Origin of the sequence: Mesorhizobium sp. B2-7-2 (assembly GCF_006440775.1) — a bacterium.
GTDB lineage: Bacteria > Pseudomonadota > Alphaproteobacteria > Rhizobiales > Rhizobiaceae > Mesorhizobium.
In genome coordinates this window covers 280,910-396,252 of record NZ_VFTZ01000002.1, presented here as the reverse complement: position 1 = coordinate 396,252, position 115,343 = coordinate 280,910, and the positions used below count along the sequence as shown (strand labels likewise).

The 115,343-nt window shown below is 64.1% G+C and carries 100 protein-coding genes and 3 pseudogenes (2 of these 103 running past the window's edge); 59 read left to right on the top strand and 44 right to left on the bottom strand.

From position 1 onward, the window contains the following. The 4 genes from FJ425_RS04690 to FJ425_RS04675 all read right to left on the bottom strand — a co-directional run. Positions 1-285, bottom strand: partial view of an EAL domain-containing protein gene (locus FJ425_RS04690; RefSeq protein ID WP_140545868.1) — the beginning only. 2,031 nt of this gene lie to the left of the window's left edge; only the first 285 of its 2,316 coding nucleotides appear in the window; the start codon lies at positions 283-285; its stop codon lies off the left edge, out of view. Between the two features lie 149 nt (positions 286-434). After that, the gene (locus FJ425_RS04685) at positions 435-3,908 is read right to left on the bottom strand and encodes an indolepyruvate ferredoxin oxidoreductase family protein (RefSeq protein ID WP_140722101.1); all 3,474 of its coding nucleotides are present in this window, start codon (positions 3,906-3,908) and stop codon (positions 435-437) included. Between the two features lie 207 nt (positions 3,909-4,115). Then, entirely contained in the window at positions 4,116-4,646 is a 531-nt protein-coding gene (locus FJ425_RS04680; protein WP_140545866.1) for a hypothetical protein, read from the bottom strand. Next, positions 4,639-5,247, bottom strand: coding sequence for a CGNR zinc finger domain-containing protein (locus FJ425_RS04675; RefSeq protein WP_140545865.1), 609 nt, complete (start codon positions 5,245-5,247; stop codon positions 4,639-4,641). The genes FJ425_RS04680 and FJ425_RS04675 overlap by 8 nt, the downstream gene beginning before the upstream one ends. Before the next feature lie 93 nt (positions 5,248-5,340). Here FJ425_RS04675 and FJ425_RS04670 point away from each other — a divergent pair, with 93 nt between their 5' ends. From FJ425_RS04670 to FJ425_RS04655, 4 genes and pseudogenes are all read left to right on the top strand, one after another. Continuing rightward, complete coding sequence (locus tag FJ425_RS04670) at positions 5,341-6,246, top strand: branched-chain amino acid ABC transporter permease (protein ID WP_140628745.1); 906 nt, start codon at positions 5,341-5,343, stop codon at positions 6,244-6,246. A gap of 186 nt (positions 6,247-6,432) precedes the next feature. Beyond that, positions 6,433-7,038 carry a TRAP transporter small permease subunit gene (locus FJ425_RS04665; RefSeq protein WP_140628742.1) on the top strand — a complete coding sequence of 202 codons (606 nt, stop codon included), beginning with the start codon at positions 6,433-6,435 and terminating at the stop codon, positions 7,036-7,038. Further along, positions 7,038-8,768: a TRAP transporter large permease subunit gene (locus FJ425_RS04660; RefSeq protein ID WP_140629719.1), complete on the top strand. Its 1,731-nt coding sequence runs from the start codon at positions 7,038-7,040 to the stop codon at positions 8,766-8,768. The genes FJ425_RS04665 and FJ425_RS04660 overlap by 1 nt, the downstream gene beginning before the upstream one ends. 13 nt (positions 8,769-8,781) lie before the next feature. Further along, positions 8,782-9,809: pseudogene (locus FJ425_RS04655) on the top strand (zinc-dependent alcohol dehydrogenase family protein). Positions 9,810-9,826: 17 nt separating this feature from the next. Here the strand turns inward: FJ425_RS04655 and FJ425_RS04650 are convergent. After that, positions 9,827-10,081 carry a hypothetical protein gene (locus tag FJ425_RS04650; RefSeq protein WP_140545860.1) on the bottom strand — a complete coding sequence of 85 codons (255 nt, stop codon included), beginning with the start codon at positions 10,079-10,081 and terminating at the stop codon, positions 9,827-9,829. A 109-nt stretch (positions 10,082-10,190) separates the two neighbouring features. After that, entirely contained in the window at positions 10,191-11,300 is a 1,110-nt protein-coding gene (locus FJ425_RS04645; RefSeq protein ID WP_095769385.1) for a TRAP transporter substrate-binding protein, read from the bottom strand. 267 nt (positions 11,301-11,567) lie between these two features. Here FJ425_RS04645 and FJ425_RS04640 point away from each other — a divergent pair, with 267 nt between their 5' ends. Beyond that, complete coding sequence (locus tag FJ425_RS04640) at positions 11,568-12,341, top strand: gamma-glutamyl-gamma-aminobutyrate hydrolase family protein (protein WP_140628739.1); 774 nt, start codon at positions 11,568-11,570, stop codon at positions 12,339-12,341. A gap of 18 nt (positions 12,342-12,359) precedes the next feature. On the opposite strand, the gene FJ425_RS04635 is transcribed toward FJ425_RS04640, so the two are convergent. The 5 genes from FJ425_RS04635 to FJ425_RS04615 form a co-directional block, all read right to left on the bottom strand. Beyond that, positions 12,360-12,746 (bottom strand): hypothetical protein, encoded by a 387-nt coding sequence (locus FJ425_RS04635; protein WP_140628736.1) that lies wholly within the window; start codon positions 12,744-12,746, stop codon positions 12,360-12,362. Between the two features lie 191 nt (positions 12,747-12,937). Next, positions 12,938-13,921 carry a 2-hydroxyacid dehydrogenase gene (locus FJ425_RS04630; RefSeq protein ID WP_140628733.1) on the bottom strand — a complete coding sequence of 328 codons (984 nt, stop codon included), beginning with the start codon at positions 13,919-13,921 and terminating at the stop codon, positions 12,938-12,940. After that, the gene (locus tag FJ425_RS04625; protein ID WP_095769389.1) at positions 13,918-14,940 is read right to left on the bottom strand and encodes a LacI family DNA-binding transcriptional regulator; all 1,023 of its coding nucleotides are present in this window, start codon (positions 14,938-14,940) and stop codon (positions 13,918-13,920) included. Before FJ425_RS04625 ends, FJ425_RS04630 begins: the two co-directional genes overlap by 4 nt. 66 nt (positions 14,941-15,006) lie before the next feature. Next, positions 15,007-15,891, bottom strand: a complete 885-nt coding sequence (locus FJ425_RS04620) for a DMT family transporter (protein ID WP_176477149.1) — start codon at positions 15,889-15,891, stop codon at positions 15,007-15,009. 496 nt (positions 15,892-16,387) lie between these two features. Next, a complete protein-coding gene (locus FJ425_RS04615) occupies positions 16,388-16,795 on the bottom strand; it encodes a DUF2000 family protein (RefSeq protein WP_140722097.1) in 408 nt (135 codons plus the stop codon). Positions 16,796-16,839: 44 nt separating this feature from the next. On the opposite strand from FJ425_RS04615, the gene FJ425_RS04610 reads away from it, so the two are divergent. Beyond that, positions 16,840-17,700 (top strand): AraC family transcriptional regulator, encoded by an 861-nt coding sequence (locus FJ425_RS04610; protein WP_140722095.1) that lies wholly within the window; start codon positions 16,840-16,842, stop codon positions 17,698-17,700. Between the two features lie 282 nt (positions 17,701-17,982). Here the strand turns inward: FJ425_RS04610 and FJ425_RS04605 are convergent, their stop codons facing one another. Beyond that, positions 17,983-18,456 carry a MarR family transcriptional regulator gene (locus FJ425_RS04605; protein ID WP_140722132.1) on the bottom strand — a complete coding sequence of 158 codons (474 nt, stop codon included), beginning with the start codon at positions 18,454-18,456 and terminating at the stop codon, positions 17,983-17,985. A gap of 373 nt (positions 18,457-18,829) precedes the next feature. Here FJ425_RS04605 and FJ425_RS04600 point away from each other — a divergent pair, with 373 nt between their 5' ends. From FJ425_RS04600 to FJ425_RS04580, 5 genes are all read left to right on the top strand, one after another. Beyond that, positions 18,830-19,855, top strand: coding sequence for a GTP-binding protein (locus tag FJ425_RS04600; RefSeq protein ID WP_140722093.1), 1,026 nt, complete (start codon positions 18,830-18,832; stop codon positions 19,853-19,855). Between the two features lie 271 nt (positions 19,856-20,126). Beyond that, on the top strand, positions 20,127-21,101 hold the full coding sequence (locus FJ425_RS04595; protein ID WP_140722092.1) for a WD40 repeat domain-containing protein: 975 nt from the start codon (positions 20,127-20,129) through the stop codon (positions 21,099-21,101). A gap of 82 nt (positions 21,102-21,183) precedes the next feature. After that, positions 21,184-22,560, top strand: a complete 1,377-nt coding sequence (locus FJ425_RS04590) for an aspartate aminotransferase family protein (RefSeq protein ID WP_140722091.1) — start codon at positions 21,184-21,186, stop codon at positions 22,558-22,560. Between the two features lie 11 nt (positions 22,561-22,571). After that, positions 22,572-23,978 (top strand): glutamine synthetase family protein, encoded by a 1,407-nt coding sequence (locus tag FJ425_RS04585; RefSeq protein WP_140722090.1) that lies wholly within the window; start codon positions 22,572-22,574, stop codon positions 23,976-23,978. A 77-nt stretch (positions 23,979-24,055) separates the two neighbouring features. Further along, entirely contained in the window at positions 24,056-24,799 is a 744-nt protein-coding gene (locus FJ425_RS04580) for a UdgX family uracil-DNA binding protein (protein WP_246677869.1), read from the top strand. Between the two features lie 280 nt (positions 24,800-25,079). On the opposite strand, the gene FJ425_RS04575 is transcribed toward FJ425_RS04580, so the two are convergent. From FJ425_RS04575 to FJ425_RS04560, 4 genes are all read right to left on the bottom strand, one after another. Beyond that, positions 25,080-26,339, bottom strand: coding sequence for a glycerate kinase (locus FJ425_RS04575; protein WP_140722089.1), 1,260 nt, complete (start codon positions 26,337-26,339; stop codon positions 25,080-25,082). After that, positions 26,336-26,839: a heme-degrading domain-containing protein gene (locus tag FJ425_RS04570; protein WP_140628701.1), complete on the bottom strand. Its 504-nt coding sequence runs from the start codon at positions 26,837-26,839 to the stop codon at positions 26,336-26,338. Before FJ425_RS04570 ends, FJ425_RS04575 begins: the two co-directional genes overlap by 4 nt. Positions 26,840-26,918: 79 nt before the next feature. Continuing rightward, positions 26,919-28,232, bottom strand: coding sequence for a guanine deaminase (gene guaD / locus FJ425_RS04565; protein WP_140628698.1), 1,314 nt, complete (start codon positions 28,230-28,232; stop codon positions 26,919-26,921). 2 nt (positions 28,233-28,234) lie between these two features. Next, positions 28,235-29,461, bottom strand: coding sequence for a urate hydroxylase PuuD (locus tag FJ425_RS04560; RefSeq protein ID WP_140722088.1), 1,227 nt, complete (start codon positions 29,459-29,461; stop codon positions 28,235-28,237). A gap of 132 nt (positions 29,462-29,593) precedes the next feature. Here FJ425_RS04560 and FJ425_RS04555 point away from each other — a divergent pair, with 132 nt between their 5' ends. Further along, positions 29,594-30,514: a LysR family transcriptional regulator gene (locus FJ425_RS04555; protein ID WP_140628692.1), complete on the top strand. Its 921-nt coding sequence runs from the start codon at positions 29,594-29,596 to the stop codon at positions 30,512-30,514. Positions 30,515-30,606: 92 nt separating this feature from the next. On the opposite strand, the gene FJ425_RS04550 is transcribed toward FJ425_RS04555, so the two are convergent. After that, the gene (locus FJ425_RS04550) at positions 30,607-31,437 is read right to left on the bottom strand and encodes a PhzF family phenazine biosynthesis protein (RefSeq protein WP_140628689.1); all 831 of its coding nucleotides are present in this window, start codon (positions 31,435-31,437) and stop codon (positions 30,607-30,609) included. Positions 31,438-31,662: 225 nt separating this feature from the next. Here FJ425_RS04550 and dps point away from each other — a divergent pair, with 225 nt between their 5' ends. Further along, a complete protein-coding gene (dps, locus tag FJ425_RS04545; protein ID WP_140722087.1) occupies positions 31,663-32,151 on the top strand; it encodes a DNA starvation/stationary phase protection protein Dps in 489 nt (162 codons plus the stop codon). A 38-nt stretch (positions 32,152-32,189) separates the two neighbouring features. Here dps and xdhC read toward each other — a convergent pair whose 3' ends face one another. From xdhC to uraH, 4 genes are all read right to left on the bottom strand, one after another. Further along, positions 32,190-33,092: a xanthine dehydrogenase accessory protein XdhC gene (xdhC, locus tag FJ425_RS04540; RefSeq protein ID WP_140628683.1), complete on the bottom strand. Its 903-nt coding sequence runs from the start codon at positions 33,090-33,092 to the stop codon at positions 32,190-32,192. A 53-nt stretch (positions 33,093-33,145) separates the two neighbouring features. Further along, positions 33,146-35,509 (bottom strand): xanthine dehydrogenase molybdopterin binding subunit, encoded by a 2,364-nt coding sequence (gene xdhB / locus FJ425_RS04535; protein WP_140722084.1) that lies wholly within the window; start codon positions 35,507-35,509, stop codon positions 33,146-33,148. A 193-nt stretch (positions 35,510-35,702) separates the two neighbouring features. Further along, the gene (gene xdhA / locus FJ425_RS04530; RefSeq protein WP_140722081.1) at positions 35,703-37,178 is read right to left on the bottom strand and encodes a xanthine dehydrogenase small subunit; all 1,476 of its coding nucleotides are present in this window, start codon (positions 37,176-37,178) and stop codon (positions 35,703-35,705) included. Positions 37,179-37,181: 3 nt separating this feature from the next. Continuing rightward, entirely contained in the window at positions 37,182-37,556 is a 375-nt protein-coding gene (gene uraH, locus FJ425_RS04525) for a hydroxyisourate hydrolase (RefSeq protein WP_140722078.1), read from the bottom strand. A 169-nt stretch (positions 37,557-37,725) separates the two neighbouring features. On the opposite strand from uraH, the gene puuE reads away from it, so the two are divergent. Genes puuE through FJ425_RS04505 form a run of 4 tightly spaced genes read left to right on the top strand, consistent with a single transcriptional unit; the run spans position 37,726 to position 41,122 of the window. Continuing rightward, positions 37,726-39,150, top strand: a complete 1,425-nt coding sequence (gene puuE / locus FJ425_RS04520; RefSeq protein ID WP_140722075.1) for an allantoinase PuuE — start codon at positions 37,726-37,728, stop codon at positions 39,148-39,150. 14 nt (positions 39,151-39,164) lie between these two features. Further along, positions 39,165-40,025, top strand: a complete 861-nt coding sequence (locus tag FJ425_RS04515; RefSeq protein ID WP_140722072.1) for a bifunctional allantoicase/(S)-ureidoglycine aminohydrolase — start codon at positions 39,165-39,167, stop codon at positions 40,023-40,025. Further along, positions 40,022-40,513 (top strand): ureidoglycolate lyase, encoded by a 492-nt coding sequence (locus FJ425_RS04510; RefSeq protein WP_140722069.1) that lies wholly within the window; start codon positions 40,022-40,024, stop codon positions 40,511-40,513. The genes FJ425_RS04515 and FJ425_RS04510 overlap by 4 nt, the downstream gene beginning before the upstream one ends. Before the next feature lie 15 nt (positions 40,514-40,528). Continuing rightward, on the top strand, positions 40,529-41,122 hold the full coding sequence (locus tag FJ425_RS04505; protein ID WP_140722065.1) for a nucleoside deaminase: 594 nt from the start codon (positions 40,529-40,531) through the stop codon (positions 41,120-41,122). 10 nt (positions 41,123-41,132) lie between these two features. Here FJ425_RS04505 and FJ425_RS04500 read toward each other — a convergent pair whose 3' ends face one another. Both FJ425_RS04500 and FJ425_RS04495 read right to left on the bottom strand, forming a co-directional pair. Then, positions 41,133-41,444 (bottom strand): BrnA antitoxin family protein, encoded by a 312-nt coding sequence (locus FJ425_RS04500; protein ID WP_140545081.1) that lies wholly within the window; start codon positions 41,442-41,444, stop codon positions 41,133-41,135. Further along, positions 41,431-41,685 (bottom strand): BrnT family toxin, encoded by a 255-nt coding sequence (locus FJ425_RS04495; protein WP_140545083.1) that lies wholly within the window; start codon positions 41,683-41,685, stop codon positions 41,431-41,433. The genes FJ425_RS04500 and FJ425_RS04495 overlap by 14 nt, the downstream gene beginning before the upstream one ends. A 185-nt stretch (positions 41,686-41,870) precedes the next feature. On the opposite strand from FJ425_RS04495, the gene FJ425_RS04490 reads away from it, so the two are divergent. The 10 genes from FJ425_RS04490 (at position 41,871) to FJ425_RS04445 (ending at position 54,924) form a co-directional block, all read left to right on the top strand. Beyond that, entirely contained in the window at positions 41,871-43,856 is a 1,986-nt protein-coding gene (locus FJ425_RS04490) for a CocE/NonD family hydrolase (protein ID WP_140722062.1), read from the top strand. A 147-nt stretch (positions 43,857-44,003) separates the two neighbouring features. Beyond that, positions 44,004-45,593 (top strand): ABC transporter substrate-binding protein, encoded by a 1,590-nt coding sequence (locus FJ425_RS04485; RefSeq protein ID WP_140628650.1) that lies wholly within the window; start codon positions 44,004-44,006, stop codon positions 45,591-45,593. 99 nt (positions 45,594-45,692) lie between these two features. Beyond that, on the top strand, positions 45,693-46,652 hold the full coding sequence (locus tag FJ425_RS04480) for an ABC transporter permease (RefSeq protein ID WP_140722059.1): 960 nt from the start codon (positions 45,693-45,695) through the stop codon (positions 46,650-46,652). A 58-nt stretch (positions 46,653-46,710) separates the two neighbouring features. Beyond that, the gene (locus FJ425_RS04475) at positions 46,711-47,532 is read left to right on the top strand and encodes an ABC transporter permease (RefSeq protein WP_140722056.1); all 822 of its coding nucleotides are present in this window, start codon (positions 46,711-46,713) and stop codon (positions 47,530-47,532) included. A 29-nt stretch (positions 47,533-47,561) separates the two neighbouring features. Continuing rightward, positions 47,562-49,217 carry an ABC transporter ATP-binding protein gene (locus FJ425_RS04470; RefSeq protein ID WP_181170609.1) on the top strand — a complete coding sequence of 552 codons (1,656 nt, stop codon included), beginning with the start codon at positions 47,562-47,564 and terminating at the stop codon, positions 49,215-49,217. A gap of 179 nt (positions 49,218-49,396) precedes the next feature. Next, entirely contained in the window at positions 49,397-50,986 is a 1,590-nt protein-coding gene (locus FJ425_RS04465; protein WP_140722053.1) for an ABC transporter substrate-binding protein, read from the top strand. A gap of 75 nt (positions 50,987-51,061) precedes the next feature. Continuing rightward, on the top strand, positions 51,062-51,901 hold the full coding sequence (locus FJ425_RS04460) for an alkaline phosphatase family protein (protein ID WP_140722050.1): 840 nt from the start codon (positions 51,062-51,064) through the stop codon (positions 51,899-51,901). 281 nt (positions 51,902-52,182) lie between these two features. Then, positions 52,183-52,749: a sigma-70 family RNA polymerase sigma factor gene (locus FJ425_RS04455; protein ID WP_140628633.1), complete on the top strand. Its 567-nt coding sequence runs from the start codon at positions 52,183-52,185 to the stop codon at positions 52,747-52,749. Further along, positions 52,746-53,411: an anti-sigma factor gene (locus FJ425_RS04450; protein ID WP_140722047.1), complete on the top strand. Its 666-nt coding sequence runs from the start codon at positions 52,746-52,748 to the stop codon at positions 53,409-53,411. The genes FJ425_RS04455 and FJ425_RS04450 overlap by 4 nt, the downstream gene beginning before the upstream one ends. Next, positions 53,401-54,924, top strand: a complete 1,524-nt coding sequence (locus FJ425_RS04445; protein ID WP_140722044.1) for a S8 family serine peptidase — start codon at positions 53,401-53,403, stop codon at positions 54,922-54,924. Before FJ425_RS04450 ends, FJ425_RS04445 begins: the two co-directional genes overlap by 11 nt. Before the next feature lie 133 nt (positions 54,925-55,057). Here FJ425_RS04445 and FJ425_RS04440 read toward each other — a convergent pair whose 3' ends face one another. Together FJ425_RS04440 and FJ425_RS04435 are read right to left on the bottom strand one after the other, a co-directional pair. Then, positions 55,058-55,411: a hypothetical protein gene (locus FJ425_RS04440; RefSeq protein WP_140628626.1), complete on the bottom strand. Its 354-nt coding sequence runs from the start codon at positions 55,409-55,411 to the stop codon at positions 55,058-55,060. Between the two features lie 14 nt (positions 55,412-55,425). Beyond that, complete coding sequence (locus tag FJ425_RS04435; protein ID WP_140628623.1) at positions 55,426-56,304, bottom strand: hypothetical protein; 879 nt, start codon at positions 56,302-56,304, stop codon at positions 55,426-55,428. Between the two features lie 546 nt (positions 56,305-56,850). On the opposite strand from FJ425_RS04435, the gene FJ425_RS04430 reads away from it, so the two are divergent. Then, positions 56,851-57,390 (top strand): GNAT family protein, encoded by a 540-nt coding sequence (locus FJ425_RS04430; RefSeq protein ID WP_140628620.1) that lies wholly within the window; start codon positions 56,851-56,853, stop codon positions 57,388-57,390. Between the two features lie 536 nt (positions 57,391-57,926). Here the strand turns inward: FJ425_RS04430 and FJ425_RS04425 are convergent. After that, positions 57,927-59,273 carry an FAD-binding oxidoreductase gene (locus FJ425_RS04425; RefSeq protein ID WP_140628617.1) on the bottom strand — a complete coding sequence of 449 codons (1,347 nt, stop codon included), beginning with the start codon at positions 59,271-59,273 and terminating at the stop codon, positions 57,927-57,929. Between the two features lie 239 nt (positions 59,274-59,512). Between FJ425_RS04425 and FJ425_RS04420 the strand changes: the two are divergent. Beyond that, positions 59,513-59,731, top strand: a pseudogene (locus FJ425_RS04420) (S8 family serine peptidase); the annotation flags it as partial. 80 nt (positions 59,732-59,811) lie between these two features. Here the strand turns inward: FJ425_RS04420 and FJ425_RS04415 are convergent. Both FJ425_RS04415 and FJ425_RS04410 read right to left on the bottom strand, forming a co-directional pair. Then, a complete protein-coding gene (locus FJ425_RS04415) occupies positions 59,812-60,171 on the bottom strand; it encodes a VOC family protein (RefSeq protein ID WP_140628614.1) in 360 nt (119 codons plus the stop codon). An 88-nt stretch (positions 60,172-60,259) separates the two neighbouring features. Next, a complete protein-coding gene (locus FJ425_RS04410; protein WP_140722041.1) occupies positions 60,260-61,282 on the bottom strand; it encodes a substrate-binding domain-containing protein in 1,023 nt (340 codons plus the stop codon). A 358-nt stretch (positions 61,283-61,640) separates the two neighbouring features. Here FJ425_RS04410 and FJ425_RS04405 point away from each other — a divergent pair, with 358 nt between their 5' ends. The 5 genes from FJ425_RS04405 to ugpC all read left to right on the top strand — a co-directional run bounded on the left by FJ425_RS04405 (position 61,641) and on the right by ugpC (position 68,147). Further along, positions 61,641-62,996, top strand: a complete 1,356-nt coding sequence (locus FJ425_RS04405) for an ABC transporter substrate-binding protein (protein ID WP_140628609.1) — start codon at positions 61,641-61,643, stop codon at positions 62,994-62,996. Between the two features lie 164 nt (positions 62,997-63,160). Next, complete coding sequence (locus FJ425_RS04400; RefSeq protein WP_140628606.1) at positions 63,161-64,174, top strand: sugar ABC transporter permease; 1,014 nt, start codon at positions 63,161-63,163, stop codon at positions 64,172-64,174. A gap of 1 nt (position 64,175) precedes the next feature. Next, positions 64,176-65,330, top strand: coding sequence for a carbohydrate ABC transporter permease (locus FJ425_RS04395; RefSeq protein ID WP_140546642.1), 1,155 nt, complete (start codon positions 64,176-64,178; stop codon positions 65,328-65,330). A gap of 4 nt (positions 65,331-65,334) precedes the next feature. After that, positions 65,335-66,999, top strand: a complete 1,665-nt coding sequence (locus FJ425_RS04390; RefSeq protein ID WP_140722039.1) for an alpha-glucosidase — start codon at positions 65,335-65,337, stop codon at positions 66,997-66,999. Positions 67,000-67,034: 35 nt separating this feature from the next. After that, positions 67,035-68,147: a sn-glycerol-3-phosphate ABC transporter ATP-binding protein UgpC gene (ugpC, locus tag FJ425_RS04385; protein WP_140546640.1), complete on the top strand. Its 1,113-nt coding sequence runs from the start codon at positions 67,035-67,037 to the stop codon at positions 68,145-68,147. A gap of 84 nt (positions 68,148-68,231) precedes the next feature. Here ugpC and FJ425_RS04380 read toward each other — a convergent pair whose 3' ends face one another. Both FJ425_RS04380 and FJ425_RS04375 read right to left on the bottom strand, forming a co-directional pair. Beyond that, the gene (locus tag FJ425_RS04380; protein WP_140546639.1) at positions 68,232-68,465 is read right to left on the bottom strand and encodes a DUF680 domain-containing protein; all 234 of its coding nucleotides are present in this window, start codon (positions 68,463-68,465) and stop codon (positions 68,232-68,234) included. A 68-nt stretch (positions 68,466-68,533) separates the two neighbouring features. Continuing rightward, complete coding sequence (locus tag FJ425_RS04375; protein WP_095768185.1) at positions 68,534-68,740, bottom strand: DUF680 domain-containing protein; 207 nt, start codon at positions 68,738-68,740, stop codon at positions 68,534-68,536. 622 nt (positions 68,741-69,362) lie between these two features. Here FJ425_RS04375 and FJ425_RS04370 point away from each other — a divergent pair. From FJ425_RS04370 to FJ425_RS04350, 5 genes are read left to right on the top strand one after another with little or no spacing between them, the layout of a single operon-like run. After that, positions 69,363-69,785 (top strand): PqqD family peptide modification chaperone, encoded by a 423-nt coding sequence (locus tag FJ425_RS04370; protein WP_140628600.1) that lies wholly within the window; start codon positions 69,363-69,365, stop codon positions 69,783-69,785. 38 nt (positions 69,786-69,823) lie between these two features. After that, complete coding sequence (locus FJ425_RS04365; protein WP_140628597.1) at positions 69,824-70,873, top strand: serine kinase; 1,050 nt, start codon at positions 69,824-69,826, stop codon at positions 70,871-70,873. Then, entirely contained in the window at positions 70,870-71,622 is a 753-nt protein-coding gene (locus FJ425_RS04360) for a glycosyltransferase (RefSeq protein WP_140628594.1), read from the top strand. Before FJ425_RS04365 ends, FJ425_RS04360 begins: the two co-directional genes overlap by 4 nt. Further along, positions 71,622-72,299: a glycosyltransferase family A protein gene (locus FJ425_RS04355; RefSeq protein ID WP_140628591.1), complete on the top strand. Its 678-nt coding sequence runs from the start codon at positions 71,622-71,624 to the stop codon at positions 72,297-72,299. The genes FJ425_RS04360 and FJ425_RS04355 overlap by 1 nt, the downstream gene beginning before the upstream one ends. Next, positions 72,299-73,771 (top strand): nucleotidyltransferase family protein, encoded by a 1,473-nt coding sequence (locus tag FJ425_RS04350; RefSeq protein WP_140722036.1) that lies wholly within the window; start codon positions 72,299-72,301, stop codon positions 73,769-73,771. Before FJ425_RS04355 ends, FJ425_RS04350 begins: the two co-directional genes overlap by 1 nt. A 13-nt stretch (positions 73,772-73,784) precedes the next feature. Here the strand turns inward: FJ425_RS04350 and FJ425_RS04345 are convergent, their stop codons facing one another. The 7 genes from FJ425_RS04345 to FJ425_RS04315 all read right to left on the bottom strand — a co-directional run bounded on the left by FJ425_RS04345 (position 73,785) and on the right by FJ425_RS04315 (position 80,030). Then, positions 73,785-74,033, bottom strand: coding sequence for an AbrB/MazE/SpoVT family DNA-binding domain-containing protein (locus FJ425_RS04345; RefSeq protein WP_140722033.1), 249 nt, complete (start codon positions 74,031-74,033; stop codon positions 73,785-73,787). A 68-nt stretch (positions 74,034-74,101) separates the two neighbouring features. After that, complete coding sequence (locus FJ425_RS04340; RefSeq protein ID WP_140722030.1) at positions 74,102-74,842, bottom strand: ferredoxin reductase; 741 nt, start codon at positions 74,840-74,842, stop codon at positions 74,102-74,104. A gap of 41 nt (positions 74,843-74,883) precedes the next feature. Continuing rightward, positions 74,884-75,495 (bottom strand): sulfite oxidase-like oxidoreductase, encoded by a 612-nt coding sequence (locus FJ425_RS04335; RefSeq protein ID WP_140722027.1) that lies wholly within the window; start codon positions 75,493-75,495, stop codon positions 74,884-74,886. A 125-nt stretch (positions 75,496-75,620) separates the two neighbouring features. Next, a complete protein-coding gene (locus tag FJ425_RS04330) occupies positions 75,621-77,159 on the bottom strand; it encodes a DegQ family serine endoprotease (RefSeq protein WP_140722024.1) in 1,539 nt (512 codons plus the stop codon). Between the two features lie 189 nt (positions 77,160-77,348). Then, positions 77,349-78,095, bottom strand: a complete 747-nt coding sequence (locus FJ425_RS04325; protein ID WP_140628573.1) for an MBL fold metallo-hydrolase — start codon at positions 78,093-78,095, stop codon at positions 77,349-77,351. A 14-nt stretch (positions 78,096-78,109) separates the two neighbouring features. After that, positions 78,110-79,276 carry a diphosphate--fructose-6-phosphate 1-phosphotransferase gene (locus tag FJ425_RS04320; protein WP_140628570.1) on the bottom strand — a complete coding sequence of 389 codons (1,167 nt, stop codon included), beginning with the start codon at positions 79,274-79,276 and terminating at the stop codon, positions 78,110-78,112. Between the two features lie 85 nt (positions 79,277-79,361). Beyond that, positions 79,362-80,030, bottom strand: a complete 669-nt coding sequence (locus tag FJ425_RS04315) for a L,D-transpeptidase (protein WP_246677872.1) — start codon at positions 80,028-80,030, stop codon at positions 79,362-79,364. 325 nt (positions 80,031-80,355) lie between these two features. Here FJ425_RS04315 and FJ425_RS04310 point away from each other — a divergent pair, with 325 nt between their 5' ends. Next, a complete protein-coding gene (locus FJ425_RS04310; RefSeq protein WP_140722018.1) occupies positions 80,356-80,979 on the top strand; it encodes a LysE family translocator in 624 nt (207 codons plus the stop codon). A gap of 216 nt (positions 80,980-81,195) precedes the next feature. Here FJ425_RS04310 and FJ425_RS32300 read toward each other — a convergent pair. Continuing rightward, a pseudogene (locus FJ425_RS32300) lies at positions 81,196-83,888 on the bottom strand (autotransporter outer membrane beta-barrel domain-containing protein). 323 nt (positions 83,889-84,211) lie between these two features. On the opposite strand from FJ425_RS32300, the gene FJ425_RS04300 reads away from it, so the two are divergent. Then, positions 84,212-85,537 carry a tetratricopeptide repeat protein gene (locus FJ425_RS04300; RefSeq protein ID WP_140722015.1) on the top strand — a complete coding sequence of 442 codons (1,326 nt, stop codon included), beginning with the start codon at positions 84,212-84,214 and terminating at the stop codon, positions 85,535-85,537. An 82-nt stretch (positions 85,538-85,619) separates the two neighbouring features. Continuing rightward, positions 85,620-87,074 carry a xylulokinase gene (xylB, locus tag FJ425_RS04295; protein ID WP_140722013.1) on the top strand — a complete coding sequence of 485 codons (1,455 nt, stop codon included), beginning with the start codon at positions 85,620-85,622 and terminating at the stop codon, positions 87,072-87,074. Between the two features lie 197 nt (positions 87,075-87,271). On the opposite strand, the gene FJ425_RS04285 is transcribed toward xylB, so the two are convergent. Further along, entirely contained in the window at positions 87,272-87,634 is a 363-nt protein-coding gene (locus tag FJ425_RS04285) for a nuclear transport factor 2 family protein (RefSeq protein WP_140722010.1), read from the bottom strand. Between the two features lie 113 nt (positions 87,635-87,747). Here FJ425_RS04285 and xylA point away from each other — a divergent pair, with 113 nt between their 5' ends. The 3 genes from xylA (at position 87,748) to FJ425_RS04270 (ending at position 90,270) form a co-directional block, all read left to right on the top strand. Continuing rightward, complete coding sequence (xylA, locus tag FJ425_RS04280; protein ID WP_140722008.1) at positions 87,748-89,073, top strand: xylose isomerase; 1,326 nt, start codon at positions 87,748-87,750, stop codon at positions 89,071-89,073. 171 nt (positions 89,074-89,244) lie between these two features. Beyond that, a complete protein-coding gene (locus FJ425_RS04275) occupies positions 89,245-89,448 on the top strand; it encodes a hypothetical protein (RefSeq protein ID WP_095768166.1) in 204 nt (67 codons plus the stop codon). Positions 89,449-89,508: 60 nt separating this feature from the next. Further along, the gene (locus FJ425_RS04270) at positions 89,509-90,270 is read left to right on the top strand and encodes a TIGR01458 family HAD-type hydrolase (protein ID WP_348643149.1); all 762 of its coding nucleotides are present in this window, start codon (positions 89,509-89,511) and stop codon (positions 90,268-90,270) included. Here the strand turns inward: FJ425_RS04270 and FJ425_RS04265 are convergent. Next, the gene (locus FJ425_RS04265; protein ID WP_140722004.1) at positions 90,251-91,231 is read right to left on the bottom strand and encodes a GlxA family transcriptional regulator; all 981 of its coding nucleotides are present in this window, start codon (positions 91,229-91,231) and stop codon (positions 90,251-90,253) included. The two genes, FJ425_RS04270 and FJ425_RS04265, sit on opposite strands and share 20 nt — an antisense overlap. Positions 91,232-91,362: 131 nt before the next feature. Between FJ425_RS04265 and FJ425_RS04260 the strand changes: the two genes are divergently transcribed. From FJ425_RS04260 to FJ425_RS04190, 14 genes are all read left to right on the top strand, one after another. After that, the gene (locus FJ425_RS04260) at positions 91,363-92,280 is read left to right on the top strand and encodes a 3-keto-5-aminohexanoate cleavage protein (RefSeq protein WP_140722002.1); all 918 of its coding nucleotides are present in this window, start codon (positions 91,363-91,365) and stop codon (positions 92,278-92,280) included. Between the two features lie 14 nt (positions 92,281-92,294). Further along, positions 92,295-92,918: an HD domain-containing protein gene (locus tag FJ425_RS04255; RefSeq protein ID WP_140721999.1), complete on the top strand. Its 624-nt coding sequence runs from the start codon at positions 92,295-92,297 to the stop codon at positions 92,916-92,918. A 5-nt stretch (positions 92,919-92,923) separates the two neighbouring features. Further along, entirely contained in the window at positions 92,924-94,045 is a 1,122-nt protein-coding gene (locus FJ425_RS04250) for a carnitine 3-dehydrogenase (RefSeq protein ID WP_140721996.1), read from the top strand. A 4-nt stretch (positions 94,046-94,049) separates the two neighbouring features. Next, the gene (locus FJ425_RS04245; RefSeq protein ID WP_140721993.1) at positions 94,050-95,213 is read left to right on the top strand and encodes an acyl-CoA dehydrogenase; all 1,164 of its coding nucleotides are present in this window, start codon (positions 94,050-94,052) and stop codon (positions 95,211-95,213) included. Between the two features lie 64 nt (positions 95,214-95,277). Then, positions 95,278-97,356, top strand: a complete 2,079-nt coding sequence (locus FJ425_RS04240; protein WP_140721990.1) for an acetate--CoA ligase family protein — start codon at positions 95,278-95,280, stop codon at positions 97,354-97,356. Next, a complete protein-coding gene (locus FJ425_RS04235) occupies positions 97,349-98,131 on the top strand; it encodes a carnitinyl-CoA dehydratase (RefSeq protein WP_140721987.1) in 783 nt (260 codons plus the stop codon). Before FJ425_RS04240 ends, FJ425_RS04235 begins: the two co-directional genes overlap by 8 nt. Before the next feature lie 214 nt (positions 98,132-98,345). Beyond that, positions 98,346-99,278: an alpha/beta hydrolase gene (locus FJ425_RS04225; protein ID WP_140721984.1), complete on the top strand. Its 933-nt coding sequence runs from the start codon at positions 98,346-98,348 to the stop codon at positions 99,276-99,278. Positions 99,279-99,593: 315 nt separating this feature from the next. After that, positions 99,594-100,265 (top strand): hypothetical protein, encoded by a 672-nt coding sequence (locus FJ425_RS04220; RefSeq protein ID WP_140721981.1) that lies wholly within the window; start codon positions 99,594-99,596, stop codon positions 100,263-100,265. 248 nt (positions 100,266-100,513) lie between these two features. Then, the gene (locus FJ425_RS04215) at positions 100,514-101,308 is read left to right on the top strand and encodes a phosphoribosyltransferase (protein ID WP_140721978.1); all 795 of its coding nucleotides are present in this window, start codon (positions 100,514-100,516) and stop codon (positions 101,306-101,308) included. A 939-nt stretch (positions 101,309-102,247) separates the two neighbouring features. Beyond that, positions 102,248-104,212, top strand: a complete 1,965-nt coding sequence (locus tag FJ425_RS04210) for a hypothetical protein (protein ID WP_140721975.1) — start codon at positions 102,248-102,250, stop codon at positions 104,210-104,212. A gap of 11 nt (positions 104,213-104,223) precedes the next feature. Beyond that, positions 104,224-108,090, top strand: a complete 3,867-nt coding sequence (locus FJ425_RS04205; RefSeq protein ID WP_140721972.1) for a DUF11 domain-containing protein — start codon at positions 104,224-104,226, stop codon at positions 108,088-108,090. 172 nt (positions 108,091-108,262) lie between these two features. After that, a complete protein-coding gene (gene rpe / locus FJ425_RS04200) occupies positions 108,263-108,940 on the top strand; it encodes a ribulose-phosphate 3-epimerase (protein ID WP_140546550.1) in 678 nt (225 codons plus the stop codon). Between the two features lie 262 nt (positions 108,941-109,202). After that, complete coding sequence (locus FJ425_RS04195; RefSeq protein WP_246677868.1) at positions 109,203-109,940, top strand: GntR family transcriptional regulator; 738 nt, start codon at positions 109,203-109,205, stop codon at positions 109,938-109,940. A 108-nt stretch (positions 109,941-110,048) separates the two neighbouring features. Further along, positions 110,049-111,569: a malonyl-CoA synthase gene (locus tag FJ425_RS04190; protein WP_140721968.1), complete on the top strand. Its 1,521-nt coding sequence runs from the start codon at positions 110,049-110,051 to the stop codon at positions 111,567-111,569. Positions 111,570-111,798: 229 nt separating this feature from the next. Here FJ425_RS04190 and nagA read toward each other — a convergent pair whose 3' ends face one another. The 4 genes in view from nagA to FJ425_RS04170 are tightly spaced (at most 43 nt apart) and all read right to left on the bottom strand, a layout consistent with a single transcriptional unit that may run on beyond the window. Then, positions 111,799-112,959: an N-acetylglucosamine-6-phosphate deacetylase gene (nagA, locus tag FJ425_RS04185; RefSeq protein WP_140628445.1), complete on the bottom strand. Its 1,161-nt coding sequence runs from the start codon at positions 112,957-112,959 to the stop codon at positions 111,799-111,801. Further along, positions 112,956-113,987: an SIS domain-containing protein gene (locus FJ425_RS04180; protein WP_140628442.1), complete on the bottom strand. Its 1,032-nt coding sequence runs from the start codon at positions 113,985-113,987 to the stop codon at positions 112,956-112,958. The genes nagA and FJ425_RS04180 overlap by 4 nt, the downstream gene beginning before the upstream one ends. Next, positions 113,984-114,763, bottom strand: coding sequence for a GntR family transcriptional regulator (locus FJ425_RS04175; RefSeq protein WP_140721966.1), 780 nt, complete (start codon positions 114,761-114,763; stop codon positions 113,984-113,986). The genes FJ425_RS04180 and FJ425_RS04175 overlap by 4 nt, the downstream gene beginning before the upstream one ends. A 43-nt stretch (positions 114,764-114,806) precedes the next feature. Beyond that, positions 114,807-115,343 carry the 3' portion of an N-acetylglucosamine kinase gene (locus FJ425_RS04170; RefSeq protein WP_140628431.1) on the bottom strand. 345 nt of this gene lie beyond the right edge of the window, so the window shows 537 of its 882 coding nt (coding positions 346-882); its start codon lies off the right edge, out of view; its stop codon occupies positions 114,807-114,809.

Genomic DNA, 115,343 nt, shown 5'->3' with positions numbered 1-115,343 from the left:
CTTGAGGATATAAATGCGCTCCCACCGCTTGGCCTCTTCGACATTGGCTATAGTGCCACCCGCCTTCAGAAAGGCGCGAATGCCGAAGTAACGGAAAAGGCTGATGGAGAGCAGGCCGAAAGAAAAGCCCACAAACAGTGGATTGTGCGTCCGCCAATAGATCATGAATCCGAGGATCCAGTAGCAAACGCCACCGATCACCAGCATGTGGGCGTTGTCGAACAACGACCGCACAAACTGGATGTAAACATCCGCCGGGATGTTCTCGGTCTTTGTTCTACCCATGCCGTTGGCCCAACACTACGCCTTTGTCATGCCACACCTGCCTTAAGAAAGGCTTAGAACGGCGCCCGGCCACGGTTGCACGGAGTTGCGACACGTGGGAGAGACAGGGAAATTCAGGGGTTTGGCGCGGCGTCAACGCGCCGGCGCGATCATTCCGCCGCCCGAAGCGCAGGCTCGGCGGGGGCTTGCTTCAAACGCTCGATCAAGCGCGAGCGCTCGCCCGCCGCCTTGTCGGCGCTGGCCTGCCGGACATGGCCGTAGCCGCGGATAAGTGCCGGCACGGAGGCCAGGGCTGTCGCGGCTTCCATCCTGCCCGGCGCCAGCGCGCCGGCAATCAGGTCGAGATCGGCCTCGTACTCTTTCAGCGACTGCCGCTCGATGCGCCGCTCGGCCGTGTAGCCGAAAAGGTCGAAGGCGGTTCCACGCAGGCCCCTCATCGCCGCCAGCAGCCGAAAGCCTTTCATCATCCACGGGCCGAAGCTTGATTTGCGGGGCTTGCCGTCATTGCCGCGCCGCCCGAGGATCGGCGGCGCGAGATGGAACTCGAGCTTGTCGTAGCTCTGGAACTGCTTGGCGAGGTCGGCGGCGAAAGTGCCGTCGGTGTAAAGCCGCGCCACCTCATATTCGTCCTTGATCGCCATCAGCTTGAAGAGGTTCCTGGCGACGGCCTCGGTCACCGCGGTCGAGCCTGGCACGGCCTTGGCCTCGGCTGCGCGCAAGGTTGCCACACGGTCGGAGTAACGCTTGGCATAGGCGGCGTTCTGATAGGCGGTAAGGAAGGCGACACGGCGGGCGATGACATCGTCCAGCGTCTCGGCCGGTCGGGAAGCCGGCTTGCCCGTCTGGCTGACCAGGCCGCGCACGAAATCGGGCTGATGCGCGGCGCGGCGGCCCCAGCGGAAGGCCGCGACGTTCATCGGCACAGCTTCGCCGTTCAATTCTATCGCCTTTTCAATGGCTTCGGCGGAAAGCGGCAGTCCGCCGTGTTGGAAGGCGAAGCCGAGCATGAACATGTTGGCGCCCAGCGAATTGCCGAACAAGGCCGTCGCCGTGCGGGTGGCGTCGAAGAAATGCGCCTTGTCGTCGCCGGCAGCCGCCCGGATCGCCTTCTTCAGCCGCTCGACCGGCAGCGAGAAGTCGGCGGACCGGGTGAATTCGCCGGGCATGATCTCGGCGGTGTTGGCGAGGAAGATCGTGTGGCCCTCGCGCACCGCGCCCAGCACCTTCTTGGCGCCGGAGACGACGAGATCGCAGCCGAGCACAAGGTCGGCCTTGCCCGCCGAAACGCGGATGGCGTGGATGCCCTCGGGCGTCGGGGCGATGCGGACATGGGTGAAGACCGAGCCGCCCTTCTGGGCGAGGCCGGCCATGTCGATCATGCCGCAGCCCTTGCCTTCGAGATGCGCGGCCATGCCGAGCACCGCGCCGACAGTGACGACGCCGGTGCCGCCGACCCCGTCGATGATCGCCGCCCAGCCCTGGGTGTCCATGTGGAATTCAGCCGGCGCGGGCACGCCGTCGAGAGGATCGGCCTTGCCGGCAATGCCTTCGGCCTTCCTGATCTTGCCGCCATGCACGGTGACGAAGGACGGGCAAAAGCCGTTGAGGCAGGAGAAATCCTTGTTGCAGCTCGACTGGTCGATCCGGCGCTTGCGGCCGTATTCGGTCTCGACCGGCTGGATCGAGACGCAGTTCGACTGCACGCCGCAATCGCCGCAGCCTTCGCAGACCAGTTCGTTGATAAAGACGCGCTTGTCCGGATCGGGGAAGGTGCCGCGCTTGCGGCGCCGGCGTTTCTCGGCGGCGCAGGTCTGATCGTAGATGAGAACGGAAACGCCTTTGAGCCCACGCAACTCGCGCTGGACGAGATCGAGGTCGTCACGGTGATGGATGCTGACGCCGGCCGGGAAATCGGCCTTGCCGGCATATTTGTCGGGCTCGTCGGTGACGACGGCGATGCGCTCGACACCCTCGGCGCGCACTTGTCTCGCGACCATGTCGACAGTCAGGCCGCCCTCATGCGGCTGGCCTCCGGTCATGGCGACGGCGTCGTTGTAGAGTATCTTGTAGGTGATGTTGGCGCCGGAGGAGAGCGCGAAGCGGATCGCCAGCACGCCGGAATGGTTGTAGGTGCCGTCGCCCAGATTCTGGAAGATGTGGTCGCGCTTCGAGAACGGCGCCTGTCCGACCCATTGCGCGCCCTCGCCGCCCATGGCGGTGAAGCCGACCGTATTCCTGTCCATCCACAGCGCCATGAAATGACAGCCGATGCCGGCGGCGGCGATCGAGCCGTCCGGAACCTTGGTCGAGGAATTGTGCGGGCAGCCGGAGCAGAAGAAAGGCGTGCGCGAGCCGATATCGACGGTGTCGGCGAGCATCGCCTGGAACTGGCGCAGCTTCGCCAGCCGCGCTGCGATCTCTTCCGACGGACCGATGGTGCGCAGAATTCGTTCGCCGAGCGCGATGGCGATCTCGTTCGGATCGAGCGCGCCCTTGGCCGGAAACAGCCAGTCGCCGCGCTCGTCCTTCTTGCCGACGATCACCGGCTGCGTGGCGGTGCCGTAGAGGTTCTCGCGCAGCTGCACCTCGATCAAAGAGCGCTTTTCCTCGACGACGACGATAGTGTCGAGGCCGCGGGCGAACTCGGCGATGTGCTGGAAATCGAGCGGCCACGGGCAGCCGACCTTGAACAGGCGGATGCCGATGCGGTTGGCGGCCTGTTCGTCGATGCCGATATCCTCCAGCGCCTGGCTGACATCGAGATAGCTCTTGCCGATGGTGATGACGCCGAGCTTGGGGTTGCGGCCGCCGGAATAGACGATGCGGTTGAGACTATTGGCCTGGATGAAGGCGGAAGCGGCGGCGCGCTTGTACTCGTGCAGCCGCTCTTCCTGGCCGAGCATGTCGATCTCGTGGCGGATGTTGAGGCCGCCCGGCGGCATGTCGAATTCGGGAATGACGATGCCCAGACGCTCGATCGAGGCGTCGACCGAGGCCGTCGATTCGATGTTGTCCTTGACGCATTTGATCGCCGCCCAGGTGCCGGCGAAGCGCGACATGGCAAAGCCGTAGAGACCGTAGTCGATGATCTCCTGGACGCCGGCCGGGTTGAGGATCGGCACCATGGTGTCGACGAACAGAAATTCGGTGGCATGCGCGTTGGTCGAGGATTCGGCCATGTGGTCATCGCCCATCAGGGCAAGCACGCCGCCATGCTTGGACGAGCCGGCAAGATTGGCGTGGCGGAAGACGTCGCCGGAACGGTCGACGCCCGGCCCCTTGCCGTACCAGACCGAAAAGACGCCGTCATGCGTGCCCTCGCCTAGCAATTCGGTCTGCTGAGAACCCCAGCAGGCGGTGGCGGCGAGTTCCTCGTTGAGGCCGGGCTGGAAGACGATGTCGGCAGCCGCAAGCTGCTTCTTGGCCCGCCAGAGCTGCATGTCGAGGCCGCCCAAAGGCGAGCCGCGATAGCCGGAGACGAAGCCCGCCGTGTTGAGGCCCGCGCGGCGGTCGCGCTCGCGCTGCATCAGAAGCATGCGCACGACCGCCTGCGCGCCGGACAGGAAGACGCGCTCCTTGCCAAGGTCGAACTTGTCGTCGAGCGCGACGTCGTGCAGCGTCATCAGGTATTTCCTCTGCGGAGGCGGCGCAAATCAGGCAGCCAACGTCGGAGTGGGACGCCGCAGTCTTTCTTCCCTTGGCGGAGAGGTCAAACAAAATCGCAGCAGCCAGATAACACGCAACAAACGGTCTGGCGAGTGGCCGACGGCGCATGCAAGACCGCGCTAACCGCCTCGCGAAGAACAAAAATTTCGTGAGCGCTGGGCGTTTCAGGTCGCTTTCGAGCAATCCGGCTTCTGCTCGTCAGGCAGCCTGCCGTCGGGATGGCCGGCAAGGTCCGGGTTGAGCTCGTATTTCGGCCCGATCACCAGCGGCCGGTCCGGCAGCATGGTCTGATCCTCTGACGAGGTCATGGTGGTGTCGATGCTTTGCAGCAATGTGCCGCTCGCATCCTGGATGCGGATCGAGACTTTGTAAGGCTTGTCCTTGACCACGCAGGAGAGCGGCGGACTGGTGAGCGTGATATGGGGCAGCTTCGGCCAGATCTTCTGGTTGACGACGAGCGGCTCGCCGCCGGCCGGGTTCTGGAAGCTCACCACCGCGACCTGGCCGTCGACCATCGGGCGCAGCGGCTTCAGGGTGATGACATAGGTGGCGATGGCCAGCCGGTAATTGAACTCGAACAGCTTGCCGGAGATGGCGAAGAGTTGCTCCTTGCCGGTGTCGCGGCAGGCGCCAAGGGCGAATGCAGCGATCAAGGCGGCGCCGACCAGAGCCGAACGCGACAATTTCCTAAGCATTGCTGACCTCCCTCGCCCCTGTACGGCGGCGGTAATAGCGGTTTGCCTTCTGGCGGTTGCCGCAAACCGCCATGTCGCACCAGAGGCGGCTGGCGTTGCGGCTGCGGTCGACGAACAGCCAACTGCAATTGGGACAGATCCTCAGCCTCGCCACCGTTTCGTCGCGCAGCAGCGACAGCGCCGAGACGGCCAAAGCCGCCTCGAAGGCAATCGGCGTTTGCGGATCGCCGAAAGGCTGGCCCGGCACCCCGATCTCGGTCGCGCTGCCGGACAGCCCGCCGGCGCAGGCCGTGAGGAAATCCGGCAAATGGCTGGTCGCGATCGCGCCGTTCGATACGGCATGGCGAAACAGGCGGTCGGTCGCTTCACGAATCGAGACGACGGCCGGCTTTATCTCGCCCGGCTCCGGCGCCTGCAGCCTCCGGCCGCCGAGCTCGGCCGCCCGAAAGCCGCTCGCCGCCTCGGCGAAGCGGGCGATCTCGGCCGGGTCGTCAAAACGGTCAAAGGACTTTTGCGGATCGTTGCGCAGCACGACGGTGTTCGCCGTGTCGAGCGCAAGGATGCCGCCGGTGAAGCGGTGCGGGGTCCAGGAAACCGTCATGACAGAAATCTAACCGATAAAACGCATTTGACAAGTTAGATTCCGAGTGCAACGGTCCGGCGGGGTCGCGTCATACGACCTGTAGGATATCGCATGCTCTATTTCTTCCAGCAGGTGCTGAACGGGCTGCATTCGGGCGCGCTCTATGCGCTGCTTGCCTTCGGCTATGTGCTGACCAACGGCATCCTGCATCGTACCAACCTGGCTTACGGCGCGCTGTTCGCCTTCTGCGGCCAGACGATGATCCTGACCGCCGCCTTCGGCTATCAGGCGCTGTGGCTGACGCTGGCCGCCGCGGTAATGCTCGGCGTCGCCGCCGCCGTGCTTTATGCCGCGCTGATCAGCCATGTCCTGTCGCGCAGCGTTTTCGAGAGGCTCGCCGACCGCTCGCCCAATGCCATCGTGGTGACGACGCTCGGCATTCTCATCTTCCTGTCGGAAGCGAGCCGCATCGCCGCCGACACGCATGACCTGTGGCTGCCGCCGATGCTCGCCAACCCCGTCATCTTTGCCCAGGGTGACGGCTTCAAGGTGACGCTCACCGTCATCCAGCTGCTCGATTGCGCTAGTATCATCGCGGTGGTGGCGCTGGCGGCCTGGCTATTCTCGCATTCGCATTTCGGCCGCGCCTGGCGCGCCGTCTCCGACGACCCGAAAGCGGCGGCAATGTGCGGCATCGACGTCACCGCCGTGTTCCGCCGCGCCGTGCTGTTCAGCGGCTTTTGCGCCGCCCTGGCCGGCGTGCTTGCCGGTCTCTATTACGGCAATGTCAGCTTCGGCACCGGGCTGGTCTACGGCCTCAAGATCCTGTTCGTGACGGCGGTCGGCGGCTATCTGTCGCCGCTCAAGGCGGCGCTTGGCGCCGCGGCCTTCGGCATGGCGGAATCGCTTTGGGCCGGCTATTTCCCGCTCGAATGGCGCGACGCCTGGATCTATCTCTTCCTCGTCGCGATGCTGGTGCTGATCGGCGCCGGGCGCGACCAGGCCAAGATCGCCTGAGCTCCCAGACTTTGGTTGCATGACGTGGCGTCATGCGGCGCCATTCCGCCTCTGCGCGGCTCCCGATCTGTTTGCCGTCGCTTTGTCATGTTGACCTGCCGGACCACGCACTGCATATCGTTAGGCCAAGCGGCGCGACACCGGAGGGGGAATCGGGCGCGCTGTCGGTACCAGGGAGGACTGTGCATGGCAGGGCTGCTCGCTCTATCCAGGACGATCGACCGCATCAACGAGTTCATCGGCCGCTGGGTCTCGTGGCTGATCCTGCTCGCGATCCTGGTGAGCGCCGGCAATGCCGTCATCCGCAAGGTGTTCGACATCTCCTCCAACGCCTGGCTGGAGTTGCAGTGGTACCTGTTCGGCGCCGCATTCATGCTGGCCGCCGCCTACACGCTGAAACAGAACGACCATATCCGCATCGACATCGTCTACGGCATGTTCCCGCGCCGCGTGCAGCACTGGATCGACCTTTTCGGCCATCTCTTTTTCCTGATGCCGTTCGTGGTGCTGATGGTGATCTATTTCGTGCCTTACGTGTCGCTTTCCTTCCGCAGCGGCGAGATGTCGACCAATGCCGGCGGCCTGATCGTGTGGCCGGCCAAGGCCATCCTGCTGGTCGGCTTCTTCCTGCTCGCGCTGCAAGGGGTTTCCGAAATCATCAAGAAGATCGCCATCATGCGCGGCGACATGGACGATCCCACTCCTTTCATCTCGGCCCATGAGCAGGCCGAGCTCGAGGCCAAGGCGCTGGCCGAGGAAGCCAAGGCGCTCGCGGGCGAGGTGCGCTCGTGATCGAATTCATCGCGCAGAACATGGCGCCGATCATGTTCGCCTCGCTGGTCCTCTTCCTGTTGATCGGCTACCCCGTAGCCTTCTCACTCGCCGCCAACGGGCTGATGTTCTTCTTCATCGGTGTCGTGCTGTCGCCCTATTCCGGCGGGTCGATCAACCTTGCCTGGCCGCTGCTGCATGCGCTTCCCGACAATTTCTACGGCACCAGGGTGATGTCCAACGACACGCTGTTGGCGATACCGTTCTTCACCTTCATGGGTATCGTGCTGGAGCGCTCCGGCATGGCCGAGGACCTGCTCGACACGATCGGACAGCTGTTCGGGCCGATCCGCGGCGGCCTTGCCTATGCGGTGATCTTCGTCGGCGCGCTGCTTGCCGCAACGACCGGCGTGGTGGCCGCTTCGGTCATCGCCATGGGCCTGATCTCGCTGCCGATCATGTTGCGCTACGGCTACGACCGGCGCGTGGCCTCGGGCGTTATCGCCGCCTCCGGCACGCTGGCGCAGATCATCCCGCCGTCGCTGGTGCTGATCGTGCTGGCCGACCAGCTGGGACGCTCGGTCGGCGACATGTATGCCGGCGCGTTGATCCCCGGCCTCGTGCTCACCGGCATCTACATGCTCTACATCCTGATCATGTCGATCGTCCGGCCGAACTCGATGCCGGCACTGCCGCTCGAGGCGCGTACGCTCGGCCACGGCGTGATATCTCTGCTGGCGGCACTTGTGGTGACGGGCGCGATTTCCTACGCGGCCTATCGCTACCTTGCGCCGACCCACGGCGACAATGCCGACATCCTCGGCTTCGCCGTCGGCGTCATCGTCATCTATGTCGTCGCCATCCTCGATCAGCGGCTCCGTATCAACATGATGTCGAAGCTGGCGCAGCAGGTGGTGATCGTGCTGATCCCGCCGCTGGCGCTGATCTTCCTGGTGCTGGGCACGATCTTCCTCGGCATCGCCACGCCGACCGAAGGCGGCGCCATGGGCGCCGTCGGCGCGCTCATCATGGCGGCAATGAAGGGCCGCCTGACGATGGACGTCATCAACCAGGCGCTGGCCTCGACGACCCGGCTTTCCGCCTTCGTGCTGTTCATCCTGATCGGCGCGCGCGTCTTTTCGCTGACCTTCTATGGCGTCAACGGCCATATCTGGGTCGAGCACTTGCTGACCTCGCTGCCCGGCGGCGAGACCGGCTTCCTGATCGGCGTCAACATCCTGGTCTTCGTGCTTGCCTTCTTCCTCGATTTTTTCGAGCTCGCCTTCATCATCGTGCCGCTGCTGGCGCCGGCCGCCGACAAGCTCGGCATCGACCTGATCTGGTTCGGCGTGCTGCTCGGCGTCAACATGCAGACCAGCTTCATGCATCCGCCCTTCGGCTTCGCGCTGTTCTACCTGCGCTCGGTCGCGGCCCGAGTGCCCTACCTCGACAGGATCACCGGCAAGCAGATTGCGCCGATCAGCACCGGGCAGATCTATTGGGGCGCTGTGCCGTTCGTCCTGATCCAGGTGATCATGATCGCGCTGACCATCGCCTTCCCGCAGATGGTCATGCGCTACAAGGGCGCCGCGGTGGAGCCCAGCACCATGGACCTCAGGCTGCCCGACATGCCTTCGCTGTCGCCGCTCGGCACGCCCCCGGCGAACAACAATGGAGCTGCGCCGGCCAATGGTGGCGCTCCGGCGGCACCCGGCACGCCCGACCTTTCGCAACCACCCAAATTCAACTGAGGTGAACCGCGTCATGAGAGCCGTGCGGCTGGAAGCGGCAGGTAAGATCGGGTTGCGCGAGGTCGCAAAACCCGTTGCCGGGCCTGAGGACGTTCTGGTGCGCATCGAGGCCTGCGGCGTCTGCGGCACCGACCGCACCTCTTCCATGGCGAGTTTCCCTGCACGCCGCCGGTGACGCTCGGCCATGAATTCTCCGGCATCGTCGAAGCTGTCGGCGAGGCGGTGTCCGGCATTGCCATCGGCGACCGCGTCACCGGCGATCCGAACATTGCCTGCGGGCGCTGCGCCCATTGCCATGCCGGCCGCGTCAATCTCTGCAGCAATCTGCGCGCCATCGGCATCCACCGCGACGGCGGCTTCGCCGACTATGTGCTGATGCCGCAAAGCCAAGCCTTCCGGCTGCCCGCAAACCTCAAGCCGACGCATGGCGCCTTCTGCGAGCCGCTCGCCTGCTGCCTGCACGGCGTCGACCTGGGCGCGATCCGGCCGGGGGCTTCCGTCGTGGTGCTGGGCGGCGGCGTCATCGGCCTGCTCGTCGTGCAGCTGGCCAAGCTCGCGGGCGCGGCGACTATCATTCTGTCGACCCGGCAGGCTTCGCGTCGCGCGCTCGCCGAGGAACTCGGCGCGACCGCGACGATCGACCCAAGCGCCGGCGACCCGATCGCGGCCGTCGCCGGGCGGAACGGCCTGGCGCCCGGCGGCGTCGACGTGGTGCTGGAATGCGCCGGCGTCCGCGACACGGTGGAGCAGTCGATGAGCATGGCAAAGGCGGGCGGCACGGTGGTGATCGTCGGCGTCGCGCCGCAAGGCATGAAGGTGGAAATCGAGCCGTTCGATCTCTTGTTTCGCGAACTGAAGGTGCTCGGCTCCTTCCTCAACCCGTTCACGCATGGCCGGGCGGCTCAGCTGATCGCCTCCGGCGCGATCGAGGTCGACCGGCTGATCACGAGGCAGGTCAGCCTGCAGGAAGCGCCGCAGGTGATCGCCGGCCCTCCGGCGCCGGGCGAGGTCAAGGTGCTGGTGGTGCCGGGCCGCGGTTAAGCGCGGATTGCGGTGCTTTAGTCGACGGGCTGCTCGAAGACAACGTCGAGAATAATCATCGCCGAGTTGAGCTCGGTGGCAGCAGTATGGATCACGCGCTTTACGCGGTACAAATCCTGACTCAGCGCGCCCCGGTCGTCGCGCTTGCCGTCACGTGAAAAACCAACAAATTCACCCTCTCTCGGTACTTCACCAAAGGTAAAAACAGGCAGCACGCCAGCTCCGACTCTCGGGTCGTCGCCGATGATCTTGATGTAGCAGCTTATCGCCATAACGTCCCACGCTTGCCAGCCGGTGTTGTCCTAGTGCTCCAAACAGCTTGAGATGGGAAGAACCTCGGTCGATAGACCGAGGTTCTTGAGTAAGGTGCGCCAGGACCGCCTACAGCTTGCCGTTGCGCTGCTGCACCATCATGAAGGTGTCGTAGTTGTATTCGGCGACCTGGGCCCAGAGATAGTGCTCCTTGCGGAACGCCTTGATCGATTCCCAGATCTTCTTGAACGGCGCGTTGTTGGATTCCATCTCGGCGTATACTTCATTTGCCTTCTCGAAGCAGGCGGCCATGATCTCCTGGCTGAACGGCGCCAGCTTGGCACCGTTCGACACCAGCCGCTTCACCGCCGCCGGATTGAGATAGTCGTACTTCTGCAGCATGTTGGCATCCGCCGCTTGCGCGGCGGTATGCACCAGCGACTTGTAGGCCGGCGAAAGCTCTTCGTATTTGGCCTTGTTGAACATCAGATGCACGGTCGGGCCGCCTTCCCACCAGCCGGGATAGTAGTAGTAGGGCGCGACCTTATAGAAGCCGAGCTTCTCGTCGTCATAGGGGCCGACCCATTCGGCCGCGTCGATGGTGCCCTTCTCCAGCGCCGGATAGATGTCGCCGCCGGCGATCTGCTGCGGCACGACGCCGAGCTTCTGCACAACTTTGCCGGCAAAGCCGCCGATGCGCATCTTGAGGCCCGAGAGATCGGCCACCGTGTTGATCTGCTTGCGGAACCAGCCGCCCATCTGAACGCCGGTATTGCCGCCCGGCAGGCCGAACAGCCCTTGCGTGGCGAGGAACTCGTTGAACAGGTCGATGCCGCCGCCATGATAGTGCCAGGCATTCATACCGCGCGCGTTGAGCGAGAAGGGCACTGCGGCACCGAGCGCCCAGGTCGGGTCCTTGCCCCAGTAATAGTATGCGACCGTATGGCAGGCCTCGACCGTGCCGGCGGTGGTGGCGTCCGCAGCCTGCAGGCCGGGCACGAGCTCACCGGAGGCGAAGACCTGGACCTGGAAATTGCCGTCGGTCGCCTCCGACAGCATTTTTGAGAAGACTTCCGCGCCGCCATAGATCGTGTCGAGCGATTTCGGGAAGGACGATGCCAGTCTCCACGTCACTTTCGGATTGGACTGGGCTATTGCCGGCGTGGCAAGCGCTGCGGCCGCAGCTGCAGCACCGACACCGGACGCACCGGCCTTACGAATGAAAGAACGACGATCCATTAAGTTTCCTCCCTTGGGATCAGCTGACCGACGTCAGGGCATCCTCGTTGCCCGCATCGGTTGGGGAAGAAACATACACAGGCAAAGAGTCGAGTCCAGCGTTGCGGGCAAGGGTTGCCGCCATTCCGGCGCCGCGTGCAACTATAGTCTAACGAGCCTGCCGCTGGCCCATGCAAGGCAGCGAAACTTACCATGGCAAACTGCCTTCAGATCGCCTATTTTGTAGGCAGATTAACTCCTTAGCTCTCGAAGGAAGCCAAACCCAAAATGCAGCAGCCGCTCGTCGCAGTGTCATCCGACGTCCGCCAGTTCGACAACTACACCTGGCACGCGGCACCTCAGCAGTATCTGGAAGCGGCGGTAGCAGGCGCCGGCGTGTTTCCGCTGCTGGTGCCGTCCTTCGGCGACCGGCTCGATCTCGACGAATTGCTGTCGTCGGTCGACGGCGTCATGGTGACGGGCTCGAAGTCCAACGTGCATCCCTCGCTCTATGGCGGCGATCCCAGCGAGGCCAACGGCCCCTACGATCCGGCGCGCGACGCAACCACGCTGCCGCTGATCCGCAAGGCGATCGAGCGCGGCGTGCCGTTGCTTGCCATCTGCCGCGGCATCCAGGAGCTGAACGTTGCGCTCGGCGGCACGCTGGGCACCGAGATCCAGGAGCGCGATGGCTCGCTCGACCACCGCGCGCCGGTGAGCGACAATCAGGACGAGCGCTTCGGTATCCACCAGACGATCTCGATCAAGCCCGGAAGCTGCCTTGCCGGCGTGTTCGGCGCCGGCGAAATCAAGGTGAATTCGCTGCATCGCCAGGGAATCGACCGGCTTGGCTCCAGACTCCAGGTCGAGGCCTTGGCCGCCGACGGCACGATCGAAGCGGTCTCGGTCAAGGATGCCCGCGCCTTCGCCGTCGGCGTGCAATGGCACCCCGAATACTGGGTGAAGTCGGACAGCAATTCCGCCAAGATTTTTCGCGCGTTCGGCGATGCGGTGCGCCTGCATGCGGCCGCGAAAACAGGTGCCCGCGCCGCGGCAGAATAAGCCTGGACAGTTCCGCGGCTATTCGCTCGTGCTCAGCGCCAGAAGCGGCGCGGCCGGCGCGTAGGATTCGTAGCCGTCGCCATCGGCAACGCCGAAGGTGACGATCGGATCGACGCCGTCCTCACTGAAAGCGACCGAGCCATCCGCCTGCTCGCGCCAGAATTTCGCGTGCTCGATGCCAGGCATCAGCTTGCGGCAGCTCGGGGCGACGGAAAGCAACGACAGGCCCTCCGAGACTTCGGCGCCGCGGTGGATGGCGCAGGCCGCTTCATCGCCATTGGCGGTCAGCCGGTAAGCGTTTGTCGGGATGACTTCGGTGACCTCGCTCTGGCCGTTGCCGCCATGCAGGAACTGAACGCCCCCGAACAACGCTACCGATGCTACCAAGCCAGCGAATAGCTTCACCCTGCCTCTCCGCACATAACCAAGTATGCAGAATGATTCCAAAGGGTTAAGTGGGCGTTAATAAATGTGGCGACGCGTGCGGATTGGAGCAATTTCCACGACGGCTTTCCGTCCGGAATTGCACCAAAGCAAAGAGGCAGGCGGTTTGCCGTTTCCGTGAATTCGCCGTTTCCCTGAAACGGTGAAACGCCTCAGGCGCGCGCCTTGACGTTGAGCGTCTCCGGCACCGGCGTCAGCGGCCGGCGCTCGGTGAACCAGGCGACGAGATTGTCGACGCACAGATCGGCCATGGCGCGGCGGGTGTGAACCGACGCCGAGCCGACATGCGGCAGAAGCGAGGCGTTGGGAGCGTCGAGCAGGGACTGCGGCACGTTCGGCTCGTCGGCAAAGACGTCGAGCCCAGCGGCAGCGATGGCGCCGCTTTCGAGGGCGGTGGTGAGCGCTGCCTCATCCACCGTCGAGCCGCGGCCGATATTGACGAAGACGCCGTTCGAACCCAGCGCCGACAAGACCTCGGCATTGACCGCTTTCTCGGTGGAGGCGCCGCCCGGGGCAATGCAGATCAGCGTGTCGACGGCTTCGGCAAGCCCCTTCAAAGTGGCATGATATTCGTAAGCCAGGCCTTCGACCTTGCGGCGGTTGTGATAGGCGATCGGCAGGCCAAAGGCTTCAAGGCGACGGGCGACCGCCCGGCCGATGCGGCCCATGCCGAAGATACCGACGCGGCGGCCGCACAATGTAAGCCGGCTCAGGCGATAATTGCCCTTCGTCACCCAGTCGCCGTCGCGCAGCCATTTCTCGGCGGCGTAGAGCTCGCGCACGGTGTTGATCAGAAGGCCGATGGCGGTGTCGGCGACCTCCTCGGTCAAGACATCGGGCGTGTTGGTGACCATGACGCCGCGCTTGGCCGCGTGAGCGGCGTCGACAGAATCATAGCCGACGCCGAAGCTGGCGATGATCTCAAGATTGGGCAGCGCATCGATCATCGCCGCCTCGATGCCTGCATAGGAGGCGATGCCACGCACCGTGGCGCGGATCTCGTCCGTAACCAAAGAGGGATCGGCGCGTTCGATCCGCACACACTTGAACGCCTCGTCGATGCGGCCGAGGGCATGGCCGTTGAAATCGCCCGGCACAAGGATGGCGACCGGCAATTTTCCTTCGGCCTTGCTCATGCACGCTCCACCGGCTTGCCGGTCGACTGCCGCACATGCAGTTCCGGCTTGATCAGCTCCTGCGAGGGCCGCACTGCCTGTCCGTTCAATTTGTCGAGCAGGGCGCTGGCGGCGCGGCGGCCGACCTCGCGCTGGCCGTTCCAGACCGTGGTCAGGGCCGGTGTCGCGATTGCCGCCTCCTCGAGATCGTCATAGCCGGTGACCGAGATGTCGACGCCCGGCACGAGGCCGGCGCGCGCGATGCCGTTCATCAACCCGATCGCGACCAGATCGTTCCAGCAGCAGGCAGCGGTGGGCCTGTCCTTCAGCGCCAGAAATTGTCCCGAGGCCTCGAAACCCGCCTGCTTGGTGCGCGGCCCGGGAATGCGCCAGGACGGCTTCACCTCCAGGCCGGCCGCCTCCATCGCGTTGAGATAGCCCTGGTAGCGGTCGCGGCCGGTCGAGGTCTGGTCGGTGCCGCCGACCATGGCGATGCGCTTGTGGCCGAGCGAGATCAGATGATTGGTGGCGAGCGCCGTGCCATAGGCATCGTCGCCGCGGAACACCGGCACATCGGCGCCGGCAACGGTGCGCGCGATCAGCACTGCCGGCAGGCCGTTTTCCTCGGCCATGATGATGTCCTCGGCCGGCGTGCCGATGGCCGGCGACATGATGACGCCGTCGGCGCCGAGCTGCAGCAGCGTGTCGATGAAGGTGCGCTGCTTTTCCAGCTGGTCGTAGTGGTTTGACAGGATGAAGGTTTGGCGGCTGCGGTCGAGCTCGCTTTCGATCGAGCGCAGTATCTCGGCGAAGAACGGGTTCATGATGTCGTGCACGACGACGCCGACGATGCCGGAGCGCGAGGTGCGCAGCGAGGCGGCGCGGCGGTTGTAGATATAGCCGATGGCGCGGGCGTGCTCCTTGATGCGCTCGCGCGTCGTGCCGGCGACCAGCGGGCTGTCGCGCAGCGCCAGCGACACCGTTGCCGTGGAGACGCCGAGCGCATCCGCGATCGTCGAAAGCTTGATCTTCTGTGCCAGTGCCCTTCGCTCCCCAGGGTCTTTAAATTTTTTAAAACGGCCTTATGCCACCGGATTCGGCGCAAATCAAAGTTTTTTCGCCAGCGCCTCGGCCTCGGTGTCGAGCGAGGCGGAGTTGCGGACGCGAAGCCGGTGCTCGCGATGGATGATGTAGAGCCCGCTGGCAACGATGATGGCGGCGCCTAGCAGCGTCCAGCGGTCGGGGAACTGGTGGAAGATCAGCCAGCCGGAGATGATCATCCACACCATCTGCGAATAGGGATAGGGCGCGAGCTGCGTCGTGGTCGCCAGACGATAGGCCCGGACCAGCAAATAGTGGCCGCCGGCGCCGAAGACGCCGAGCATCAACAGGATGACCCAGTGCCAGCCATCCTGCGGCAATGACAGCGAGAAAGGCAGCAGCGGCAGGAGCAGCACGGCGGGCGCCAGCGCCGAAAAGAGGATCAGGCTCTCCGAGGTTTCCGTCGACGACATGCGCCGCGTCATGATGACGTAAAAACTGTTCGACAGCATCGAGCCCAGCGCGAAGAGATGACCGATGCCGAACACGCCGACGCCTGGCCTGGTGATGATGAGCACGCCGACAAAGCCGGTGAGAATCGCCAGCCAGCGCCGCCAGCCGGCCCATTCGCCGAGCAGCGGGCCGGCAAGCGCTGTGATGACCATCGGGCCGAAGAAATAGATCGACGTTGTCTCGGCCAACTGCAGCGTGCGCAGCGCCAGGATATTGAACATGGTCGAGCCGAACAAAAGGACGCCGCGCAAGAGGTGCGCCGGCAGGTTGTTGGCGCGGAAGCGAACCGGCTCGCGCCAGCCGCGCAGGAAGATGCCGACCAGCAGGACATGCACGGTGAAGCGGGCCCAGGCGACGATCAGCGCCGAGACGCCGGCCAGCACCAGATATTTGCTGGAGGTATCGAGAAAGGTGAAGCAGACATAGACGCACAGCATCAGAAGCATCGCCGCGGGCGGCGTTGCGCTGTCGTCGTTGTTTTTGGGAATGCTCAAGGTCGGGCCGAAAGGAAGATAGACGCTACCCTTCTGCGGCAATCGCCGCTTGCCAGCAAGCCAAAAGCGACTGGCCCAACAAGCGCTTCGGACAGGCTTAGAGCGCATTCCGGTCGGCGATTGGCTTGAACGCCCCTCGTCCTGATAGCGTTCAGGCCGATCGTCGAGCGATTGCCGACGCCTCCGCGACGTCGTCATCCACGGGCGGAGCGACGCGAAGCGGAGCGCAGACCCGAGGATCCATTCCTTGGCCTTCGACGTGGAGTGCAGCGGAGCAGAATTCTGCACCGCAGCAACGCTTACAGGTAACGGAATGGATTCTATGGTCTGCGCGCGTCGCTTCGCTCCTTGCTCCGCCATAGAATGACGACGTGTGGGCGTTCAGGCCAACCCCAAACGTCCGCAATTGGTCCTTCGGGCGAAGGCGCTTGCCACCCATTCAGCCATGCATGCGGGCGCCCTTGGTGATCTTGTCGACGAGTTTTTTCTCGCCGCGCATGGCGATCCCGACGACCTTGGCGTCGTCCGGGGCGAATTCGGCGAAGACGGCGCGGTTGGCGAGGTCGTGGCCGGTCGCGAACATCTCCTCGACATAGGCGGATGTCGTCACGCCGCGTTCCAATGCCCGGCGGTGAATCGTACCCAGCGTCGCCGCATCGGCCGACAAGACGATGACCGGCTGGACCGACATCGGATTGTAGAGGTTGCCGGCACGATCACGGTAAGCCTCGCCGATGATTTCGGGGAACTGCGCGACGATGCCGCTCGTCAGGAACGCAGTGACGTTGAGCTTCTGCCACGCCGGCAGGTCCTCTCTGAGAACAATTGCAATTTTCGTATCGAACACCAAGATTGAGACTCCGAGACGGCCCGTGACGGGCGGGACAGGCGATGGCGCAGGCTCTAAGCGAAGAAGCGAAGGAAGGTCTTGAACGTTCGTGCATGGATGCGGCCAACGGCGATCGCATCGTTTCGGCGCCGGGCGAGCTTGGCCTCGAACGCATCGAGGCGCGCTTCCATGGCAACGCCTTCGAGCTGCACCGGCACGACACCTATGCCATCGGCGTGACGTTGAACGGCGTGCAGCGCTTCCATTATCGCGGCGCGCTGCAACACAGCCTGCCCGGCCAGGCGATCGTGCTGCATCCGGATGAATTGCACGATGGCGGCGCCGGCACGCAAGACGGCCTGCGCTACCGGATCCTGTATCTGGAGCCATCCCTGCTGCTCGACTGCCTCGATGGCGAGCCGCTGCCTTTCGTTCGCGACGCCGTGGTCGACGATCCATGCTTGCGCGACACGTTGTTGTCGGCACTGGCACCGCTGGACGAGGCACTCGGCGACCTGTTCGTGGCAGATTTCGTTGCGCAGCTGGCGCAACACCTGAAACGCCATGCCGAGCAGCCGGCAAAGTCAACCGGCAAGACCGCATGGCGCGCCGCCGCGCTTGCCCGCGACTATCTCGAGGAGAATGCCGAGCGTCCGGTGCGCTCCGATGAGCTGGAAGCCGTCACCGGCCTCGACCGCTACGCGCTGTCGCGCCATTTTCGCGCGACCTATTCAACCAGCCCGCATCGCTTCCTGTTGATGCGCCGGCTGCAAAAGGCGCGGCGCATGATCGCCGAGGGCGAGTCGCTGGCGGAAATCGCCGCCGGCGCCGGCTTCAGCGACCAGAGCCATTTCAACCGCCATTTCAAGAAGGCGTTCGGCATGACGCCGGGGCGCTGGGCGGCGCTGGTGCGCGACGCGTAAGCGCGATGCGCAGCATCGTCGCTCGGGCGCGATGCGCAGCATCGTCGCTCGGGCGCGATGCGCAGCATCGTCGCTCAACCGCGAGACGTCCGGTGGTTAGCGCGTAACGCGACGCGCAGCGTCGTCGCCCACGCGCGATGCGCAGCATCGTCGCTTTTCCGCTAAGCCGTTGCTTAGGTGGTGCGTGGAGCGACGATGCTGCGCATCGCGCTTAGCTCGAGACGACGCTTCGCGTCGCTCGTTAATGGGAACGTCTCGCGGTTGAGCGATGACGCTCACGCGTCACGCGTCATCCAACTCCGCGTCGTCGTCCATAATCACCAGATCTTCGTTCGACAGATTGGCCTCGATGCGGGCCAGCAGCTTGAACAGCGCCTTCTGGTCCTTCTTGTCGAGGCCCTTCAGCGCCTGCTTCTCGGTCTTCTTGACCGACTTCTCGATGGCGCGGATGGTTTCGCGGCCGGATTCGGTGAGGAAGATATGGGCCTGGCGGGCGTCGGCGTTGGAGGCGCGCTTTTCCAGGAAACCTTGCGCCTGCAGCCGGTTGATGGTCTTGGTGATGGTCGGCGGGCGCACGCCGAGCCGGCCGGCGAGGTTGCCGGGGGTCTGGCCGTCCTCGCGGTCGAGCGCCAGCATGATCTGGTCCTGGCCGGCATAGAAGCCGTGCGCCAGAAGCCGCGCGGCGAGCGCTGTGCGCGCCAGCCTTGCGGCCGAATGGAGCCGGCTCATTGTCGCTGTCTTGTCCGCCTTGGCCATGGTCGTTCCCTCTTCGGCCGAACCGGCGCGGACAAGCATAGAGGCTGTCCGACGGCTGGCAAATGACGATTTAAAGAGTCCGGCTTGCGGAACGCTTTGCCGGCAAGCATTGCGGTGCCCGCGCAGGTGATGCCAGATGTTTATTTCAGTTAGATGACAAACGACTTTTGCACCGGCGAGATTCACAGCGGACGCTGGCGAAGGCCCTTGGGCGCTCGTGCGGCTTCTCCGTCTGGGGCTGCCTCTGCCGCCGCCATTCCGTGTGTGGCGCCGTCCCGCTTGGAGAGTCGGCCTGGTCCATCGGTTTGGCGCGTGCAAAAGCGCGACACCCATCCTATATCAGGCCGACAATCCAGGATTTTCGAGGCAACCCATGAGCGACGCACAGACGCAAATCCCCGTAACCGTTCTCACCGGCTATCTCGGCGCGGGCAAGACGACGCTGCTCAACCGCATTCTGTCGGAGAGCCACGGCAAGCGCTACGCCGTCATCGTCAACGAGTTCGGCGAGATCGGCATCGACAACGACCTGATCGTCGAATCCGACGAGGAAATCTACGAGATGAACAATGGCTGCGTGTGCTGCACAGTGCGCGGCGACCTGATCCGCGTGGTCGAAGGCCTGATGCGGCGACCTGGCCGCTTCGACGCCATCGTCGTCGAGACCACGGGCCTTGCCGACCCGGTGCCGGTGGCGCAGACCTTCTTCATGGACGACGACGTGCGCACCAAGACCAAGCTCGACGCGGTGGTGGCGCTGGTCGACGCCAAGCACCTGCCGCTGCGCCTTAAGGATTCCAAGGAAGCCGAGGACCAGATCGCCTTTGCCGACGTGGTGGTGCTGAACAAGACCGACCTCGTCACGCCTGATGAGCTTGAAAAGGTCGAGGCGACGATCCGCGCCATCAACCCGGCGGCCAGGATCCATCGCACGCAGCGTTCCGGCGTGGCGCTTGACGAAGTGCTCGACCGCGGCGCCTTCGACCTGTCGCGGGCGTTGGAGAACGATCCGCATTTCCTCGACGCGCACGACCATGATCATGATCATGATCACGACGGTCACGATCATCACCATCACCACCATGCTTCCGACATCCATGACGTGACGGTGAAGTCGGTGTCACTGCGCGGCGGCGAGATGGATCCCAAGAAATTCTTCCCCTGGATCGAGAAGGTGACCCAGATGGAAGGACCGAACATCCTGCGGCTGAAGGGCATCATCGCGCTGAAGGGCGACGAGGATCGCTATGTGCTGCAGGGCGTGCACATGATCCTCGAAGGCGACCACCAGCGCGCCTGGAAGGACGGCGAAAAACACGAAAGCCGGCTGGTCTTCATCGGCCGCGAGCTTGATGCGGAGCGGCTCAGGAAGAGTTTTGAAGCCTGCCAGGCGGCTTGATTTCTGCGCCTTCTTCCTTCTCCCCTTGTGGGAGAAGGTGGATCGGCGCGCAGCGCCGAGACGGATGAGGGGTGTTCCAGCGGAGTGAGACGTCTGCGTTCCCTGGAACACCCCTCATCCGACCGAGCTTCGCTCGGCCACCTTCTCCCACAAGGGGAGAAGGGGAAGTCGCGATGCCTGCGCCCTTCCCTTATCGCAATCCGAAGCGGGTTGAGGCCCTTAGCCCAACCGCTTATGGGAAGGGCAGGAATCTCAAATGGATTAAGTCCTCATGCCCACAGTCGCCCCGCTTGATCTCGAAGGCCATTGCGTTGCCGCCGTCTTCCTGAACGACGTGCCGCATTTCGCACTCGCCGACGGCGCGATCCACCGGCTCGATAATGGGCACAAGACGCTTCAGGCCAATGACGGCCTGCTTGCCGCCTTCCATGACACGGCCAACGACCGGCTGATCACCGGCGGCGAGGACGGCAAGGTGTTGGCCGTGAAGGCCGGCGGCGAGGTGAGCGAGCTGGCCAGCGCCGGCAAAAAGTGGATCACCAGCGTCAGCGCCGGACCGCAGGGTGCGATCGCCTATGCCTCGGGCAAGACCGCCTTCGTGCGTTTCGCCGACGGCAAGATCAAAGAATTTGCCCATCCGCGTTCGGTGGAGGGGCTGGCCTTCTCGCCCAAGGGCATGCGTTTCGGCATCGCCCGCTACAATGGCGCGACGCTGCATTTCCCGGCCGCCGAGGGCAAGCCGGTGGAGCTCGAATGGGCAGGCGCCCATACCGGCATCACCTTTTCACCGGACGGCGCCTTTCTGGTCACCACCATGCAGGAGAACGCGCTGCATGGCTGGAAGCTCGCCGACGGCAAGCACATGCGCATGAGCGGCTATCCCGGCAAGGTGAAGAGCCTGTCCTGGAGCGTCAAGGGCAAATGGCTGGCGAGCTCCGGCGCGCCGGCGGCGATCGTGTGGCCGTTCGCCAGCAAAGACGGACCGATGGGCAAGGCGCCGCTGGAGCTCGGCACGCGCGGCAATACCATGGTGACGTGCGTCGCTTGCCATCCGAGCCAGGATGTCGTGGCCATCAGCTATGAGGACGGCATGGTGATCGCAGCGCGCTTCGCCGACGCCAAGGAAGTGCTGCTGCGCCGCCCTGGCAAGGGCGCCGTCACGTCGATGATGTGGGACAAGGAAGAACGCCGCATCGTCTTCGGCAGTGCCGCCGGCGACTGCGGCGTGATCGATATCACTGCGTAGGCAGTAGGGAATAGGCAGTGGGGCTTAGGGGCGACGGCACCTACTGCCTACTGCCTACTGCCTACTGCCTGAGGGGGATTTCATGCATTCAATCGGCCGGACTTCCATCGGCGGCATCGACGTCGCCCGCGTCGCCGAATTGCGCGCGACGGAGGCGGCCGCGTTCCGCAAGGCGCGGCCGAAATCCGAGGCGAAGCTCGGCAACGGCATTGCCGGTTTCCTCGGCGGGGTGCCGATGCACTGGATGAGCGACTGGCCGACGCCGTTCCCGATCCTGGTCGACGGCGCCAAGGGCGCTACCATCACCGACATCGACGCCAATAGGCTCGACGATTTCTGCCTCGGCGACACCGGCTCGATGCTCGGCCATTCGCCGCCGGCGGTCGCCCGTGCGATCCGCCGCCAATCCGGACGCGGGCTGACCTATATGCTGCCAAGCGAGGATGCGCTGGCGATCGGCACGCTCCTGCAGCAGCGCTTCGGCCTGCCCTACTGGCAGATCGCCACCACTGCCACCGACGCCAACCGCTTTGCGCTGCGCGTCGCCCGCGCGGTGACCGGGCGCGAGAAGATCCTGGTCTTCAACGGCTGCTATCACGGCTCGGTCGACGAGACGATGGTGCGGCTGATCGACGGCAAACCCGTCAACCGGCCTGGGCTGGCCGGCGAATTCCGCGACCTGACGCGAGCCACGAAGATCGTCGAGTTCAACGATATTGCCGCGCTCGAGGCAGTGCTGGCCGACCGCGACGTCGCCTGCGTCATCACCGAGCCGGTGCTGACCAATTCCTGCATGGTGCTGCCGGAATCCGGTTTCCACGACGCGCTGCGGCGCCTGACCCGCGCGGCCGGCACACTGCTGCTTATCGACGAGACGCACACGATTTCGACCGGCCCGGGCGGCTATACGCGCAAGCACGGGCTGGAGCCGGACCTGTTCGTGCTCGGCAAGCCGGTTGCGGGCGGCGTGCCGGCGAGCATCTGGGGCATGAGCGAGGAGGTCGCCACGCGCTATGGCGCCTACAACCAGACCAAGGAGCCCGGCTATTCCGGCATGGGCACGACGCTGTCGGCCAACCCGCTGCAATTCGCGGCGATGCGCGCCACGCTGGAAGAGGTGATGACCGAGGAAGCCTACGCCCATATGGACCGGCTGGCGCGCCGCCTCGATGCGGGGCTCTCCGCCGTTATTGAGCGCCACAGGCTACCCTGGCATGTCGCGCGGGTCGGCGCGCGCGTCGAGTTCATCTGCGCGCCTGGACCGCTGCAAAACGGCGGCGAGGCCGAGAAGGCGCATGCGCCGGAGCTGGAAGCCGCCATCCACGTCGCGCTGGTCAATCGCGGCGTGCTGATCGCGCCGTTCCACAACATGATGCTGATCTCGCCGGCAACGACTTCGGCGCAAGTGAGCCGGCTGATCGCCGCCTTCGCCGCGGTTGCGGCGAGGCTTATGGCGTGAGAAAAGCGGCGATGGACAATCTGAACGCCGCTACCACCTTTCCTTCCGGCTCGACTCCCGCCGAGGCGAAGGCGTTTCTCGACGCGCATCCCGAGATCGAGGCGTTCGACATCGTGCTCACCGACGCCAACGGCGTCGGCCGCGGCAAGATCGTGCGCCGGCACGAGCTGATGGGCATTTTCGAGAACGGCCGGCATCTGCCGATCTCGATCCTCGGCCTCGACATCACCGGCGAGGATGTGCACGAAACCGGGCTGGTGTGGGACACCGGCGACGGCGATCTCAGGGCATGGCCGATCCCCGGCACGCTGGTCCCGCTCTTCGGCACCAACCCGCCGCGCGGCCAGGTGCTGATGTCGATGCACCACCTCGACGGCCAGCCGATGACCTCCGACCCGCGGCTGGTGCTGGCAAGGCAGGTGGAATTGCTGGCGGCGCGCGGCCTGCATCCGGCCGGCGCCTTCGAGCTCGAATTTTTCCTGCTGTCCAATGAGCGCGACGCGGATGGCAAGGTGCAAGCCGCCCGCGCGGTGCTCGACGGCAGGCGTTCGGCCAAGACCGAAGTCTATTCGGTCGACCATCTGCATGGCATGGAGCCGCTGTTTTCCGACATCTACGCCGCGGCCAAGGCGCAAGGCATTCCGGCCGAGACGGTGATCTCCGAATACGCGCCCGGCCAATACGAGCTGACGCTCAACTACCGCAAGGACGTGATGCGGGCGGCCGACGATCTCGTCATGCTGAAGCGGCTGGTGCGGGCGCAGGCGCGCCGGCACGGCGTCACCGCCTGCTTCATGGCCAAGCCCATCGAGGCCTATGCGGGTTCGGGCATGCATTTCCATGTCTCGCTGCAGGATGATGGCGGCCGCAACGTCTTCACCGAGGCAGCCGGCGAGAAATGGTCGCTAAGCCTGCTCAACGCACTTGGCGGCCTCATCCACACCATGGCGGAATCCATGCTGGTGTTTGCGCCGCACGCCAATTCATGGCGCCGCTTCGTCTCACAATCCTATGCTCCCGTGGCGCCCAGTTGGGGCGTCAACAATCGCTCGGTGGCGCTGCGCGTGCCGGCTGGCGACGCCAGGAACCGCCGCATCGAGCATCGGCCGTCGGGCGTCGACGCGAATCCGTACCTGGTCGCCGCAACGGTGCTGGCCGGCATCGTCAAGGGGCTGGACGAGGGTCTGGACCCTGGTCTCGAGACGACCGGGAACGGCTATGAACAGGCAACGGAGAAATCGACCATGCCGGCCGACTGGCGCGCTGCAATCGAGGCGGCCAGAGGCTCCGATTTCCTGAGGTCGGCGCTCGGCCCCGACCTGCACAGAACCTTCGTGGCGATCAAGCAGGCGGAATATCTGCGCGTTGCGCGGACCGTCAGTGAGCTGGACTATCATCTCTATCTGCATGAGGTTTGAGCACAGGGCCTGACGGCGCGGCGATCACGTTTTGCCGGCAGAAGGAGATGCCGAAGAAATATTGGCGGAACCTTCCCGTGGCCTCGCTCATTCCAGATTTGATAGCAGGAGCAGACAGAGCCGCGTCAGAGATGATCGACCGGATGCCAACCACCCCAGTACCGCACCATGCCAAGGTGAAGGCCAAGCATTGGCCCACGCCCGAGCCGGCCGATGTGGTGGCGCCTGAAGCCGAAGATATTCCGGAGTTGCGCGAAGAGGCGAAAGGCTGCCGCCGCTGCCCGCTTTGGCATGACGCAACGCAGACCGTGTTCGGCGAAGGACCGGAAAGCGCGGACGTGGTCTTCGTCGGCGAACAGCCAGGCGATCAGGAGGATCTGGCCGGCAAGCCATTTGTCGGCCCGGCCGGTAGAATATTCGACAGCATCCTGGACGACGCCGAAATCGATCGCCGTAAGGTCTATGTGACCAATGCGGTCAAACACTTCAAATTCGAGCCGCGCGGCAAGCGGCGCATCCATTCGAAGCCCAATGCCGGCGAAATCCAGGCCTGCCGCTGGTGGCTGGACAAGGAGCTTGACCTCGTCAAGCCGAACCTCGTGGTGGCGCTCGGCGCGACGGCGGCGCAGTCGCTGCTCGGCAAGGCCGTGCCGATCACCAAGATGCGCGGCGATGTGATCGAGCGCGAGGATGGCTTGCGCGTGTTTGTGACCATCCACCCCTCCTTCATCCTGCGGATCCGCGATCGGGAGGACAAGGAGGCCGAGAGGGACCGGTTTTTGCAGGATATGCGGAAGGTGAAGGGGCTGATGGCTGCTTGATCGTTCTACGCACCGCGAGGGACCGGTAGGCATGCACTTTTGAACGGGTCTGCGGCGTTGGAGATTAGCCGAAGCGCCTATCGCTTCGTCATCCACGGGCGGAGCAAGGAGCGAAGCGACGCGCGCAGACCCGAGGATCCATTCCGTGACGCATGAGCGCTGCTGCGGTGCAGAATTCTGCTCCGCTGCACGTTTGATCAAGATCACAGGATTCCAGGATCTTTGCGACGGAGCTTCGCTCCTGCTTCGCCCTGGAATGACGACGTTTGGAGGCTAGCGGCTACCGGATCAGGATCGCCCTCAGATCATTCACATTCGTCCCCGTCGGACCAGGCACGAACAGATCCCCGACCGCGTTGAAGGCCGTCCAGGCATTGTTGCCGACGAGCATCGTCTTGGCGTCGACGCCTGCCGCGCGCATGCGCGCCACGGTCGAGCCGTCGGCGAAGGCGCCGGCATTGTTCTCCGAGCCGTCGATCCCGTCGGTGTCGGCGGCCAAGGCATCAATGCCGTTCACGCCGTCGATGCCGATGGCGAAAGCGAGCAGGAATTCGGAATTGCGGCCGCCCTTGCCTTTTGCCCGCAACGTCACCGTGGTTTCGCCGCCGGAGAGGATCAGCACCGGCTTGGCGAAGGGGCGGTTGCGCGTCGCCACTTCGCGCGCGATCGCGGCGTGGACGACGCCGACCTCGCGCGCCTCGCCCTCGATTGCATCCGACAGGATGACGGCCTCGATGCCTTGCCGCTTCGCTTCGGCGGCGGCGGCTTCCAGAGAGACGCCGGCCGAGGCGGTCAGGTGCACTTCATTGCCGGCGAAGCGCCGATCGTCGGGGCGCGGCGCGTCCGCGGCCGGCGACTGGATATGCGCCATGACCGAGGTCGGCAGATTCATGCCATAAGCGGCGATCGAGGCCAGAGCATCTGCGCGGCTGCCAGTGTCGGGAACGGTCGGTCCCGAGGCAACCAGTGCCGGATTGTCGCCGGGGATATCAGAGACGACCAGCGACACCACCCTCGCAGGATGGGCAGCGGCGGCCAGGCGCCCGCCCTTGATGGTCGAGACATGCTTGCGGATGGTGTTCATCGCCGCGATCGGCGCGCCGGAGGCAAGCAGCGCCTCATTGACGGCGATCTCATCGGCAAGCGTCAGCCCGGGAGCCGGCGACGGCAGCAAGGCAGAGCCGCCGCCGGAAATCAGCGCCACCACAAGATCGTCAGCGGTCAGGCCCCGCACCTTCTCCAGCAAGCGGCGCGACGCCTCGAGGCCAGCGGCATCCGGCACCGGATGCGCCGCCTCAATGATCTCGATACGCTCGCATCTGGCGCCATAGCCGTAGCGGGTGACGACAAGGCCGTCGATCGGTCCGTCCCAGACCTTCTCGAAGGCGGCGGCCATCTGCGCCGACCCCTTGCCAGCGCCGATGACGATGGTGCGGCCCTTCGGCTTTGCCGGCAAATGATTGCAGATCGTCTTTTCCGGATCGGCGGCGGCGACGGCGGCGTTGAAGATCGAGGTGAGGAAGCTTTTCGGGTCGGTCATTTTTCTTCCGGCGGCAGCGCGAGCCCGCTCGCATCGATGCCAAGATGCGCGCAAAGCGCGTCGACCACGACGCCATGATCCTCGCGCTCGGGCAGGCCCGAGACGGCGATGACACCGATGACGCCGGCGCCTTTCACCGTGAGCGGAAAGCCGCCGCCGGCGAGCACATAATCGGCAATGTCGAGCGCTTCGCCGACCTTGAAAGTGCGGTCCGGGCGCTGCTGCTCCAGCACCAGGCGATAGGTGCTTCTGAGATAGCGCCTTACGACATTGATCTTGCGTCGCGCCCAATCGGGATTTGACGCGTTCGAACCCGGCATGGCGGCATAGAAGAGCGGCCGATCGAAAGTCCTGATGTCGACGATGATCGGAAGATCTTCCTTCAGCGCCCGGTCCCTGATGGCTGAACCGATCTTGAAGGCGACAGCCTCATCGAAGGCCGGAAAGACCAGCGTGGCTTCCTGTTTCTTGATCAGAGCGATGTCGTCGGCGATGGCCATGGCGTTCCCCTGTCAAATGTCGACGCTCGCTTTGGCCGATGGCTGACGCCGGGTCAAGCGCGGAGGGCATGGAATGGCGTTATGCCACAATGCCACTCTTCGCCGGCCGGCCCGCCACATAGACCTCGCGCACGGCGCGATCGTCGCCCAGCGTCTGCAGCAGAAAGAGCTCTTCCGCCAGCGTCTCCACGGTCTCCATCCTGAGCCGCATGCCCGGTGTGGCATGAGCATCGAGCACGACGATGTCGGCATCGGTGCCTTCGTCCAGCGTGCCGACCCTGTCGGCCACCGACAGCGCTTCGGCATTGCCGCGCGTCAATTGCCAGAAGGACTGGAACGGATTGAGCTTCTCGCCGTTCAGCGCGATCACCTTGTAGCCTTCATCCATGGTGCGCAGCATCGAATAGTTGGTGCCGCCGCCGACATCGGTGGCCGCCGCTATCCTGAGCGGCTTCTCGCGCCGGCGATAGCGCTGATAGTCGAACAGGCCGGAGCCCAGGAAGAGATTGGAGGTCGGGCAGAACACCGCCACCGAACCCGATTGCGACAGCGCGTCCGCCTCGCGTTCCGAGAGGTGGATGCAATGGCCGAACAGGCCCTTTTTGCCGAGCAAGCCATAATGTTCGTAAACGTCGGTATAGTCGCGCGACCAAGGGTAGAGCTCCTGGGTGAAGGCGATCTCGGCGTGGTTTTCCGACAGATGCGTCTGCATGTGGAGATCGGGATATTCGCGGCAGAGTGCACCGGCCATCTCCATCTGCTCGGGCGAGGAGGTGATGGCGAAGCGCGGCGTGATGGCATAGAGTTGGCGGCCCTTGCCGTGCCATTCGGAGATCAGCGCCTTGGTATCGTCATAGCCGGTTTGCGGCGTGTCGAGCACGCCGTCGGGCGCATTGCGGTCCATCATCACCTTGCCGGCGATGTTGAGCATGTTGCGTTCATGCGACTCGGCAAAGAAGGCTTCCGCCGACGATCTGTGCACGGAGCAATAGGCCGCGACCGTCGTCGTGCCATGGCGCAGCATCTCGTCGAGAAACAGCCGCGCGATGCGGCGGCCATGCTGCGCGTTCTGGAACTTCGCCTCTTCCGGAAAAGTGTATTTGTTCAGCCAGTCCAGCAGTTCCGCACCGTAAGACGCGATGATCTGCATCTGCGGAAAATGCACATGCGCGTCGATGAAGCCGGGCAAGATGAGATGCGGACGATGGTCAACCGTCTCGACACCGGCGCCGGCCTTCTTCGCGACTTCGGCATAGGAACCGGCGGCGACGATCCTGCCGTTCTCGATCAGCAGACCGCCATCCTCCTCGTAGCGCCAGGCGGAATAATCGTCGACCGATTCGGGCCAGCGCAGGAAGGAGAGCGTGCGGCCGCGCAGGAATTTCGATGTCATGCTTATTTTCCGGCCCCTTCGAACCAGGCGACCAGAAGGGCCCGTTCCTGGTCGGTTATCTGGCTGACATTGGCGGGCGGCATGGCATGCGCCCGGCCGGCCTGGATGTAGATCTCGCGAGCATGCTCGGCGATGCGCTCGTCGGTGTCGAGCAGCACCCCCTTCGGCGCATGGTAGATGCCTTCATAGACCGGCTCCTCCGTATGGCACATCGAGCAGCGGCCAAGCACGGTATCGCGCACGGCCGGGAAATGCGCCGAGGCGATGTAGACCTGCGCGGCGGCGGATGCGGCGGAGATCTTGGGCTCGCCGGTCAGCACCTTTGGCACGGTCGACAGCCAGATGATGATCATGAACAGAACGGCCGCGCCCAACCATGTCCAGGTAGGGTTGCCCTTCCTTGCATGCACGGTGTTGAAATAGTGCCGGATCAGAACGCCGATGATGAAGACCAGCGAAGCGATGACCCAGTTGAACTCAGTGCCGAAAGCCAGCGGGTAGTGGTTCGACAGCATCAGGAACAGGACCGGCAAGGTCAAGTAGTTGTTGTGCAGCGAGCGCTGCTTGGCGATCTTGCCGTATTTCGGGTCCGGCTTGCGGCCGGCGATCAGGTCGGCGACGACGATCTTCTGGTTGGGGATGATGACCATGAAGACATTGGCCGACATGATGGTGGCGGTGATGGCGCCAAGATGCAGGAAGGCGGCGCGGCCGGTGAAAAGATGCGTCAGCCCCCAGGCGATGGACACCAGCACGCAATAAAGCACCAGCATCAGCCCGGTGTCGCTTTTGCCCAGCGGCGAGCGGCAGAGCAGGTCGTAGACGATCCAGCCGACGCCGATGGTGGCCAGCGACAAGAGGATGCCGACCGGCACCGAGATGTTGAGCACGTTGGGATCGATCAGGAAGAGATCGGCGCCGGCATAATAGACCACGCAGAGCATGGCGAAGCCCGACAGCCAGGTGGCGTAGGATTCCCATTTGAACCAGGTGAGGTGCTCCGGCATTTCGGCCGGCGCAACCAGATATTTCTGGATGTGGTAGAAGCCGCCGCCATGCACCTGCCACTCCTCACCGAAGGCGCCGGCGGGCAGGCCGGGCCGCTGGCGCAGGCCAAGGTCGAGGGCGACGAAATAAAAGGACGAGCCGATCCAGGCGATGCCGGTGATGACATGCAGCCAGCGGACCGCGAAGCTCAGCCAGTCCCAGAAAATCGCGAAATCCATCATTGCACTCGTCCCTGCCGATGAGAGCGACTTTACGGTCTGGCGCGCAAACGAAAAGAGGCGAGGTGCGCGATGACTTTCAAAAAAAAATGGAAAATACTAGGGTTGCCCCGCTCAGCCTTTTGAGAGCCACACATGGCCTATCTAGACAACATCGCTGTCTTCGTTCGCGTCGTCGAGCTCGGCAATCTGTCGGCGGCGGGGCGCGACATGCGCATTTCGCCGGCGGTCGCCTCGAACCGGATCAAGGAGTTGGAGAAGCATCTTGGGGTGCGGCTGTTCAACCGTACGACAAGGCAGTTGATGCCGACCGAGCATGGCACCGTGTTCTACACCGGCGCCAAGCAGGTGCTGGACGCGATCACCGAGGCGGAAGCGGCGGTCGCCGCGCTCTCCGGCCAGCCACGCGGGACCATCAGGGTTACGGCGCCGCTCGGCCTCGGCCGGAGGCTGATCGCGTCAGGCATTCCGGACTTCCACGACAAATATCCCGATATCGAGGTGCGGCTTCGGCTTTCCGACCACAATGTCGATATCATGAAGGAAGGCATCGACGTCGCCTTCCGGCTCGGCATCATCGAGGATTCGAGCCTCAGGATGCGCGGCATCATGGAATGCGAGCGCGTGCTGGTGGCGGCGCCGAAATATCTGGAAGCGCGCGGCGAGCCGGCCGAGGCGCAGGAGCTGATCGGCAAGAAGCACGACTGCCTGATGCTGCGCTATGCCGGCGCGCGCGAATATGTCTGGACGCTGCAGATGCCGAACGGACCGCAGAAATTCGAGGTGCACGGTCCCTATGACACCGACGACGGCGACGTTCTGACCGGCTGGGCGCTGTCGGGGCGCGGCATCATCAACAAGCCGCGTTTCGAGGTCGAGCCGTTCATCCGCGACCGGCGTTTGAAGGTGATCCTGCCCCAGGCGCCGCCGACGCCGGTGCAATTCGCCGCCGTCTATCCGCACAAGAAGCTGCAGGATCCGAAGGTGCGGCTGCTGCTCGACTTCATGGCCGAGCGCTGCCAGCGGCTGATCAAGGACCTCCTGGCTGGGAAGTAACGACCGGTAGAGCTGCGTCGCGATTCCGGACGGAAGGCTACGGCGAGACGCCCGGCCTAACCGAAGCACGCTTTTCCCGAAATTGCTTCAGATCAGTCCATTAGCCTGGCCGTTCCGGACACCCCGATCGAGCTGCCCGGCGCGGGCGGAATGTCGGCGTGAAGGCGCGAACGCATGCCCATATCCTCGCCCTGGACGATGTCGATCGCGCCGCCATGCGGCCAGCCGAGATCGCGCAGATAGCCGGCAAAGGCAGCGGTCGCGGCACCCGTCGCCGGGTCCTCGTAGACGCCGCCGGACGCAAAGGGATTGCGCATGTGAAAGAGCCGCGGCGTTTCGGCATAGGCGAGCAGGATGGTGACCAAGCCTTCGCGCCGCATGAAAGACTGGCCTTTCTTGAGATCATAGGACATGGCGGCCAGCGCCTGGCGCGACTTCAGCGCCAGCACGAGATGATCGGCGCCGCCATGGATGAGCGCTGGCGGAATGGCAGGGTCGAGATCGCCCCGCTTATAACCAAACAGAGCGAGCGCTTCGCCAACCAGTTCGGCCGACGCAGGCCTGCTGCGCGTCGGCGGCGACTGCAGGGCGGCGGCAAAGTTGGCGCCATCGCGAAAGCCTTCGACGGTGATGTCTGCCTGATTGAGGGTCAGCCTGAAGATGCCGTCGCCGAACTTTCCGACCAGCGCCGCGCCGAGCGCGATGGTGGCATGGCCGCAGAACGGCACTTCCGACTCCGGCGAAAAATAGCGCACGCGCCAGCCGCCGCCTTCGGGCGCCGCGAAGGCGGTTTCCGAGAAGGCAACTTCTGCCGCGACACGCTGCATGTCGGCGACGTCGGGCAGCATCTCGCCAATCACCACGCCGGCGGGATTGCCGCCGGTGTTCCCGTCCGAAAATGCGGCGATCTTCAATATGTCCATGTTCCTGACCCCGTTGTCCGTGAGGCGCAACAAACACGTTTCGCGCCGCTTTGGGAAATGAGGAAAGCAGCAAGCAGCGGTGAGCGCCACTCACACCTGCAATCGGGGATGGTGTCCCTCGATCCAACGCGGAACGAAATTCTGGTCATCGCCGTTCTGACGATTGGCGGTCGCTCGGGCCGCCTTCAGCTTTCACCAAGCGACGCAGCGGGACAGGAGCCGACCATGGACGCCATCGTCACCAAGAACGACCTCAAATCCGATGCCAAGAAGGAATCGATCGATCTGCTCAACGCCAGGCTTGCCGACGCCATCGACCTGGCGCTGATCACCAAGCGGGCTCATTGGAACGTCAAGGGCCCGCAATTCATCGCCATCCACGAGATGCTGGACGAATTCCGCGAGGAGATCGACGGCCATGTCGACATTATCGCCGAGCGCGCCGTGCAGCTCGGCGGCACCGCGCATGGCACCTCGCAGGAGGTGTCGAAAGCGACCAAGCTGAGGCCTTATCCGACCGACATCCACAAAACCAAGGATCATCTGGCGGCGCTGATCGACCGCTATGCCACGGCCGCCAAGCTGACCCGCGAAGCAATCGACGAGGCCGACGACGCCGGTGATCGCGATACGGCGGACATCTTTACCGCCTATTCGCGCTCGCTCGACAAATTGCTGTGGTTCCTCGAGGCGCACACCCAGGAAAAGGAATAGCCAGACGCTTCCCGGCTTTCACAACATGGCCGGCGGACTTAGCCGGCCATCATCTTCTCGGCGCCGGCGGCCCTTGGCGCCTCGACGGTGTGCGCCACCAGCGACGTCATGATCTCTGCGGCGGCGAGCGCGGCGATCACCGGCGGGCGCTTGTCCTTCACGGCATTGCCGCCGATCGGCGAGACGAGCCGGGCGAACTGCGCTTCGCTGCCCTCCGCGGATTTCAGGAACCAGTTCCTGAAGGTCGCCTTCTTGGTCTTCGAACCGATCATGCCGACATAGGCGCTGTCGTCACGCTTCAGCGCCTCGGCGACGATCAGGAAATCCAGCGCATGATCATGAGTCAGGATCGCGAAGGCCGATCTGGCCGGCGCCTCGCGCACCACGGCTTCGGGCAACGATGTCAGCCGTGTTTTCACCGTTTCCGGCATGCCTTCCAGCGCCTCGGCGCGGGTCTCGACGACGACGACATGGATCGGCAGCAGCGCGAGCGACGCGGCCAGCGCCTGGCCGACATGGCCGCCGCCGAACACATAGACATGCGGCAGATGGGCCTCTTCCGCTTCGGCCTTGGCGATCAGTTGCTGTTCCAGTGAACCATCGACGAGGCGGATCGACACCTCGACGCGGCCGCCGCAGCATTGGCCGATCTCCGGCCCGAGCGGAACGTCCAGCGTTGCGCAGACCTCATCGACCTCGATGCGGGCTTCACTGGCGGGAGATCGCGGCCGCTGCCCTGCATTCAATACCTGCCGCGCCTTGTCGATCGCCATGTATTCGAGCTGGCCGCCGCCGATGGTGCCAAGAATCGACGAGGCCGAGACAAGCATGAAGGCACCGGCCTCGCGCGGGGTCGAACCCTTCGTCGCCGCCACTTCAACCAACGCAGCCTGGCCGACCCGGCCGAGGAATTCCTTCAGCTGTTGTGCTTTCGAGTTCATCGTCTGCATTTCCACTTGGGAAATATAGTGTTTTTCGGCCCGAATTGCACGTTTCAAGCCGGCTTCGCGGCCTCCTGCTTGAGCCACTCGATCGCCATCAGCACCCGTTCCGGCGTCGCCGGCGCATCAAGGCGTGGACAAATCTCGTGATCCGCGACGCTGGCCACCGCGTCCGACAGCGCATGCAGCACCGACATGCCGTGTGGCAGCGGTGGCTCGCCCACCGCCTTTGAGCGATGAATGGTCGGTTCATAGGCAGACGACCAGTCGGTCAGCTTAACGTTGAAGATTTTCGGACGGTCGGACGCGAGCGGGATCTTGTAGGTCGACGGCGCATGCGTGCGCAGCCGGCCGCCGTCGTCCCACCACAGCTCCTCTGTCGTCAGCCAGCCCATGCCCTGGATGAAGCCGCCCTCGACCTGGCCTAGATCGATCGCCCGGTTCAGCGAGCGGCCGGCGTCATGCAGGATATCGGTGCGCTCGACGACATATTCGCCGGTGAGCGTGTCGACCGACACTTCCGAGCAGGCCGCGCCATAGGCGTAATAATAGAAGGCATGGCCGCGGCCCTTGCTGCGGTCCCAATGGATCTTCGGGGTCTTGTAGAAGCCTGCCGCCGAGAGCTGGATGCGATTGACATAGGCCTGCTTGACCAGATCGTTGAAGGCCACTTCCTGGTTGCCGATGCGCACCCGGTTGGGCAGGAACACGACCTGGTCGTGCGGAACCTGGTATTTGTCGGCGGCGAAATCGGTCAGCCGCTTGCGGATCTGGCGGGCGGCGTCCTGCGCCGCCATGCCGTTGAGGTCGGCGCCGGACGACGCGGCCGTCGGCGAGGTGTTCGGCACCTTGGCGGTGGTGGTGGCGGTGATCTTGACCCGGTCGAGGTCGATCTGGAACTCCTCGGCCACGACCTGCGCCACCTTGAGGTGCAGGCCCTGGCCCATCTCGGTGCCGCCATGGTTCATATGGACGGAGCCGTCGGCATAGACATGCACCAGCGCGCCGGCCTGGTTCGCCTCCGTCTTGGTGAAGGAGATGCCGAACTTTACCGGCGTCAGCGCCAGACCGCGCTTGATGAAGCGGCTGTTGTTGTTGAAGGCGCCGATCTCGCGGCGTCGCCGCGCATAGTCCGCGCTTTCCTCCAGCTCGGCCACGATGCGCTGGATGATGCAGTCCTCGACCTTCTGGTGATAGGGCGTGACGCTGCGCTCGCCGATGGCCTCCATCGGGTCGTAGAAATTCAACTTGCGGATTTCGAGCGAATCCTTGCCGACGGCGAAGGCAACCTCGTCGATGACGCGCTCCGCGCCGACCATGCCTTGCGGGCCGCCGAAGCCGCGGAAGGCGGTGTTGGACACGGTGTTGGTGTAGAGCGGCGCCGATTTCGCATGCACCGCCGGATAGAAATAGGCGTTGTCGCAGTGGAACAGCGCGCGGTCGCCGACCGGACCGGAGAGATCGGCGGAGAACCCGCAGCGCAGCGCATAGGTGAAATCGACGCCCAGGATATTACCCTCGTCGTCGAAGCCGACCTCGTAGTCGATGGCGAAGTCGTGCCGCTTGCCGGTGGCGGTCATGTCCTCGTCGCGGTCGAGCCGGATCTTCACCGCGCGCTTCAGCTTCTTGGCGGCGATCGCCGCGATGGCCGCGCACTGGTTGGCCTGCGTCTCCTTGCCGCCGAAGCCGCCGCCCATGCGGCGCACTTCGACTGTCACCGCATGGCTCGGCACGCCGAGCGCATGGGCGACCAGATGCTGCGTCTCGCTCGGGCCCTGCGTCGAGCAATAGACGACGACCTCGTCGTCCTCGCCGGGGATCGCCAGCGAGACCTGGCCTTCGAGATAGAAATGGTCCTGGCCGCCGAGCCACATGCGGTTCTTGATGCGGCGCGGAGCGGCGGCAATCGCCGCGGCGGCATCGCCGCGCTTCAGGATCAGCGGCGTGGTGACCTGCTTGTCGTTGACCGTGTCGAGGTTCCAGATGTCGATGACGGCCGGAAGCTCGTCGTACTCGATTTTTGCGAGACGCGCCGCGCGGCGCGCTTCCTCACGCGTCTCGGCAACCACGGCGAAGATCGGCTGGCCGTAAAACTCAACCTTGCCTTCGGCGAGCACCGGATCGTCATGCATGTTGCTCGGCGAAACATCGTTCTCGCCGGGAACATCGGCATGGGTCAGAACGTCGACGACGCCCGGGGCTGAGCGCACCGCCGACAGGTCGACGCTTTTCAGCGTGCCGTGCGCGATCTTGGAGAGGCCGAGGCCGATATGCAGCGTGCCGGCAGGCTCCGGCATGTCGTCGATATAGACAGCGGCGCCGCTGACATGCTTGTGCGCGGAATCGTGCCGCTGGTCGGTGGCGACGCCGCCGGCGATCTTTTCCGCCTTGAGGTTGGGAGTGGCGTGCTTGTTCATTTAGCCTCCTTCCCTTCTCCCCGTTCACGGGGAGAAGGTGGCCCGAAGGGTCGGATGAGGGGCAGCGGTGACGTCGACGAGTTTGCAGTGACTGGCCGGAGTCGGCGCCGCCCCTCATCTGCCTGCCGGCATCTTCTCCCCGTGAACGGGGAGAAGGGTGCTACTGGCGACCGCTTGCCCGCGTTGATTCGCATCAGGCGGCCTCGTTGCGCGAGACCTGGAACGGCGCCTTCGTTCCTGTTGTCTCGACATAAAAGCGCAGCAGAAGGTTCCTTGCCGCCAGCGCCCGGTATTCGGCGGTCGCCCGCATATCGGTGAGCGGCGTGAAGTCCTTGGCGTATTGCGCCATCGCTGCCTCCACCGTCGCTTCGTTCCAGACTTTGCCGATCAGCGCCTTCTCGACCGCCGCGGCGCGCTTCGGCGTCGCCGCCATGCCGCCATAGGCGATGCGGATGTCGGCCACCGTGCCGTCCTTGGCCAAGGCCAGGTAAAATGCCCCGAGCGTCGCGGTGATATCCTCGTCGCGGCGCTTGGTGACCTTGTAGACGGCAAACTTCGTTCCTTTTGCCGGCACCGGCACATGCACGGATTCGACGAATTCGCCAGGCTGACGGTCCTGCTTGCCATAGGCGATGAAGAAGGTTTCGAGCGGTATGGTGCGGCGGGCCTCGCCCTTGCGCAGCGTGAGCTGCGCGCCGAGCGCGATCAACGGCGGCGGCATATCGCCGATCGGCGAGCCGTTGGCGATGTTGCCGCCGATGGTGCCCATGTTGCGCACCTGTTCGCCGCCGATGCGGTCGACCAGCGGTCCCAATGCCGGGATACGCTTCGACAGCGTTTCGAAGGCTTCGGTGTAGGTCACGCCGGCGCTGATGGTGATGACGCCGTCTTTTTCCGAGGTCGTACGCAAGCCGTCGAGGCCGCCGATGAAGATCGCCGGCGAGATGTCGCGCATATGCTTGGTGACCCAGAGGCCGACATCGGTCGAGCCGGCGATGATGGTGGCGCCCGGTTCCTTCTCAAGCAAGGCGGCGAAATCGTCGACGCTGGCCGGCACGATCAGCCGCACCTTGCCCGACCCGATCTCGACCCTGGCGCCATCGCGCAGTGCCTTCAGCCGCGCGGTGATGTCATCGCGCTCCACGGCCAGCGGATCCTTAGCCGCCTTGCCGTAGCTCGAAATGGCGTGCGCGGCGCGCATGATCGCCTCATAGCCGGTGCAGCGGCAGAGGTTGCCTTGCAGCGCCTTTTCGATCGCCGCGTTGGACGGGTCGGGCGTCTTCATCCACAGCCCGTAGAGCGACATGATGAAGCCCGGCGTGCAGAAGCCGCATTGCGAGCCGTGGAAATCGACCATCGCCTGCTGCACCGGATGCAGCTTTTCGCCGTCGCCGCGCAAATGTTCCACCGTCACGACATGGGTACCGTCGAGCGAGCCCATGAAGCGGATGCAGGCATTGACGCTTTCATAGACGAGACCTTCGGCCGAAAGCTTGCCGACCAGCACCGCGCAAGCGCCGCAATCGCCCTCGGCGCAACCTTCCTTGGTGCCGCGCAGCGAACGGTTGAGCCGCAGCCAGTCGAGCAAAGTCGCATCGGGTGCGACGTCTTTCAGCGCCACGTCGCTGCCGTTCAGGATAAAGCGTATCTGATTGCGGGTCTCAGCCATGTCTCAGCTCCCCCGATAGGTCGAGTAGCCATAGGGCGAAATCAAGAGCGGGACGTGATAATGCCGCTTCTCCGCCATGCCGAAGCGGATCGGCACGATGTCCAGGAAAGCGGGTTGCGGCAGGTCGATCCCTTGGCCGCGCAGATAATCGCCGGCAGCGAAGACCAGCTCATACTCGCCGGTGCGGAAATCGGCGCCGGCGAGCAGCGGCGCGTCGCAGCGCCCGTCATCGTTGGTGGCGACGGTCTTGAGATGCGTACGGCCCTGGCCCTCGATGCGAAAAAGGCCGATCGACAGGCCCTTTGCCGGCCGGCCGGACGCGGTGTCGAGCACATGGGTCGTCAGGCGCCCGCCATCGGCTTTCGACGTCTCTGCCACTGGCCGCCTCCCATCCCGGTTCAGTTTCAGGTCAATTGTGCGCCAATTAAAGGCGATGCATAAGCCCAGGTCGAGCGGAGTGCGGCAAAAAGCACTTTCAAAAATTTTCGGGGGAATGCATGCGCACTCCTTTCGATATCCTCATCTCGACCATCGGGCAGGAGCGGCAATGCGTTACGATCGGGACATGCGCGGTTACGGGGCAAATCCGCCGGATCCGAAATGGCCCGGCGGCGCGCATGTGGCGGTGCAGTTCGTCGTCAATTATGAAGAGGGCGGCGAGAACTGCGTGCTGCATGGCGACAAGGCTTCGGAAGCCTTCCTGTCCGAAATCGTCGGCGCCGCCGCCTGGATTGGCCAGCGCCACTGGAACATGGAATCGATCTATGAATACGGTGCGCGGGCCGGCTTCTGGCGGCTCCACCGGCTGTTCACCGAAGCGCAAGTGCCGGTGACGTGCTATGGCGTCGCCACGGCGCTGGCGCGCTCGCCCGACCAAGTGGCCGCCATGCAGGCGGCTGGCTGGGAGATCGCCTCGCATGGCCTGAAATGGATCGACTATCGCGACCACTCGGCCGAGGACGAGCGGCGCGATCTCGAAGAGACCATCAAGCTGCATTACGAGGTGACCGGCGCGCGGCCGACCGGCTGGTACACCGGCCGCACTTCGGTCAACACGGTACGGCTCGTCGCCGAGGAAGGCGGTTTCGACTACGTCTCCGACACTTATGACGACGAACTGCCTTACTGGTTCGACCGCGACGGGCTGGAGAAGCCGCAGCTCATCATCCCCTACACGCTCGACGCCAACGACATGCGCTTCGCGACGCCGCAGGGCTTCAACTCCGGCGACCAGTTCTTCGCCTACCTAAAGGATAGTTTCGACACGCTCTATGCCGAGGGCAAGGCAGGGCGGCCGCGCATGATGAATATCGGCCTGCATTGCCGGCTAGTCGGTCGTCCCGGACGGGTCGCGGCGCTGAAGCGCTTCGTCGACTATGTGAAATCGCATGACAAGGTCTGGCTGACACGGCGCATCGACATCGCCAAACACTGGCGCGAGACGCATCCCTACGAGGCGCCGGCGCTGCGGCCGTCGCGGATGGGGTTCGAGGAATTCGTGCATGCCTTCGGCGGCGTGTTCGAGCATTCGCCCTGGATCGCCGAGCGCGCCTACGAACTGGAACTCGGGCCCGCGCATGACAGCGCCGGCGGCCTGCACAATGCGCTCTGCCGCGTCTTCCGCGCGGCAACGGAAGCCGAACGGCTTTCCGTGCTCAACGCCCATCCGGACCTCGCCGGCAAGCTGGCGGCGGCCAAGCGGCTGACGCCGGAATCGGCCAAGGAGCAGGCGTCCGCCGGGCTCGACGCGCTGACCGACAAGGAACGCGAGCTGTTCTCGAAACTCAACGCCGCCTATGTCACCACCTTCGGCTTCCCTTTCATCATCGCGGTCAAGGGCAAAACCAAGGACGAAATCCTGGCGGAGTTCGAGGCGCGGATCGGCAACAGCCGCGGCACCGAGCTCGAAACCGCCTGCAAACAGGTCGAGCGCATCGCGCTGCTTCGCCTGAAAGACATGCTCCCGCAATAACGCCAGGGATCCCCATGGATATGATCAAGACTGCCGAGCGAACCTATTATGCGCCGCATGGCGGCCATCCCGGCCAGAACGAGCTTTTGACCGGCCGCGCCGTCTTCGCCGAGGCCTATGCGGTCATCCCCAGAGGCGTGATGCAGGACATCGTCACCAGCCCACTGCCGTTCTGGGACGAGACGCGGGCCTGGATCATCGCAAGGCCTCTCTCCGGCTTCGCCGAGACCTTCTCGCAATATATCGTCGAAGTCCTGCCGGGCGGCGGCAGCGACCGGCCCGAACTCGATGCCGGCGCCGAAGGTGTGCTGTTCGTCGTCGAGGGCGAGCTCACCGTATCGCTCGCCGGCAAAAAACATGTGCTTGCCCCCGGCGGCTTTGCCTTCCTGCCGCCGTCGAGCGGCTGGACGGTGCGCAACGAGAGCGGCACTGCTGCCCGCTTCCATTGGATCCGGAAGGCCTATGAGGCTGTCGACGGCCTCGATGCGCCGGAAGCCTTCTTCTCCAGCGACCAGGACGTGGCGCCAAGCCCGATGCCGGGCACCGAAGGGCGCTGGGCAACGACCCGCTTCGTCGACCCGGCCGACATGCGCCACGACATGCATGTCACCATCGTGACGCTGAAGCCCGGCGCGGTCATCCCCTTCGCAGAGACCCACGTCATGGAGCACGGGCTTTATGTGCTCGAAGGCAAGGCGGTCTACCGCCTCAACCAGGACTGGGTCGAGGTCGAAGCCGGCGATTTCATGTGGCTGCGCGCCTTCTGTCCGCAGGCCTGCTATGCCGGCGGCCCCGGCAATTTCCGCTACCTGCTCTACAAGGATGTCAACCGTCACGCCAGGCTTGGCGGCTATCTTGGAGGCAAGGCGCGGTGAGCCGCATTGTCGCCCAGCCACTCACCCGTGAAAACTTCGCGCCCTTCGGCGACGTCATCGACATGGGCGGCGACAACCGCTACCCGATCAATGGCGGCAAGGCGATGCGCTATCACGACCTCGCCACGGCGGAAGCTGCGGGCCCGAACGCGCGCGTGCTGATCTCGATGGTGCGCGGCACGCCCTATGAGATGCCGCTGAAGCTGACCATGGTCGAGCGCCATCCGCTCGGCAGCCAGGCCTTCATCCCGCTGTCGCCGCGGCCGTTCCTGGTGGTCGTCTGCCATGACACGAAGGACGGCCCGGGTGAACCGCATGCCTTTCTCGCCGGCCCCGGACAAGGCATCAACTACCGCCGCAACCTGTGGCACGGCGTGCTGACGCCGATCGGCGAGGAGCAGGATTTTCTCATCGTCGACCGCGGTGGCGACGGCTCCAATCTTGAAGAGTTCTATTTCTCGCATCCCTACGAGATCCACCTTCACTGAAAGCTCGCGATTCCCATGACCGACATTTCGCTGATCGACCGCCTGCTCGATGTGATCGAGCACGACATCATGCCGAAGACGGCGCAAGGCGTCGCCCATGGCAACAAGCTGTTCGGCGCCGCGATCCTGCGAAAGGATGACCGCTCGCTGGTGCTGGCCGAGACCAACAACGAGACGGAAAATCCGCTCTGGCATGGCGAGGTGCATTGCCTGAAGCGCTTCTACGAGATGCCCAAGGCCGAGCGCGTCGACACCAAGGATGCGCTGTTCGTCGCCACGCACGAGCCCTGCTCGCTCTGCCTGTCGGCGATCACCTGGACCGGTTTCGACAATTTCTACTACCTCTTCAGCCATGAGGATTCGCGCGACAGTTTTGCCATCCCTCACGACCTGAAGATCCTGAAAGAGGTCTTCACCCTCGATCCTGGCGGCTACAATGCCGAGAACGCCTATTGGAAGAGTTTTTCCATCCGCCGGCTGGTCAGGGCTTTGCCCGAGGCTGAGCGCCAGCGGCTGGAGGCTCGGATCGGCAGGATTGCGGCGCGCTATGACGAGCTGTCGGACACCTATCAGGCAAGCAAGGCCGACAACGACATCCCGCTGAACTGAAATGTATGGCCTACCTTAGCTTCGCGTTTTTCAGCACTTCATTTATCCGTGCCTGCCAACCCTTGCCGGTCGCCTTGAATTTTCTGACAACGTCCTGGTCCAGGCGGATGGAGACGACTTGCTTTGGTTTCTCCAGGGCCGGTCGGCCACGGGAACGCCTTATGCTCTCGAAAAGTTCCGGGAGCGCTTCCGCGAAAGGCTTGGCTTGTGCCAACTGTTCGTCGGTCGCCTCCCCGTCCTCGGGATCGGCAGCAATCTGTCTTTGAATTTCGGCTTCCTCGGCATCGGTAAGCCGCCGAATGTGTGACTTAGTGTTGCTCATACACGGACCTTTCCTTTCGGCTGGCATGACGCATCGAGATCACTGAGATCGCCTCGGAACCAAGCGGCCTGAAGATCACGGCGAGAATGATCTCTCCAAATTCTCCAATCGCCTTCAGCCGACCGGCCTTGGCCGGGATGACAATTGACGTGGCAAAAAATTCGATATCGAGATCAGCGAAGTCGAGACCCCGGCTTGCGAGGTTCGTCACCCGTTTTGGCTCATCCCAAACGATTTTCAGGCGAGATCATCCAGTCGGTCTACATCAGGGCCACGTGAATAAACGTAATACACAAATTAATCGAGAAATACAAGAAAGCCGGATGATCGGAGGGTGCGTTCGCTAACGACCCAGGTCGCATTTTTTGATGCTCCAGTCGCGAATGGCGATTGAAAGTCTTCGCACCGCGGAGCGTTATGCGCCCCATGAAAACCGTCACCGAATTCCCCCGCAAGGTCGTCGAATTCCCCGATATGGGCATCGTCATGCCGGACGGCTGCCGGCTGTCGGCGCGCGTCTGGATGCCGCAGGACGCGACTGACGATCCGGTGCCGGCGATCCTCGAGCACCTGCCCTACCGCAAGCGCGACGGCACCATTTTTCGCGACCAGCTCACCCATCCCTATTTCGCCGGGCACGGCTACGCCTCGATCCGCGTCGACATGCGCGGCAACGGCGATTCCGAAGGGCTGATGGACGACGAATATTCCGAGCAGGAATTGCAGGACGCCTGCGACGTCATCGCCTGGGCGGCGGCGCAGCCCTGGTGCAACGGCAATGTCGGCATGATGGGCATTTCCTGGGGCGGCTTCAACTGCCTGCAGGTGGCTGCCAAGCAGCCGCCCGCGCTGAAGGCGGTGATCAGCCTATGCTCGACCGTCGACCGCTATGCCGACGACATCCACTACAAGGGCGGCTGCCTGCTCTTGGAAAATTTCGGCTGGGCCTCGACGATGCTGTCCTATTCGTCGCGGCCGCCGGATCCGGCGATTGCCGGCGGCAATCGCTGGCGGGATTTGTGGCTTAGCCGGCTGGAGAACCAGTCTTTTCTCCTCCCGCTCTGGCTCAGCCACCAGCATCGCGACACCTATTGGAAGCGCGGCTCGATCTGCGAGGATTTTTCGGCGGTGAAAGCGGCCGTGCTGTCGATCGGCGGATGGCATGACGGCTACCGCAACACGATTTCCAATCTCGTCACCAACATCGAGTCGCCGGTCAAAGGTATCGTCGGTCCCTGGATCCACAAATACCCGCATTACGCCGGGCCTAATCCGGCCATCGGCTTCCTGCAGGAAGCGCTGCGCTGGTGGGACCGCTGGCTGAAGGGCGCTGAAACCGGCGTCGAGACCGATCCGAACTACCGCGCCTATGTGATGGACAGTGTGCGCCCGGCGCGCTGGCATCCCGAGCGGCCGGGCCGCTGGGTGGCCGAGCAGACCTGGCCGTCGGCCAACATCAAGCTTGAGACGATCGAGCTCGTCCCCGACGGCGCCAAGCCGTCGATCATCGCGTCGCCGCAGACCTGCGGACTTGCCGGCGGCGAATATTTTCCCTTCACCTTCGGGCCGGAACTGCCGGGCGACCAACGCCCCGACGATGCGCTGTCGGTGTGCTTCGACCAACCGCAGCTCGGCGAAGCGATCGACATAGTCGGGGCGCCGGAGCTCGACGTCCGGCTTGCCTCCGACCGGCCGCAGGCCAACATCGCGGTGCGGCTTTGCGATGTGCATCCGGACGGCGCCTCGGAGCTGATCTCCTATGGCGTGCTCAATCTCACGCACCGCAACTCGCATGAATTCCCCGAACCGTTGGTTCCCGGGCAGACGGTTTCGGCGCGCGTTGTGCTCGACCAATGCGCCTATCGTGTGCCGGCCGGCCACAAATTGCGCATCGCCGTTTCGACCGCTTACTGGCCGATGATCTGGCCCTCGCCGGAACCGGTGCGGCTTGATCTCGCCAAGGCGACGCTGAGGCTGCCGCTGCGTCCGCTGGCGAGAGGGGATGAGGTTTCGTTCCCCGAGCCGGAAGGCGCGACGCCATGGGCGACCGAGACGATCAGGCAGGCGAATTCCGAACGTCATGTCGATCGCGACGAGAAGACCGATCTGGTCACACTCTCCATAACCGACGATTTCGGCGAGGTGCGCGACATCGACCATGGGCTGGTCAATGGCAGCATCGTGCGCGAGACATGGACGATCCATCCCGACGACCCGCTGTCGGCCACCGGAGCCACGCATTGGACGCAGACCCTGTCGCGCGATGAATGGTCGGTGCGGACCGAGACTTTTGCCAAGATGCGATCGGACGCCGCAAACTTTATCGTCAGCGCCAGAATCGAAGCCTATGAGGGCGAAAAGCTGGTCTTCGAACGCGACTTCGAGCAGGCGATTCCCCGCTCGCTGGTTTGAGTCGAGGCAAGATTGGTCCAAATGCGGCGTGCGATTTACGCCACCGCATGTCGCATTCGGTCTTGCCTGCCGCTTTCCCTTACGGTCATTATCTCCTCCAATAGCAAGAACGACCCTAAGGTCGGATATCCAGAGTGAGGAACCTTAATGTCCAACGAACTCGACTATCTCAGCCGGCGAGTCGCGGCCGGAAAACTTAGCCGTCGCGATTTTCTCGGGCGCGCCGCGGCGCTCGGCGTCGCCGCCACCGTTGCCAACTCGTTGCTCTCCAACGCCGTGCGCGCCGCCGGCCCGGTCAAGGGCGGCACGCTGAAGGCCGGCCTGCAGGGCGGTGAATCCACCAACAGCCTCGATCCGGCGACCTTCCTCAGCCAGGTTCCCTTCGCCTTCGGCAAATGCTGGGGCGAAACGCTGGTCGAGCTCGCTCCGGGCGGCGGCGTCGAATATCTCATCGCCGAGGAGATCGGCTCTTCGGACGACGCCAAGACCTGGACGATGAAAATCCGCAAAGGCGTCCAGTTCCACAACGGCAAGGAAGTGACGCCGGACGACGTGGTGGCGACGCTGAAGCGCCACAGCGACGAGAAGTCCAAGTCGGGCGCGCTGGGCGTGCTGAAGAGCATCGACACCATCAAGGCCGATGGCGGCAATGTCGTGGTCACGCTGAAGGACCCGAACGCCGACATGCCTTACCTGATGGCGGACTATCACCTGATCATCCAGCCGAATGGCGGCATGGACAAGCCGGATGCCGGCATCGGCACCGGCCCGTACAAGGTCACCACCAACCAGCCCGGCGTGAAACATGGCGGCGAGCGTTTCGCCAATTACTGGCAGGCCGACAAATACGGCCATGCCGACCAGGTCGAGATCGTCGTCGTCAATGACCCGACGGCGCGCATGGCCGCGCTCCAGGGCGGCCAGGTCAACATGATCAACCGCGTCGAGCCGAAGATCGTCGATCTGGTCAAGCGGCTGCCCGGCGTCACCATCCGCGCCGCTTCGGGCCGCGGCTTCTATCCCTTCAACATGTTCTGCGACACCGCGCCCTTCGACAACAACGATCTCAGGATGGCGCTGAAGCTCGCCATGGACCGCGAGGAGATGCTGACCAAGATCCTGCGCGGTTACGGCGAAGTCGGCAACGACATGCCGGTCAACAAGGCCTACCCGCTGTTTGCAGGCGATTTCGAGCAGCGCAAGTTCGATCCGGAAAAGGCGGCCGCGGCCTACAAGAAGTCGGGCCATAGCGGCTCGATCCTGCTGCGCACCTCCGACGTCGCCTTCCCGGGCGCCGTGGACGCCGCTCAGCTTTATCAGCAGAGCTGCGCCAAAGCCGGCATCAAGATCGAGATCAAGCGCGAGCCGGGCGACGGCTACTGGACCGAAGTCTGGAACAAGCAGCCTTTCTCGCTGTCCTACTGGGGCGGCCGTCCGACCCAGGACCAGATGTACTCGACCGCCTATCTGTCGACCGCCGACTGGAACGACACCCGCTGGAAGCGCCCGGATTTCGACAAGATGGTACTTGCGGCGCGCGGCGAGCTCGACGAAGCCAAGCGCAAGAAGATCTACCGCGACATGGGCGAGATCATGCGCGACGAAGGCGGCCTGATCGTTCCGTTCTTCAACCAGTTCGTCGACGCGACCGGCAAGGGCGTCGAAGGCTGGGTCGACAACCCGGCGCAGGAACTCAGCAACGGCCATGCGCTGATCGAGTGCTGGCTGCAGGCCTGATGAAGGGTAAGGGAGGGCTGGCGCAAGCCGGCCCTTCTCCGTTTTCATGACCCGCCCGAAAGGCGGGCGTCGTCCCTTCTTCACCATTGCGGGTTGCCGATGTCGTCTCCGATCCTGAGATTGGTCGCTCAGCGCGTCTTGCTGGGCCTGGTTCTTCTTTTGGCTGTTTCGGTGCTTATCTTTGCCGGCACGCAGATCCTGCCGGGCGACGTCGCCCAGGCGATCCTCGGCCAATCGGCGACGCCGGAGGCGCTGGCGAACCTGCGCGAGCAGCTCGGGCTGAACGACCCGGCATGGCTGCGCTACGTGCACTGGCTCTGGGGCATCCTGCATGGCGATTTCGGCACGGCGCAGTCGAGCGGACTGGACATCGCGACCTCGATCGGCACCCGGCTGAAGAACACGCTGTTCCTGGCGACCTGCGCGGCGGTCGTCGCGGTGCCGCTGGCGATCGTCCTCGGCCTCATTGCGGTGCGCTATCGCAACGGCTTCGTCGACAAGCTGATCTCCGGCCTCGCGCTGGCCTCGACATCATTCCCGGAATTCTTCATCGGCTATGTGCTGATCTTCGTGTTTGCCGTGCACTGGCAGATCTTCCCGAGCATCTCGACGGTGGATGACTCCACGCCGTTCCTGGAAAGGCTGCAGGCCGTGGTGCTGCCGGCCACGGCGCTGACGCTGGTGGTGCTTGCCCACATGATGCGCATGACGCGCGCGGCGATCCTCAACGTTATGCAGTCGGCCTATATCGAGACGGCCGAGCTCAAGGGGCTGAAGGCCTTCGACATCATCCGCAAGCATGCATTCCCGAACGCGATCGCGCCGGTCGTCAACGTCGTCATGCTCAACCTCGCCTATCTCATCGTCGGCGTTGTCGTGGTCGAAGTGATCTTCGTCTATCCGGGCATGGGGCAGTATCTGGTCGACCATGTCGCCAAGCGCGACGTGCCGGTGGTGCAGGCGGTCGGCCTGATCTTCGCCGCGGTCTACATCACGCTCAACATCGTCGCCGACATCGCCGCGATCGTGGCCAATCCGCGGCTGAGGCATCCGAAGTGACGGGAGCATTCGAAATGACGGGCCGGATGCAAGACGACCAGAAGGGGAACTGAGGCGAATGGCGCTACGACAAATCCCGATAACCGCCTGGGTGGGGCTGATCCTGACCGGCGCTTTCGCGTTCTGCGCCATCTTCGCGCCCTGGGTCGCGCCGCACGGCAATGGCGAGATCGTCGGCGACGTCTGGGAGCCGATGTCTGCCGCCCATTGGCTTGGCACCGACAATCTCGGCCGCGATCTCATCTCGCGCATGATCTACGGCGCGCGCATCACCATGGAGATCGCGGTGGCGGCGACGGCACTGTCCTTCTCGCTGGGCGCGATCCTCGGCTTCTCGGCCGCGGTGTTCGGCGGCTGGTTCGACACGCTGATGTCACGCTTCGTCGATCTTTTGATGTCGATCCCGACGCTGATCTTCGGCCTCGTCGTGCTTTCCGTGCTGCCGACCAATGCGCTGACCCTGATCCTCGTCATGGGCATCCTCGATTCGACCCGCGTCTATCGCCTGTCCCGCGCGGTGGCCGTCGACATCAACGTCATGGACTTCGTCGAGGCGGCCAAGCTGCGCGGCGAAGGCAAGGCCTGGATCATCTTCCGCGAGATCCTGCCCAACGCGCTGTCGCCGCTGGTGGCGGAGCTTGGCGTGCGCTTCATCTTCGCCGTGCTCTTCCTGTCGGCGCTGTCCTTCCTCGGCCTTGGCGTGCAGCCGCCGGATTCGGACTGGGGCGGCATGGTCAAGGAAAACAAGGACGGCATCGTGTTCGGCATTCCGGCGGCGCTGATCCCGGCGGCTGCGATCGCGGTGCTGGCGATCTCGGTCAACCTCGTCGCCGACTGGGTGCTCAACCGCACGACGAGCCTGAAGGGAGGACGCGGCTGATGGCTGACAAGCAGGCGAAGACGCGGCCGATGGCCGACGGGCAGGCAGGCTCAGGCAAGCTCCTCGACATCCGCAACCTGCGCATCGAGGCGACCGTCTATCCGCCAGGCGAGGCGCCGAAGACCATCACGCTGGTCCACGATGTCTCGCTGACGCTCGAAAAGGGCAAGGTGCTCGGCCTGATCGGCGAATCCGGCGCCGGCAAATCAACCATCGGCCTGTCGTCCATGGCCTATGGCCGCGGCGGCGTGCGCATCACCGGCGGCGAGGTGATCCTCAACGGCCGCGACATCATGAAGGCCGGACCAAGAGGCGTGCGGGCGCTGCGCGGACGCGAGGTGTGCTATGTCGCGCAGTCGGCGGCGGCGGCGTTCAATCCGGCGCACAAGCTGATCGACCAGGTGGTCGAAGCGGCCCTGCTGCACGGCACCGCGAACCGTGCCGAGGCCGAGAAGCGGGCGGTCGCGTTGTTCAAGAAGCTCAGCCTGCCCAATCCCGAGACGATCGGCGAGCGCTACCCGCACCAGGTTTCCGGCGGCCAGTTGCAGCGCGTGATGACGGCGATGGCGCTTTGCTCGGAGCCCGACCTCATCGTCTTCGACGAGCCGACCACGGCGCTCGACGTGACGACGCAGATCGACGTGCTTGCAGCGATCAAGGACGCCATCCGCGACACCCATGTTGCCGCCTTGTACATCACCCACGACCTTGCCGTCGTCGCCCAGGTCTCGGATGAGATCATGGTGCTGCGCCACGGCCGGCTGGTGGAGTGGGGCGGCACGCAGCAGATCATCAAGGAGCCGCGCCAGGAATACACCAACGCACTGGTTTCGGTGCATGAGATCGAGCATCAGGAACAGCAACCCGGCACAACGCCCTTCCTGTCGGTGAAGAATGTGACCGCCGCCTATGGCGGCGGCCATGTCAAGGTTCTGAAGAACGTCTCGGTCGATATCTACCCAGCACAGACACTGGCCGTCGTCGGCGAGAGCGGTTCCGGCAAGTCGACGCTGGCGCGCGCCATCACCGGCCTGTTGCCGCCCGAGCAAGGCACCGTCACCTTCGACGGCAGGCCGCTCGCCAACAGGCTGGCCGACCGGCCGAAGGAAGATCTGCGCCAGCTGCAGATGATCTACCAGATGGCTGACGTGGCGATGAACCCGCGCCAAACGGTCGGCACCATCATCGGTCGGCCGTTGGAGTTCTATTTCGGCATGAAGGGCCGCGAGCGCGACAAGCGCGTCGCCGAGCTGCTCGACGAGATCGAGATGGGCAAGGGTTTTATCGACCGCTACCCGGCCGAGCTGTCCGGCGGGCAGAAGCAGCGCGTCTGCATTGCCCGCTCGCTGGCCGCCAAGCCGAAGCTGATCATCTGCGACGAGGTGACCTCGGCGCTCGACCCGCTGGTCGCCCACGGCATCCTCAAGCTTCTGCTGAACCTGCAGCAGCATGAAAAGGTCGCCTATTTGTTCATCACGCACGACCTGGCGACGGTTAAGTCGATCGCCGATTCCATCGCGGTGATGTATCGCGGCGAGGTGGTGCGCTACGGCGCCAAGAGCAAGGTGCTGACGCCGCCCTTCGACGCCTACACGGACCTTCTCCTGTCTTCCGTGCCGGAGATGGAGATCGGCTGGCTTGAGAAGGCGATCAAGGGCCGGCGCATGGCGAGCGCTGGAAACTGAAGCAATTCCCGTAGAGCCGTTAAGCGGCTTTCCGCACGGGATTGCGTTAAAACAAAGAGATAGCCCGCAAGAAGTCAGCATCCGGGCGGCGGTTGTCATGCGGCTGCAATGCGGAAGAGGAAAGATCGGCTGCAGGCAAGATAGGGCTCGCGGCATCAATCTCAAAAAGGGGGCAGGACATGCAGACGGAACTCGACCATCTCGCCGCACTCGCCGGCAAGGGCAGGATCTCGCGGCGCGATTTCCTCGGCCGTGCGGCAGCACTTGGCGCTTCGGCGGCACTGGCCACGACGCTTGCCGGCAAGGCTTTTGCCGCGACGCCCGTAAAGGGCGGCATCATCAGGGCCGGCCTGCAGGGCGGCGAATCGACCAACAGCCTCGATCCGGCGCTGAATCTCAGCCAGGTAACCTACAACTTCTGCAAGCAGTGGGGCGAATTCCTCGTGCGGCTGACCCCGGAAGGCGGTGTCGAGAACCTGATCGCCGAGGAGATCGGCGCTTCGGCCGACGCCAAGACCTGGACGATGAAGATCCGCGACGGCATCGAATTCCACAACGGCAAGACGGTGAGCGCGGAGGATGTCGTCGCGACGCTCGAGCGCCACGCCGACGAGAAGTCGAAGTCCGGCGCGCTCGGCGTTCTGAAGAACATCAAGACCATCAAGGCCGACGGCAAGGACGTGGTGGTGACGCTCGGCGACGCCGATGCCGACTTCCCCTATCTGATGGCCGACTACCACCTGGTCATCCAGCCGAATGGCGGCAAGGATAACCCGAATGCCGGCATCGGCGCCGGGCCGTACAAGGTTGCCGTCAACCAGCCCGGCGTGAAGCATGGCGGCGAGCGCTTCGCCAATTACTGGCGCGGCGACAAGGCAGGCCATGCCGATCAGATCGAGATCGTCGTGATCAACGACCCGACGGCCAGGCTCGCGGCGCTGCAGGGCACCCAGGTGCATCTCATCAACCGCGTCGAGCCCAAGGTGGTCGATCTGGTGAAACGCATGCCGGGCGTCAGCATCGAGAATGTCGCCGGGCGCGGCTATTACCCGTTCAACATGTTCTGCGACACCGCGCCCTTCGACAATAACGACCTCAGGATGGCGCTCAAGCTCGCGATGGACCGCGAGGAGATGCTGGACAAGATCCTGCGCGGCTATGGCTCGGTCGGCAATGACTTCCCGGTCAACGAAGCCTATCCGCTGTTTTCCGCCGATATCGAGCAGCGCAAGTTCGACCCCGAAAAAGCGGCGGCGGCCTACAAGAAGTCGGGCCATAGCGGCTCGATCCTGCTGCGTACCTCCGACGTCGCCTTCCCCGGCGCCGTGGACGCCGCCCAGCTTTATCAGCAGTCCTGCGCCAAGGCCGGCATCAAGATAGAGATCAAGCGCGAGCCGGGCGACGGCTACTGGTCGGAAGTGTGGAACAAGCAGCCCTTCTCGCTCTCCTACTGGGGCGGCCGGCCGACGCAGGGCCAGATGTATTCCACCGGCTATCTGTCGACCGCCGACTGGAACGACACGCGCTTCAAGCGGCCCGAATTCGACAAGATGCTCTATACGGCGCGCGCCGAGCTGGACCAGGCCAAGCGCAAGACGATCTATCGCGACATGGCAATGCTGATGCGCGACGAAGGCGGCCTGATCGTGCCGTTCTTCAACCAGTTCGTCGACGCCGCCAACACCAAGAAGATCGGCGGCTGGGTGAAGAACCCGAATGGCGAGATGATGGACGGCTATGCGCTCAACGAGTGCTGGCTGAACGCCTGATATCAAGCTATCCAAAGCAGCGCCGCGTGTCCACGCGACACGCGGCGCTTCTGTTTTCGATGCATGAGAACCGCCGTGCCGCTCAAATCCAAACTGCTGCTCATCATCCTCGACGGCGTGCCCTACCGGAACTGGCGCCGGTTGATGGGCAATCTCGAAGGCTGGGCGCAGTCGGGCGAGGCGCAGGTGTGGAAGATGCGCTCGGTGCTGCCGTCGACCTCCGCTTGCTGCTACGCCTCGATCCACACCGGTGTTTCGCCGCAGATACATGGCATCCTTGCCAACGAGACCCGCTTTCGCGTCACCCAGCCGGACATCTTCTCGGAAGTGAGCAAGGCCGGCGGCAAGACGGGCGCGGTGACCCATTCCTACTGGTCGGAATTCTTCCGCTCGTACCCGTTCGACCTTATCGAGGACATGGAGTTCGATGAGCCAGGCGGGCCGATCACGCATGGCCGCTTCCACACCATGACCGGCTACAATCTCAAGAACCAGATGACGCCAAGCGACGTCGACCTGTTCGCGATGCTGACGATGCTGACCAAACGCCACGGCATCGATTACGGCATCCTCCACACCTGCACGCTGGACTCGATGGGCCATCGCTTCGGCCATGACTGCCACGAGATGGACCATGCCTGCTACGCGATGGACGGCATGCTCGCCGCCTTCCTGCCGCAATGGCGGCGAGCCGGCTATGAAGTGATCGTGACGGCCGACCATGGCCAGACCGGCCGCGGCCACCATGGCGGCCATGACGACGAGATGCAGGATTTCGCGCTCTATTATTTCGGACCTGCGAAGGGGCCCGAGGCCGACACGCTGCTCGACCAGCTGCAGCTCGCGCCGACAGTGCTGAGCCGGCTTCGCGTGACGATACCAGAGACGATGAAGGCGAAGGTGTTTTTGGGGTAAGCGCCACCTCTCCCTTCTCCCCTTGTGGGAGAAGGTGGATTGGCGCGCAGCGCCGAGACGGATGAGGGGTGTTCCAGCGGAGTGAGACGCTGGTTTTCCCTGGAGCACCCCTCATCCGGCCGCTTCGCGGCCACCTACTCCCACAGGGGGAGAAGGAGAAACCCTGCCCTCTGGCAACGCTCACTTTCTTCAGTTAGCCTCCAAAGAATCCTTGGCGGAGGGTGAACCTTTTTGGACCGATCAACGACAGAGCTTCGAGGAGCCAGGCGGCTCAACCGGCCATGAATGCGGCGACGGAAACCGATCGCGCGCTTGTGGACCGGGTCGCGAAGGGCGACCGGGCCGCCGTCCGGCTCCTGTTCATGCGTCACCACGCGCGGATCTACCGCTTCGTGGCGCGCCAGACGGGATCGGAAATGATGGCCGACGATATCGCGAATGAGGTCTTTCTGGAGCTGTGGAAACAGGCGCCCAGTTTCGAGGGTCGCTCTGAAGTTTCCACATGGCTGCTCGGCATCGCCCGCTTCAAGGGGCTGTCGATGCTGCGCAAGAAGAAGGAAGACTGGATCGACGACGACGACGCGGCGCAAGTTCCCGACGGCGCCGACACGCCGGAAGTCGTGACCATGAAGGAAGACAAGGCCGCCGCCTTGCGGCGCTTCGTCGACGCCTTGCCGGAAGAACACCGCACGGTGATCGACCTTGCCTATTACCATGGCCAGTCGGTGACCGAGATCGGCGAGGTGCTCGACATCCCGGTCGCGACCGTCAAGACCAGGATGTTCTACGCCCGCAAGAAACTCGGCGAAGCCCTCAAGGCCGCCGGTTACGACAGGGGTTGGCCATGAGCGCTGCTGAAAAGATGTCGCGTCGCGACGAGATGGAAACGCTGCTGCCGTTCTACCTGAACGGCTCGTTGGAAGGCGCCGAGCTGGAGGCCGTCGAGGAGTGGCTGGCCACCGATCCGGCGGCGATGAATGCGCTTGGCGAAGCGGAGGCCGAGTTCTCAGGCACCGCGGCCGCCAACGAGGCGATCCGGCCGCCCGCCGACGCGTTCTCCCGCTTCTCCAAGGCGCTCGATGCCGAGGCCGGTCCGGTGCGCACGCCCGGCCAATCCTGGCTGGCAAGAGTCTTCGGCCGGGTGACGGCAATGCCTGCCGGTGTCGCCTGGGCGGCTGCCGCGGCGCTGCTTGCGCTGGTCATCGTGCAGTCCTTCGAGCAGCCGGGCGGCAAGGGCAACGAGTTCGAGGTGGCCGGCACCCAGGACGATCTGGCGAAGCTGCCTTTCGCGCTGGTCAAGTTCAAGCCGGATGCCAAAATGGCCGATATCGCCGCCTTCCTCGACCAGAACGGGTTGAAGATCGCCGGCGGTCCGACCGCCGACGGCGTGTTCCACTTGACGATTCCGGCCAGCACGGCGGCCGATTACGACAAGCTCGTCGGCCTCATTGCCGCCCAGCCTTTCGCGGAGGCTGTGGTGCAGGGAAGGAAACCGGCCGATGGCGGCTAAAGCAATTCCAGGAAAAGTGCGCCGTGGTCGGGCTCGGCGACTTCGCCGTAGCCTTCCGTCCGGAATTGCGTCGAGGCTGAGAGTCATTCTGCATGCGGCGCTCCTTGCGGCGGCGGCATTTGTCGCCGCGCCTGCCTCCGCGCAGACCAACGATCCGAACCTGACGCAAAAACAGCTCGATTGCCTGGACCGCACGACGTCGGCCGGCGGCTGCGACAAGGACGGCGGCGCCAGGAACAGCGACGCGACGCCGGGCACGGCCACGGGCGGCGCGGTGTTCCTGCCGGCGCTGATCGTCGACCTGTTCCCGAATCCCTCGGCGGGCGCCGCCCCGCAAACGCCGGCGAACGGAACATCGTCATCGAACGGTTCCAGCAACACGCCGCCACCCGCTCCGACGCCGAGCGGGCCTGTCACGGTGCCGCAGGGCCTCAACCTTGCCGAACCGCCGCGCGCGATCAGCGGCGAATTCGTGCCCGACGAGGTGCTGGTGACGGTCGAGGGCAATGCCGGCGTGGTGCAGCAGATCGCCAATTCCTTCGGCCTGCAGGTTCGCTCGCAGCGCCAGTCGCTGCTGCTCGGCACCACTTTGGTGCGCTTCGGCATCACCGACGGGCGGCCGGTCGGCGTGGTGCTGGCGCAGCTGGCAGCCGATGGGCGCACGCAGCGGCGCGAGCCCAACCATATCTATTCGCTGCAACAGGCGGCGGGCATCGTCAACTATGCCTTCGAGCGCATCGCGCTCGATGCCAAGCAGGCGAGCGGCGAGAATGTGCGGGTCGCCGTCATCGACACCGGCATCGACGACACCAACCCGGCGCTCGCCGGCGTCATCGCCGGCCAATATGATGCCATGCCCAACGTGCCGATCGAGAAGCGCGACCACGGCACCTCGGTCGACGGACTGATTGCGGGTGTCGGTCCGCTGGAAGGCATGGCGCCGGGCGCTAAAATCTACCACGCGCGCGCCTTCGAAGGCGGCAAGTCGACCATGGACGTCATCCTGTCGGCGCTCGATTGGGCGGCAAGCCACGATGTACGCATCATCAATATGAGCTTCGTTGGGCCGAAGAACGACCTGCTCGGCACTGCCTGCCGCAATGCGCGGGCGGCGGGCATCGCGCTGGTGGCCGCCGCCGGCAACAACGGGCCGAAGGCACCCTACGGCTATCCGGCCGCCTTCGACAGCGTGATCGCCGTGACCGCCACCGACGCCAAAGACGGGCTGATGCCGCAGGCCAATCGCGGCGCCTATGTCTTCATCTCGGCGCCGGGCGTCGAAATGGTGGCGCCGAGCGGCGCCGGCTCGGACGTGGTGACCGGCACCTCCTTCGCCGCCGCGATCGTGTCCGGCGCCATCGCCAACCTGATCCACGCCGCGCCCGACCGCTCGGCCGACGACATCGAGAAGGCGCTGGCGGCCACGGCCAAGGATCTTGGCCCGAAGGGGCGCGACAATGACTTCGGCTATGGGCTGCTGGACATCACGGCGGCTGGAGCGGCGAAGGAGTGAGTTTGGGCAACCTGCGTCAGGGTCAAACTCAATCAACCGACTTGCCGTCGACGGCCGAGACCGGCAGGCAGTGCCGGTCTATCTTGCGTAGGTTTGCCGCAGCAAGGTTGCGCTAACCAACGACCAGACTAGATCACTCCTCTAAAGCGTCAGCTTCTGAACTTGAGAGGTCGCGTCCAATCGGTGGGGAATAGGGGCGTTTCTTACAGCGCTTTGGATCAAGCCTGAGATATACGCGGGCGAACGGACTGCTCAGGTCGGCGTCAGCATCGCGGAGGATCCGCTTTGACTCGTTCACTGTCTCGGCTTTGACCGTTACATGGTCTTGCTTCAGAATCTCCATGAGATTTCCAAGCTTCCCTCGATCTTTACTCTCAAGAACAAGGTTGGCGAAAGTAAAAGCATTCATATCCACCCACTTTCTGTGCGGCGGAAACAACTTCATCCTCGGGTCTTGTTCATTGCGACTCTTCAATTTGCGCGCCATGGCCTTCATATTTCCTATTTAAGCGTCACCACATTGCCTTCCGTGCGCTGGATCAGTCGGTCGACCTCTTCAAGTGCCCTTCTTGTCGTTGCGTCTCCTTCGATTCTCACGTATGTCCCGACCTTCTTCTCCTCGGACCTGAACTCCGGCGGAACCTTTACCGAAAATCCGATTACGACCTTGTGTTTATCTTCTCTTGAATTTGTCAGTCCGAGCGTACCGTCCTTGAAAGAGGCCGATGAGACGATTTCAATCTTAGGATTCACGTCGCCGTATATCTTTGTCGTAAATTCCTGAGAGTAAGCCATCGCCGGTTTGTCATCTGTGCCCAGATGACCAAAGAGTTTTAGCGAAACAAAGTCACTCACCATATCAGCGATTCCGATCTTTCCGACGATCGGGTACACGAAATTTGGCTGCGTCGAAAAGAATCCTGGGCGAACATCGCCTGATTTCGGATCACAGTAATCGTGATCGAGGTCGTTGAGAAGGAAATGGAACGTATCCGTTAGGGTAAAAGTCTGAACTCCATTTCTAGATCGATTTATTCCGGTCTTAATGGGTATTGATACCGTCCCATCGGTGATGGCATTCAAGAAATTCAAGTCAAAGCTTGCATCATTTGTTTCTGTACTATCCAAATTGAAGTCGTAAGCGATGACAGTAGGGTCAAAATACTCGACATACGCGTAATCTGCCGGTATAAGCTTCTTCCAGTCGATCGACCAGAGCTTTATCTTTCGATCTCTAACCTTCCTGGCAACATCCTGCCCATACGGATCGTCGTCGTTATAGATTAGCCACCCGGCATACACGTCCGCTATGCCCTGCAAGGCCTCGCAGCGAACCTTTCTGACGATCTCGGGTGCGTAATACCTTGTCATGTCGTGCACGGTCGGTCTCACCGCGCACGCAGAGACTGCAGAGGTTACAGTCACAACAAAAGCCACGCGTCGACGATATCGCAACGTGCCCCTCCCCCCGGCCTTTTATTTAGGCCAATCCGTTATTTTTTATTAATTTCGCAGAAAAACATTCTATTAGCAAGTACTATACCAAAGTTACTGCTAAGGGTATGTTTCGCTTTATAGTTTTCCAATTACGGTCCCATGTGGCAGGGTCTTGCAAGCAGGAAGCCATGAAATGACGGCTGGTGCCGAAAACGACTGCCCGAACAGCGGCCTCGCGCTAGAAGCAGCTAGCCGACTCCTCCATGATCGACAATGCGGCGCAGGGCTGCCGTTTACTGTGGAAGACGGAGAGCGGCTGACTCGTCGCTCAGGACGATTGAGTTTCTGACTCTAAACCGGCGCGCCCCTGCCACCGGTCCCCGCGCCCCAACAGGTCGACCGGCCAGACCTTGCCGCGCGCGCCCTCTTCCAGACCTCACAGGGGCCCGGTCATTCGACAAACAGGCGCGAACATCCTAGTTCTTACCGATGAATGCCGATCTTCCCGAACTTCGGGGCGCTCGCCTCATCCTTCGCAGACCAATTCCCCAAGATGTGGAAACGCGGCTAGCGCTCGGTCGGCATCGCGAGATCGTTGAAGCCTACGGTGGGATATTCGACCCTAGCACAATCTTTACCCGAGCCGATGCCGAAGCAGCCATTCGCTTCATCGAGCAACAGGACTATGCATGGGTGATCGATGCAGGTTGCTTTGTCGGTCATGTGCGCCTTCACAGCATAGACTGGCACGATAAGAGGGCGGCCTTGGCCATCGGCATCGACGATCAAGCATATCTCGGCAAGGGGTATGGTACCGAAGCGATCAGGCTCGTCCTCGGTTACGCGTTTGGTCTTGGCCTGCACCGCATTTCCCTAAGAGTCTTATCGTGCAATTCCCGCGCGATCGCTTGCTATCGCAAGTGCGGATTTGTGGAGGAGGGACGTGAGCGCGAAGCCGCATTGGTCAGCGGGGCTTGGCAGGACGACATCATTATGGGGCTGCTGGACAGAGAATTTGGTCCGATCTGATGATCAACCTAGTTCCCTGGCACAGGGATTTTGAAAGGTTGCCGTTTGTCTTGGTGCAAGATTTTCCGTTCATGTCCGTGAAATCAGCGCAAACGCCGGGGGATTGGTTGCGGCCGCCCCAACGTCGTCATTCTATGGCGGAGCAAGGAGCGAAGCGACGCGCGCAGACCATAGAATGCCGTGACTTGGAAGCTCCGCCACGGTGCTGAATTTTTGCTCCCTTGCACGCCTTGGCGAAGGCAACGGCATGGATTCCAGGGTCTTCGCGACGGAGCTTCGCTCCTGCTCCGCCCTGGAATGACGATCGCGATGGCGTTTTCGGCCAATCTCCAACGCGTGCCACCTGCCAACGCAAACAGAGCCGACCGGTCAAAATCTCAGTGCAGTGGCACTATGTGCAGTGGCACTAATTGCTTCAGAAGAATTGTGGTTTATCTATCCCGGCGTCGCCATCCAGCCGCCTTTGACGGCGGATCGCGATGACCGCGATCGACCAATTGTCCATCGGATGACGATCAAGAATGGATTTCGGCCACTTAAAGCGCCGGACCCAATCGTACCGGGCTTCCATCATAGAAACGCGACAGCCGAAAGCGGCTGAGGTCGTGGCCGGGTTCATTTCCCTGGATCAAGTCGGAGACGACGCGGCCGATGCCAGGCCCGATGCCGAACCCGTGGCCGCTCATGCCCGTCGCGACGAAAAGACCGCCGATCGCCTGGACCCGATCCACGACGGGGACGACATCGGGCATGGCGTCGATCATGCCGCCCCAGCCGACCTTCAGGCGAACCGTCTCGAACCGGGGGAAAAGCTGTTTGAAATTGCGCTCGACCGAGCGAAGCTTTGCCGGCTCAGGGGCTGGGTCGAGCACGCGCATTCTTTCGAAAGGGCTTGCGGAATCCGGCGCCCAATCGCGTGGCGTCGACCAGCCATCCGGGTAGCCTGACGGAGCGAACGGGAAATAGCGCGTGCCGAACGGATTGTCCCTGAGGGCGGGAATATACTTGGTGAAGTGCCGGAATGCGTCAGGCCCTAGATAGAGCAAGTGGCTGCCGCCAGCGGCGAGCGTGTATCCGCCATCCTGCCTGCGCCGGAAAGCGATGTGGTCGTCGGCGGCCGCGCCTCGATAGACCTCAGGCATGGGTTCCGTGGCGGCTGTGGTTACCCGGACGCTGAGCTGGGGTATGGATACGCCATGCCTCGCCAGGAACAGGGAAGACCAGGCGCCGCCCGCGACCAGCACGGTTGAGGTCTCGATATATCCCGCCTCGGTCCAAACGCCCTTGATCCTGCCGGCTGCGATTTCGAGGGTCCGCGCTGCGCAATTCTCCACGATCCTGGCGCCCTTTCGCACGGCAAGCCTGGCTAACGCAGGCACCGCCAACCAAGGTTCCGCGCGCATATCGGAAGGCGTCGTCATCGCGCCTTTGAACCTGCGCGACATGCCGCTGATGAGTTCAGCGGTTTCGTCGGCGTCCAGAAGTCGCGTGTCGAGCTGATGGATTGCGGCGATCTTCATGAACTCTTCGAACTTGGCCATGTCCTTGTCGGCGTTCGCCAGGTAGGTCACGCCTGTCTGGTTCAGCCCGATGTCCTCGCCGCATTCCTCGGCCAGTTGCCGCCATAGGCGACAGGCCTCGATGACGATCGGCAGCTCATCTGCGTCTCGTCCCTGCTTTCTGATCCACCCCCAGTTGCGGGAGGACTGCTCGGCCGCAACGCGGCCTTTTTCCAGCAGCGTCACCGGAATGTTTCGGGAAGCAAGAAAGAGGGCCGTCGTTACGCCGATGACGCCGCCACCGACGATCACCACCTCCGAAGCCTTCGGCGGAGGACCGGGGTACTGGACTGGATCCGCTTCGGTGAACGGGAATGTCGGCAAATGGCGCACCTGGAAGGACTGGTTGACGGTCTGGCTTACCGGTTGTCACCGTCCAGCATCAGGAGCAGCCGAAGGCTGACCGTTGTCCCACGGCAGCAAAGGTAGCCCAGAAGGAGGCGACCGGCGAAGCCTTCGGAATGCTGACCTACGCTGGTGCCCCAGCCACCGACCCCCTCACCACCAGATCGATCGGCCAGACCTCGCCGCGCGCCCCTCTTCCAGCCCCGAGATGCGCGCGGCCAAGCGGCGCCGGCTCGGACGTGGTGACCGGCACCTCTTTCGCCGCCGCGATCGTGTCCGGCGCCATCGCCAATCTGATCCACGCCGCGCCCGACCGCTCGTCCGATGACATCGAGAAGGCGCTGGCCACCACCGCAAAGGATCTCGGCCCGAAGGGGCGGGACAATGACGGCTATGGGTTGCTGGACGTCAAGGCGGCTGGGGCGGCGAAGGAGTGAGTTTGGGCACCGCTCGGGGCCAAACTCAGTAGTTGGCTGCTGCCGGACGGGTATTGGGCGACGCCGAATGAGACGTTTCGCTATACGAGCTCAAGAAGCTCGATACGGTTCCCAAATGGGTCGCTGACATAGATGCGCCTGATGCCCGGCAGATCAGCGTCAAACCAGAATCCGATGCTCCTCGACTGAAGTGCGGCGATTGTTTGATCTAATTTTTCTACCCGGAACGCAGGATGCGCTTTCTTGGCAGGAGCAAACGGCTTCTCCACGCCCAAATGAACTTTGACGCTCCCGCTCTCGAACCATGCTCCACCGCGCGAACGCAGTTCCTCGGGTTTGTCGACCTCGCAAAGGCCGAGGACGCCACAGTAGAAGTTCCGTGCGGCCTGCTCTTCGCCTTCAGGCATAGCCAACTGGATGTGGTGCAATTCAAGAATCATGCAGCTGTCCTGGCGACCTCTATCGCGTTTGCTTGAATGAAAGCGTCCGTTAGGAAACTCCGCCGCTCAAGGTAGTTGAGTCTAATCTCTACGCCGGCGCCCCGGCCACCGATCCCCTCACCACCAGATCCACCGGCCAGACCTCTCCCCGCGCCCCCTCTTCCAACCCCGATATCCGCGCCGCGAGCCGTTCCGCGACGCGCGCGCCGGCGAGGCGGATCGAGGAGCGTGTCGTCGACAGCGGCACCGGGAAATTCTCCGGCCGCAGCCAGGGGAAGACGTCGTCATGGGCGACCAGCGACAAGTCGCCCGGTATGGCGAGGCCGAGATCGCGCACGGCGCGCACCACACCCAGCGCCATGATCAGGCTGGAGCACACGATCGCCGTCGGCGGCTCAGCCTCCTCGAGCAGGCGGCGGGCGGCGCGGTAGCCGTTTTCCTCGGTCATCGCCGCCGAGCGGATGTGGCGTTCGCCGAGCGCCAGCCCGTTCGCGGCAAGCGCGCGGCGCATGCCGCGCTCGCGGTGGATGGCGAAAGTCTCGCGCTCGTTGCCGTTGATCAGCGCCAGGCGCTTGTGGCCGAGCTGGATCAGCAGCCTCGACGCTTCGTGGAAGGCGCCCTCATTGTCGATGTCGAGATAGGGATAGTCGAAATCGAAGCCTTCGCTGCGGCCATGGACGATGAAAGGGATGCCCAGCGTGTTGACCAGCGCCAGCCGCTTGTCGGCCGGCCGCGGCGAGGACAGGTAGACGGCGTCGACCTGGCGGTTGGCGACGATGCGCCGGTAGGTCGTTTCCTCGTCGTCGGCATCGGCGGGCGAAAGCACAAGGTCGAGCTCGTGCGAACGGGCATAGTCGCCGAGGCCGGAGAGGAATTCGACGAAGTGCGGATCGATGTCGACGGCGGCCCCGGTCGGCAGCACATAGCCGATCATTCCCGACTTGCCGGTGGCGAGCCGGCGCGCGCTGGGGTTCGGCCGGTAGCCATGGCGCTTGGCGGCATCCATAACCCGGCGCCGGGTCTCCTCGTTGACCTCGGGGTAGCCGTTCAGCGCCCGGCTCACCGTGGTCTGCGAGAGCGACAGCATATGCGACAGCTGCTTGAGGTTCATCGGAGGCCTCCAGCCTCAAAGCGCTTTCAATTTTGAATCGATCTGACGATTGTTGGCGAGATCATCAAGCATGACGACCTTAGAGGCCAGACAGCATCGTTTGAAGCAAAATTGCTGCTGCATCGCCAAAAAAGCATGCTGCACCGCACTTTTCTCGCCCCGTCTCCTCGAATTTAAATCGATTAATCAAGTCGCCCTCTTGACTCCCGGAAGATTCAATGGCGAGATCAAAATAGCCAAAGCGCTTTGGAAGTCTCTTCGAAAGGTTGCGGTTGCCCTTTCGCTGAGTCACAGTTCCGCGGCGTCGGCGGACGAGATGGAGGTTTCGTCCTTTTTGTGATCACTGGGAGGACTTGCGATGAAGAAAATGCTTCTCTTGGGTGCGGCGTTCGCGGCACTCACCCTCAGCCTGCCGGCGCAAGCCGAATTGAAGTTCAAGCCGGGCGAGGATTCGAAATTTCATTGGGCGAACTACGACGACCTCAAAAAGGTCGACCTCAAGGGCGAGACGCTGACCATCTTCGGGCCGTGGCGCGGCGAGGACGAGGCGCTTGTGCGTTCGGTTCTCGACTATTTCCAGGAAGCGACCGGCGCGGAGGTGAAATATTCCTCGTCCGAGAATTATGAGCAGCAGATCGTCATCGACACCCAGGCCGGCAGCCCGCCCAACATCGCCGTCCTGCCGCAGCCCGGCCTAATCCAGGATCTCGCGTCCAAGGGCGTGCTGACCCCGCTGGGCGACGACGTCGCGACCTGGATCAAGGAAAACTACGCCGCCGGCGATTCCTGGGCCAAGCTCGGCACCTATAATGGCAAGGACGGCAAGCCGGGCTTCTACGCCTTTCCCTACAAGATCGACGTGAAGGGGCTGGTCTGGTACTCGCCCGACAATTTCGACGAGGCCGGCTACAAGGTGCCGAAGACCCAGGAAGAACTTGCCGATCTGGAGAAGAAGATCGTCGCCGACGGCGGCAAGCCCTGGTGCATCGGGCTCGGTTCGGGCGGCGCCACCGGCTGGCCGGCAACCGACTGGGTCGAGGACATTATGCTGAGGACGCAGCCGCCGGAAGTCTACGACAAGTGGGTGAAGAACGAGATTCCGTTCACCGACCCGGCCGTGGTCAACGCCATCGACATCTTCGGCAAGATCGCCACCGACGACAAGATGGTGGACGGCGGCGCCAAGGCGGTCGCGGCGACCGACTTCCGCGACAGTCCGAAGGGCCTCTTCACCGTGCCGCCCAAGTGCTACATGCACCACCAGGCATCGTTCATCCCCTCCTTCTTCCCGGAAAACGTGAAGCTCGGCCAGGACGCCGACTTCTTCCCCTACCCGCCTTACGCCTCCAAGCCGGAACTGGGCACGCCGCTGGAAGTGGCCGGCACGCTGGTGATGATCACCAAGGATTCCAAGGCCTCGCGCGAGTTCATCAAGTTCCTCGAGATGCCGCTCGCGCATGAATTGTGGATGGCGCAGAAGAGCTTCGTTACCCCCTTCAAGGCGGCCAACAAGGAGGCCTATGGCAGCGATGCGCTGAAGAAGCAGGGCGAGATCCTGGTCGGCGCCACGACGGTTCGGTTCGACGGATCCGACCTGATGCCGGGCAAGATCGGCGCGGGCTCGTTCTGGACCGGCATGGTCGACCTGGTCGGCGGCAAGTCCGCGCAGGACGTCGCCGCCGACATCCAGAAAAGCTGGGACGGCATCAAATAGCATCCTGAAATCTTCCTAATCCTCCTATGGACCCGGGCTACGGCCCGGGTCCGACCGGCGGTCCGCGCCGGAAGCCTTCGCGTTTCGATTGTTCCGAATAACCGAAAGTCGGTGCATCCGATCGCCAGCCTCGGCCGGCCGGTCATGCGCAGGGAGAGGGACCCATGGCGGCTCAGATTTTCTCGGCCATATTCGTCATCATCATCGGCGTCGGCGGCTGTGTCGCCTATTTCTGGGGCGCCAACAAACTGCTCGATCTTGTCTTCCCGTCACGCGGCGTCTCGGGCACCGCCGCCGTCGACAATTTGCGCCGGCAGGGAATGGTGCGACCCTGGCTTTTCGTCGGCCCGGCGATGATCATCCTGACGGTCTACCTGATCTACCCGGTGATCGCGACGCTGTGGCTCTCCTTCTACGATCGCGGCGGCACCAATTTCGTCGGGCTCGCCAATTATGAATGGGCGGTCGGCGATCACGATCTGCGCAACTCGATCTTCAACAACATCCTGTGGCTGGCCGTGGTGCCGGCTGCCTGCACCTTCCTCGGCCTGATCATCGCCGTGCTCACCGACAAGATCTGGTGGGGCACCATCGCCAAGAGCCTGATCTTCCTGCCGCTGGCGATCTCCTTCGTCGGCGCCAGCGTGATCTGGAAATTCATCTACGAGTATCGCGGCGAGGGCCAGGTGCAGATCGGCCTGCTCAACGCCATCATCCAATATTTCGGCGGCCAGCCGCAGGTTTGGATATCGCTGCCGTTCTGGAACAATTTCTTCCTGATGATCATCCTGATCTGGATCCAGACCGGCTTTGCGATGGTCATCTTGTCGTCGGCGCTGCGCGGCATTCCGGAAGAGACGCTGGAAGCGGCCGTGATCGACGGGGCCAACCCGTTCCAGATCTTCTGGAAGATCATGGTGCCGCAAATCTGGGGCACGATCGCCGTGGTGTGGACCACCATCACCATCCTGGTGCTGAAAGTGTTCGACATCGTGCTGACCATGACCAACGGCCAATGGAACAGCCAGGTGCTGGCCAATCTGATGTTCGACTGGATGTTCCGCGGCGGCGGCGATTTCGGCCGCGGCGCGACCATCGCCATCATCATCATGATCGCGGTCATCCCGATCATGGTCTGGAACATCCGCCAGGCCAACAAAGAGACGGGAGGGCACTGAGATGGCGACCAAGACCGGAAAGTCCTTTGTCGGCCGCTTCGGCGTTCATATCGCCGTGCTCGTCTTCGTGGCGATCTGGACCATCCCCACCCTCGGCATCCTCGTCTCGTCGCTGCGCGACAAGGACCAGATCGTCGCCTCCGGCTGGTGGAACTCCTTCGCCAGTTCCAGCCAGAGCGAGGCGGGACGGTTGCCGGGCGCGTCGGGCCAAACCCAGAAGGACGGCAAATACGTCATCGAGGGCAATATCTTCGGCGATGGCCCCAAGCGCGAGATCAGCGCCTTCGGCGTGAAGTCCTCCGCGCCGACGCAGTACAAGGCGGGATCGGTTGCCGACCTCAATGACGGCGTCACGCTGCAGATGAATGCCGACGGCGGCTTCGTGCTGTCGTCACCGAAGGCCTTCGAAGGCGACCGCGGCCAGCGCGTCTATTTCGCTTCCTCGGCGCCGCCGAAATTCACCACGGACAATTACGATGCGGTGCTGTTTTCAGAAGGCATCGGCCGCTCGTTCATGAACTCGCTGACGGTTACGATCCCGGCGACGATCATCCCCATCCTGATCGCAGCCTTCGCAGCCTACGCGCTGGCCTGGATGCGCTTTCCCGGCCGGCCGCTGCTGATCGCGGTGATCATCGGCCTTCTGGTGGTTCCGCTGCAGATGTCGCTGATCCCGCTGCTCAGGCTCTATAACGGGGTCGGCGCCTTCTTCGGCGTGCCGTCCAAGACCTATCTCGGCATATGGCTGGCACATACCGGCTTCGGCCTGCCTTTCGCCATCTACCTGCTGAGGAGCTATATCGCCGGCCTGCCGCGCGAGATCATGGAATCGGCACGCATCGACGGCGCCAGCGACTTCGAGATCTTCGTCAAGATCGTGTTGCCGCTGTCGTTCCCGGTGCTTGCCTCCTTCGCCATCTTCCAGTTCCTGTGGGTATGGAACGATCTGCTGGTGGCGATGGTTTTCCTTGGCACGGCGCCCGATCAGATCGTGCTGACAGCCAAGCTCAACGCGCTGCTCGGCTCGCGCGGCGGCAAGTGGGAGATCCTGACCACATCGGCGTTCATCACCATCATCGTGCCGCTGTTCGTGTTCTTCTCGCTGCAGCGCTATTTCGTCCGCGGGCTGCTTGCCGGCTCGGTGAAAGGAGGTTGAAGACATGCAATCGGCTTTGAAGGCGACGTCGCAACCAGACGCCGCCGTCGACCGCGACTGGTGGCGGGGCGCGGTGATCTACCAGATTTACCCGCGCTCCTATCAAGACTCCAATGGCGACGGCATCGGCGACCTGAAGGGCATTGTTCAGCGCCTGCCCTATATTGCTTCGCTCGGCGTCGATGCCATCTGGATCTCGCCCTTCTTCAAATCGCCAATGAAGGATTTCGGCTACGACGTGTCGGATTATTGCGACGTCGACCCGATGTTCGGAACGCTCGCCGATTTCGACGCGCTGGTGGCGGAAGCCCATCGGCTGGGGCTCAAGGTGATGATCGACGAGGTGCTGTCGCACACCGCCGACATCCACCCCTGGTTCAAGGAAAGCCGTTCCAGCCGCAACAATCCGAAAGCCGACTGGTATGTGTGGGCGGACGCAAAACCCGACGGCACGCCGCCCAACAACTGGCTGTCGATCTTCGGCGGCTCGGCCTGGCAGTGGGACACCAGCCGCCAGCAATATTACATGCACAATTTCCTGGCCGAGCAGCCCGACCTCAACTTCCACAACGCAGAAGTTCAGGACGCGCTGCTCGACATCACCCGCTTCTGGCTGGAGCACGGCGTTGACGGCTTCCGCCTCGACACGATCAATTTCTACTTCCACAGCCAAGGGCTGGAGGACAATCCGCCGCTGCCGCCGGAACAGCGCAACGACCAGACGGCGCCCGCGGTCAATCCCTACAATTATCAGGACCATATCTACGATAAGAGCCGGCCGGAGAACCTCGGCTTTCTGGAGCGCTTCCGCGCGCTTCTCGACGAATATCCGGCGCAGGCGGCCGTCGGCGAGGTGGGCGATTCCCAGCGCGGCCTGGAGGTGGTCGCCGCCTACACCGCCGACGGCAAGCGCGTGCATATGTGCTATTCCTTCGACTTCCTGGCGCCGGAGAAGATCAGCGCGGCGAAAGCGCGCGCGGTGCTGGAGGCCTTCGGCACGGTCGCCAGCGACGGCTGGTCGTGCTGGGCCTTCTCCAACCATGACGTGATGCGGGTCGCCTCGCGCTGGGCCACCAACGAGGCGGATCCGACCGCCTATCTGAAGGTGATCTCGGCGCTTTTGATGTCGCTGCGCGGCTCGGTCTGCATCTATCAAGGCGAAGAGCTCGGCCTTGGCGAGGCGGAGCTGAAGTTCGAGGACCTGCAGGATCCCTACGGCATCCGGTTCTGGCCGGAGTTCAAGGGTCGCGACGGCTGCCGCACGCCGATGGTTTGGGACGCGGCCGCCAAGAATGGCGGTTTCTCGACCGCCAAGCCGTGGCTGCCGGTGCCGGGCAAGCACCTGTCGCAGGCGGTCAACGTGCAGCAGGGCGACGCAAGCTCGCTGCTCGAACATTACCGCCGCTTCCTCGCCTTCCGGCGCCAGCATCCGGCGCTGGCCAAGGGCGACATCGACTTTATCGAAAGCGATGGCGACACCGTCGCTTTCACACGCCGCGAGGGCAATGAGCGGATCGTCTGCGCCTTCAACCTCGGCGGCAAGCCCGCCGAGGTCGATCTCGGCAAAGGTGCGCTGCAACCCTTGCCCGGGCATAGCTTTTCGGGACAGACTGGCACCGGGCCGGTCCGCCTCGGCGGCTACGGCGCCTGGTTCGGACGCATCGACTGAACTTCTAAAACAGGAATCAACGGGAGAAGAAAAACATGGCCGATGTCACGCTCAACCAGGTGAAGAAATCATACGGCAACCTCAACATTCTCCACGGCATCGACCTCGATATCAAATCAGGCGAGTTCATCGTCTTCGTCGGGCCGTCGGGTTGCGGCAAGTCGACCTTGCTGAGATCGATCGCCGGCCTCGAGGAGATCACATCGGGCGAGCTGAAGATCGACGGCGAAGTGGTGAACGACGTGCCGCCGTCGAAGCGGGGCATCGCCATGGTGTTCCAGTCCTATGCGCTCTATCCGCATATGACGGTTTACGACAACATGGCCTTCTCGATGAAGATCGGCAAGGAAAGCAAGGCCGAGATCGACAAGCGCGTGCGCCAGGCGGCGGAGATCCTGCAACTGACCAAATATCTCGACCGCCTGCCCAAGGCGATGTCGGGCGGCCAGCGCCAGCGCGTCGCTATCGGCCGCGCCATCGTGCGCAACCCGAAGGTGTTCCTGTTCGACGAGCCGTTGTCGAATCTCGACGCAGCACTGCGCGTCGCCACCCGCATCGAGATCGCCAAGCTCAAGGAATCGATGCCGAACACCACCATGATCTACGTCACGCACGACCAGGTCGAGGCGATGACGCTGGCGGACCGCATCGTGGTCTTGAAGGAAGGCGTTATCGAGCAGGTCGGCACGCCAATGGAACTCTACAAGCGGCCCGGCAACCTGTTCGTCGCCCAGTTCATCGGCTCGCCGGCCATGAACATATTGCCGGCAAAGATCGAGAAAGCGGGCAATCCGACGGTGGTCAGCCATGTCGGCGGCCGCAAGGCGACGGTGCCGATCGCGACGCCGGCCTCGGCCAATGGCGCGGCGGTCAGCTTCGGCGTGCGGCCGGAGGATCTGGCGATCGCCACAGGCGCGGACTATCTGTTCGAAGGCAAGGTCGACTATATCGAGCAGCTCGGCGAGGTTCAGCTCGTCTACATCGATATCGGCCGCGCCGACCTGCCGCTGGTTGCCAAGCTGCCGGGCAATGTCGAGGTCAAGCGCGGCGAGACGCTGCGGCTCAATGCCGGCGGCGGCGATCTGCACATCTTCGACGCCGACGGCCATTCGTTCACGCTGCATCGCGAGGAAGCAAAGGCTGCCTGACGCTACCGGCAGGCCGGCGTTCCCGGCAAAAAAGAGAGCGGCGGGCCTGGCCCGCCGCTCTCTCTTTCAAGTCACAGTCGGCTGTCAACGGTTGCCGAAGTGGTCGCGGTCGGCACCCTGAGGCGCCGACTTCTGTACGTCGCGCGACGAGTTCAGCAGCTTGTAGACAGGCGAGTCGGTGCCGATCGACGACGTAGGGGTGGTATCGACCGCCGGGGCCGGCTGGTTGACGCCACTGTGGTTGTAATTGTCGCTGCCCGCAAAAGCAGCGCCGGAAACGGCCAACAGGGCGGCCGTGGCAAGAACGATCTTCTTCATTTCAGGCTCCTGAATCTTGTGGTCCGACCGATGCGGCGGGCGAGCCCGCCGCCGGTTCAAGTCGGCCGTTAGTTGTTGCCGAAAAGGTTGTGGTCGGCGCCCGTCGTGGCAGGCTGCTGAGTGGCCGGCGCAGACTGGCGGACCGCAGCCGTGTAGGACGAGTCGACCTTGGCCGCCGCCTGATTGGCTTCATTCGGGTTGTAATGGTCGCTACCAGCAAAGGCGCTGCCAGAAATTGCCAGAAGGGCTGCGGCAGTGAGAACAATCTTTTTCATTTTTGCTACTCCAGTATCTTTATTCAGTCCGTCTAGCGGCGTGTCTTGGGAGTGAAATCGCGTCGTTCGGACAGCGCTGATTTGGGTGAGCCGACGGCCGGATTCCAATCACGAAGTTTTTCCGTCTGGACCATGATTGCGCATCTTGAAGTTTTGATAAGCATGCCTACGACTCTATTTTTATCACGCTTAATCAATAACTTATGCGAATTTTACAGTTGGCTCACCAAATGTGTCGGAGGGCCAACGTTCACACCGTCCTGCACGCACCGTCAACAGAAACGAACCGTTCAGTTCGATTTTAGAATCTCCTAATAGTCACTTTTCGATACTATTAACCATCACATCTCGGTTCCATGGGCCGATTCGGTCCGCTCCAGGACTGTGTTCAGACTGAAGGCCAGCGGGCATTCGCGCCGGGAGGGGTCGCGGTCGCCCTGCTTGTCGGTGCCCGAAATCGGGGCTCGAACCGCGAATTGAACGCCAAAATGGTCAAGATGGCGCCGTTATGGCTTGCCTTGCCAAGCAAGGATCGAGTGTTTACAGGCGTTGTCCAGGGGTCAGGGCAACGATTACGACCGGCGCAGCCGCCGGCCGGAATTGCAGAGCGGGGGTCAAGGACATGCCTCTTTCCGACGTCTACGCAGTTGCGGGCCGGGACATCGTTTTCGAATCCTTCGACGGCGAAGCTGTCGTGCTCGACCTCTCCAACGGCAAATATTTCGGCTTCTCCGATTCCGGCAGCAAAGTGTGGCAGGCGCTGTCCTCGGGTGTCGGCACCGAAGAGCTGATCCGATCGGCCGCTGCCAGGATCGATGCCGCCGCGATCGAGGCATTCATTACCCAGCTGGTCGAGTTCGGGCTGCTGGCGCCTTCCAGCGCAACGCCGCTGCCGTCATCCGACGATTTGCCAGCGGCGCTGGCTGCGGCGAGCGAACCGCTCAACGTCAGCGTCCATGACGACCTTGCCGACTTGATCCTCGTCGACCCGATCCACGAAGTCGAGGAGCCGCTCGGCTGGCCGGCCGTCAAGCAGGTTTCCTGAGCGACAGGCGAAGGAGTCAGGCCAGGCCGGAACAGACCATGCCACGCGTGACGCTCGAGACCCTGCCGGACTATGCCCGCTTTCTCATCGCCGCCGCCGAAGGCGCGGCCGGGCAGTTTCCGGTCCGACGTGCTGTCCACCTGCCGGGGCTGGAATTGATCGCGCATCTCGATCCCGGCGCGCTCGCGGATGCCCTTGGCCAAGCCTTCATCGAAGCCGAAGGCGATCCGCGGGACTCCCGCCAATGCCGTGTCTTCATCGGCCATCCAGGCATCGGCGACATGCCGGAACCGGCAAGCTGGGGCGACGCGCATTTCACCGAACACGGCTTCGCCCGGAAACTCGCCGAGGCGGGGCTGCGCGGCCATCATTACCACGATCTGGATTTCTGGCAGGTCTACGATCCCGACCGGCGGATCGGCGTCCAGTTGATGCGGTCTCCCGCTGCGTTTCCGCCTTGGGAGCAGGGGGCGCCGCTGCGCGCCTTCCTGCACTGGGAATACGCCGCGCGCGGCATGCGCCTTGCCCATGCCGGCACGCTAGGCCTCGACGGCAGGGGCGTGCTGCTGGCAGGCGCCGGGGGTGCGGGAAAATCCGGAACTGTCGTTGCAGGACTGCTCAACGGGCTGGACAGCGTCGGCGACGACTACGTGCTGATCGACCTTTCCGGCGGCGTGACCGCGCAACCGCTGTTTTCGATCCTGAAGCAGGATCCGCCGGGTTTCGCCCGGCTCGGGCTGGAAAGGCGGCTGGGAACCGACCGCCCGCTCAACTGGCAAGGCAAGCATGCCTTCCACATTCACGAGATCGCGCCCCGGCCAGTACGTGAGAGTCTGGACATTTGCGCGTTGCTGGTGCCACATGTCAGCGGCGGAAAGACAAGTTCGATCGCACCGATTTCGCGCAAGGATGCCATCATCGCGCTGGCGCCGTCCGGCATCGCCCAGATGCCTGGCGAACGCGAAAGCGGTTTTCGATTCTTCAGCGATCTGACCCGGCTACTGCCATGCTACCGGATTTCGCTTGGGTCACGCCCAGAAGAAATCGCCGGTACGATTGCGGATTTCCTTGTCCGGAGCGCCCGGTGAAGTTGAGCGTGATCATGCCTGTCTACAACCGCGAGCGCTATGTCGTTGCGGCATTGCGTTCGCTCATCAGGCAGCGCGACGCCGCCGATCTCGACATCATCGTCATCGATGACGGCTCCTCCGACGGTTCGGCCGAAGCGGTGCGCGCGATGATGGACGAAGCATCTTGCATCCGGCTGTTTCGGCAGGACAACATGGGCGTGACCCGGGCGCGCAACAGCGGGCTCAGCCGGCTCAAGCCGGAGACGGAACTGGTGTCCTTTCTCGATTCGGACGACATCTCGCCGGCCGGGCGCTTCGCGGCGGATCTGGACCTTTTCAGGCGCGATCCGTCTCTCGAGCTCACCTATTCCAGGATGATGCTGGTCGACAGGATCGACGACGAGACGCTGGAGCCGACCCGCGACAGCAACAGCATCACGGTTCGCGGCATCCATCTCTCGGCGGCGATCTTCTCGCGCCGTCTGGTCGACCGGATCGGCGCTTTCGACGAGGACTTCGTTCAGGCCGAGGATACGGACTTCCTGCTGCGCAGCTTCGAGGTCGGCCCGCGATGCGTGCTTCCGGACACACTGGCGCTTTATTACCGGCGGCACGCCGGCAACATGACAAGACAGCAAGATGTCCAGTCGCGCGAGTTCATGCGCGCGATCTACAAGTCGATGAAGCGGCGCAGGGCCAACCCTTCGCTCAAGCCGATCGAAGGCATCTTCGAACTGAAGAAACTCGCGGACTGGCAGTTCATGTGATGAGCGCATATGGCGTCGTCATTCCGGCCTACAACGCCAGCGCCACGATCGCAGAGACGCTGCGATCGGTAGCGGCGCAGACTTTGCGGCCCGAACTGGTCGTGGTGGTCGACGACGGCTCGACCGACGATCTCGCCGCCGCGATCGGCGGCATCGACCTGCCGCTCAGGCTTTTGCGCCAGGACAATGCCGGACCCGGCAGCGCGACCACCCGCGGCATCGCCGCGCTGTCGACGCCCTTCGTCGCCACGCTCGATGCCGACGACCTTTGGCTGCCTGAAAAGATCGCGGCGCAGCTTGCCCATCTCGAACGGCTTCCCGGCATATCCGGCGTCTTCACCCATATGCGCGCCTTCCGCGACGGAGAGCCCGACGCGATGGCTCCGACCGCAACCCCCGGTTGGTCGCGCTCGACGATGCTGATGCGCCGGGAGACCGCGGAGAGCGTCGGCCCGATGGTCGATCCGCCGGGCGGCCGCGGCGAGATGATCGACTGGATCGCCCGCGCGCGGGAAAGCGGTTTTGTCCTCGACATGATGCCTGATGTCCTGGCGCTGCGGCGCATCAGGCCGGGGAGCCTGTCCTATGGGCGCGACGCGGCACGCGACCGCGGTTACCTGGAAGTGGCACGCCTGGCCATGCTGCGACGGGCGCAAAGCAAAGCCAGCTCCAGCTGATGGCGAAGATCCGTCGCATCGGCAGGCGTTTTCCAGACTATGGCTGGTCCTGGCCGACCGGCTCGCTCGACCAGTTGCTCAAGGCAGCACTTCTGCCCGACGAAGGGGCGGCGCGCCTTTGCGCCGCCGGCTGGCTGAACGAGAACGACATCGACCACGTCTCCTTCCGGGAACACCGGTTGCTTGCCGCGATTTCCGACAGGTTCGGCCGCAAGCTTGCCGGTAACGCCGCCTATCCGCGGCTGGTCGGCCTGCAGAAGATGCTATGGACCAAGTCGCGCATGGCCATGCGCGAGGCCGAGCCCGCACTGAAGGCGATGGTCGATGCCGGCTGCACGGTGATGTTGATCAAAGGCGCCAGCCGCATCGCGCTCGATGCCGCCGCGCAGCGCGGGCGCGTGGCGCATGACATCGATATGCTGGTGCGGCCGGGCGATATGCAGCCGGCCTTCGATGTGTTGCGCGACCGTGGCTGGCAGATTGCCAGCGGCGTTTCCCCGCAATATCTGCGCGCACGGCTGGGATCGCTGCGCTCGATGAATTTCTTCAAGGGCAATTACGGCGACATAGACCTGCATCAGCTTGCCTATGACGGGTCGCAGCAGAACACCGAGGACGACCTCGCCATCTGGCGCCGCGCGGTCGCCGCCCAATTCAGCGATGTCAGCGTGGTCGTGCCCTCGCCCGCCGACCGCATCGCGCTCGCCATCGCGCATGGCGGCCTCGACGCGCATGCGCATAGCGACTGGCTGGTCGATTGCACCGTGGCCATCGAGGGCGGCACTGTCGACTGGACCATATTCCTCGATGTCATCGCCAGGCGCAGTCTCGCCGTCGCCGCAGCGGTGGCGCTTTCCTATCTTGCGCTGGAGATCGGCATCGCGGTGCCGGAGGCCGTCCTGGCCAAGGTGGTGGACATGGCCGACCGGCGCGGCGCGGCGCGGCTGTCGTCGGTTCTGCAGGCCAAGCCGCGCACCGATTTCGGCGCGCTGACCTGGCTGTCGCGGGGATTTGCAAAGCAGCTGCGCCTGCAGCGTAAGAAAGGCCGGCTGAAGCAGACCGAGCCCGACATCGTGTGGCGCGGCAAGTCCGTGACGACGAAGGCGACAGGCGGGCCTGCCGCATTTGTGCTCTCGCAAACCCTGGACGGACCGCAGGGCGAAGTCAGCGAGGTGATGCTCGACCTCATCGTGCGCATCGTCGTCCCGCCGGTCAGGCGACGCATCGAGATGGAGATCAATGCGGGCGACCGGCACGTGGCCCGGCTGCGCTCGATGGCGATCCGCCGTTCCGGCGGGGAGCGGATGCTGCGCTTTCGCGGCAAGATGAAGCTTGAGGGGACAGGACGGGCCCTGGTGTTGGAGGCCAGGCCGTCACGCCAGTTTCGCGTCTGGGACAACGGGCAGGCCGTCGCCAGCTATGGCGCGCTGCCTTTCCAGCTCGTGTCGGCCACTTTTTCTCCGACCGGCTGACAGTAGCACTCGATTAAGTCGATGAGCGCCATGCTTCGCCACGCGTCAGCGCCATGATCGCGTCGGTCGTGAGCCCCTCACCGGCATGGCCTCGCAACTCGGCAAAGCGGCTCACCAGTTGCTTCCTGTCAACACGAGCCAGCACTACGCTCCCATCTGCGGCGCGTCGGAAATCGACCTGGCTTCCCGGGACGATCCCCAGTAGATCGCGGACCGGCTTCGGAATGGTCACTTGTCCTTTTGCCGTGACGGTGGTGGCCATCCTCGCTCCTCGGTAACACCAGAAGTGAGCAAGTTATGAATCGAATTTCAACGGCTTGCACCCGCAATTCAAACCCCATAGCGCTCGGTGCGGATCAACCCTGCCGGAACTCCGGCACCGATCAGCGCATCGGCCGCGGCCGATACGAATGCATTCGCGCCGCAGACATAGGCGAGCCTCGGCGCCTTCGGCAGGCGCTCGACGGCCTGCGCCATCATGCGGGCGTCGACGCGCCGGGAATAGTCGGAGGGGCGCCTCGCCGGCTCGCGGGTCAGCGTCAGCACCAGATCGAACCCGTCGCGACGATCGTCGAGGCCGATCAGCTCGTCGCGAAAAATCACCTCGTCCCAGACCCGCGCCGAGAATATCAGCGCGACGGGCACCGCCGTGTTGCGCAGCGTGCGATGGCGCAGCATCGCCATCAGCGGCACGACGCCCGAGCCGCCGCCGACCAGAAGGATCGGTCCGCCGTCGCTTTCCTCCCAGATGAAATGGCCGCCCAGCGGCCCGCGCAGCTTGATCTCGTCGCCGACGGCAGCCACGTCGTGAAAGAAGGGCGAGACCTCACCGTCGTCGAGCCGCTCGATCGCCAGCTCGATGCCGCCACCCGGCGCCGAGGCGATGGAATAGGAGCGGCGCGCCTGATAGCCGTCCGGCGCCGTCAGCCTGATGTCGACATGCTGCCCGGCCAGATGGGCGAAGGGCCGCGTCGGCTGGAACCAGAAGCTGGCGACGCGCGGCGTGCGCTTTTGGATGCGGGTGATCGTAGCTGCCTGCCAGGGCGATTGCGGCGATGGCTCGGCGGTCATGATGATTCGCCACTCATGGGTTCGCCTTCAGGGGTTCGCCTTCAGGGATCGCTCGAATAGCGCTGCTCGCGCCAGGGGTCGCCATACATATGATAGCCGCGCAGCTCCCAGAAGCCCGGCTCGTCGCGCTCGGTGAACTGCAGCCCGTTCACCCATTTGGCCGATTTCCAGAAATAGAGATGCGGCACCAGAAGCCGGGCCGGCCCGCCATGATCGGCCGTGATCGGCTTGCCTTCGTAGAGCAGCGCCACCATCGCCTTGCCGGTGACGAGGTCCTTGGTCGGCACATTGGTGGAATAGCCGTCGAAGGATAGCGCCAACGTGTAAGCCGTCGGCGGCTGGATGCCGGCATCGGCGAGGATGTCGTCGATCATCACGCCTTGCCAGGGCGTGTTGAACTTGGTCCAGGCCGTCACGCAATGGATGTCGCGCGTCATATTGCTTTGCGGCAGCGCGTTGAATTCGGCCCAGTTCCATGTCTTGAGCGGTCGGGGCCCCCGCTTGAGGGTGAAGGACCAGTCCTCGGTGCGCACCCGCGGCGTCGGCCCCGCCGACAGAACCGGGAACCCTTGCTCCAGATATTGACCCGGCGGGATGCGCGTGTCGGTGTCGGAAGGAGGACGCCGTCCGGAAAAGAAGCCACGCGTCACCATCGAGACATCCCTTGCGCCGGATTTGGTCGATCGCGGGGAGTGTTCTCGAAGACGCTCTGGGGAGCAACAGAAATCTTGCAGACAGAGCCTGCCGGAGACGCCGGCAGGCCCTGTCGAGGCCCTTGTCAGCCGGAGGCGAAGGGCACGGCGACGAATATCTGCGCGTCGCCGCGATCGATCAGCAAAAGCACCGACTTCTTGCCGGACTTGCCCGCCTCGGCGATCGCCTGGTTGGCCTGCCTGGCCGTCTTCACCGGCGTCTGGTCGACGCCGACAATGACGTCGCCGGGCTGGATGCCGGCGGCCGATGCCGCCTTGTCCGGATTGACCCGCTCGACCACCGCGCCGCGTTGGTTGCCGGCTAGATTGAGCTGGTCGCGGATATTGGGGGTGAGGTCGGTCAGGCCGAGGCCGAGCGAGGGAACGCGCAAGCCCTGTTCGGCCGACGGGCTGCGGCTTTGGTTGCCGTTCGAGGCCGTCTTCTGATCGTCAGCGTTGCGGCCGACATCGGCGGAAATCTGCATCGCCTTGCCCTTGCGCCAGATATTGACGGTTTCCCTGGCGCCCGGCGACACGTCGGCTACGGCGCGCGACAGATCCTTCGGATCCTTGATCTCCTGGCCGCCGAAGCCGGTGATGACGTCGCCGGTTTCAATGCCGGCCTTGGCCGCCGGCGACCCGTCGGTGACCTGGGAGACCAGCGCGCCGCCCGGATGATCGATGCCGATGGCGCTGGCAACATCCGGGGTGACCGGCTGGATCTGCACACCGAGATAGCCGTACTCGATGTCGCCGCCCTTCATCAGCTTGGCGACGACCTTCTCAGCCTGGTCCGACGGGATGGCGAAGCCGACGCCGACGCTGCCGCCATTGGGCGAGTAGATGGCGGTGTTGATGCCGATGACATTGCCGTTGACGTCGACCAGCGGGCCGCCGGAATTGCCGTGGTTGATCGGCGCGTCGATTTGGATGAAGTCGTCGAACGGCCCGCTATGCAGGTCGCGGCCGCGCGCCGAGACGATGCCGGCGGTGACCGTGGTGCCGATGCCGAACGGATTGCCGATCGCCAGCACCTGGTCACCGGTCATCAGCTTGCTGGAATCGCCCCATTTGACGGTCGGCAGCGGCTTGTCGGCCTTGATCTTGAGCACCGCGAGATCGTTCTTGGCGTCGTGTCCGACGAGCTTTGCGGGAAGCTCGGTGCCGTCGTCGAGCGTCACCTTGATCGAGCTTGCACCGTCGACGACATGGTTGTTGGTGACGATCGTGCCGTCGGCGCCGACGATGAAGCCGGAACCGAGGGCCTCCTGCCGCTGCGACTGCTGCTGCGGTGGCGCTTTCGGCATCGGCATGCCCTGATCGCCGAAGAACTGCTGGAAGAACTGGTCGAAGGGCACGTTGCCGCCAAGCGGCGAACCCTCGTCCTGGGCCTGCGCCTTGGTGACCGAGGTGATGGTGACGACGGCCGGCTTGGTGACGGCGATGACAGGCGCGAAGGAGCCATTCGGAACGGTGATGCCGGGTACCGGCGTCTGCGTCGTCGCGGCCACGGTGCTCAGGCCGGCATTGTTCTGGGCGAAGGAGACGACGACGGGAGAAATGATCAGCGCAGCGCCCAACAGGGCCGCGACGCGATGTCTGCGAAGAATGTTCATGGGTGACATGGTCGTTTCTGTCCGGGCGAGAGGTTGATCCGGCGCCCCGGATGGCTCTCGAAGCACGCATCCGTTGGCGTGTCGGCGACCGGGATTGCCTGCCTCGCCTTGCATGGCAGCCGGCCGGATCGACAATCAAGATTTAGGGTGCTGAATGGCCTGAATCAGGGCCTTTGGATGACCTTACGAAGATTTAATTCAGGGAGCGCTTACGAATCGCTCTCTCCGGCGCAGATAAGCGGAGGCGGTCTCACGCATTCGCTGGCCGGTAAAACTCGGGCCATGGCCGCCATGGCCGATGCGGATCGGCAGGTCGAGCAGCCGCCGCATGGTGCGGCAATAGGCCGTGCGGTCCGAATCCGGCAGATCGTCGATCAGCATGCCGTCATAGATGGCATCGCCGGCGAGGAAGAGGCCATCGGCCTCGTCGAAAAGCGCGATCGAATCCGGCGAGTGTCCAGGCAGATGCAGCACCCGGAATTTGCGGTCGCCGAGATCGACGATGTCGCCTTCGTCGAGCGCACGCGTCAGCGGTGCCGAGGGAATCCGGTAATCAGCCGCCTTCCAGCCCGGCGCCGGCAGCTTCGAGACGGCGCCGTCGAGATTGTGGAACATGTAAGCGTAGGTGACGGCATCATCCATGACGTCGAACCGCGCCGCGCTCATCTTCGGCCCCAGGCGCAGCGGGAATTCATGCAGCGAGCCGACATGGTCGAGATGGATATGCGTGGCGACGACGATGAGCGGCTTGCCGGGCGGCGTGTCGATCTCAGGCGCCAGCGGACGGATGCCCATGCCGGTATCGACCAGCAGATCCGCGTCGCGGCCCTTCAAATGCCACATGTTGGCGCGCACGAAATCATGCACGAAGGGTTCGGTCAGCATCGTCATGCCGGCATCGATTTTCGCCTTGCCGAACCAGTCGCCGACCGCAAGCTCGGGCATCGAGCCGCCGCCCATCAGACGAAGGGCTTGCCGACCTTGTATTTTTCCGGCACCAGCCGCTTCAGATAGGCCATGCCGGCTTCCGACAGCTGGTTGGCGTCCGGCTGCATGAAATCGTCGGGCATGTGACGCGTCTTGCCGGCCACCGCCTTCAGCGGCACCTTCTTCAGCACTGTCTTCGAGCCATCATACTGGATCGCGACCGAGCCGCCGCCTTCGCCGGCAACGGCAACCGCGAAGGCGCCGGCATCGAAGGCTTCCTTGGCATCGACAGCGCTGATGGCGCCGACATAACCGCGCGGCATATAGCCCAGCGCGTCGACCCGCGCGCGCTTGCCCGGCAGGCCTTCGGCCAGGGCCCGTTCGAGCGCCGCCGGCAGGTCGCTGCCCGACAGTTTGACGTTGCCATGCTGGTCGCGCTCGAGCTTGTCCGGCGGCACCAGGCTTTCGACCAGCGCCTTGCCGTCGGCGGTGCTGACGCCCTCCGAGACGGCGACGATGCAGCGCTTGTGGCGGTCCAGCTTCTCGCGTACGTCATCGATGAAGCGCTTCGCCGAGAAGGCGCGCTCCGGCACATAAACCAGATGCGGGCCGCTGTCGGGATCGAGCTGCCAGGCGGCCGCGGCGGCGGTGAGGAAGCCGGCGTGACGGCCCATGACGATGCCGACATAGATGCCGGGCAGCGCGCGGAAATCGAGGTCGACGGAGAGGAAGGCGCCGGCGACGAATTCGGCCGCCGAGATGAAGCCCGGCGTGTGGTCGTTCTCCTCGAGGTCATTGTCGATGGTCTTGGGCGCATGCACGAAGGCGATCGAGCCGCCGGCGGCATCGGTCAGGATCTGCTGCGTGCCCGACGTGTCGTTGCCGCCGATATAGATGAAGGCGTCGGCGCCGGCCTTTTTCAAACCGTTGAGGATGACCTCGCAATAGGCAGCGTCCGGCTTGTCGCGGGTCGAGCCGAGGGCGGCGCTCGGCGTGCCGGCGATCAGCCACAGCCGGTCTTCGGGGATGGCGGAGAGATCGACATAGTTGCCGTCGCGGATGCCGCGCACGCCATGGAGCGAGCCCAGCACCTTGGCGCCAGGATGACGCTTGCGGATTTCCAGCGTGGCGCCGACGACCGTCTGGTTGATGACGGCGGTCGGGCCGCCGCCCTGCGCTATGACGAAGGTTCCGGCCATGCTTTTTCTCCCGAGGCGAAGGTTTTCACGGCACCTTCGCCTGTCTTGCGGCATCGCGCAACGGAAGAGTGGGCCGGCGGAGCGATCAGACGACGACGACCGGGTTCTTCTTGGAAACGCGGCTGTAGAGGTCGATGATGTCCTGGTTGATCAGGCGCACGCAGCCCGACGACATGGCCTGGCCGATGCTCCACCATTCGGGCGAGCCGTGGATACGGTAGCCGGTGTCCTTGCCGTTCTGGTAGATGTAGAGCGCCCGGGCGCCGAGCGGATTGGTGAGGCCGCCGGGCTGGCCGCCCTGCCATTTCACCAGTTCGGGCTTGCGCTGGATCATTTCCGGCGGCGGCGTCCACACCGGCCATTCGCGGCCGTACTGGATGTTGGCGCGGCCCGACCAGCGGAAGCCGTCCTTGCCGATGCCGACGCCGTAGCGGATGGCGTCGCCGCCCGGCTGGACGAGATAGAGCATGCGCTCCTGCAAGTGGACGACGATGGTGCCGGGCGCTTCGCCGGTCTTGTCGACGACGATCTGGCGGCGGAACTGCGGCTTGACCTTCTGCCACGGCACCTCCGGCACCTGGAAGCCGCCGTCGGTGAGCGAGGCATACATGATGTCCGGACCGGTGATGTTCTTGTCGACGCTGATCGCCGGACGCATCGGCGGCACGGAACCGGTGACGGTGTTGTCGAGCTGCATTTGCGGCAGGTCGAGCGTGTCGGTGGTGCTGCAGCCGGCAAGGCCGAGCAGCGCCATGGCGCCCGCGCCGGAAAGCACGGCGCGGCGGGAAAGCTGAATTTCGGTATCGATTGCGGCGCCGTTGGAAAGCGGCGTCAGACGTTGCGGCAACTCGCGCATGCACCAAACCCTACGCTGCCGGCGGGGGTCCGGCCGGATCGCAGGCATTTTCGCCATTCATCGTTGAAAAAGGGTGAAAGAGCCCGTGCCAAGCTTAACCCTAACGGATCGTTATGGCGGTAGATGAGCCGCCGGCCGGGGGCTGAAGATTTTTCCGACGGCCCCTTTACATTCTCGCCGGCCCCAGGATTTATCCTTTTCTTTGCGCTCAAGGAGCAGGGAAATGTCCTTCGAAAACTGGGCTGCCTTCGCCGCCGCCTCTTCCATCCTTCTCATCATTCCTGGCCCGACGATCCTCCTGGTCGTCTCCTATGCGCTTGGGCAAGGCTGGCGCACCGCGTTGCCGATGGCGGTGGGCGTGGCGCTGGGCGACTTCACTGCCATGACGCTGTCGATGCTGGGCATCGGCGCGCTGCTCGCGGCTTCGGCAACGGTGTTCACCATGCTCAAGGTGATCGGCGCCGGCTATCTCATCTATCTCGGCATAAAACTGTTCCGCGCAGGCGGCGCGCTGAAGGCCGAACCGCGCACCGACGCGGTTTCGGCGGCACGGATGATGGCGCATGCCTGGCTGGTGACGGCGCTGAACCCGAAGAGCATCACCTTCTTCGTCGCCTTCCTGCCGCAGTTCCTCGACCGGCATGCCGAGTTCTGGACGCAGATGCTGATCTTCGAGACGACCTTCCTGACCCTGGCCTTCGCCAATGCCTTCGGCTACGCGCTGATCGCATCCAGGGCCCGGGCGATCGTGCGCAACCCGAAGGCGATCCGCATCTTCAACCGCACCGGCGGCACGCTGCTGGTCGGCGCCGGCATCGCCACGGTGGCGATGCGGTCGGGGAATTGATCTGCCCTAAGGTGTGTCGAGATTCAGGTCATGCCGAGCCGAAAGTGGTGGCTTCCGAGACCCGGCCTACGCCGGCCGTAGCCTTCACAGAGCGGAAACTCTTATGAGGGCTTCGGCCGGCGAAGGCCGGAGCTGAGCGTACTTAGAGTACGCGAGCACCGGAAGCGCAGGAAGCCGCCATTTGCAGGCCGGCCTCACCTGAATATCGACACACCTTCACCATTTCACGCTGACACCCAGATTGCCTTCCAGCACGCGGCGCTTGTCGCCGCCGAGATTGGTCGTGTAGTCGCCGGTGGCGAAGACGCTGACCTTGTCGGTCACCTTGGCGACCATGCCGCCGCCGAACTCGAACGAGGTGGACCGGCTCTCCGTCGAGATGTCGGTGCCCTCGAAATCGACACGGTCGGTGCCGCCGAAATCGTGCCAGAGGTTGGCCTTGAGGTAGGGCTGCAGCGGCATCCCGCTGAGGACCGTTTCGCCTTGCAGCCTCAATCCGATCCTGCCGGCGACGTCATCGTCGGAATCGAACGATACCGAGGAGAACCTGTCCCTGGTGTCGTCGAGCGATAAATGCTGCCAGACCAGTTGCGCCTGCGGTTCCAGCGTCCAGCCTTGTCCGAGTGCAACCGGATAGCCGCCTTCGAGCGAAGCGGGTGACCCCGGTTCCGCCGACATCGATGTCGATGTTGCGCGACGATGAGGCCGAGCCGCCGAAGAAGGTCGCCATCAGCACGCCGTCCAGGTACCAGCCGGATTTGCCGATGCGGGTCCAGTAGCCGCCGACGCTGGTGCCGCTGACGTCGAGGCTGCCGACCGCAAGACCATCCTGGCCCAGGGCCTGGCCGCGCAGGTCGCCGTTCATGATGCCATTAGGCAAGGAAGAGGCCGGCGCGGTCGACCGACCCTGAGGCGGTTTCGCGGCCCATAAGGTCGAACCCGGCTTGAAGCCCGAACAAAGTGCCGTCGAAGGAGGGCGAGACCGTTCCCGACCAACCCATCTTGGCGTCCTGGCCGAAGATCCGGCCCCAGACCGGCTGCAGATCGGTGTCGGATGATAACAGGCTCTGCTCGCCGCGGCGTTCGTGGAAGGTGCCTAGCGTCGCCATCGTCAGATGCTGCGCGACAGGCGGCACGGCCGAATAGACCGGCACTTCGACGCGATAAAGCAGGATTTCCCGGCCGGGCGCCGGCGTCGGCAGATCGGGCACGGCGGTCGGCACCGGGGGCGGTGGCGGCGGCGGATCGGCCGGCGGTGCCTCGGGCGGAGCCGGCGGCGCCTCGGGCTCAGGATCACTCGCCTGCACCGGCGGCGTCGGGTCGACCGGCGGATTGTTGGCATCGCCATCGGTCGGCACCGGCACCGGTGGCAGTTCGGACGGCGGCGGCGGCGCTTCGGTTTCCGGCGCCACGGGCTCCGGCTGCGCCGTCGGGTCCAGCGCTCCAGGCGCGGCCGCCGGCGATGTCGGCGTGATCAGCGCCGAGCGCAGGTACCAGTTCTCCGCGCTGCCGGCGCTGACGCCGCCTTTGAACAGATAATATTCGAAGGCACCGGCCGCGACCGGCGCGTCGAGCGCGAAGGCGTTGGCGCTCGACGTGGCGCCGTTGACGGCCTGCACGACCATGATGCCATCCGCCGTGGTCTCGGCGCCAGCGCCGCCGACATTGACCACCGCGATCCCGGTGGAGCCGGAAGCCGTGCCGCCGGAGAGCACAAGCCGGTCGGAGGCGGAGGAATCGTCGCCAAGTTCGGTCTGGATCAACAGCAGGCCGCCGAGCCCGGTATAGTTGCCGTTGATCGTCAGCCGGTCGGTGGCGCCGGTATTGCCGTTGGTCAGGTCGATGCGGCCGGCATTGAAGACCTCGGCCAACTGCCCTGACGTGAAGGCCTGGATCGAGGCATTGAAGCCGCCGCCATAGAGCGTGCTTGCCAGGTCGACGTTGATCTTGCCGGTGCCCGTGCCCGAGTCGCCCAGCACGAGGTTGCCGTCCAATGTCAATTGCGTGTCGTTGGTGGCATTGATGGTTTCCCAGTTCTGGACCCTGGTGATGCCGTCCAGCTTGACGTTGTCGAAGGTGAGCGTGTCGGTGCCGAGACCGCCGTTGAGCGTTTTGGCGCCGCCGAGATTGGCTTTGGTGAGGTTGCTGAGCTTGGCGGTGTCATTGTCGGCGCCGAGATCGACATTGCCATAGATGATGCCGCCGCCGTCCCAGACGAAGCTGTCGGCGCCGAAGCTCATCAGCACGTCGCCGCCGACCGTGCCGCCGGTGATCGTGACACTGTCGTCGCCCCCGCTGACGCTGATGTTGCCGCCGACCGTGCCGCCGGAAAGAATGATGGTATCGGTGTCGAAACCGGTGACGAGGTTGCGGTCGATGACACCGCCGGACATGTTGAAGTAGTTCTTGTCGAGCTTCATGTTGACGCGGCCGATGCGGCCGCCGGTCATCACGGCGCGGTCGCCATCGTCGAAGAAATCGACGATGCGGCCGCCGCTCATGGTAAAGGTGTCGAGCCCATCGCCCTGGTTGAGCGAGCCGATCTGACCGCCGCTCATGTTGAAATCGTCAATGCCCGCACCTTGCTGGACATTGCCGGTGACGGTGCCGGCGCCAATGGTGAAGAAATCGGTGCCGTCGCCCTGGTCGACCGTGCCGGTGATGGTGCCGGACTGCATGTTGATGCGGTCCGTTCCGGCACCGAAAATGACATTGCCGCTGATCTGGCCGGTGCCGCCGGAAGGGAAGGTCAGCGCGTTGTCGCCGCTGGTGTCGGTGAGGCTGCCGCCGGAATCGCCGCTGTCGCAGACATAGGCAGTATTGCCGGCGGGCGGGCTCAGCACGCATGCGGCAAAAGCCTGGGAGCCTGGCAGCAATGTAAGTGCTGTCGACGCTAGAAGGCCAAGCATCCAAGGATGATCGAGGCCTCTCATCTTTTGATCAGCATTTGCTGATATAATCTCACCTTCCGAGAACAGTCTCGGGGGAGAAATTCCAAAGCGCCGCATCGCGTCCTCGCAAATCGCGATTTAAGCCGCCCCGCCCCTGCCGCAATAAGGCCATAATTCGTCTCGCTTTTCAAAGCTTATTCTGCTTCCCATGGTTGATGAACTGCAATCTCAGGCAGATAGACCTGAGTATTGATTGACCCAGCCGGTCGTTGGCAGGCTCCGCGCCGATGCTTTAGGATCGCGCTCCGAACCGCAAATTCACGATCGTCGAAGGGCATCCAATGGCGCTGAAGGACGCATTCGGCCTGACTTACTCAGGCGTGACCGAAACCGGGTTTTCGTCCTACGCCCGCGCCGTGCATGAATTGCAATGCTTCATCGGCGACCCGGTCGGTTCCATCGACCGCGCCATTGCCGATGATCCGGCCTTCGTCATGGCGCATGTGTTCAAGGGCTATCTGTTCGGCCTCGCCACCGAGCGAGATGCGATGGCCGTCGCTAGATCCAGCCATCAGGCGGCGTTGCCCCTTGCCGCCACCGCGCGCGAAGCGGCGCATGTCGCGGCGCTTGGGCATCTCGCCGATGGCCGCTGGCATGAAGCCGCACGCATCCTCGAAGACATCGCGATCGACACTCCGCACGATGCGCTGGCGCTGCAGGTCGGGCATCAGATCGATTTCTTCACCGGCAATGCGCGCATGCTGCGCGACCGCATCGGCCGGGCGCTGCCGGCGTGGCAAAAAGGCATGCCGGGCTACCACGCCATTCTCGGCATGCAAGCCTTCGGGCTGGAGGAGATGGGCGACTATGGCCGTGCCGAATCCTTCGGCCGGCAGGCTGTGGAGATCGAGCCGCGCGACGGCTGGGCGCAGCATGCGGTCGCGCATGTCATGGAAATGCAAAGCCGGCAACGAGACGGCATCGCCTGGATGCGCGCCAATCCAGATGCATGGACCAGGGAGAGTTTTCTCCAGATCCACAATTGGTGGCACCTAGCGCTGTTCCATTACGATCTCGGCGAAACCGACGAGGTGCTCAAGCTCTATGACGGGCCGATCTTTGGCGACCGCTCGACATTGGCGCTCAATATGGTCGATGCCTCGGCGATCCTGTGGCGCCTCACTCTGGGCGGCGTCGATATCGGCGACCGCTGGGCGACGCTTGCCGGCAACTGGATGCCGAAAGCCGCCGCCGGCAATTATGCCTTCAACGATGCGCATGCGATGATGGCCTTTGTCGGCGCAGGCCTGGAGGCGCCGGCCAAGACGCTGCTCGACGCGCAACGCGAGGCGATGCGCGGCGAGGATGACAACGCCGCCTTCACGCGCGATGTCGGCCATCCGCTGACGCTTGCGATCAAGGCCTTCGGCGAAGGCAAATATGACGAGGCCGCGCGCCTGATCCGGCCGATCCGCTCGATCGCGCATCGTTTCGGCGGCAGCCATGCGCAGCGCGATGTGATCGACCTGACGCTGATCGAGGCCGCTCTGCGCGCCGGCGATACGGCGCTCGCACGGGCGCTGACGGCCGAACGGCAGCTCGCCCGGCCCGACAGCCCGCTGTCGGCGCTGTTCTCGCGTCGCGCCGCCGATTTGTCAGAGAATTGACCCGGAGCGGATCTTGTCCTAAAAACTGGCCAAGCCAGATTTTTTCGAGATCCGAAAAAATTAACGGCAATGGGAGGAAATCATGTATCTCGGCCTCGACCTGGGCACTTCGGGCGTCAAGGCGCTGCTGATCGACGACGGCCAGAAGGTCATCGGCTCCGGCCATGGCTCGCTCGACGTCTCGCGGCCGCATCCCGGCTGGTCGGAGCAGGATCCGGCGCATTGGATCGAGGCCTGCGAGACGGCGATTGCCGAACTCAAGGCTTCCCATCCGAAGGAGCTGGCCGCGGTCAAGGGCATCGGCCTTTCCGGCCAGATGCACGGCGCCACGCTTCTCGACGCCTCGGACAAGGTGCTGCGCCCCTGCATCCTGTGGAACGACACGCGCAGCCATGTCGAGGCGGCCGCGCTCGACGCCGATCCGCGCTTCCGCAAGCTCACCGGCAACATCGTCTTCCCGGGCTTCACCGCGCCGAAGCTTGCCTGGGTGAGGAACAACGAGCCGGCAATCTTTGCCAAGGTGGCCAAGGTGCTGCTGCCCAAGGATTACCTGCGGCTCTGGCTGACCGGCGAGCACATCTCCGAAATGTCGGATTCGGCCGGCACCTCGTGGCTCGATGTCGGCAAGCGCCGCTGGGCGCCCGAACTGCTGGCGGCGACATCGCTCGACGAAAAGCACATGCCCTCGCTGGTCGAAGGCACGGCCAAGGCCGGCGCCTTGCGGGGCGAGCTCGCTTCCAAATGGGGTGTCGCGACAGGCATCCCGATCGCCGGCGGCGCTGGCGACAACGCGGCCTCGGCCTGCGGCATGGGCACGGTCGGCGCCGGCCACGCCTTCGTGTCGCTCGGCACGTCGGGCGTGCTGTTTGCGGCGAACGCTTCCTATCTGCCCAATCCGGAAAGCGCGGTGCACACGTTCTGCCATGCGCTGCCCGACACATGGCACCAGATGGGCGTGATCCTGTCGGCCACCGATTCGCTCAACTGGCTGTCGGAGATCACCGGAAAGGGTGCCGGCGACCTGACGCATGAACTCGGCGATACGCTGAAGGCGCCGACCGGCGTTACCTTCCTGCCCTATCTCTCGGGCGAGCGCACGCCGCACAATGACTCCGCCATCCGCGGCTCCTTCACCGGGCTGGCGCATCAATCGAGCCGGGCCGTGCTGACGCAGGCGGTGCTTGAGGGCGTCGCCTTCGCCTTCCGCGACGGTCTCGAAGCGCTGAAGACGGCCGGCACGACGCTGAGCCGGGTGACCGCCATCGGCGGCGGCTCGCGCTCGCGCTATTGGCTGAAAGCGATCGCCACCGCGCTGCAGGTTCCGGTCGATATTCCGGCCGACGGCGATTTCGGCGCCGCTTTCGGCGCGGCAAGGTTGGGGTTGATCGCCGCGACCGGCGCCGATCCGCTTGCCGTCTGCACCGCGCCGGCGACGGATGCGACGATCGAGCCGGATGCAGGGCTGGGCGGCGCTTATGCTGATGCCTATCAGAGGTATCGGGCGCTGTATCCGGCGATTAGGGCGGTAACTGCGTGACTATGCGCGAGGCCCCCCTCTCTGCCCTGCCGGGCATCTCCCCCTCAAGGGGGGAGATTGGATGTCACGCCGGCTTTCGCCAATCGCCGGCGTTGCAAGGAGAGGCGAGGCCTCGAAGCTGCCAATCTCCCCCCTTGAGGGGGAGATGGCCGGCAGGCCAGAGAGGGGGCCCTCGCATCCCACCTCTCCAGTTATCCTCACTGCGCCGGCACCTTGTCCAAAAACCCGGTGACGCTCTTCAGGCGGCCGTTCTCGATAACGCCGATGTCGGTGCCTTCGATGACGGACTCCGTGCCTTCGGGTCCCAGGTTCCACGAGAAGCGGATCTTGTCCGCGAAACCGTCCGGCTGCCCCTTCAGCGAGAATCGGAAGCCGGCGAAACGCTGCTGGACGCCGTCGATCAGTGCCGCGATGCCATCATGGCCGTCGCCCTGCATGACCGGGTCCCGATAGCTGACATCCTTGGTGAACGCCGCGTCGAGCAGCGCCTTGCGGCGCTGCGCATCGATCTCGTTCCAGGCGGCGATGTAGTTGCGGGCGATCTTGTTGAGGTCGGTCATTGTCATGGTCCTTCGTTGGATCGTTTCGACATGACGTTTTTCGCCCGGCAAAAGAGTGAAACCAATTACGCCTGAGGTAATCGGGCGAAACCATATTGGAGAGGAAGGAAACCATGAGCAGCGGATTTTTCGGCGACATCAAGACAATCAAATATGAAGGGCCGGATTCGACCAATCCGCTGGCCTACCGCTACTACAACCCCGATGAGGTGGTGGCCGGCAAGCGGCTGGAAGACCATCTGCGCTTCGCCGTCGCCTACTGGCATTCCTTCGCCTGGCCGGGCGGCGATCCGTTTGGCAGCCAGACCTTCGACCGCCCTTGGTTCGCCAAGCCGGGCGGCGTCGACACGATGGAACTGGCCAAGCTCAAGGCCGACGTCGCCTTCGAAATGTTCTCGCTGCTCGGCGCGCCCTATTTCTGCTTCCACGACGCGGACGTGCGCCCGGAAGGCAAGGATTTTTCGGAGAGCGCCGCGCGCCTCGACGAGATCGCCGACTATTTCGCAACCAAGATGGAAGAGACCGGCGTCAAGCTCCTCTGGGGCACGGCGAACCTTTTCTCGCACCGCCGGTTCATGTCGGGCGCGGCCACCAATCCCGATCCGGATGTGTTCGCCTATGCGGCGGCGACGGTGAAGAGCTGCATCGACGTCACCAAGAAGCTCAAGGGCGAGAACTATGTGCTGTGGGGCGGACGCGAGGGCTATGAGACGCTGCTCAACACCGACCTTGCCCGCGAGCAGGAACAGGCCGGCCGCTTCCTCAACCTCGTCGTCGACTACAAGCACAAGATAGGTTTCACGGGCACGATCCTGATCGAGCCGAAGCCGCAGGAGCCGACCAAGCACCAGTACGACTACGACGTCGCCACCGTCTACGGCTTCCTCAAGCGCTTCGGGCTGGAGAAGGAGGTAAAGCTCAACATCGAGCAGGGCCACGCGATCCTGGCCGGCCATTCCTTCGAGCATGAGCTGGCTTTGGCGAACGCGCTTGGAGTCTTCGGTTCGATCGACATGAACCGCAACGACTACCAGTCGGGCTGGGACACTGACCAGTTCCCCAACAACGTGCCGGAAATGGCGCTGGCCTATTACCAGGTCCTGCAGGGCGGCGGCTTCAAGACCGGCGGCACAAATTTCGACGCCAAGCTCAGGCGCCAGTCGCTCGACCCGGACGACCTCCTGATCGGCCATATCGGCGGCATGGATGCCTGCGCACGCGGCCTCAAGGCGGCGGCCAAGATGATCGAGGACAAGGCGCTGTCCGGCCCACTCGCCGAGCGCTATGCCGGCTGGAACACCGCCGAAGGCAAGGCAATGCTTTCGGGCGAGCGCACGCTGGAGGAGATCGCCGAGCGCGTCGTGAAGGAGAAGATCGAGCCGCAGCCGCGCTCCGGCCGGCAGGAGCTGCTGGAGAACATCGTCAACCGCTACGTCTGATCGCTCAGGCGGAATGCCCGACCGTATAGCGTTCGCGCGGGGCAGAACTTCACGACAAGGTTTTGCCCCGAGCCGCCCCTTAATCGCCCCGCTCTTGCCTTCAAACAGCCGTCACGGAACTCGTATAAACGTGGCTCCTGTGGCGGGTGAAGAAGAAGGAGGCGAACCGATATGCAGCATGAACGCGAGATCGACGCCCTGCTTTCGTCCGGTGAAACTGGATCGATCATCGACCGGCTGATGGCGTTGCCGCATTCGAAGGACGGCGGCCGCAAGACAAATGAATGGGACCGCGCGGTCGCCGCGCGGCTGGAAACGGCGCTGGCCAAGAGCATGCGCACGCGCATCGTCGGCGAAGGCCGCGACGCCGCCTGACAATTCCCGTGATTTGACGAAAAGAGGTGGCTTCTCCATCCTGCACCGATGATACGCGCGGTGCTGCTTGATCTTGTGGGTGTCGTCTATGATGGCGATACCCCGATCGCAGGTGCCGTGACCGCGGTCGAGCGTTTGCGCAAGGCCGGCCTGCCGCTCCGCTTTGTCAGCAACACGACACGCTCGCCGCGCAGCAAGATCGTCGCGCAACTTGCCGCCATGGGCATCGAAGTTGCGGATGAAGAATTGCTGACGCCGGCGCGCGCTGCGATCGAATGGTTGCGCAGGCATGGCCGCGAGCCGCATCTGCTCGTCCATCCCGATCTCGAAGCAGAGTTTTCGGGCCTGGAGGGAGGAAGCGGCAAGGCGGTCGTCGTCGGCGATGCCGGGGAGGCGTTCGGCTACGCCAGTCTCAACCGTGCTTTCCGCGTGTTATCCGCCGGTGCCGATTTTGTGGCTTTGGCCACCAACCGCATCTTCAAGGATGCGGATGGCCAACTCAGCCTCGACGCCGGCGCCTTCGTTGCGGCCCTCGAATTCGCCAGCGGCCGAAGCCCCGTCGTGCTCGGCAAGCCGTCGGCGGATTTCTTCCATTCGGCGCTTGCCGATTTGAACTGCCCTGCGGCCGATGCGGTCATGGTCGGCGACGACGCGGAGAGCGATGTCGCCGGCGCGCTGCGCGCCGGCCTCGGCGCGGCGCTGCTCGTGCGAACCGGCAAGTACCGACCCAACGACGAAACGCAATACGATCCGGCTCCGACGGCAGTGGTCGATGACCTCGCCGCCGCGACAGACTGGATTCTCAACCGCGCCGAAGCCTGACCGGCGCCTCGCCGAAAGCCCTTGAAAATGCCCTGGAAAATGCCGCGGCAGATGAAAAGCCCGTACGCCCGGCGATGTCCGCCATGGCAATGCGCGTATCGACCACCAGACGGCGGGCGGCGCTGAGGCGCAGCCTGAGATAATAGGCGCCGGGGGTCTCGCCGATCGACTTGCGAAAAACGCTTTCCAGCGTTCTTGCCGTGACACCGGCGCGTTTTGCCACGGCGTCGATGGTGAGCGGCTGGTCGACATGGGCTTCCATCAGCCGGATCGCCTGGGCGAGCCTGGGATCGTAGCCATCGAGCCGGCCGAGCGAGACCAGCGGCTGCGCGTCCGTTGCGGCGCGCGCCTGGTCGTAGATGAAGACGCTCGCCACATCGAGTGCGGCGGCCATGCCAAGCCTGGTGCGGACCAGATGCAGCATCAGGTCGAAGGTCGGCGAGGCGCCGCCGGAGGTGAAGACCGGTCCGTCGATGACATAGCGGTCCGGCCGCACGTCGACGCCCGGAAAGGCGGCGGAGAAATCCTCCATGTCTTCCCAATGCGTGGTGGCGCTGCGGCCCTCGAGCAGGCCGGCGCGCGCCACCAGCCAGGTGCCCGCCTCGACACCGCCACAGGCGCGGGCAGCGCGCGCTGCCCTGCGCAAGCCCGCGAGCAATGCCGAGGTGGCGTAGTTCTGCGTGCCGAAGCCGGCGACGACGACCAGCATGTCGGTGGCCTCGCCCGCGTCGAAGCGGCCGCTGACAGCCACGGGAAGGCCGCATGTCGTGACCGGCGCCTCGCCGGTGACCGAGACCAGCTTGAAATCGAACAGCATCTCGCCTGAGATGCGGTTTGCGGCGCGCAAAGGATCGACGGCCGAGGCCACGCACATGATCGACGACCCCGAGAACACCAGGAGCGTAACCTTGAGCGTCCCGCGCTCGGACCGAAAGATGGTCGGCTTTTCGCTTTTGATCATGAGACCTTCGTAAAACGCAAAACAGTTTCCGACAAGTAGGGCATTCTTGGTGAATTGCCGTGCATGCCGTGCCGCTATCGGCTCCCGCTTCTGGATGGCATGCATGGCCGATCGAATCTGGGAGGATCAAAATGCCGCTTGCGATGAACCGCGAGGTCTTCATTACCTGTGCCGTGACCGGCTCCGGCGGCACGCAGGACCGCAGCCCGCATGTGCCGCGCTCGCCCAAGCAGATCGCCGATTCGGCGATCGACGCCGCCAAGGCGGGTGCCGCGATCGTCCATTGCCATGTGCGCGACCCCGAGACCGGCAAGCCGAGGCGCGACGTGCATCTCTACCGCGAGGTGACCGAGCGCATCCGCGAGGCGAATGTCGACGTGGTGCTGAACCTCACCGCCGGCATGGGCGGCGACATGGTGTTTGGCTCGCCGGAAGCGCCGTTGCCGCTCAACGAGAAGGGCACCGACATGGGCGGCGCCACCAACCGCATGGAACATGTGCGCCAGTGCCTGCCGGAGATCTGCACACTGGACTGCGGCACGATGAACTTCGCCGAGGCCGACTATGTGATGACCAACACGCCCGGCATGCTGCGCGCCATGGGCGGCATGATGACGGCGCTGGGCGTCAAGCCTGAGATCGAGGCCTTCGACACCGGACATCTGTGGTTCGCCAGGCAGCTGGTCGAGGAAAAGGTGCTCGATTCCGACGCGCTGGTGCAGCTCTGCATGGGTGTGCCATGGGGGGCGCCGGACGACCTCAACACCTTCATGGCGATGGTCAACAACGTGCCCTCGACCTGGAACTGGTCGGCCTTCTCGATCGGCCGCAACCAGATGGCCTATGCGGCGGCGGCCGTGCTTGCCGGCGGCAATGTCCGCGTCGGCCTGGAAGACAATCTGTGGCTCGACAAGGGCGTGCTGGCCACCAACGCGCAGCTGGTCGAACGCGCGGCCAGCATCGTCACCAATCTCGGCGCGCGTGTGCTTGGACCTGAGGAAGTGCGCAAGAAGCTCAACCTGACCAAGCGGGCGCCGATTGCAGCATAGTTTGGGGGGTGCAGATGGCTACCGTCAAATTCACCGCGATGAAGGACGGCGACAAGGAAGACTACAAATTCCTGACCGCCCATGAGATCGACTATGCCGCCAAGACCGGCGACCGGCTGCTCGACGCGCTCGTGCAGCTCGACGAGGGCCTGTCGGGCTACAAGATCACCCGACTCGGCCATTCGCTGCAGGCGGCGACGCGCGCCTGGCGCGACGGCGCCGACACCGACTGGATCGCCTGCGCGCTGCTGCACGACATCGGCGACATCTACGCGCCCTACAACCACGACGAATACGCGGCTGCGATCCTGAAACCCTTCGTGCGCGAGCAATGCACCTGGGTGGTGGAGAAGCACGGCGATTTCCAGCGCCTCTATTACGCGCATCATCTGGGCGGCAACCGCCATGCCCGCGACCGCTTCGCCGGCCACCTCTATTTCGACGACTGCGACCAGTTCTGCGAGCGATGGGACCAGTCGAGCTTCGATCCCGACTACGAGACGCTGCCGGTCGAGTTCTTCCGGCCCTTCGTGCTCGAAGTGTTCGCCCGCAAGGCCTACGATCCGGCGGTGATCCGCACCGGCGACCGTGTGGCCCTCACCGACCCCGAAACAGCCAAGACGAGAACCGGAGCCTGACAAGCATGAGCATCATCAACAAGGCGGCCGCCATCGGCGGCGGTGTCATCGGCGCCGGCTGGGTGGCGCGGCTGCTCTTGAACGGCATCGACGTGTCGATCTTCGATCCGGATCCGGAAGCCTCGCGCAAGGTGGGCGAGGTGATGAAGGGCGCGAGGCGGGCCTACAAGCAGATGCTGCCCGCCGGCCTGCCCAAGGAAGGCAAGCTCACCTTCGCCAAGACCATCGCCGAGGCGGTTGCCGACGCCGACTTCATCCAGGAAAGCGTGCCGGAGCGGCTCGACCTCAAGCACAAGGTGCTGGCCGAGATCGACGCGCACGCGCCGGCCAACGCCATTGTCGGCTCGTCGACCTCCGGCATCAAGCCGACCGACATGCAGGTGGCGATGAGGAAGCACCCGGAGCGGCTGGTGGTCGGCCATCCGTTCAACCCGGTCTATCTGCTGCCGCTGGTCGAGATCGTCGGCGGCGAGCAGACTTTCCCGGAGGCGATCGAGGTGGCCAAGGAGCTCTACGCCTCGATCGGCATGAAGCCGGTGGTGGTGCGCAAGGAGATCGAGGCCTTTGTCGGCGACCGCCTGCTCGAGGCCGCATGGCGCGAGGCGCTGTGGCTGGTCAAGGACGGTATCTGCACCGTCGAGGAACTCGATGACATCATGCGCTATTCCTTCGGCCTGCGCTGGGCGCAGATGGGCATGTTCCAGGTCTATCGCGTCGCCGGCGGCGAGGCCGGCATGCGCCACTTCATGGCGCAGTTCGGACCTTGCCTGAAATGGCCGTGGACCAAGCTGATGGACGTGCCCGAGTTCAATGACGAGCTGGTCGACCTGATCGCCACGCAGTCGGACGAGCAGGCGCACGGCCTGTCGATCCGCGAATTGGAGAAGATCCGCGACGACAATCTGGTCGCGATCATGGAAGCGCTGTCGAAGCAGAACAAGGGCAAGGGCTGGGGCGCCGGCGCGCTGCACAAGGACTATACTAGGCAGCTCGCCAAGCTGGCGGCGAAGGAGACCTTTATCAAGGCTCCCGCAAAGGCCAAACCGGCGAAGAAGGCAGCCAAGCCGGCAAAGGCTGAGAAGTCCGCCAAGGCCGACAAGGCGAAGAAGAGCAAGAAGAAGGGCTGAGGCAATGCATTTCGGTCTTTCGGAAGAACAGAAGCTCATCGTCGAGACCACGCGCGCCTTCGTCGAGAACGAACTCTACCCGCATGAGCGCGAGGTGGAGCGCACCGGCGTGCTGCGCCGCGAGCTGATCGACGAATTGAAGGCGAAGGCGATCGGGGCCGGGCTTTATGCCGCCAACATGCCGGCCGATGTCGGTGGCGCTGGCCTCGATACGGTAAGCTGGCTGCTCTACGAGAAGGAGCTTGGCCGCGCCAATTACGCGCTGCACTGGACCTGCGTGGCGCGTCCGTCCAACATCCTGCTCGCCGGCACGCCGGAGCAGCGCGAGAAATACCTCTTTCCCTGCATTCGCGGCGAGAAGTCGGACTGCCTGGCGATGACGGAACCCGGCGCCGGCTCCGATCTGCGCGGCATGAAGGCGACCGCCGTGCAGGACGGCTCGGACTGGGTGCTCAACGGCACCAAGCATTTCATCTCGCATGCCGACATCGCCGATTTCGCGATCTGTTTCATGGCCTCGGGCGAAGAGGATTCGCCGCGCGGCAAGCGCAAGAAGATCACCGCCTTCTTCGTCGACAAGGGCACCAAGGGCTTCACCGTGCGCGACGGCTACCGCAATGTCTCGCATCGCGGCTATACCAATTCGATCCTGGAATTCGACGACTGCCGGCTGCCGGCTTCCCAGGTGCTCGGCGAAGTGCATAAGGGATTCGACGTCGCGAATTCATGGCTCGGCGCGACGCGTCTCCAGGTTGGCGCCACCTGCCTCGGCCGCGCCGAACGCGCGCTGTCGCACGCCATAGAATATGCCGCGCAGCGCCAGCAGTTCGGCCAGCAGATCGGCAAGTTCCAGGGCGTTTCGTTCAAGCTCGCCGACATGGCGACGGAATTGAAGGCGGCGGACCTGATGGTCTTCGAAGCCGGCTGGAAGTACGATCAGGGCACCGTCACCGACCAGGATATGGCGATGGCCAAGCTGAAGGCCACGGAGATGCTGGCCTTTGTCGCCGACGAAGCCATCCAGATCCATGGCGGCATGGGTCTGATGGACGACCTGCCGCTGGAGCGCATCTGGCGCGACGCGCGCGTCGAGCGCATCTGGGAAGGCACGTCGGAGATTCAGCGACATATTATTTCGCGGGCGCTGCTGCGTCCGTTCGGAGGTTAGAGCATGATTACCCCAAACCGGGGACCGGTTTTGGACAAGATCGCGCTCAAACGAAAAGATGACCATGCATAAACTCGAACGTCTCCTGCGCCCGAAATCAATCGCCGTGTTCGGCGGGGCGCAGGCCGCCGCCGTCGTGGCGCAGTCGATCAAGATGGGCTTTGCCGGCGAGATCTGGCCGGTGCATCCGACCAAGGACGAGGTCGCCGGGCGCAAGGCCTACCGCTCCGTCGGCGAGTTGCCCGGAGCGCCGGACGCTGCATTCGTCGGCGTCAACCGGCATCTCACCATTGAGGTGATCAAGGCGCTGGCCGAGCGCGGCGCCGGCGGCGCCGTCTGCTTTGCGGCCGGCTTCCTCGAGACCGAGGCCTATGACGAGGACGGCGAGCGGCTGCAGGCCGAGCTCGTCGCCGCCGCGGGCCAGATGCCGATCATCGGTCCAAACTGCTACGGCCTGATCAACTATGCCGACGGCGCGTTGCTTTGGCCCGACCAGCATGGCGGGATCAGGCTGGCCGAGGACGGCAAGGGCGTCGCCATCATCACCCAGTCGTCCAACATCGCCATCAACATGACGATGCAGAAGCGCGGCCTGCCGATCGCCTTCCTGATGACGGCCGGCAACCAGGCGCAGACCGGCCTCTCCGAAATGGCGTTGGGCCTGATCGAGGACGAGCGCGTCACCTCGCTCGGCCTGCATATCGAGGCTTTCGATTCGGTCGCCGGCTTCGAAAGGCTGGCGGCGCGCGCCCGCGAATTGAAGAAGCCGATCATCGCCATGAAGGTCGGCCGCTCGGAGCAGGCGCGGCAGGCGACGGTGTCGCACACCGCCTCGCTGGCCGGCTCGGACGCCGCCTCCGGCGCCTTCCTGAAGCGTCTCGGCATCGCGCGCGTCGATTCGATTCCCGCCTTCATCGAGGCGCTGAAGCTGCTGCACATCACCGGACCATTGCCCGGCTACAGGCTCTCGTCGATGAGCTGCTCGGGCGGCGAGGCCTCCGTCATGGCGGACAGCGCCGAGGGGCGCTGGGTGCATTTCCCGGCACTGACGGCCGAGCACCGCGCGCATGTCAAATCGACACTCGGACCGCTGGTCGCGGTCGCCAATCCGCTCGATTACCACACCTTCATCTGGAACAACGAGCCGGCGATGACGGCCACCTTCACCGCCATGGTGTCGGGCGGCTTCGACCTCAACATGCTGGTGCTCGACTTCCCGCGCCCGGACCGCTGTTCCGACGTCGACTGGTGGGCGACGCTGCGCGCCTTCGAGGCTGCATTGAAGACCAACAAGGCGCAAGGGGCGATCGTCTCCTCGCTGCCGGAAAACCTGCCGGAGGAATACACCGCCGGCCTGATGGCGCGCGGCATGGTGCCGTTGTTCGGCATCCCGGAAGCCATGGACGCCGCCCAAGCCGCCGCCTTCATCGGCTGGGCCTGGCGCGAGCCGCAGGCGCAGCCGGTCGACACCACCGCGGCAGGCGCATCCGAAGCCAAACGCGTGACGCCGGACGAGGCCGAGGCCAAGGAGAGGCTGATCAACGCCGGCCTGCCGGTGCCGAAGGGCGAGCGCGCCTCCAATGCGGTCGAGGCGGTGATTTCGTCGATGACGCTGGGTTTCCCGGTGGCGCTGAAGGCGCTTGGCGTCACGCACAAATCGGAAGTCGGCGCGGTGCGGCTCAACCTCAAGGACGCCGAATCCGTCAGCGCCGCCGCGCATGACCTTTTGCCGCTCGGCACTGGGCTCTATGCCGAGCGCATGGTGCGTGACGGCGTCGCCGAGTTGATCGTCGGCTTCACCCGCGACCCGATGTTCGGCGTGGTGATGACGCTCGGCACCGGCGGTGTGCTGGTCGAGCTGTTGCGCGACAGCGTGACCCTGATGCTGCCGGCGACGCGCGACGACATCGAGGCGGCATTGCGTGGGCTCAAGCTCTATCCTCTCCTCGAAGGCTATCGCGGCCGGCCCAGGGCCGACGTCGACGCCGCCATCGACGCCATCGCCGGTATTGCCGACTTCGTCCAGAAGAACGAGGGCGAGATCGAGGAACTCGACATCAACCCGCTGATTGTCTGCGCCAAAGGCAAGGGCGCCTGGATCGCGGATGCCTTGCTGGTGCTTGGAGAAAAGAAGAATGGCTGAAATCATCACCACCCGCCGCGAGGGCACGATCCTCGAGGTCACGCTCGACCGGCCGAAGGCCAATGCGATCGACCTCAAGACGTCGCGGCTGATGGGCGAGACCTTCAAGGCGTTCCGCGACGATCCGGAGCTGCGCGTCGCCATCGTCAAGACGGCCGGCGACAAGTTCTTCAGCGCCGGCTGGGACCTCAAGGCGGCGGCGGCCGGCGATGCGGTCGACGGCGACTATGGCGTCGGCGGCTTTGCCGGACTGCAGGAGTTGCGCGACCTCAACAAGCCGGTGATCGCCTGCGTCAACGGCATGGCGGTGGGCGGCGGCTTCGAGCTGGCGCTGTCCTGCGACCTCATCTACGCCTCGGACCATTCCTCCTTCGCGCTACCGGAGATCCGCGCAGGCACGCTGGCCGACGCGGCGACCATCAAGCTGCCGAAGCGCATTCCCTACCATATCGCCATGGACCTTCTGTTCACCGGCCGCTGGATGGATGTCGCCGAGGCGCATCGCTGGGGCCTGGTCAACGAGGTGCTGCCCAAGGACAAGATCGAGGAGCGCGTCTGGGAGATCGCAAGGCTCTTGGCCAGCGGCCCGCCGCTGGTCTTCGCCGCAATCAAGGAGACGGCGCGGGTGGCCGAGGCGCTGACCTTCCAGGACGCCATGAACAAGGTGACGCGCAGGCAGTTGCCGACGGTCGATATTCTCTATGGGTCGGAAGACAACATGGAAGGGTTCCGGGCCTTCGCGGAGAAGCGCGAGCCGGTGTGGAAGGGACGATAGCATCGGAGATGACGGCGCGAGGCACCCCCCTCTGCCCTGCCGGGCATCTCCCCCTCAAGGGGGGAGATCAGATGTCACGCCCGCTTTCGCCAATCGCCGACGTTGGGAAAGAAGTGCCGTCGACGAAACTGCCAATCTCCCCCCTTGAGGGGGAGACGTCCGGCAGGACAGAGAGGGGGGCCTGGGCGCAATCATCTAAAGTTGGTCATGCGATATGACCGACTACAAAACTCTCATCGACGCCGAGACCCGGGCCTTCATCGAGAAGACCAACTCCTACTATCCGCCGGACACGATCGACTACACGATCGAAGAGCAGCGCGCGATCTACGACCGGATGTGCCGGGAGTTCTTTGCCGGCTATCCGCAAGGCGTGACCGCCTTGACGACAGCCATCGCCGACGGCATCCCGATCCGCATCTACCGCAACGCGGAGCCGAACAATGCCGCGATGGTGCTCTACCTTCATGGCGGCGGCTTTATCCTGGGCGGGCTGGAGAGCCATGACGATGTCTGCGCCGAGCTTTGCACACGCACCGGCTACGAGGTGGTTTCGGTCGATTACCGGCTGGCGCCGGAGCATCTGCATCCGGCCGCCTTCGACGACGCCATGGACGCGTTCGAATGGGCCGCCAGGACCTATGACTGCCCTGTCGTGCTTTGCGGCGACAGCGCCGGCGGCAATCTCTGCGCGGCGATAGCGCATGCCACGCGCGGTCACGCCAAGAAGCCGGCCGGCCAGATGCTGATCTATCCCGGCCTCGGCGGCGACCATACGCGCGGCTCCTACGTCACCCATGCCGAGGCCCCGATGCTGACTGTGCGCGACCTCGACTTCTACAAGCATATCCGCACCGGCGGCGTCGACCAGACCGGCGACATCACGCTCTATCCGCTGGCCGACGCCGATTTCGCCTATTTGCCGCCGACGGTGCTGATCACCGCCGAGTGCGACCCGCTATCGTCCGACGGCGAGGCCTATCGCGACCGCGTCATCGCGGCCGGCGGGCGCGCCGCCTGGTTCGAGGAGCCGGGCCTGGTGCATGGCTACCTCCGAGCCCGCCACATGGTCGGCCGGGCGCGGACGAGCTTCACCCGCATCGTCGAGGCGGTATCGGCGCTCGGCCGGGGCGACTGGATCTGGTAACGCCCCTGGCGACCGGAAACACTTTCCGCTCCGCTATCTCCGGCGATCATATATTTGACAAATCAGACAACGGACGCATGCTTTAACAGAGCTACCGGCCCGTATGACGGAAACCGAAGAAATCGGCAGCGGCCCGCCCTTTCACAAGGCGGGCCGTTCGCGTTTTAAGTGGCAGATGGCCCATCCAGACTGATTCCCATTCCCGGCCGGAACGCTCGATTCAGCGCGTGATGCTCCTCTTGATTTCGTTGGTGATTGCCTTTCGGGCAGCGCAGTGTATAATCAGTTAAGGAATGAAGAAAGGATCATCTACTAATGGAACTTAGAGAGCACGAGAAGGCGGCCGTATTTTCGATCCTTGTGCGCCAGGTAGAAGCTCAGGAGGCCAAGGCGGCGGCCGAAAAGCAAATAGCGGAGTGTACAGAGCGCGCAGCTGAAGCTCAGGCGATAATAGCGAATGTCCGACCGGCGCTGTCTGTCTTCGGCTTTGATACGAGCGCGCCGAAGCTGTGGGACCTAGTTAAGGCGGCAATCGGCAACGAGGCATATCTTCGAGCTTTTCGTGTTGCGCGAGGGGAAGAAGAGCGAACGCAAACAGTTGCGGCGGGCAAATCCGGCGACGAACATGAATACGAGGAAACCGGCGACGAGGGGGAGACGGACGAGAACGAGGCGGAGATGGAGAACGAGACTGACAACATCGAAGAGTCGGAAGCTCCGAAGATCAAAGATGTCGTCATTGAGCGCCTTCGCCAGTCGGGCGAACAGGGAGCCCGGCTTTCTGAGATAAAGGAGTTCGTTACCGCACAAGGTATCCCGATGCACGAGAAGACCGTCGGGATGACATTATATCGCTTATCCAAGGATGGCTTAACCCGTCGCGCGGGTAGGACTTGGTATTACATCCCTCCTGCTGAGACGGAGGGGAAGATTGTGGCTGAGGGCAGGGTGGAACCGTCTTCCTCAGCCACTTCTGTTTTTGAATAGGAGGCCACAATGCAGCCGCCATGAGTTCAAGCTTCCCGGAGAAAGTCGCCGCAAACGACCCAATCCGGCAGTCACCGCAGGGTGACAGGGTCGGGACGAAAGTCCCGGCCCGCATTCTGCGCAACGCAAATCGCGCCGCTTATCTATGCCAGATAGGGAGGCGTCTGTGAAACGACAATGTGATGGGCGCTTCGCCTTTAATAAGCCGGCTACACCTACGCGAACCTTGGGGCTGCCCCGGGGACAGGATGGTTTTGGTTCATACCCGGTTCGACCGCCTCAATGGAATCGAGGTCCGCGGCCCAGCCGGCGACCAGCGGCAAAAAGACTATCGGCTAGGAAAATATGGGAACGATCACGATGCCGCGACGCGCGTCGTAAAGGGCATCATAAACAAGGGGGTCTTGGATCTTCTGGCCGACGTTGTCGTCGCATCGGACAAAACGCCCATGATCGTTTTCCCTCACCCGGCATTCAACGCTGTCGATAGCGGCCATGCAGTGGCTGAGACCGACATGGTGCGAAATGCATTCCCGTTCGTATTCGCCAACTATCTGGGAAAGCTTCTTGGCCTTCCTGTGAACGATGAGATCGTCCAAGGCGCGCGCGTGGGGCGCACCAACATGACCGATTTCCCTCGTTTTCTGTTCCAGCCTCATTTTGTGGGCGAAGTGGCGCCCGGTGGCTCTTTCATCCTTGTGGATGATGTCTTCTCACGCGGCGGCACATTGGCCGCACTTAGAAGTCATATCGTGCGGCAAGGTGGAACCGTCGTCGCGGTAACCACGTTAGCCCACGGATCGGGCGAACATCAAAAATTTGCCATTGATCAGGAAATCCATGATATGCTGAAAGAGGCATATGGTACAGGATGCAGTGATTTTTGGCGAAGCGAGATAGGTCATGATACAGGCTGTCTCACATATTCTGAGGCTAGATTTTTGGTTCGGTGGGCGGAAAAAGAGCACCGCCGCGCCAGAGTTGACGCGCGACTACAGTTCCTCAGAGATCGCCTTGCTGAGGCGGCAGCTAAAGGAGAATAATGCTGCTGCGGCCAAAGCTGTCGAAGCGGCCGGGGTCACTCTTCATCCGAAGATTGCTGCCGCTCTGGCGGAGCGTGAACGTGTGAAGGCCGCTTCCTAGCTATCTTCTCAAGCACCTCATCAAAGGCCGCTTCCGACTCGTCGGTTCCCAGTTCGCGCGCGGCTTCTCGGAACTTTTGTATCTGCTTAGGTTCTTTGGGCATCTTTACCCTCTTAGGGCTTGCATCACTCCCGAAATGGTCCCGCGCGCGATAGGGGTAGCTTTAGCTGCACCGGCTTTCGATAATGATCCTTCTTGGCGCCAAGCGGTGCAGACGATGTTCGGCGCAATGCTGGTAGACGCCCTTCACGCCCCGCTAGAAGATCGAGTTAGCCTTCGACGGTGTTGGTGGTGATGCCGCCTGCCTTGACACCTCGCGGCAATGATCGACAGAACAGTGTTCCGCAAAGGTCTTACCGACAGTGATGTAATGGCGGGCTTCGTCGGTAATGAAGCGCTTTCCTTTTTGGCGTTGACAATAGGAACGACACGGGCAGCTGCCGTGATGTCGATATGGAACGAACGGCGGTGCCGCCACGCTCGATCAGCGTTAGCACGATGTGCCACTATCCTCCCATGAACCTTTCCACGCCGGCCAGCGACTGACGGCCAGGCGCCGCAATGGTGCGGCCCGGAAAGGGAAAACCGCCATGACCAGAAACCCAGAGACTCCGCGGTCTCCGGGAACAACGGGAGTCCAGCGCGATCGCCGCCTTCGGGAAGGGCTCGACGCGCTGGGCTTTCGGCTGATTCCGTTGACCCTGCACAGGAGCAGGCGTATCGTCGCCAAGAGGAAAACAGACAATTCGATCGGGGACGAACGTGCCGCACCGCCGCGCCTTGCCCTGGTTGGCGCGGCAAGACCGGATGTTCCTTCCTGCGGCTTCGGGGGGAGTTCAATGTCTGGCGGTCGCGGCTCGTTCGTGCGTTCTCGTGGCGGCCGTTCACGCCGCGCAATAGCAACAACCGGTGGAATACTTGCCGTGGCGTTGTCCGCCGGCCTCTGGCTCGGCGGCGTTGCGAAGGCGCAGGAAACGCAGATCATCTATCCCGGATCGATGGCGGTCACCGGCTTCCCCGGGACCGTGATCCCCAATTTCGATCAGGGCTTGCCGCCCGGCGCCGATCCGGTCGACGAGACCTTCATCGATACGTCCCGCGCATCCTTGCGCATTTTCGACGTCGCGCATCTCGGCGGGCAGGCCTCCGGCCAGCTCGTTAACACGCCGCCGCCCTTCGAGGTAAGCGCCGGGCAAATCGGCGAGGTGTTCGGACTGACCTATGACGACGGCGTGCGCGATGGCGTGCCCTCGGGCATTCCCAACCTCTATGCCGCCGCGACCTCGCTGCATGGCGTCGAGATCGTCACGCCGGACGCCGACGACGACGGGCGTCCGGAGCGGCAGCGCCGCGGCGCCGCCGGCGCCGCCTTCATGGACGGCCAGTTCGGCACCGAGAATGGCGGCGGACCAGGCACGATCTGGAAGATTGACGGCATCACGGGCGCGGTCTCGAAATTCGCCGACATCGACACCAACAGCGGCCCGGGCATCGGCAATCTCGCCTTCGACCCCATCCACCGCCAGTTCTTCGCCTCGGACCTCGACACCGGCCTCATCCACCGCATCGACGGCAACGGCCATCTGATCGACACGTTCGACCATGGTGTCGCCGGGCGCCCGGCGCATGGGCTGGCCCCGGTTGCCGACGACGGCGCCGTCATGGATATCCAGGGCGCCGCCTTCGACACGGAAGACCCCGAGACCTGGGGCTATACACAGGACGGGCGCCGCGTCTGGGCGGTCTCCTATCATGGCGGCCGGCTCTATTATTCGGTCGGCGAAAAATCCGAGATCTGGTCGGTCGGCATTGCGCGCGACGGCACGTTCGCCGGCGATCCGCGCTGGGAGCTGACGGTCAAGGCCGACAAGGACTATGCCGTCACCGACATCTCATTCGACAACAAGGGCTTCATGTATCTCGCCCAGCGCGGCCCGGTCGAAAACCGTTACGATTACAGCCGCTTCGCCGATTCCGGCAAAGGCGAGCTGATCCGCTACTGGCGCGAGGACCCGGACGATCCGGCAACGGAATCGGCCTGGGTCGAGGTGCCGCAGGAATATGCGGTCGGCTTCCCGCAAGGCAACCGGCAGTCGGCCGGCGGCGTCGACCTGCAATATGGCTATGATGCCGACGGCAATATCGACACCAGCGTCTGCACCGATACCGTCGTCAACACCGGCGACAAGTTGCGCGACAATCCTGAATTGGCCGAGCGTCTCGCCGCCGGCGGGCCGCTTGCCGTGCACGGCGTCCAGCTGACGCCAAGCGCGCTGGTCAAGCCGGCGAACGTTCCGCCCTTCGGCTCATGGTTCGTCGACTTCGACGGTTATTTCGAAGACCCCGAGGTCGAAGGCCATGTCGGCGACGTAAGGGTCTGGCGCCCCTGTGAGGGCCGCGCCGACTACTATGAGGAAATCCCCGGCGGCGGCTACCTGCCTCCGTTCTATCCGCCGGACTTCCCACCGCCCGGCAACCTGCCGCCCTGCATCGATATCGAGGACGTGCATTATTACTGCACGCCGCGCGGGCTTCAGGCCGAACTCTATCTCCATGACCATGCCGGCTTCGGCGGCGATTCGATCAAGGCGCAGTCCAGGACGCCCGGCGTCGGGGTGACAACACCCATGTCGCATGTTCCGGGCAAGCCCTACACGATCGACATCACCGGCCATTATCCTGGCGACACCGTCAATGTCGGGCTCTGCTTCTACCGCAAGTCCGACCAGGACAAGGGTGGCTACTACCCTTGCTGCAAGATGACGCTGCCGCTCAGAACGCCAGCCGTCAGTTGCGAACGTTGAGGGAGGGACAGATGAGCAATCTCGCCCTTTCCCGCTTCGTTTCGAGCAACCCGAAACCCGTCATGGAGACGATCATGAAACCCCTGTCATACGCCAGGCGCGGCGCGCGCTGGCTGATGGCGGCCGGTATCGCGGTCGCCATGCTGCCGGCGCTGCCGGCATTCGCGGAAGACACCGCTCCGGCCAAACTCACTGAGGTCGCCGGACCGGAGCCCAGGCTCAACCTGGACAATCCGCGCGTCATCAACCCAGAGCCCGGCCGCATCGTCCCCTTCTTCACCAAGACGGGTGGCCAGCGTAGTTGCGACTATGTCTATTACACGCTGACATTCGGCCTGCGCGGCAACGAGCAGGCCTTCGGCAACCCGGTCTTTGTCAACGCGCTGAAGAACGCCAGGATCGATTTCAAGGACCAGCTTGCGCATGGCCTGAAAATCGTCAGCGCGCAGGTGACCGGCGACGGCACGGACGCTTCCGGCGGACCGCTGCCGGCGGCTGCGATCAGTAGCTCGGCCAATCCCGACGACACCGCGACGGTGTCCGATTTCCGGATTTCCGCCTCCGACCTCGACGGCTCGGGCACGCCGAACGAACGCACCATCACCTTCCGGATCCTGGCCAAGATAGACCAGGCGGCGTTTCCGGCGCCGGCCAATGTCGACAACCAGGGCCAGATCAAGGTGACCACGGCGGGCGGTCCGGCGACCATTATCCCGTCGCAGGATCCGAGCAAGCCGGATGACGGCAATATCCTCACCGGCGCCAAGACGACGATCCATGTCGACGTCACCAAGTGCAATCCGCCGCCACCTCCCGGCAAGGAATGCTTCAAGGTCGAGCGCGGCACGGTCGACTGCGTGCCCGGCGGCGGCGCTTTCATCTACCACATGCCGGTCGGCCCGGAGATGGGCGGCAAGTGGGTGCAGGTGTCGACGACGACGCCCGGCGTCACCATCGTTCCCGGCACGCAGAAGGTGCCGATCGGCGGCGGCGTGCTGAACTGGAAGATCATCGGCGCCTCGCCGGGCGAGGCAATCCATCTCATCGTGACCGGCATCGAAACCTATGCCGGGCCGAAGGAGGGCTGGGGGCTCTGCTGCACGCAGGTGATCGACATCGTCATCCCGCGTGACCTGAGATGCCCGCCCAAGGACAAGGAGCCGGACCTGAAGGTCGAGAAGCATGCCGACGTGCCGCGTTGCACGATGGCCGGCGGCTGCGACTTCACCATCACCGTTACCAATGTCGGCGACGCGCCCTATAACGGCAAGATCGTGCTCGACGAGGTGACGCTGCCGGCAGGCTCGGTGCTGACATCGGGACCGAACGCGCCCTGGGTCTGCGTGCCCGGCACGACGCCGATGACCTGCACCTATCCGGTGACAACGCTCAACCCCGGCGCTTCCGTCAACCTCAAGCTCGGCTTCAGGCCGGCCGGCGGGTGGCAGGGCAGCGTGCTGCGCAACTGCGCCGCCTATGACTACCAGGCCAGCGGCAAGCCGCTGTTCGGCAGCCAGACCAACGATCGCGGCTGCGCCTCGATCCCGATCTGCCGCCGTGGCGACCGCGATCCACAGTGCAACCCACCGGTCGAAAAGAAGGTGGACCTGATCCTGAAGAAGCGCGCCCGCATTCCCGTCTGCACGGCCGACGGCGTTTGCACCTTCGTGATCGACATCATCAACAACGGCACCAGCACCTATAACGGGCCGCTGACGGTGATCGACAACTATCCCGGCGGCGCGCCCACCTCGTCGACCTTCGGGCCGAGCCCGCCATGGACCTGCAGCCCGAACGGACCTGGACAGTTCCGCTGCGACAATGCCGGCATCTCGTTGCCTTCGGGCGCCTCGACGCCGATCGTCGTCAAGGCGGTGATGCCTGCAAGCTACCGGCCGGACACGGTGGAGAACTGCGCCGAGGTTAAGGCCATTCCCGGCGAGGTCGATCTCGCCAACAACAGGGCCTGCGCCACCGAGCGCATCCGCCATCCGAATGGCGGCCAACCCGGCCTGCGCATCACCAAGGTGTGCGGCGGCGATCAGCTCGTGCGTGCTGGAATGGTTTCCTGCCGCATCACCGTCGCCAATGCCGGCACCGCTGCTCCCACCGGACCAGTGCGGGTCAACGATGCCGCGACCTTGGTTTCGGGGGGTGCTCCGGTCGAGATCCAGACCGTGACCCCTGACGGCGCGGGGTGGAGCTGCGGACCGGTGCCTGCCAACACGCTGTCGTGCCAGATTCCCGGCGCCGTAATGACGCCCGGAACCAGCCGGCACTTCGACGTGACGGTGAGCGGCAATGGCGCGTTCGAGAACTGCGCGCGCGGCTCCTACGGGCCGGCGCCGGGAGACGATATCGTCTACCCGATCGGCCAGGCTTGCGCGAAGGGCGGCGGCACTTCCGCCATCCGCGTCGAGAAGACCGGCGATGCCGAGTGCCAGCCGGGAGAACCCTGCTCGTTCGAGATCACCATCGCGAATGACGGGCCGAACCCCTTCTCCGGTCCGGTCCGCATCGGCGATGCGATCGGCGTGGAGGGCCTGGGCCGGCTGGAAGGCGTTGAGATCACCTCGATCGATCCGCCTTTCGGCTGCTCGCCGGAACCGACGACGCTGCCCCTATCCTGTATCACCAACCTGATGCTGAGCGCCGGCGAAAGCCACACCCACCACGTCACCGTGATCATTCCCGAGGAGGGGCGCCTCGCCAATCTGCAGGGAACGGTCAACGGGCAGAACTGCGTCGGCGTGTTGTCCCCTAACACACCGGTGCAGGGCGGCGGCGACTTGCTCAACCGCGACCTGACCAACGTCCAGGGCGATCGCGGCAAAGCCTATGCGTGCCATCCTTTCACCATCAGGCATAAGGTGAAGAACCAGTGCTCGGATGGGCTGGTGCTGAACTCGGCCGGCCGTTGCGCCTGCCCGGACGGCACCGCCTTCCGCAACGGCCAGTGTTCGGGCGGTGGAGGCACCAAGCTGCTGCCGCTTCCGCCACCGCAGCGCTGCGTCCTGCTGCAGGGCCAGATCCGGACAGCGGACGGACGCTGCGTCTGCCCGCGCGGCACGGCGCTGGAAAACGGCAAATGCGTGCGGGGCGACGAGCCGCAGTGCACGCTGCGTCCCGGCCAGTACCGCGACCAGGACGGCAACTGCGTGTGCCGCCGCGGCGAGCTGGTGAACGGTGTCTGCCAGGTCATCCCGCCAAAATGCGCGGTGCGCGGCGCCGTGCCGACTTCGGACGGAAACGGCTGCACCTGCCCGGACAACACGCATCTCGACCGGGTGGCCAAGGCCTGCGTGCCTGATCGGCAACCGCCCGCTCAGTGCCGTATCCGCGGCCAGTCCCGCAACGCCGATGGCGATTGCGTCTGCCCGCGCGGCACAGAGGTACGTGACGGCGCCTGCCGGCCAATCGTGTCGAAGCAATGCCCGATCCGCGGCCAGGTGCGCGACGCCAACGGCGATTGCGCCTGCCCGGACGGGCTGGAGGTGCGGGGCAAGGCCTGCCAGCGGCCGAAGCCGAGCCAGGAGCAATGCACCATTCGCGGCCAGGTCCACAACAAGCGGGGCGACTGTGTCTGCCCGCGTGGAACCGAAATCCGCGACGGCGCCTGCCGCAAGCCGCAGCAGGAATGCGCGCCGGGTTCGCGCTTCATCGACGGCCAATGCCAGCCGGTGCTGATCAAGCGCTGCCCCGCCGGGACCACGGGACGCTTCCCGGACTGCACGCCGATCCGCAGAAGGCCGGGCATCGAGATCAACCCCGGCCTGTTGCTCAACCCGAACGTGTTGCAGCAATTGGTGCCGCAGCGCCAGCCGCGGCGCGTGCTGCAGGACCCGGCGGGCGCCAACATCCAGAACTTCAAGCCGTAATCCCTGCGGCTGAGGACCAGGACCCGCCGGAGCGATCCGGCGGGTTTTCTTTTCCGCTTCCTCATGCTCTCTCTTTGATTTAGAGCCGGATTCAGATTTCAGGTCGACTCGACCTGAAATCATCCGGCTCTAGGCGGCCCTGGCATTGGCGTTCGGAAATGAGGCGAGCAGCATGAGCAAGAAGACCCTGATTGCGCCATCGGTGCTGGCATCGGATTTCTCCAAGCTCGGCGACGAGGTCGAGGCCGTCGTGGCGGCCGGCGCCGACTGGATCCATCTCGACGTGATGGATGGTCATTTTGTGCCCAACATCACCTTTGGCCCGCCGGTGATCAAGGCGATCCGCAATCGTACCAAGGCCTTCTTCGACTGCCATCTGATGATTGCGCCGGCCGATCCTTACCTGGCGGCCTTCGCCGAAGCCGGCTGCGACGGCATGACGGTGCACGCCGAGGCCGGGCCACATCTCGACCGCTCGCTCCAGACCATCAAGAACCTCGGCAAGAAGGCGGGCGTCTCGCTCAACCCGGCAACGCCGGAAACGGCGATCGAGTATGTGCTCGACCGGTTGGACCTCATCCTGATCATGACCGTCAATCCGGGCTTCGGCGGGCAGGCCTTCATCCCGGCGATCGTCGACAAGGTGAAACGGGTCAAGGCGCTGATCGGCGGCCGGCCGATCCGTATAGAGATCGACGGCGGTGTTTCGGCCGAAACGGCGCCGCTGGTGACCGCGGCCGGCGCCAATGTGCTGGTGGCGGGCGCCGCAGTCTTCAAGGGCGGCAGCGTCGAGGCCTATAGGGCAAATATCGAAGCAATTCGAACGGCTGCCGACAGGGCCGCCAGTTAAACGTATAACGGCACGAGCTCTCGCGGGAGTTGCACAACCGCGACAGCGATTGAACGACTGTTCATTCTATGAAGCGACCCAGGAACATCGTCTTTTCCCTGGGATTCTACTTTGTTCAATAAATAGACGGTCCGCTTGTCTTAAAGTCGAATATCGGCATCTTCCGCTTGAGACACCTCATTGCCCGGCTGTATGATACATGTACGGGAATTGCTTCGCCGCGGGGCCCTGGCAAACCAGGGGCAAAGCAACAGGAGTTCGATTGACAAACGGAAGCACCGAGCCGGGCGAGAGCAAGGGCGCCAAAAGCACGCTTGCCAGTTCGGTCTACCAGCAACTCCGCGACGACTTGCTGCGCGGGGCCCTGGAGTCCGAGACGAAACTGCGTGTCGAGTGGGTCGTTTCCCGCTATGGCGCCGGCGCTTCGCCGGTGCGCGAGGCGCTCAACCGCCTGGCCGCCGAGGGCCTGCTCGGCCGTCACGACCAGCGCGGCTTCTTCCTGATGCCGGTCAGCGCGGGTGAACTTGAGGAGCTGACGCGCACACGCTGCTGGCTGGAGGAGCGGGCGCTGCGCGAATCCATTGCGCACCGCACCGCAGAATGGGAAGAGCAACTGGTGCTGGCCCTGCACCGCCTGGCGCGCGCCGAGCGCCGCCTGCCGGATGACCCGGCAACCAACAATCCGGAATGGGAAAAGCTGCACCGCGCTTTCCACCGCGCGCTGATCGCGGCGTGCCGGTCGCACTGGCTGATCGGCTTTTGCGACCAGCTTTCCGACCAGGCCTCGCGCTACCGCCTGATCGCGCAAAACGCGCCAGGCACGGGGCGCGACGATCTCGGCGAGCACCGCATCATCGCCGAGCGCACGCTGGACGGCGACGCCGACGGCGCGGTCGAGGCGCTTCTCAATCACTACCGCCTCACCGCGGCGATGTGCATGGAACGCCTCGCGCAGGGTTATGATCCGAGGGCCGGCAAGTCCCAACGCGGCCGTAAATAGCGGATCGAAAAATCAACGCAGTTTTTGCTCCGGGCGCCAAATCTGGTATTCGCTCAGGCGAGCGCAATGCATGCGCCATTCGGCCTTCGTCCGCCTTGAGGACATTTCATGACCAATCATCTCTTCAGCGCATTCCGTTCCCGCATGCCGGCGCCCGGCCGGTTGCTGATGGAAACGGATGACGGCCGTTCGATCACCTATGGCGACATGCTGGCGAAGTCGGCGCAGCTGGCGCATGCCCTCGCGCAGGCCGGCGTCGAGCCCGGCGACCGTGTCGCGGTCCAGGTCGAGAAGAGCCCGGAGGCGATGCTGCTCTATCTCGCCTCGTTACGCACCGGCGCGGTCTTCCTGCCGCTCAACACCGCCTACACGCTGCCCGAGCTCGACTATTTCTTCCGCGACGCCGGGCCGAGGCTGATCGTGTGCGATCCCGATCGTCTGTCCGGCGTCGAGCCACTTGCGGCGGCGGTCGGCGCGACGGTGCTCACGCTCGGCCGCGACGGGCAGGGAACGCTGGCCAGCCAGGCTTCGCGGCAGGCAACCGATTTCAGCGATGTCGCGCGCGGGCCGGACGATCTTGCCGCGATCCTCTACACCTCCGGCACGACCGGCCGTTCCAAGGGCGCGATGCTCACCCACGAGAATCTCGCCTCCAATGCGCGCGTGCTGGTGGAGCACTGGCGCTTCGGCGCCGACGACGTGCTGATCCACGCGCTGCCCATCTTTCACACGCACGGCTTGTTCGTGGCCACCAACATCATCTTGATGGCCGGCGCGAGAATGTTCTTCGAGCAGAAATTCGATCCCGCGCGCGTCCTGTCGCTGATGCCGCGCGCGACCGCGCTGATGGGCGTGCCGACCTTCTATGTGCGGCTGTTGCAGCAGGACGGGCTGACGCGCGAGGCGACGAAGGCGATCCGGGTCTTCATCTCCGGCTCGGCGCCGCTGCTCGCCGAGACGCACAAGGCCTGGCGCGAGCGCACCGGCCACGCCATCCTCGAGCGCTACGGCATGACCGAGACCAACATGAACACGTCCAACCCCTATGACGGCGAGCGGCGCGCCGGCACGGTCGGCTTTCCCTTGCCCGGCGTTTCGCTGCGCATCACCGATCCCGAGACGGCCAAGCCGCTGGCCCAGGGCGAAATCGGCATGATCGAGGTCAAGGGACCGAACGTCTTTGCCGGCTATTGGCGCATGCCTGACAAGACCAAGGCCGAGTTCCGCGACGACGGCTTCTTCATCACCGGCGACCTCGGCCTGATCGATGCCGACGGCTATGTCCACATCGTCGGGCGCGGCAAGGACCTGATCATCTCGGGCGGCTACAATGTCTATCCGAAGGAGATCGAAAGCGAGATCGACGCGCTCGACGGCGTCAGCGAAAGCGCGGTGATCGGGGTCGCGCATCCCGATTTCGGCGAGGGCGTCACGGCGGTCGTGGTGCGCAAGCCGGGCTCGGCGATCAGCGCCGCCGACATTGCCGGCGCCATCGCCGGACGGCTGGCGAAATACAAGCATCCGAAGCAGGTAATCTTCGTCAACGAACTGCCACGCAACGCAATGGGCAAGGTGCAGAAGAACGTGCTGCGTGATGAGTATAAGGATATCTATGCCAAAGCCGGCTAACAACACCCCGTCGTCATCCTAGGGCGAAGCAAGGAGCGAAGCGACGCGCGCAGACCCTAGGATCCATGCCGTGACGCTAAAGCGTTGCTAACGTTGCAGAATCTGCACTGTTGTACTTTACGCCACAGGTCACGGAATGGATCCTCGGGTCAAGCCCGAGGATGACGACGCGCGAGGGGCTCCGGCCAATCGCGGGCGTTTGCATTGGCTTCGACGGTGGATCGAGTGCCTACGCGCCAAAGACCTTCTTACCGCCGATCCAGACGTTCCTGACATCCAGCCCTTCCGACAGCCCAACAATGTCGGCGGCTGTCCCGTTGGCGAAGCGGCCAAGCCTGTGGGCCTGGCCGATCGCCTCGGCCGGATAGAGCGAGGCCATGCGCAGAGCCTCGTCGAGTTCCAGGCCGACGACGCGATGGACGTAACGCACGGCGGAAATCATGTCGAGATCGGCGCCGGCCAGCGTGCCGTCAGCAAGCCGCAGGCTCCCGTCCTTGCGGTAGATGGTGCGGCCGTTGAGCGTGAACGACGTCATGTCGGTGCCGATCGTCGCCATGGCGTCGGTAACCAGCACGATCTTGCCCGGCCCCTGCTTGCCGCGCAGCGCGAGGATCATCGTTGCCGGATGGACATGGATGCCGTCGGCGATGATGCCGGCATACAAGCCGCCGGTGTCGATCGCCGCGCCGGCCAGGCCCGGCTCGCGATTGCCGATCTGGCTCATGGCGTTGAAGAGATGCGTGACCACCGTGGCGCCGGCTTTGGCGAAGGCGGTGGCCGTCGCGTAATCGGTGTCGCTATGGCCGAGGCTGACGATGACGCCGGCCTCGACCAGCGCCGCGACACGTGCCGGCTCGACCGATTCCGGCGCGATCGTGGTGAGCAGCACCGGCAGGTCCCGCCGCGCGGCAATCAATGCCGCCTGATCGGCGTCGGTCATCGGCCGGATCAGGGCCGGATCATGCGCGCCCTTGCGGGCTATGGAGAGATGCGGCCCTTCCAGGTGCAGGCCAAGGAAGCCCGGCACCTTCTCCCGTGTGGCCTCAGCGCCGGCAGCGGCCGCCGCGGCGGTGATCGCCGGCGTGTCGGTGATCAGCGTCACCAGCAGCGCCGTGGTGCCGAAGGGCGCATGCGCCCGGCAGATGGTCTCGATCGAGCCGACGTCAGGGTGGTCGTTGAGCATGACGCCGCCGCCGCCATTGACCTGGATGTCGACGAAACCCGGCACCAGCAGGCCGCCGCCAGTCTCGACCGCCGAAACGCCGGACGGAATCGCCCCGGCGGGCAGGATGGCCTCGACGACGTCGCCCTTGACGACAAGGGCGGCATTGTCATGCCAGTCGGCACCGTCGAAGATGCGGGCGCCGGTGAGTGCGAAACGGTCGCTCATACGGTTTCCGTCACCTTGCGCAGGTTGCGCGGCGTGTCGGGGTCGAGGCCGCGATGGCGGGCGAAGGCCTCGACGAAGCCGTAGAAGGACACGATCAGCGGCAGCGGATCCGTCAGCGGGTGGCCGGTGGCGACGTGGGGAAGAAGCCGCGCGGCCTTCGCCTTGTCGGAGGTGATGAAGGCGGCGGCGCCCTTGGCCGTCAGGCCGTCGGCCGCCTCGGCGACCGAGGGTTCGGACGCATCGCGCGCGGCAAGCGCCAGGACCGGAAAACCCGGACCGACCAGCGCCAGCGGCCCATGCATGACCTCGGCGGCGCTGTAGGCCTCGGCGTGCATCGCGCAGGTTTCCTTGAATTTCAGCGCCGCCTCGCTGGCGATCGCGAAGGACGGGCCGCGGCCGAGGATGAACAGCGATTGCGGGTTCTCCAAAGCGCCGGCGAGCGCCATCCAGTCGCAGGCGATCGCCTTCTTGAAATGGCCGGGAAGGCCGGCGAGCGCCTTGATCAATGCTTGGTCATCGGTGGCATGCGCCATCAGCGCCAGACCGGCGACAGCCGAATTGACGAAGGTCTTGGTGGCCGCGACGCTGCGCTCAGGTCCGGCCAGGATATCGATGGCATAGTCGGAGGCCCGCGCCAGCGGCGAGTCCGCCGTGTTGGTGATGGCAACGGTGAGCGCGCCGCCGGCCCGCGCGGTTTCAGCCATGGCGACGATGTCCGGGCTCTTGCCCGACTGCGAGATCGCCAGGCAGGCGGAGCCGCGCAGTCTGAGCCTGGCGCCGTAAATGGACGCGATCGACGGCCCGACCGAAGCGACGGCAAGGCCTGCCGTCAGCTCGACGGCATATTTCATGAAGGTCGCGGCATGGTCGGACGAGCCGCGCGCCACGGTGACGACGAAATGTGGATCACGCTCGCGCAGGCCGCGACCGGCCTCGGCCAACACGGCGGACGAGCCGTCGAGAAGGCGCGCGGCCGCTTCCGGGATCTCGTCGATCTCGCGCCGCATATGGGTGGTGCTGGCATTCATGGCCGGAGCTCCTCTCCCGGCCCGGTCAGCCGGAGTTCCGCGACGAAATCATAGGCGTCGCCCCTGTAGACCGAGCGGGTGAACTCGATCACCTTGCCGCTCGCCAGATAGGAAATGCGCTCGATCTGCAGTCCGGCAACCCCCGGCGGCACTTCCAACAGGCGCGCATCGGCGTCGCCGAGATTGGTGGCCGAGATGCGCTGCACGGCGCGTACCGGGCGATTGCCGGTCGTTTCCAGCGCCGCATAGAGCGAGGAGCCGATCGCTTCGGGATCGGGCAGGACGTTGGCCGAGAGCGCCGCGCGCTCGATCGCCAGCGGCGTGTCGTTGGCGATGCGCAGGCGCGCGACGCGCGCCACCAGCTCGGTCGAGGAGAGGCCCAGCACCATCATCTCGTCCGGCGACGGCGCATAGAGGCCGCGGTCGAGCCAGACCGAACGCACATTCATGCCGCGGCGCGCCATGTCCTCGGTGAAGGAGGTGAGCCGCGACAGCGACTGCTCGACACGCTCCATGCGCGGCGCGACGAAGGTGCCCGAGCCGTGACGCTGGACGAGGATGCCGCCCTTGACCAGATCCTGCACCGCCTTGCGCACGGTGACGCGCGATATATCGGCCTTGCTGGCGATGTCGCGCTCGGAGGGCAGCGCGTCACCCGGACCGATCAGGCCGCGATTGACCGCTTCCTCGATGCTGCGCCTGAGCTGCAGGTAAAGCGGCGCGCCGCTCTGCGAGGATTCTTTCAGCATGGCGAAGATCTGGTCGGCGGCGCTCATCGCGACGCCTCCGGCAACATGGCGAAGATCTGATCGGCGGCGCTCATCGGGCGGCCTCCGAGCCACTTGCGAAGATGCGCAGGGCCATCTGCACGGCGCCGCCCAGCGCGTCGTCGAGCGGGGCTTTGAGCAGTGCCTGATAGCGTGCCGAAAGGCGCGGCGCGTAAAGCGGCGCCAAGCCGCCGAGCAGGCAGAGCGGCGCATCGTCGGCAAGATCGAGCGCGCCGAGCGAGGCCTCGACATCGGCGACCGCCTTGCCGAGGATAAAATTGGCGACGAGATCGCCCTTTTCTGCATGCTCGAAAACCTTTGGCGCGAAGCCGCCGAAATCGCCGGGCTTGGCGTTGGTGGTGAATTCGACCACGTCCTCGGGATTGTTGCGGAAGACGGCGAGCATGGCGTCGGTCAAGGGCGAGCCCGGACGAATGCCGTCATAGGCAAGCAGCGTCTGTTCCAGCAGGTCGCGGCCGATGCGGGCGCCGCTGCCCTGGTCGCCGACCTGGAAACCCCAGCCGCCGATGGCGCGCGACTTGCCAGCTTTACGCGCCATATAGGCGGTCCCGGTGCCCAGAATGGCCAT

Coding starts and splice junctions, on each gene's coding strand:
- FJ425_RS04600 (WP_140722093.1), top strand. CDS start 18,830: ATGAGCGACGCACAGACGCAAATCCCCGTAACCGTTCTCACCGGCTAT.
- FJ425_RS04250 (WP_140721996.1), top strand. CDS start 92,924: ATGAGCATCATCAACAAGGCGGCCGCCATCGGCGGCGGTGTCATCGGC.
- FJ425_RS04405 (WP_140628609.1), top strand. CDS start 61,641: ATGAAGAAAATGCTTCTCTTGGGTGCGGCGTTCGCGGCACTCACCCTC.
- FJ425_RS04440 (WP_140628626.1), bottom strand. CDS start 55,411: ATGGCGCGCAAATTGAAGAGTCGCAATGAACAAGACCCGAGGATGAAG.
- FJ425_RS04235 (WP_140721987.1), top strand. CDS start 97,349: ATGGCTGAAATCATCACCACCCGCCGCGAGGGCACGATCCTCGAGGTC.
- FJ425_RS04685 (WP_140722101.1), bottom strand. CDS start 3,908: ATGACGCTGCACGACGTCGCGCTCGACGACAAGTTCGACCTTGGCAAG.
- FJ425_RS04330 (WP_140722024.1), bottom strand. CDS start 77,159: ATGTCACCCATGAACATTCTTCGCAGACATCGCGTCGCGGCCCTGTTG.
- FJ425_RS04640 (WP_140628739.1), top strand. CDS start 11,568: ATGCAGCAGCCGCTCGTCGCAGTGTCATCCGACGTCCGCCAGTTCGAC.
- FJ425_RS04610 (WP_140722095.1), top strand. CDS start 16,840: ATGGCGCAGGCTCTAAGCGAAGAAGCGAAGGAAGGTCTTGAACGTTCG.
- FJ425_RS04320 (WP_140628570.1), bottom strand. CDS start 79,276: ATGGCCGGAACCTTCGTCATAGCGCAGGGCGGCGGCCCGACCGCCGTC.
- FJ425_RS04570 (WP_140628701.1), bottom strand. CDS start 26,839: ATGGCCATCGCCGACGACATCGCTCTGATCAAGAAACAGGAAGCCACG.
- FJ425_RS04190 (WP_140721968.1), top strand. CDS start 110,049: ATGACCAATCATCTCTTCAGCGCATTCCGTTCCCGCATGCCGGCGCCC.
- xylA (WP_140722008.1), top strand. CDS start 87,748: ATGAGCAGCGGATTTTTCGGCGACATCAAGACAATCAAATATGAAGGG.
- FJ425_RS04365 (WP_140628597.1), top strand. CDS start 69,824: ATGCCACGCGTGACGCTCGAGACCCTGCCGGACTATGCCCGCTTTCTC.
- FJ425_RS04285 (WP_140722010.1), bottom strand. CDS start 87,634: ATGACCGACCTCAACAAGATCGCCCGCAACTACATCGCCGCCTGGAAC.
- FJ425_RS04620 (WP_176477149.1), bottom strand. CDS start 15,891: ATGCTGTGCGTCTATGTCTGCTTCACCTTTCTCGATACCTCCAGCAAA.
- FJ425_RS04375 (WP_095768185.1), bottom strand. CDS start 68,740: ATGAAAAAGATTGTTCTCACTGCCGCAGCCCTTCTGGCAATTTCTGGC.
- FJ425_RS04255 (WP_140721999.1), top strand. CDS start 92,295: ATGGCTACCGTCAAATTCACCGCGATGAAGGACGGCGACAAGGAAGAC.
- FJ425_RS04245 (WP_140721993.1), top strand. CDS start 94,050: ATGCATTTCGGTCTTTCGGAAGAACAGAAGCTCATCGTCGAGACCACG.
- FJ425_RS04265 (WP_140722004.1), bottom strand. CDS start 91,231: ATGATCAAAAGCGAAAAGCCGACCATCTTTCGGTCCGAGCGCGGGACG.
- FJ425_RS04220 (WP_140721981.1), top strand. CDS start 99,594: ATGGAACTTAGAGAGCACGAGAAGGCGGCCGTATTTTCGATCCTTGTG.
- guaD (WP_140628698.1), bottom strand. CDS start 28,232: ATGACATCGAAATTCCTGCGCGGCCGCACGCTCTCCTTCCTGCGCTGG.
- FJ425_RS04415 (WP_140628614.1), bottom strand. CDS start 60,171: ATGATTCTTGAATTGCACCACATCCAGTTGGCTATGCCTGAAGGCGAA.
- FJ425_RS04430 (WP_140628620.1), top strand. CDS start 56,851: ATGAATGCCGATCTTCCCGAACTTCGGGGCGCTCGCCTCATCCTTCGC.
- FJ425_RS04335 (WP_140722027.1), bottom strand. CDS start 75,495: ATGGTGACGCGTGGCTTCTTTTCCGGACGGCGTCCTCCTTCCGACACC.
- FJ425_RS04355 (WP_140628591.1), top strand. CDS start 71,622: ATGAGCGCATATGGCGTCGTCATTCCGGCCTACAACGCCAGCGCCACG.
- FJ425_RS04560 (WP_140722088.1), bottom strand. CDS start 29,461: ATGATGGATTTCGCGATTTTCTGGGACTGGCTGAGCTTCGCGGTCCGC.
- FJ425_RS04455 (WP_140628633.1), top strand. CDS start 52,183: ATGAATGCGGCGACGGAAACCGATCGCGCGCTTGTGGACCGGGTCGCG.
- FJ425_RS04630 (WP_140628733.1), bottom strand. CDS start 13,921: ATGAGCAAGGCCGAAGGAAAATTGCCGGTCGCCATCCTTGTGCCGGGC.
- xylB (WP_140722013.1), top strand. CDS start 85,620: ATGTATCTCGGCCTCGACCTGGGCACTTCGGGCGTCAAGGCGCTGCTG.
- FJ425_RS04650 (WP_140545860.1), bottom strand. CDS start 10,081: ATGGCGATAAGCTGCTACATCAAGATCATCGGCGACGACCCGAGAGTC.
- FJ425_RS04380 (WP_140546639.1), bottom strand. CDS start 68,465: ATGAAGAAGATCGTTCTTGCCACGGCCGCCCTGTTGGCCGTTTCCGGC.
- xdhB (WP_140722084.1), bottom strand. CDS start 35,509: ATGAACAAGCACGCCACTCCCAACCTCAAGGCGGAAAAGATCGCCGGC.
- FJ425_RS04340 (WP_140722030.1), bottom strand. CDS start 74,842: ATGACCGCCGAGCCATCGCCGCAATCGCCCTGGCAGGCAGCTACGATC.
- FJ425_RS04500 (WP_140545081.1), bottom strand. CDS start 41,444: ATGAGCAACACTAAGTCACACATTCGGCGGCTTACCGATGCCGAGGAA.
- FJ425_RS04260 (WP_140722002.1), top strand. CDS start 91,363: ATGCCGCTTGCGATGAACCGCGAGGTCTTCATTACCTGTGCCGTGACC.
- FJ425_RS04470 (WP_181170609.1), top strand. CDS start 47,562: ATGGCCGACGGGCAGGCAGGCTCAGGCAAGCTCCTCGACATCCGCAAC.
- FJ425_RS04205 (WP_140721972.1), top strand. CDS start 104,224: ATGAGCAATCTCGCCCTTTCCCGCTTCGTTTCGAGCAACCCGAAACCC.
- FJ425_RS04450 (WP_140722047.1), top strand. CDS start 52,746: ATGAGCGCTGCTGAAAAGATGTCGCGTCGCGACGAGATGGAAACGCTG.
- FJ425_RS04210 (WP_140721975.1), top strand. CDS start 102,248: ATGTCTGGCGGTCGCGGCTCGTTCGTGCGTTCTCGTGGCGGCCGTTCA.
- xdhC (WP_140628683.1), bottom strand. CDS start 33,092: ATGAACTCGAAAGCACAACAGCTGAAGGAATTCCTCGGCCGGGTCGGC.
- FJ425_RS04485 (WP_140628650.1), top strand. CDS start 44,004: ATGTCCAACGAACTCGACTATCTCAGCCGGCGAGTCGCGGCCGGAAAA.
- FJ425_RS04325 (WP_140628573.1), bottom strand. CDS start 78,095: ATGCCCGAGCTTGCGGTCGGCGACTGGTTCGGCAAGGCGAAAATCGAT.
- xdhA (WP_140722081.1), bottom strand. CDS start 37,178: ATGGCTGAGACCCGCAATCAGATACGCTTTATCCTGAACGGCAGCGAC.
- FJ425_RS04465 (WP_140722053.1), top strand. CDS start 49,397: ATGCAGACGGAACTCGACCATCTCGCCGCACTCGCCGGCAAGGGCAGG.
- FJ425_RS04605 (WP_140722132.1), bottom strand. CDS start 18,456: ATGGCCAAGGCGGACAAGACAGCGACAATGAGCCGGCTCCATTCGGCC.
- FJ425_RS04480 (WP_140722059.1), top strand. CDS start 45,693: ATGTCGTCTCCGATCCTGAGATTGGTCGCTCAGCGCGTCTTGCTGGGC.
- FJ425_RS04315 (WP_246677872.1), bottom strand. CDS start 80,030: ATGGCGCTGCTCGGCCTTGCCGGCTGCAGCACCACCGACACGCTCGAC.
- FJ425_RS04475 (WP_140722056.1), top strand. CDS start 46,711: ATGGCGCTACGACAAATCCCGATAACCGCCTGGGTGGGGCTGATCCTG.
- FJ425_RS04505 (WP_140722065.1), top strand. CDS start 40,529: ATGACCGACATTTCGCTGATCGACCGCCTGCTCGATGTGATCGAGCAC.
- FJ425_RS04390 (WP_140722039.1), top strand. CDS start 65,335: ATGCAATCGGCTTTGAAGGCGACGTCGCAACCAGACGCCGCCGTCGAC.
- rpe (WP_140546550.1), top strand. CDS start 108,263: ATGAGCAAGAAGACCCTGATTGCGCCATCGGTGCTGGCATCGGATTTC.
- FJ425_RS04590 (WP_140722091.1), top strand. CDS start 21,184: ATGCATTCAATCGGCCGGACTTCCATCGGCGGCATCGACGTCGCCCGC.
- FJ425_RS04550 (WP_140628689.1), bottom strand. CDS start 31,437: ATGGACATATTGAAGATCGCCGCATTTTCGGACGGGAACACCGGCGGC.
- FJ425_RS04410 (WP_140722041.1), bottom strand. CDS start 61,282: ATGAACCTCAAGCAGCTGTCGCATATGCTGTCGCTCTCGCAGACCACG.
- FJ425_RS04215 (WP_140721978.1), top strand. CDS start 100,514: ATGGTTTTGGTTCATACCCGGTTCGACCGCCTCAATGGAATCGAGGTC.
- FJ425_RS04490 (WP_140722062.1), top strand. CDS start 41,871: ATGAAAACCGTCACCGAATTCCCCCGCAAGGTCGTCGAATTCCCCGAT.
- FJ425_RS04645 (WP_095769385.1), bottom strand. CDS start 11,300: ATGGATCGTCGTTCTTTCATTCGTAAGGCCGGTGCGTCCGGTGTCGGT.
- FJ425_RS04180 (WP_140628442.1), bottom strand. CDS start 113,987: ATGAATGCCAGCACCACCCATATGCGGCGCGAGATCGACGAGATCCCG.
- FJ425_RS04400 (WP_140628606.1), top strand. CDS start 63,161: ATGGCGGCTCAGATTTTCTCGGCCATATTCGTCATCATCATCGGCGTC.
- FJ425_RS04240 (WP_140721990.1), top strand. CDS start 95,278: ATGCATAAACTCGAACGTCTCCTGCGCCCGAAATCAATCGCCGTGTTC.
- FJ425_RS04515 (WP_140722072.1), top strand. CDS start 39,165: ATGGATATGATCAAGACTGCCGAGCGAACCTATTATGCGCCGCATGGC.
- FJ425_RS04575 (WP_140722089.1), bottom strand. CDS start 26,339: ATGACCGACCCGAAAAGCTTCCTCACCTCGATCTTCAACGCCGCCGTC.
- FJ425_RS04445 (WP_140722044.1), top strand. CDS start 53,401: ATGGCGGCTAAAGCAATTCCAGGAAAAGTGCGCCGTGGTCGGGCTCGG.
- FJ425_RS04345 (WP_140722033.1), bottom strand. CDS start 74,033: ATGGCCACCACCGTCACGGCAAAAGGACAAGTGACCATTCCGAAGCCG.
- FJ425_RS04350 (WP_140722036.1), top strand. CDS start 72,299: ATGGCGAAGATCCGTCGCATCGGCAGGCGTTTTCCAGACTATGGCTGG.
- dps (WP_140722087.1), top strand. CDS start 31,663: ATGGACGCCATCGTCACCAAGAACGACCTCAAATCCGATGCCAAGAAG.
- FJ425_RS04395 (WP_140546642.1), top strand. CDS start 64,176: ATGGCGACCAAGACCGGAAAGTCCTTTGTCGGCCGCTTCGGCGTTCAT.
- ugpC (WP_140546640.1), top strand. CDS start 67,035: ATGGCCGATGTCACGCTCAACCAGGTGAAGAAATCATACGGCAACCTC.
- nagA (WP_140628445.1), bottom strand. CDS start 112,959: ATGAGCGACCGTTTCGCACTCACCGGCGCCCGCATCTTCGACGGTGCC.
- puuE (WP_140722075.1), top strand. CDS start 37,726: ATGCGTTACGATCGGGACATGCGCGGTTACGGGGCAAATCCGCCGGAT.
- FJ425_RS04555 (WP_140628692.1), top strand. CDS start 29,594: ATGGCCTATCTAGACAACATCGCTGTCTTCGTTCGCGTCGTCGAGCTC.
- FJ425_RS04675 (WP_140545865.1), bottom strand. CDS start 5,247: ATGACGGTTTCCTGGACCCCGCACCGCTTCACCGGCGGCATCCTTGCG.
- FJ425_RS04670 (WP_140628745.1), top strand. CDS start 5,341: ATGCTCTATTTCTTCCAGCAGGTGCTGAACGGGCTGCATTCGGGCGCG.
- FJ425_RS04665 (WP_140628742.1), top strand. CDS start 6,433: ATGGCAGGGCTGCTCGCTCTATCCAGGACGATCGACCGCATCAACGAG.
- FJ425_RS04370 (WP_140628600.1), top strand. CDS start 69,363: ATGCCTCTTTCCGACGTCTACGCAGTTGCGGGCCGGGACATCGTTTTC.
- FJ425_RS04680 (WP_140545866.1), bottom strand. CDS start 4,646: ATGCTTAGGAAATTGTCGCGTTCGGCTCTGGTCGGCGCCGCCTTGATC.
- FJ425_RS04175 (WP_140721966.1), bottom strand. CDS start 114,763: ATGAGCGCCGCCGACCAGATCTTCGCCATGCTGAAAGAATCCTCGCAG.
- FJ425_RS04275 (WP_095768166.1), top strand. CDS start 89,245: ATGCAGCATGAACGCGAGATCGACGCCCTGCTTTCGTCCGGTGAAACT.
- FJ425_RS04595 (WP_140722092.1), top strand. CDS start 20,127: ATGCCCACAGTCGCCCCGCTTGATCTCGAAGGCCATTGCGTTGCCGCC.
- FJ425_RS04310 (WP_140722018.1), top strand. CDS start 80,356: ATGTCCTTCGAAAACTGGGCTGCCTTCGCCGCCGCCTCTTCCATCCTT.
- FJ425_RS04225 (WP_140721984.1), top strand. CDS start 98,346: ATGACCGACTACAAAACTCTCATCGACGCCGAGACCCGGGCCTTCATC.
- FJ425_RS04300 (WP_140722015.1), top strand. CDS start 84,212: ATGGCGCTGAAGGACGCATTCGGCCTGACTTACTCAGGCGTGACCGAA.
- FJ425_RS04585 (WP_140722090.1), top strand. CDS start 22,572: ATGGACAATCTGAACGCCGCTACCACCTTTCCTTCCGGCTCGACTCCC.